Origin of the sequence: Mangrovihabitans endophyticus (assembly GCF_014646155.1) — a bacterium.
In the GTDB taxonomy this organism is placed as follows: domain Bacteria; phylum Actinomycetota; class Actinomycetes; order Mycobacteriales; family Micromonosporaceae; genus Actinoplanes; species Actinoplanes endophyticus.
Genome location: NZ_BMMX01000002.1, coordinates 1 through 115,343 on the forward strand (window position 1 = coordinate 1; position 115,343 = coordinate 115,343).

A 115,343-nucleotide genomic window follows, 5' to 3' on the forward strand; every position below is an offset into this window, starting at 1 on the left:
GGCCGGGCCCGGGCGGCGGGCGGCCAGCGCGGCGCGGGCGGCCCGGCGGCGCCGGGGGGCGGAATGGGTCAGCCGGCGTACGTCTCGAACTCTGCCACCCCCGGCGTCCCGCTGGCGCCGGTGATGTCAAACGTGATCTTGCGTAGGGTGACCGGCGGGAACGTGATGGTGCCCGCGCCGTTGCCGGAGGTCAGGACCGCGCCGGTGTCGTAGTTGAGGACCCGCCACGCACCGATGTTGCCGCCCGCGCCCGACACCTCGCGGATGATGATCCGGGACACCGTGGTGGCCGAGTCCCATTTGATCGAGAGGTAACCCGTGGTGCCGCTCGGCGACCAATAGGTCGTCATGTCCCCGTCTCGCACGTTGCCGTAGCTGGTTCCGCTCGCCTTGCTCGACCCGTCGGAGCCCGCCCCGATGCTCAGGTTGGTGCCGCTCGGCTGGCTCGGCGTCGGCGTGGTGGGGGTCGGCGTCGGAGTGCTCGGCGTCGGCGAGGGTGTCGTCGGCGAGCAGTTGCCGTCGGACACCTGCAGGCCGGTTCCCGCACCCGCCGTCCGGGACACCACGTCCGGTACGCAGTTCGCCGCGTCCAGTCGGTACGCGTACGGGATGCTGATCGAGGTGTTCGACGTCGGGTTCGGCCCGGCGGGGTTGTTTTCGCTGCCCGGCTGCGACCAGGTCACGTTGTCGAAGATGTTGCCGCTCACCTGCCAGTATCCGGGCAGGTCGGTGTAGAACGTGCCGAGCACGTCCTTGGAGTCCCGGAAGTAGTTGTTGTCCACCTTGGCCTTGCCGCCGGCGCGCGGGTTGATGCCGGACAGGTGCAGGTAGCGGTAGTAGTTGTTGTAGATGTGCGCGGTCGCGCCCCGCAGCAACGGGGTGCGGGAGTCGATGTTCTCGTACAGGTTGTGGTGGAAGGTCACCGGCCCGTTGCCGAGGTCGCTGTCGCTGGAGCCGATGAGACCGCCCCGGCCGGAGTTGCGCAGCGTGTTGTAGGAGACGGTGACGTAGTTCGTGTCCGCCTTCATGTCGATCAGCGAGTCGTAGCCCTCGGATTCGCCGCCCGAGGCGAGCAGCGTGTTGTGGTCCACCCAGACGTTGTGGACGTCGCTTTCCATGCCGATGGCGTCGCCGCCGTTGGAGGTGGGCGTGCCGGACTTCTTGACGTTTTGCACGGTGACGTTCTGGATGATGATGTTCGAGGCGCTGCGCAGGTGGATGCCGAGCTGGTCGAAGACCGCGCCGCCGCCGACGCCGACGAGCGTGACGTTGCTGACCTCTTTGATCTCGATCTTGTCGTCGGCGGTGTTGCAACTGTCCCCGGACACCTTGCTGGTGTTGCCGTGGTTGATGGTCCCCTCGACCTGGATGATGATCGGGGTGCTGCTGCTCGCCCGCCCGCACAGGGCCGCGTGGATGGCGGTCCCGGTGGTGGCCCGCACGGTCTGGCCGCCCGCCCCGCCGGTGGTGCCGCCGTTCAGCGTGGCATATCCGGTCACGCTGCCGACGGCCGCCGAGGCTTGGGACATCGGCAGGGTGATCGCCATCGCGGCGCCCATCGCCGTGGCGGCGAGGGCGACCGGGAGGAGCCGTACGCCTGGTCGTGTCATTTGTCTGCTCACCTTCGTCTTCGGGGTGCTGGGATTCCGTCCACCACGGATGCGGCACACCACGCCTGATTCGATGCATGTCAAAACAGTCGGCCGCGCCGAACCGGGGCACGCATGGCGTCACGGACCACCGCCCGTCGCCGAAACCGGCGCCCATCCGGCCGGCCGCGCGGTAACTCCGCCGTAACATCGATTGCCGTCAGCATAGGAAAGCGCTTACCCGGCCGACAAGGGATGCCGTTTGCAGGTTTGTTGCAGCCCCGGGCCGTGCCGGGGCGGCCCGGGAGGGCGCCCGGAAGCGGATCGGAGTGATTCACGTCGATCCGAACGGCAAGTTGCGCCGTATCTGAGGGTGAGGCCGGGGCTACCGTCCCCGGCGGGCGGAGGACTGGCCGATGATCGAGACATCCGAAGTGTCGCGCACCCTGACCAGCCTGCTCTCCCGCACCGGTCCCGAAGTGCCGCCGGACGTCGCTGCGCTCCCCGCGGAGCCGACGCTCCCGGCGGAGACGGACCCGGCAGAGACGCCGGACACGGGCTCGGCAACAGCGCCGGAGACCGGCCCGGCAGAGACGCCCGACGCGGGCCCCGACCCGGCAGAGACGCCGGAACCCGGCTTCCGCGACGTGCCCACTCAGCAGCTTCCCCTCGTCACCGCGCCACCGTCCGTGGCCGCCCGCGCGGTGATCGTCTATGAGCCGCAGCCGCCCCTGCGCCGGGGGCTGTGGCTGTTCACCGCGCTGCTGGTCGCGCTCACCGTCGGCGTCGTGCTCGGGCAGACCTCCGCCTACCAGCCACCATCCCGGTCCACCACCGCCACGGTGGGCCAGCCGGCCGCCGCCACGCCCGGCCCGACCGCCCCCGCCCCGTCCGCGTCCGGCACCTCCACACCCGGCCCGCCCGCGCCCGGCCCGCCCGCCGCGCCGGTGACCGCACCCCTGGGCACCGCGCGCACCGCCGCGATCGAGCTGAACGGCACCGCCGGGGCCGTCCGCATCAGCAGCGCCGATCTCGGTGGCCTGCTGTTCAGCGCGCCCGCCACCAGCGTGGCCGGTGCGGCCGTGCGGGACGGGCCGCAGACCCGGGTGACCCTGGCCGTCGCCGGTGCGGGCGCGGAGATCCAGTTGCACGCGGCGGTGCGGTGGACCATCCATCTGACCGGCGCGGTCGGCGACCTGCTGATCGACCCCGGCACCGCGCCGGTCCGGGTGAAGCTGGCCGGCGGCGCCGGCACCGCCACGCTCAGCCGCGTCTACCACGACGTGAAGCCGGGCACGGCGTTGCGGACCGCGGGATGGCGGTCCGCAACGAAACGCTACGACGTGGTGGCCTCCGCGCCGCTGCGCTCGGTCACCGTGGCGGGCGCGCCGGGCGTCAGCCCTTCACGGCGCCCGCCGACAGGCCCGCAACGTAGAAGCGCTGCAGGCTGACGAACAGGATCACGCACGGGATCATGGCCAGCACCGCACCGGCGGCCAGCAGGCCGTAATCCACCTGGCCGTACGCGCCTTGCTGCAGGTTCACCAGGGCCACCGGCAACGTGTAGAGATCCTGCCGGGTCAGGAAGGTCAGCGCGCCGAGGAACTCGGTCCAGGAGGTGAGGAACGCGTACAAGGCGGTGGTCGCCATGCCCGGCAGGATCAGCGGCCGCAGCACCGAGGCGAGGGTGCGCAGCCGTCCGGCGCCGTCGATGAGGGCGGCGTCCTCCAGCGCGTCCGGGATGCCGAGGAACGCGGTACGCATCACGAAGACGCCGAACGGCAGGTTCACCGTGGTGTAGAAGAGCACCAGGCCGAGCAGGCTGTCGGTCAGGCGCATCGCGTTCATCTGCATGAACAGCGGGGTGAGGATGGCCTGGAACGGAACCATCAGGGTGAGCAGGATCAGGCCGAACGCGGCGCTCGAACCGGCGAACCGGAACCGCCCGAATCCGTACCCGGCGGCGGTGGCCACGACGGTGGTCAGCAGCGCCGTGCCGCCGGAGACCAGCAGGCTGTTCAGGGTCGCCCGGATCAGGTGGCCGTCCGCCGCGATCCGGCGGAAGTTCTCCGTGGTGAGGTCGAAGAAGGTCGACCAGCTCGGCGTGCCGGTGATGGTGGCGTCCGGCTGCACCGAACGCATCAGCGCCCACAGCAACGGCACCAGGAAGACCAGCGCGGCCAGCACGGCGGCGGTGGCGTACAGCAATGCCGGGAGGCCCGTCCCGCGGCGCGCGGCCTGACGCACGGGGCGCGCCGCGGTCCGTACCGGGGCCGGCCGGGCGGTGGCGACCATGGCTCTCCCCTTCAGTCGCGCTCGCGCAGCAGCCGGAACTGCGCGGCGCTGATCAGGCCGACCACGACGATCAGCACGATGGACACCGCGGTCGCCGAGCCGACCTGCAGTTGCACGAAGGCGCGCTGATAGATGGCCAGCACGATGGGCGTGGTGGCGCTGCCCGGACCGCCCTGGGTGAGGATGAAGAACTGGGTGAACGCCAGGAACGACCCGATCACCGACAGGATCAGGCTCATCGCGATGGTGCGGCGCAGCATCGGGATGGTGATCCGGCGTTCCTGGTCCCACCAGGTCGCTCCGTCCATTTCGGACGACTCGTAGAGATCGGTGGGGATGCCCTGCATGCCGGCCAGCAACAGCACCATGGTCAGCCCGGAGACGCCCCAGATCACCAGCACGCAGATCAGTCCGGTCGCCAGCGGGCCGTCCACCAGCCAGGCCGTCGACCCGTCGGTGATGTGCAGCGCCCGCAGCAGCATGTCGACGCCGCCGCTGTTCGGCTGCGCCTCCAGCACGAGCAGGAAGCTCAACGTGCTCAGCCCGATGACGTACGGCAGGAAGAAGAGCGTACGCAGCAGCGTGGCCCCGCGTCGTCCGCCGCGCACCAGCACCGCCATGAGATATCCGGTGACCAGGATGGGCAGCGTGACGATCGCCGTGTAGACCAGGGTGTAGAGCACCGAGCGCCACAGTGCGGTGTCGTGCACGATCGCGGCGTAATTGTCCAGGCCGATGTAGTGCGCTTCGCCGATCAGCGGCCAGTTGGTCAGCGAGATGCCGATCGCCACCACCAGTGGAGCGAGCACGAAGACGGCGACGAAGGCGAGGGCCGGCGCGATGAGCGCGGCGCCGGTGCGGGACGGATGCGTGATGCTCATAGCTGCGCCTGCCTCAGGATCCGGTCGAAGGCCGTCTGACCTTCCTCCAGCGCGCCGTCCAGGTCGCCGTCGAAGACGGCCCGGCGGAACATCGCGATCCACGGGCTGTCCGCCTGGTTGAACAGCAGGTTGTAGGCCAGGGTGACGGGCGCGTAACCGCGGTCGAGGTGATCCAGCGGGACCGTGCCCAGCGGGTATTTGGCGGTGAACTCCGGGGTGTTCACGTCCGCACGGACGGGGGTGTAGCCGCCCTCGGGCAGCAGTTGCTGTTGCGGCACGTCGAGCGCGAACCTGGCGAACTGCCAGGCACCCGCCGCGTTGGTGGCGCCGCGCGGGATGCAGAGGTTGTCGCCGCCGTCGAAGAAGGCCGCCCCGCCGTCCGGCCCGCACAGCATGGTGACCCCGGTGCGGGCCCGCGTCGCGGCGTCGGCGGCGGACACCACCGCGCTGTAGTTGGACGGGAAGAAGCCGACGGTGCCGGCCCGGAAGTCGCTGCCCCACGTGGTGCCGGCGTCGGCGATGGTTCCCGGGCTCATCAGCCCCTCCCGCCACAGGCTGCGATAGAAGCTCAGCGTGGCGCGCAGCGCCGGGTTGCCGGCGATGTCGCCGTGCTGCGCGCCGATCTCGCCGGCGATCTGGTCGCGGCCGGTGGCCCAGATGTGCGGCTGCACCACGAATCCGAGGATGCCCGCCGAGTTCGCCGCGATCGACCAGCCGAACACGTCGTCGCCCAGCCGGCGCACCTTGCCGGCCGCGTCGAGCAGACCGTCCAGGCTGGTGGTGGCGGTCGCCGGGTCGACGCCGGCCCGGTCCAGCAGGGCGGTGTCGTACCAGAGCAGCGAGTTGTCGGCCAGGTACGGGAGGCCGTAATGCCGGCCGTCGCGGGTGGCCAGCCGCAGATGGCCGGGACTGAGCACGTCCCGGTACGGCAGGGCGCGCACGTGGTCGGTCAGGTCGGCGAACGCGTCCCGGTAGATGAACAGCATCGAGTTGATGTCGTCGATGTCCACGATGTCCGGCACCCGGCGGCCCCGGATGGCGGTGGCGAGCTTGGTCACGTATTGCCCGTCGGGCACCGGCGTCAGGTCGATGCGCAGGCGGTTCTGCGCCTGGTGGAACCGGTCGACCACGACCTGCACCCCGGCCACGGTGGCGGCCCGGCACCACATCGTCACGGTGCGCGCGGGCGGCGCCGCGAAGTCCGGCTCGGGCAGCACAGCGGAGCCGCAGGCGTCCAGCGCGGCGGCGGCACCGGCCAGGCCGGTGATCTGCAACAGCTCGCGGCGGCGCATGTCAGATCCGCGCTCTCGGCAGCCAGACGCGCATCGGCTGGACGCCGCGGTTGGCCCAGGCGAAGTACGGGATCGCGGCGGTCTGCGTGGTGCTGCGGTACGGCCCCGTCACGCCGGGTGCCGCCGGGCCGCGGTCCTCGCCGGTGAGCGCGACGGTGGTGACGCCGCCGAGCAGATCGGGACGGAACTCGGCCGCGCCGGCGTCGATCAGGTGCAGTGTGTCGGTGCCCTCCACCGCGTACACCAGCGGGCCGCGCTCGACCGCGACGCAGCCGCGCACCGCGTCCACCCGGTCGTCCGCGGTGGTGAGCCGCACCGGCATCGGCAGGTCCAGGTCGAACGTCTCCCCCGGCTCCCAACGGCGGCGTTCCCGCCGGTATCCCCCGGCGCCGGTCCAGCCGGGAACGCGCAGCGCGAGCGTCCATTCCCGGTCCGGGGTACGCACCACCCGCACCCGGACCCGGCCCTTCCAGGGGTAGGCGGTTTCGACCTCCAGGCCGATCTCGCCCGCCTCGATGGTGCTCGGCGCATAGAGGTGGATCTGCACCCCGTCCGGGTCGGCGGTGGCCAGGTAGGAGCCCAGGCTCGCCAGCGTGCGCATCACGTTCGGCGGGCAGCAGGCGCAGGAGAACCATCCTCTCCGGCCGTGCGCGGGGCTGCGGTTCTCGTCCGGGTGCGCGCCGGGGCGCAGGTGGAGCGGATTGACGTAGAAGTATTCCGTGCCGGACAGCGACACCCCGGCGAGGAAGCCGTTGAACAGCATCCGTTCCGCTGCGTCGGCGTAGCGGACGTCCCCGGTGGCCAGCAGCATGCGCCAGGCCCAGCCGATGCCGCCCACGGCGGCGCACGTCTCCGCGTACGCACGGTCGGCGGGCAGTTCGAACTCGTCGCCGAACGCCTCGCGGTCCCAGCGCGCGCCGAGGCCGCCGGTCACGTACGTCTTCGTGGCCATCATGTGGTCGAACTGCGTCGCGAGCGCGTCGAGCAACCCGGTGTCGCCGGTCTCCAGGGCCACGTCCGCGGCCCCGGCGGCCAGGTAGACCGCGCGCACCGCGTGCCCCTCCACGGTGGTCTGTTCGCGGACCGGGACCCGGTCGCTGAAGTAGGTCGGCTCCTGCCCGTACCCCTCCATCAGGCCGTGCCCGCGGGCGTCCACAAAGTACTTCGCGAGCTCCAGATAGGCCCGGGTGCCGGTCTCCCGGAAGAGCTCCACCAGGCCCATCTCGACCACCGGATGGCCGTCCACGTCGTGCCGCCGGTCGGTGCCGAAGGTCGCCACCAGGTGGTCGGCGCACCGGACCGCGACGTCGAGCAGCGCCCGGTCTCCGGTGCCGCGCGCCTGCGCGACGGCCGCCTGCATGAGGTGCCCGGCACAGTAGTGCTCGTGGCTCCACGGCAGGTCGGCGTAGCGCCGCTCGACCATCGAGTTGAGGTAGCCGTCGTCGTGCTGCGCTGCCGCCACCACCGAGGTGACCTGCCGCTGCGACTCCAGCAGCGCGGGTGAGCCGTGGCGGGTGTATTCCCACGCCGCCGCCTCCAGCCACTTGTAGACGTCGGAGTCCATGAAGACCGGTCCGCGCCGGTCGCCGGGCGCACCGGCGGCGATGCGCAGATTGTCGAGGTTGCCGGCGGACTCCAGGCGCTTCGGGCCGGACGGCACCGCCGCCTCCCCGTTGACCCGCTGCCGCTCGCCGAGCAGGCCACCGGTGATGCGGGCGGCCACCGGGCGCCATCGGGCCGCGGCGTTCGCGGTGGGTGCGATCGGACCGGCCACGCCTGACCTCCCGGTTAGGAAATCGTTTTCCGGCATGACCGTACGCACCCCGTTATACGATGGTCAAGAGCCGTTCGGCTACGGTACGGAAACGAGCCGGAAATCCGTTGCCGACCGGACGCGCCGCGAGGGGGTCGCAAGATGCGGGTACGCATCGTGGACGTCGCCGCCCTCGCCGGGGTGACGCCGGGCACCGCGTCGAAGGCGCTCAACGGCACCGGCCAGCTCCGCGCCGACACGCGCGAGCGGGTGATCCGCGCGGCCGAGCAGCTCGGCTTCACCCCCGACGGCATCGGCCGCGGCCTGTCGTCCGGGCGCAGCTACACGGTCGGGCTGGTCACCACCGACAGCTTCGGCCGGTTCAGCATGCCGATCCTGCTCGGCGCGGAGGACGCGCTCGCCGCCGGGCAGATGGCCGTGCTGCTCTGCGACACCCGCGACGATCCCGTGCGCGAAAAACACCACCTGCGCAACCTGGTGGCCCGCCGGGTCGATGGCGTCATCCTCACCGGCCGACGCACCGATCCGCGGCCACCCGTGGCGATGCCCGTCCCGGTCCCCGTGGTGCACGTCTTCACGCCGTCCGCGGACCCGGCGGCGGTGTCCGTGATCGCCGACGACGCGGACGGCGCGCGCCTGGCCGTGGCGCACCTGCGCGACCTGGGCCGGCGCCGGATCGCCCACGTCACCGGCCCGCAACGGCACCAGTCGGCGGCCATCCGGGCGCAGTCCGCGGTGGCCGCCGCCGGTCCCGCCTTCGCCGGTCCGGTCCGTTACGGCGACTGGAGCGAGCGGTGGGGCCGCCAGGCGGTCACGCTGCTGCTGCGGCACTGCCCCGACGTGGACGCCATCTCCTGCGGCAGCGACCAGATCGCCCGCGGCGTCTGCGACGCCCTGCGGGAGGCCGGAAAACGCGTTCCGGAGGACGTCGCGGTCACCGGTTACGACAACTGGGACGTGATGGCGCTCGCCAGCCGGCCGCCGCTGACCACGGTCGACCTGCAACTGGAGGAACTTGGCCGGTGCGCCGCCGGCTTCCTGCTGGACGCGATCGCCGGGCGGCCCCGTCCGGGCGTCACGTCGCTGGCCCCGCGCCTGGTGATCCGCGAGTCCACCGCCGGGGACTGAGGACAACCTGTGCCCTCGGTCCCCGGCGGCAGCACACTCCCGTCAGCCGCCGTCCGGAACCGGCTCGATGAGGTCCCAGTCCCCCTCGTCCGGACGGAACTGATGACCGGCGAAGACGGTTGAGAGCGAGTGGCCCGACGGCCGGGAGGTGTCATCGCCCGGCAGCCACACCGAGTCGCACTCGGCACAGAGCAGGAACCGCTCCCCGTTCACCGTGTTGCGGTACGGGGCGAGGTAGTCCTGGCCGCAGACGGTGCAACGGAGGCGCATGTCAGGGGGCATCGGGAGTCCAAGAGGCGCTCTTCTTCGGGTAAGCGGTGATGATCTCGTCGCCGTTTCTCACGATGATCAGAATATTCTGCTCCCCGTTCGTTCCGATCGTGCGGCCCATCGGAATGATGTAGAAGGTCCGATTGCCCTCGGTCTTCGTCAGCAGGTTCGTGCCGCGCAACAGCCATGCCTCGTCGATCACGTCCAGGACGCCCCGGCTGCCGATGTCGAAGACGCTGTGGATCGGCTTGTCCGGGTTGGCGTGTGCGTGGTCGAGAACGTGCAGGATCCGGTGTCCCTGCACCGAGCCGGGGCCGTAGAGCAGGTGGTTGGGCGACTCGAACCACCCGGCGCCCAGATCCTCCAGCTCGACGCCACACGCGTCGTTGTGGACCAGCAGCGCGGCGCCGCCGGCCAGCACGTAATAGGTGTGCCGGGTGTCGACCGTGAAGTTGTAGACGCCGGTCCGCTGCACCCGGTGATGCACCGCGGTGACCCGCACCCAGGTGCCGCTGCTGGTGCGCAGCCACTGGCCCGGGATCAGATCACCCGCATCGACCCAGCTCCGCAGGTCAGGCACCCAGAAGGGATGGTTCGCCGTGGCGGTGAGGGTTCCGGTCGCCGCGCCGCCCGGCCCGTCGGTGTCGACGGTGACGTCGACCAGATCCTTGCGCCCGAAGCCCGGGATCAGCTCGGTCACCGACCGCGCATCCGTCGCGCCCGACACCGGGTCGGTGGCCAGCACCCGGTCGCCGATCACGACGTCCTCGATGGGCTTGGTGGTGCCGTCGGCGAGCAACACCGGGGTGCCGGCGAGGAAACTGTTCCGGGACGTCACGCACGAGGGCAGGCCGCGTTCGCTGACCAGCCGGGCGAAGTTGGCGTCGACGGTCTCCCGGGGAAGCGTGACCCGCTCGAAGACCGCCGGTATCCGGACCAGGTTCAGCGTGCCTTTCAGCTCGCCCAGGATCCGGCCGCCGACGACGCCGCTCCACGCGCCCCCGGCGAGGTAGCTCAGCAGCGATCCCTCGGCCCAGGTCGTGAACAGGCCACCGATGCCCATGCTCACTTCGGCGCCGCCCAGCACGCCGACGACGGCGGTGCACAGGGCCGCGCAGACCGCGGTGAAGGCGGCCAGGCCGACGCTGCCGAAGGCGAACGTCGTCCATTGCGTGAAGGTGATGGCCGCGGCGGAGAGGATGTCCATCGCCCGGTTCATCATGAAGTTGGGGTTGAACGTGTCCGCGACGCAGTTCTGGTAGTAGACGCTGTCCGTCTGGGCGAACTTGTTGCAGAACTCCTTGTTCAGGGTTGCCTTGCCCAGCCGGAGGTCGGTCGGCTCATACACCTCGTAGCACTTGGCTTCAAAGCCCGGCAGCGTGTTGCGCATGCACTCGGCGAACTGCGTGTGCAAGGCATCGAGCCGGGCGTGTTCCTCCTGCTCGATGAGCTCGTTGGCCTCCTCGTACGCCTGTCTGCGCAGCGCCAGCGCCTCGGTCAGGTTCTTGCCGGCGGCCAGCGCCGATGCCTTGGCCCGTTCCGCCGCGTCCACGGCCCGGTTGGCGTCCTTGCGGGCCTGCCGGTAGGACTCCCGTGCCGCGGCGGCGGACTGGGCCGCCTTGTTCGCGGCGGAGTTGGCCCTCTTCGCGGCGGCGGCGGCCGACTTGGCGGAATCGAGGGCGTGCAACGCCGAACGCTCGGCCTTCTGCGCCGACTGATCGGCCTGGCTGGCATAGGCGACGGCCTGCTGAGCGGATTCGCCAGCCTTCTCCGCCCAGGTCTGGGCGGCTGCCGCGTCACCGCGCGCGTTCGCGGCGACCGCTTGGGCCTCCTCCGCTCGCTGGGTCGCGGCCGTCGCGGCGCTCGACGCCCGCTGCAGCAGGGCGATCATCTCCAGCTCGTGCGTCGCCGCGTCGTCGTCGTTCTGCTGCGCCGAATACCAGCCGGTGGTGACGAAATCGTGCAGCGCGCCGGGAGGGCCGTCCAGCGCGTTCTGCGCCGCCGCCTTCAGCTCCGGGCCGCTGTCGTCGTCGGTGGCCATCCGGGTGGCCCGGATCCGGTCGTCGGCGTTGGCCGACTGGAACTGTCCTATGGTGACGAACTCGTGCCGGTCCTGATCGCTGCCGTCCAGCGCCCGCTGCGCCTGGTCGGCGGTCGCGTCGTCGCCGGCCTGGGTGGCCTCGTCGAGGATCTGGGTCACCATGACCCGTTCCTCGGTGCCCCGCTCCGGATAGTCCTGGTCCTGGAGGAAGTCCGCCACCTGGGCGTCCGTGCCGTCCATGGCCGCCAGCGCGGCGGTGCGCAGCCCCAGGGTGCCGGTGGTCGCGATGGTGGCCAGGGTGTTCCGGTCGTCGGCGGCCGCGGCCTGCGCGACCCGGACCCGGACGAAGTCGACGACGTCCGCGTCGCCGCTGCTCAGCGCGGTGAGCGCCTCCTGCTGGGTGCTCGGCCCGCCGGAGACGGCCAGGTTCAGCGCCACGCGGCGGCTGTCCGCGACCGCGACCGCCGGGTCCGTCGCCGGGTTGCGCACCTCGGCGATGAGCCGGTTCGTCTCGGCGTCCCGCTTGGTGGCCTCCTGCGCGTCCCAGTCCACCCGGTCCTGGTAGTCCTGGTACGCGGCGAGGTCCGCCTGGGCCTGCTCGGAGCCTTCTTCGGTGGCCACCGCCAGGCGCTCGGCGTCCACCGCCCGCGCCGCTTCATAGACCGCGTACGCGTCGTTGGCCGCCGTGACGGCGTCGTCGGCGGCCTGGCTCGCGGCGTTCGCCGCGGCCGTCGACGCCTGTGCCGCCCGAGTCGCGTCGCCGGCGTGGGCGGCGGCCTCGTTCGCCGCCTCGGCCGCCGCCGTCGCGTCGTCGGCGGCCTGCGTCGCCGCACGGCGGGCGTCGCCGGCCGCCTTGACCGCGGCGCGGGCGAACGTCAGCGACGCCACCGAGGCGCGGTTGGCGCGGTCCGCCTGACGGCGGGCGCGGGCCGCCGCCGCCTGAGCCTGCGCCACGTTCACGCCGGTGGCGTGGGCCTGGGCCAGCGCCTCCTGGGTCGCGATGACGGCTCGCCGGGCGTCCGCGCCGGCGTCGTCGGCCGACTGCGCGATGCTGATGACGCTGTTCGCCACCTCTTCGGCCCGGCCCACCACATAGGCGGCGTCCCTCGACAACTTGGCGCACTTGAGGGCGTTCTCGGCCAGCGCCTTGGCGGCGTCGCTCTTGTTCTTGTCGACCGCCGCGTCGGCGGCCGCCTTGCTCGCCCGGTTCGCGGCGGCCCGGGTCAGCGCCGCGGTGGCGGCCGCCCGGGAGGCGGCCGCCGCGGCAGCACGGGCCGCGGACACCGCCATCTGCGCCGCCGACATCGCTCGCGCGGCCGCCTGGGCCGCCTTGCTCGCGGCCGCCGCGGCCCGCTGCGCCGCGGCGGCCGCCTTCTCGGCGTTGCCCGCGGCGCTCTCCATGGCCGCCTGGGCCTGCTGCGCCGACTCGCGGGCGGCGGACGCGGCCGCGGCCGCTTTGGCGCCCTCCTCCTCGGCCGTCTTGGTCAGTTCGTCGGCCTGGGCGCTGGCGCGTTCGGCGGCACCGACCAGGTCCGTGATGGTGCTGGCCTCCTCGTCGCGCGCGGCTGCGATCGCGTGCTGGGTGTCCAGGAAGGAGGTCAGCGCGTCGACATCGCGGGCGTCGAGCGCGCGCTGCGCCAGCCGGCGCACGTTGGAGCCGGCCGGCGCCGCGCTCAGGATCCTGGTGACAGCGAGGCGCTGGTCGATCTCGAAGGGCTTCTGCCATCCCGTCGCCAGGAACGTGTCCAGCGGTCCGGACGGGCTCTCGTCCGGATCCTCATCGCTGAGGACCGTGGGGCCGACGCTGGCGTCCGCGTCCAGCGCCGCCTGAGCCGCGGCCTGCACCTGGGCGTCACCGGTCGAGAGCATCTGGTTGACCCGCACGCGCTCGTCCACGTGCGCCGCGTCCTGCCAGCCCGCGGACAGGAAGTCGCCGAGGTCGCCACTGTCCAGAGCGGCCTGGGCGCGAGCGCGCACCGTCGGCCCGCCGGCGGACAGGATGCGGTTCACCGCGATCCGGTCATCAAGCGTCTGCAGGTCGGCGGCCCGGTCCAGGAAGGCATGCACGTCGTCGTCGGTGCCCAGCAGCGCCTGCTCGGCCGCCGGTGCGAGCAGATCCCCGCCGCTGCGCCACATCCGCACCACGCCGGCACGGTCGACCGGATCGTCCGCCTGGTCGGCCCGGGCCGCGCCGCTCGCGCCGACCAACGAGGTCGCGGTGATGGCGGCGGCGAGCGCCGCCGTGGCGGCGCGATATGTCCAACTCTTCCCCATGAGCTGTTCCTTCGTGAGATCGAAAAGACAGGCCCGGCGATCGGAACGACTGCTCCGACCGCCGGGTCTGCGGCGAACCGTGCGCGTCGGTCAGCCCCGGGCCGTCAGCTTCAGAAGCGTGGTCGGCGCACCGGGCGGGCTGGTGCCGATGCCCACCGGCGTGCTGCCGTCGGGGTCCAGCTCGATCGTCTTCGCCGCGCCGCCTTGCGGCTTTACCACGGCCGTCATGTCGTGTCCGTCACCCGAGCCGGCGATCCGGCCGTCGCCGCGGATCTCGAAGACTGCCGGGACCTCCATGGCGAGCACGCCTGGCGTGCCCAGGACCTGGAAGCACACCGCATCGCCGTCGTTCACGCTGAGGTCGCTGGTGTAGACGTAGATGAAGGTGATGTCGCCGTCCGGCGGGTCGGTGCAGTCGGCGAGCACGATGTTGCCGTCGCCGGAGATCAATTTGATGTTCTGCTGGTCGAGGATGGCCGCCGCTCCGGGGTAGCTGTAGTCCTCGACCAGCGACGGCGGGTCCTCCGCGCCGGCCTCCGCCAGGGCGGGCACGGTCAGCGCGGCTGCGCCGCCGGCCGCGACGGTCACCGCCGCCACACCGGCCAGCCATCGTTTCACGACGATGTCCATGAAGTGCCTTTCTTATTGATTCGGTCGCGAGGACCCAGGGGATCGAGTTGATTCGGTCGCGAGGGCCCAGAGGATCGAGCGGGAGCAGTCGGCGCTGCGCCGAGAGGCGGCCCGGGTGAGCGGCAACGCGCGGAGCACCCCGACCGGAGCGGAGCACCCCGACCCGAGACGATGAGTGCGCAGGCACGAGACGGTGGCAGGGCCGGGATGGTCACGACGATGCCGTCCGACACTCGCGCGCGGCGACCAAGACAGGCGCGGCCGATCCTTCGCCGCACGCGGCCGGGGCTCCGGACGCGTGCAGGAAGGACACCGCGCACGCAGGTGTGCGCATGTATTCCCCCGTGTGTTCGCTCAGTCCTTGACGGACCGCTGTGATTCGACCATTGGCGACGACGAATGGCAAGTAGTCGTCCGCCCAACGGGAGGCCAACAGGGGGTGCACGGACGGGGTTCGCCGGGCCCATCGACTGCGATAGATGCCGTACGCCGCCGGTTCGCCCAGCGTTCAACCGCCGGTTCCTGCCCTCGTCGTCCACTGTCCTTAGGTTCGAGGAAGGCCACGAAGAAGAGGGATCGATGAGTGCAATCCTCGCCGCCCGGGCCCGCGGGATCACCAAGTGCTACGGCGACGTGGTCGCGCTCGACCACGTCGACCTGGAGGTGGCGCAGGGGCACGTGCACGGCCTGGTCGGCCCGAACGGCGCCGGCAAGACCACCCTCCTGGGCCTGCTGCTGAGCCTGGCCGTCCCCGACGACGGCCACATCGAGATCCTCGGCACCGCGGTCCGCCGGGCGCTCGACGCGCCGGACGGAGTGGCGGGGTTCGTGGACGGTCCCGGCCTGTATCCCTCGCTCACCGCCCGGCAGAACCTCGCCGCCCTGGTCGCGCTGCGTGGCGGCGACCCGCGCGCGGCAGGTCTCGACGAGGCGCTGGACCAGGTCGGCCTGGCCGACGTGGCGGACGACCGGGCGCACGGCTTCTCGCTGGGCATGCGCCAGCGGCTGGGGCTCGCCGCGGCTCTGCTGGCCAAGCCGCGCCTGCTGGTGCTCGACGAACCCTCCAACGGGCTGGACCCGGCCGGCAAGAGACACGTCCACGGCGTGCTGACCCGGCTCGCCGCCGACGGCGTCGGCGTGGTGCTGTCCAGCCATCGGATGGACGATGTGGAGGCGCTCTGCTCCGAGGTGACCATCCTGCACACCGGCCGGGTGGCGTTCTCCGGCCCGCTGGGCAAACTGGCCGCCGAGAACCGGGAACTCGACTACCGGCTGCTCACCTCGGATCCGCCCGCAGCCCGCGCGATGGCCGCCGACGTGGACGGCATCGGGATCATCGAGAACGGCGCGGCCGACGCCCTGGTGGTACGGGCGCTGACGCCCGCCCTGGACGAACTGGTGACCCGGCTGGTGCGCGCGGGCATCGCGCTGCGCGAACTCACCCCGGTGGTGTCCCCGCTGGAGGCCGCGTTCCTCGGACTCACCGAGGAACGCGGAGGTCAGGCGATGAGCGCGGCCCTGTCGGAGGAGCGCCGATGACCGCCACCGCCGCCGCACCGCGGGCCGTCGCGGGCCGCCCCGGCCGCGTGCCGGTGACCCGGGTCTTCCGCTTCGAACTGGTGAAGCTGGTGTCGCAGTGGCGGATCCGGCTGCTGGTGCCGGCCTGCTGGGTCGCGCCCGCGCTGTTCGTCGCGGTGGTGAGCCGGCAGAGCACGCTGCCGGTCGACACGCTCTTCGGGCGGCTGATGCACGCCACCGGGTGGGCTGGGCCGCTGGTGACGCTCGGCTTCGCCGGCTCCTGGGCGCTGCCGCTGCTGACGTCGGTGGTGGCGGGCGACGTGTTCGCCGCCGAGGACCGGCTCGGAACCTGGCGCCACCTGCTCGTCGCGGTCCGCTCGCCCCGCCGGATCTTCGCCGCCAAGGCGCTGGCCAGCTTGACCGTGATTCTGCTGCTGGTGGCCGGGCTCGCGGTCTCCAGCACGGTGGGCGGGCTGTTGGCGGTCGGCAATCAGCCGCTGACCGGGCTGGACGGTCACCTGGTGTCGCCGCCGGATGCCGCCGCCGGGGTGCTGCTCGCGTGGGGTTGCGCGCTTGCGCCGACGCTGGCGCTGGCCGGGATCGGACTGCTCGGGTCGGTGACGCTGGGCCGCTCCCCGATGGGATTGCTGCTGCCCGCGCTCGTCGCGCTGGCGCTGCAACTGGCCCAGATGTTGCCGTTGCCGGTGGCCGTGCGCCTGGCGCTTCCCGGGTACGCCTTCATCGCCTGGAACGGCCTGTTCACCAGCCCGGCGCAGGCCGAGCCGCTGCTGATCGGCGTGGCGGTCGGCCTCGCCTGGGCGGCGACCGCGACGGCACTGGCCTTCGTGCTCTTCCAGCGGCGGGACTTCACCGATCTGGCCGACGGCGGCGGCCGTCGCGCGGCCGTCGCCGGAGTGCTGCCGCTCGCCGCGCTGACCGCGATCACCGTCGCCGTCATCGCGGTGGCGACCGGTTCCGGCATCACCGGCTCCGGCATCGAGCAGGGCAAGGTGCAACGCGCCGTCGCCACCGAGTTCGCGCACCTCTATCGCCTGCAGACGGCGCAACTCAACCGGCCGGACGTCACGGAAGATCAACTGCACGCCACGGCGGTCTGCACCAAGGGCGGCGGCAGCGCCGATGCGGCCGGCGCCGGCAACGACTGGCGGTGCGTCGTCTCCTGGCGCCTGCCCGGCGTGGCCGCCACCGGATCGGCCGCCTACCAGCTCGACATCACGCCGGACGGACGGTACGTGGCCGACGGCGACGGGCCGAAGGAAGTCAACGGCTATTTCCTGGTGCGCACCCCGGACGGGGACGCACCGAACCCGCTCTGGCAGTTCGACGGCATTGTCGAGTTGCTACCCACCGGCGCGAAGGGATAGTGCCATGCAGGTCATCCGCAATCGGCGGGCCGTCCGGAGGCGCTCCGGGCGGCATCTGGGCCGCCGGATGTTCGTCCTGACGGCCGGTGCCACCGCTGTCCTCGTCGCCACCGCCGGGGGCATCGCGTACGCCCAGACGCATCAGTTCGGCACCGATCAGGTCGGCCAGACCACTCCGCGGGGGCTGGTCGTCTCCGCCGATCAGTACCTCGATCCGATCGGACAGCGCCTGGTCATCGACCCCGGCAAGATCATGTCCTCGGCGGTGAGCCCGGACGGCACCCACCTCGCGGCCTCGATCACCGACGGCGGATTGGCACTCGCCGTGGTGGACCTGAGGAACTGGGAGGTCCAGCAGCTTGTCGGCAACAACGCGGCCGCGGACCTGCGGATCAGCGGCAACGACGTGGGACAGGAGGGTCCTGCCTACTCCCCGGACGGCTCCCGTCTGTGGCTGGGCCAGGCCGACGGCTACCGCACCTTCACCGTCAACCCGGACGGAACCCTCGCCGACCCGGCGTTCGTCGCCATCCCCGCCGACGGTCCCCGGCGTGCGCTGGCCGCCCAGGCGGTGTTCACGCCCGACGGATCCACCGTGTACGCGGCGGTCAACGGACAGAACCGGGTGGTGGCCATCGACGCGGCCACCGGCGCCATCGAGCGGAGCTGGGCGGTCGGCAACGCCCCCCGTGACCTGGCGATGACCGGCGGCAAGCTCTATGTCAGCAACGAGGGCGGGCGACCGGCCCGGCCCGGTGACACCACACTCAACTCCTACAACACGCAGGTCCCGGCCGACCCGGTGACCGCGGCCACCACGACCGGCACGGTCAGCGTCATCGACCTGGCCCACCCGGACGCCGCGGTCCGCAGCATCGACGTCGGGCTGCACCCGACCGCGTTGTACGCCGCGAAACGGGCGCTGTTCGTCACCAACACGGCCACCAACGACGTGTCCGTCATCGACACGTCCCGCGACGCGGTGGTGCAGACCATCGCCACCCAGCCGTGGCCGGAGGCGTCGGTGGGCTACGAACCCGACGCGGTCACGCTCACCGGCGACGGCCATCTGCTGGTGACCCTCGGCCGGGCCAACGCGGTCGCCGTCTATCGCTTCACCACGCCGTTGGCGCCGGTCAGCTACGTCGGGCTACTGCCGACCGACTACTTCCCGTCGGAGATCGTCACGGTGGGCAACGATGTGGTGGTCTCCAACACCCGCGGCATCGATGCCCGGCGCCCCACCACCCGAGGCGGCCGCACCACCCACGACACGACCTCGTCCGTGCAGCGTTTCCGGCTGCCCAGCGACCGGGTCATCCGGCTGAACACCGTGCGGGTGTTCCGCCAGAACGGCTGGTTCGGCAGCGCCGTGGTGCAGGCCTCGGGCCGCGGCAAGGTCCCGCCGGTGCCGGTTCCGCTGCGGCTCGGCGACCCGTCGACGATCAAACACGTCTTCCTGCTGGTCAAGGAGAACCGGACGTACGACCAGCTCTTCGGCGACGACCTGCGCGGCAACGGCGACCCGGCGCTGGCGGAGTTCGGCGAGAACGTCACGCCGAACCAGCACGCGATGACGGAACAGTTCGGGCTGTACGACAACACGTATGACATCGGCACCAACTCGGCCGAGGGCCATAACTGGCTGATGCAGGCCGACGACCCGGAGTACACCGAGTCCTCGGCGGGTGAGTACCTGCGCAGCTACGACACCGAGGACGACGCCCTGGGGCACCAGCGCAGCGGCTTCCTGTGGACCGGTGCGCAGGCGGCCGGCAAGACGGTGCGCGACTTCGGCGAGTTCCACCAGTTCCTCACCAAGCCCGCCGGTGCGAGCTGGCAGAACCTCTACTGCGACGCCAAGAACATGGCAGCCACCGGGCAGGACACCCGATACCCGATGGTGTCGTCGTCGCCGATCCCCTCGCTCAACGACGTGTCGGTGCACGGTTTCCCCAAGTACGACACCAGCGTGCCGGACATCTACCGGTACGAGATCTGGAAGCGTGACTTCGACCGCAACGGGCCGGCCAACCTCAACATGTTCTGGCTCTCCAGCGACCACACCGGCGGGCCGCCGAACGCCGCCGCGCAGGTGGCCGACAACGACCTCGCGGCCGGCAAGATCGTGGACGCCATCTCGCACAGCGGGTACTGGAAGGACTCCGCGATCTTCATCGTGGAGGACGACTCCCAGGCGGGCCTCGACCACATCGACGGTCACCGCGCGCCGATCCAGATCATCAGCCCGTACGCCCGGCGGGGTGTGATCGACAGTCGCTACTACTCGCAGATCACCATGATCCGCACCATCGAGCAGATCCTCGGCATTCATCCGATGAACCAGAAGGACACCGCCGCCAGCCCGATGCGCGCCGCGTTCACCCTGCGGGCGGACCGCACGCCGTTCACCGCGGTGCCCAACCGGACGTCGCTCACCCTCGGGCTGGCGACCCCGCCCCCGTGCGGCGAAGATGTCCCGGCGTCGCCGGATCCCACCCTCGCGGCCCCGCCGTCGGCCACCGTGCCGGCCGGCCAGCGCGCGGTCGCCGCGCAGTGGGACGCGTGGAAGGCACAGCAGCGGCTGACCGGCCCGAATGCGAGGCCCGACTTCGCCAACCCCGCGCAGATGAACCATTTCACCTGGTACCAGTCGCACGACTGGACGAAGCCGTACCCGGGCGAGAAAGCCATCGTCGTCCCCGACAAGGTGCCGGGCGCCTACCTGCCGGCCCCGGAGTCCGGCGACTGACGGACCGCGCGAGGGACGGATCTCCGACTCGGTCATGGCACGGCCGACGGATAGCCACAGTGGAGCGATTGCGGTTAGCTGGAGGCCGCCAAGTGAGAGATATCAATGCATTGTGTGCACCCTGGGCGCACACAAGGAGGTGCGCATGACACGCGTCTGGCGGCTCGTCCTCGCCGCTGTCCTGACCACGCTGGCGTTCCTGACCGTCCCGGCCTCACCGGCCGCTGCGGCCGGCTGCAGCACCAGAAACAGCGACGGCGCGACCGGCGGCTACAGCGTCCTGCTCTATTGCAGCGGCGCGGGCTTCATCACCGGGTACGGCAGCACGCTGACCACCGCTAATCAGGAGGCGCTCCTGCTCTATCAGCTTTACACCGTGAGCGGCGTGGACTGCGACGGCCGCTCGGCCGACACCACGACCGGCGGCTACAGCGTCCTGCTCTATTGCAGCGGCGCGGGCTTCATCACCGGGTACGGCTCATCGCTCAGCGACGCCGCCTTCGAGGCCCGTGCCCTGGCCACCCTGTACGCGGATCAGGGACGCGATTGCGACGGGCGCAGCGTCAGCCGTTCCTCCGGCGGTTACGACGTGCTTCTCTACTGCTCGGGCCTGGGCTTCGTGCACGGCGTCGGCTCCACGGTGACCGGCGCGGCGGCGAACGCCCGGCTCGCCGCCACCCTCGGCTGAGCACCGCCTCCGCCTCATCGCGCTGCCGCGAGGGCCCGCCGCGCTGACGCCGCGGGCCCTCGCCCGCATCACCGGGAAGCCCGTCCGGCCGTCGACGTCACGCGCCGGCCGCGACGGGCGTCCGGGCCTCGTCGGCCGGCCGGGCCGCGACGGCACGACGCGCCGCGCGCCTGGTGCCGACCACGACCAGGATCGCACCCGCGAGCAGCCAGGCCGTGAGGACGAGGATCGGCCGGATGGCGCCGTGCCCGTCGAAGAAGGCGGTCGAGCGCAGCAGCCACCCGGCGGCACCCGGCGGCAGGAACTGGCCGAACTGGCCGGACCAGCCGGGCAGCATCTCCGGCGCGCTGGTGGCGCCGGACAGGGTGTTGCCCAGCAACACCATGATGGCGGCGCCGATGCCGAAGCCGACGGTGCCGAACAACGCCTCCAGACCGAGGATGGTGGTCGACGTGGCGGCGACCGACAGCGCGATCACACCGGCGTTGGCCACGTAGGCGCCATTCAGCGACCCCAGCCAGAACTGCAGGATCGCGGCCATCGCGAGGCCGGCGGTGACGGAGTAGGCCAGCGCCCCGGCCAGCCGGCGCACCGTGCCGCGCACCCGGCTGGTCAGCAGCACGGCGGCGAGCATGCCACCGATCACCAGCGGCAGGGCGCTGGCGGCGAGTCCCACGCCGCGCGGGTCGTCGGCGGGCAACGGAGCGAGGTCGCGCACCGCCGCCGCGGGCGTCCCCCCGTCCCCGCGCACCGCCTCGGCGACAGCGGTCAGCGCCTGGGCCACGACCGGGCTGGCCGCGGACGCGACGATCACCCGGGGCGGACCGGCGCTCAGGTCGATCGCCCCGTACGCCTCCCGGTCGCGCACCGCCTCCTCGGCCGCCGCGGCGTCCGCCACCCGGGTGATGTCGAAGGCGTCGGGCATGCGCTGCTGCAGCGCGGCGACCATCTGGTCGGCGGCGCCGGGCGGGCCGGCCACCACGACCGGCACGTCGTGCAGCGACGACCGCGCCGCCGGCCATGCGAAGGCCGTGAGCAGCACGCTGATGATCACCGTCAGGAGCGCCACCGTGGCGGCCACCCGCGCCCACGGCGTCTTCTGCGGTGTGGTCGAGACCGGACCGGCCATGTCTTGCCTCCCCGTATATAAACGAACGAACATTCGCTTTAAAGCTAGGGCGAACACGGAGAGTTGTCAAGAACGAACGCTCGCTTTTACGATGGGTCCATGCCTCGCGTCACCGCCGAATACCGCGCCAACCGCCGCGCCGAGATCGTCGCCGCCGCCGGGCGCCTGTTCGCGGGCAACGGGTTCCACGCGACCTCGATGGCGGACATCATCGCCGAGTCGGGGCTCTCGGCGGGCGCCGTGTACCGCTACTTCCGCAGCAAGGAGGAACTCATCGCGGTGGTGGCCGAGACCGCCCTCAGCACCGCCGACGAGATCTTCGGCGAGTTGCTCGCCGACGGCGCGACACCGTCGCCGTCCCACGCGGTGACCACCATGATCGACGGCGTCATGACGCGCGCTTCCGGAGCCGGCGGAACCGGGCACGACCTGACCCGCATCGCCCTGCAGGTGTGGGCCGAGGCGCTGCGCAGCCCCGAACTCGGCCGCCGCACCGAGGAGGTCTTCCGGCGCCTGTCCGGGCACTACACCGAGGTCGCACGCCGCTGGCAGGCCGCCGGCCACCTGCCCACGGACGCATCCCCGGACCAGGTCGGCGCCGCCATGCTCGGGCTGACCCAGGGCTTCCTGCTGCAACACCTGCTGATCGCCGACGTCACGGCCACCAGCTACGCCACCGGCGTCCGGGAGCTCCTGGGCGAGGAAGGCTCAGCCATCACCACCTCGTGACGACGGTGCGACCGGCGCAGCTCGGGCGCGGACGGGCCGCCGCGGGGCCACCGGAACATGAGACACCGTCTACGATCTGCCCACATGGCACAGTCCTCGCGCACCGTCCGAGGTGGCGAGCTCGCCACTTCGGACGATGCGCCCACGCGGGTGATCCCTCGTCCCCGGCGGCGCATCCCGGTCACCGCCCGGCCGACGGCCGTCCCGTCCCCCCGTGCGGACGTGCTGTTCTGGATGCTGCCGGCGCTGGTCGCCGCGGCGTTGGGCGGCTGGCGCCTGACCGCGGCGGCACTGTGGGCGGACGAGCTGGCCACCTGGGGCGCGGTCCGGCTCTCCTGGGAGCAGCTCTGGCGGCTGTCCGCCGCGGTGGATGCCGTGCTCACCCCGTACTACGCGATGATGAAGCTCTACACCGCGGTCGCGGGCACCTCGACCGCGGCGCTGCGGCTGCCCGCACTCGCCGCGACCGTCGCCACCTCCCTCGTGGTGACCGCCCTCGGCCGGCGCCTCGGCGGTCGCGACACCGGGCTGGCGGCGGGCCTGCTCTTCGCCGTCGTCCCGGTCACCTCGCGGTACGCGCAGGAGGCCCGGCCGTACGCCCTGGCGATGTTCGCCGCCGCCCTCGCCGTGCTGTGCCTGATCCGCCTGCTCGACGATCCCGGCCCCGGGCGGGCCGCGGCGTACTCCTCGGCGCTGGCCCTGGCGGCGCTGAGCCACCCGCTCAGCGCCCTCCTCCTGCTCGCCGGGCATGCGCTGGCGGTGGCGCTGCGGCAGGTCCGGGTCGGCGCTGCGGCGTGGTACGGCACCGCGGCGTGGATCATCGCGGCCGTGCCGGGCGGGGCAGCCGCACTGATCCTGGTCGGACTCGGCTACCGCAGCCGGGGGCAGATCGGCTGGATCGAGCACCTCACGCTGAGCGGATTCGACGCGGTCCCGGACGGGCTCTTCCTGACCGGAGCGGTGGGCGGGATCGTCATCGGCCTGGCCGTCCTCGCGGTACGCCGGACCGACGAGCACGTCTGCGTGGCCGCCGCCGCGTTCACGCCCCTGCTGGTGCTGCTGGCGGCGGACCAGGTCATGCCGATCTGGGTGACCCGCTACGTGCTGGTGGCGGTGCCTGCGCTGGCCGCGCTCGCGGCAGCCGCGATGCTCCGCTTCGGCCGCACGCAGGCGGTCGTGGCGCTGGCGCTCACCGTCGCGCTGGGCGTCTCGACGCACCTGCGCATCCGGGAACCGGACGGCCACGGCGAGGATTCCGCGCGCATCGCGTCGGTGATCGGTCCCCGGTGGAGACCCGGCGACGTCGTCGTCTTTGCGGACAGTCATCGGAGCATCCCGTGGGCGGCGCGCGACATCTACCAGCGGTACCTGCCGGCGCCCCGGCCACCGGACGTGCTGCGCGTTTCGGCGCAGCGCACCGACGGCCGCTTCCTGGCCACCGAATGCCCCGCGGCGTCCTGCCTCGGCAATCCGCCGCGCGTCTGGGTCATCCGGGTGGACAAGCCGAGCGATCCGTTCCAGGACATGGCCGCGGGCAAGCGGCAACTGCTGCGCGAGCACTACCAGACCGCCCAGCGCTGGACCTACGCGCTGCTGACGATCATCCTGGTCGAGCGCAAGCCGTCGGCCGCCGGGTGAGCCGGGGGCCGGGACGTCACTTCTTGACGATCGTGAAGCTGGAGCAGCTCGTACGCCCGCGGTCCACGCCGCCCTTCATCCGCAGCGGCTTCCCGCTCGGTGCGGGAGCGAGCAGGTCCACCATGCGGTACCCGGCGGGCTGCTTGATCCACGAGTCCGGCCGCAGATCGACGTGGGTGCCGGTGTATTCACCCTTGAGCCGGAACGAGCCGAGCGGCGCACCGGTGATCTTCTTGGTCCGATAGAACGTGAAGGTCGCGACGAGGTCGCCGCGCTTGGTGAGCGCCCGCTTGATCTCCAGATCCAGCCCACGCGTCGTCTTGTCGCAGACATAGGTGCCCTGCCAGTCACCGGCGAGCGCGGAGACCATGGCAGCCTGCTCCGCGGTGAGCCCACGGTCGGGCGCGACCATGCCGGCCACGATGTTCCACCCGATCCCGGCCACCGCGACCACCGCGGCCAGGATGATCAACAGGCAGCCGCATCCCCCGTTGCCCCGGTTGCGGCGGTTGGCCCGGTCCCGGGCGCGTTCGTCCGCACCGATGGGGCAGTCCGGAGCGTGGACGTCGTCCATCCATCCGCCACAGGACGGGCACCTGACCACCGAGCCGGTCACCTCCGCCGATGCGTTCGTGCCACGGGACCTTTCGACGCTAAACGCGCTCCCCGGGAAGATCATCGGCCGAAAGCGCAGGCCAACCTGGCGTACCGGCCGGAGTCGAACTCTGGTTGGCTACGCTCATGACCGATCAGGTGCCCCGTTCGGCGGACGAGATCCTCGACATCGTGGACGAGCAGGACCGGGTGATCGGCCAGGCGCCGCGGGCCGAGGCGTACGCCCGGAGGCTGCGGCACCGGGCCGCCTTCGTCCTCGCCCGGGACCCGGCCGGGCGGATCTTCGTGCACCGCCGCACGGCGGACAAACTCGTCTTCCCGTCGCTCTACGACATGTTCGTCGGCGGCGTGGTCGGCGCGGGAGAGACGTACGACGCGGCCGCCCTGCGGGAGGCCGAGGAGGAACTCGGCGTGACCGGGCTGCCCGCGCCGGACCCGCTGTTCCGGTTCCGCTACGAGACCCCCGAACACTCCTGGTGGTCGGCCGTCTACGAGGTGCGGTGCGAGCCACCCGTACGTCCGCAGCCCTCCGAGATCGACTGGCACGCATTCCTCACCGAGCAGGAACTGGAACGGCGGCTGGGCGAGTGGGACTGGACGCCGGACGGGCTGGCCGCGTACCGGAAGCTGGCAGCCTGGCGCCGCACGTCGGAGCCCGGCCACCGTCCGCCGGGCTGACAGAGTTCAGTCGACGGACCGGGCGGCCGCGATCCGGTCCTTCATCGCGGCCAGTTCCTGGACGCCGTAGTGCCGGCCGGACCGCACGACGCCGACGACGCGGTGCAGGTTGGCGGCGGCGGCGACCGGGTTGGCGTCGAGCAGCACGAGGTCGGCGTTGCGGCCCGGTTCGACGGTGCCCATGGTGTCGGTGGCGGCCAGAAACTCGGCCGCGTCGACGGTCAGCATCTGCAGAAGCCGCAGCGGCGCCAGCCCGGCCTCGGCGAGCAGGTCGATCTCGTCGTGCAGCGCGGCCCCCGGGATCACCCAGACGGCTCCGGAGGAATCGGTGCCGACCAGCATCCGTACGCCGGAATCCGCGAAGATCCGGGTCAGCTCGTACTCGTACCGGTGCGACCGGGCGAGGGTCTCCCGCTGCCCGGCGGTGAACCTGCCGAACCGGGCGACCGCGCCGTCCCACGCCTTGCGGGCGGACGGTGCGACGTACCGCAGATCCGGGTCCGCGGCGAACCCCGGATCGTCGCACAGCTTGCTGGTCTTCTGCCGGATCAGCGTGGGCACATGCCAGGTGCCGTCGGCGGCGAACCGTTCGGCGAGCCGGCGGGCGTGGTCGCGGTCGAAGGTCCGCACCGCGTGGTCGAGGATGTCGACGTCCGCGGCCTTGTTCAGATTGACCGGATTGATCACCACGCGCCGCATGATCCGCTCGGCGAGTTTCTCGGCGAGCGGGAGCCGCACGGAGGGCAGGGTGAGCCGCTGACGGGCGCCGGCCGCCCGCTGGATGGCGTCCTCCTCCGCCGAGCAGCACGCCAGCACGCCCAGCCCGGACCCGAAGTGCTCGATGGAGCGCATGCCGATCCGGGACGCCCGCAGCACGTCGATCCCGCCGGGCAGATGGCCGACGATCGGCACGCCCAGGCGCAGCGCCTCCGCTTGGGCGTCGAAGAACCGTTCCCTGGTCATCGCGGCCGACTTGACGAAATCGGCGCCCGCGGCAACCTGTTCGCGCACCGTCGCGGCGGCCCGTTCCGGGGTGCCGGTGTTCAGCATGGTCAGCAACGGGCCGGGCATGGCGAGCAGGGCCGGCGACGCCTCGGGCAGGCGCAGGCGGCCGTCGGCTCGCGCTCGCAGCAGGTTCAGGTCGCCGTGCATCTGCCGGAAGCCGGTGATGCCGTGGGCGAGCATCAGTTCCAGGGTGGCCGCGACGTCGCCGCCGCGGCCCAGCGGGTGCGCGTGCATGTCGTTGTAGCCGGGCACGACATAGCGGCCCGGGGCGTCCACGATCCGCGCCCCGGCCGGATGCGCGACGTCCCGGCCGACCTCGGTGATGACGCCGAGGTCGGCCCGCACGTCCACATCGGAGCGCAGCGAGCCGTCTCGGGTGTCCACCACCGTGACACGGCGCAGCACCACAGTGGACGAGGCTTCGGTCATGCGGTACCTCCGGAGAGCAGGCGGCGGGCGTTGCGGGTGGTCAGGTCGCGCCAGGTGGCACCGTCGGCCGGCGGTCCGGCGGTGTCGATCGACCGGATCTGGTCCAGCACCAGGTCGGGCGGCGTCCAGCAGTAGTCGCTGCCGTACACGACCTGTCGCGTGCCGACCACCGCGTCGAGCGCGGGCATCTGCCGCGGGAAGGGCGTGCCCGCCATGTCGAACCAGAACCGGCCCAGTTGGTCGGCCACGGTGGCCTCGTCCGGTGTGCCGGCGCTCAGCACCTGCCGGAACAGCTCCATCCGGTCGGTCAGCAGCGGCAGCACGCCGCCGCCGTGGGTGAGAATCCACCGGATCCGCGGGAAGCGGGCGAGCACACCCGCGAGCATCAGGTCGGCGGCGGCGCGGGCGGTGTCGAACAGGAACTCGAGCATCGGGCGAGGCCGGTTGCCGGTGACCGCTTCCGCGTACGGCGGGGACGTCGGATGCACGAAGACCAGCGCGTCCCGGCGGTCGAGCTGGTGCCACAGCGGGTCCAGGCGGGCGTCGCCGAGGTAGCGCCCCCGGTGGTTGCTCTCCACCAGCACACCGTCCGATCCCCGTACGTCCAGCGCGTCCGCGACCTCCGCTACGGAGGCTTCCACGTCGGGCAGCGGCAGCGCGGCGAAATGGCCGAATCGATCCGGGTGCCGGTCGCGCACGGCCGCACCGGCGTCATTGACGGCTCGGGCGAGCGCGGCGGCGGCGAGGTCGTCGCCGAAATGCACGCCGGGCGAGGACACCGACAGGTACGCCTTGTCGATGCCGCCGCGGTCCATCAGGGCGAGATGGGCCTCGGCGCTCCAGCCGGGCCAGCCGGGCATCCCGTCCGGATGGTCGATGCCAGCCGCCCGAGCCGCGGCCACGTACTCCTCGGTGACGAAATGGGCGTGTACGTCGATCAGTCCGGTTCGGGTCATGGTTTCCTCGTCGCTGCGTTCGGATGTGCCGGGCTCGGATGCGCCGGGTCCGGAGGTGCCGGGCTCGGATGTGTGCGACGGTAGGAACACCGGCCGACTGCCGGCACCGCCCATGCCGATGATCGGAACACGCATGTCCGAGCGAGCCTCCTCGCCGCGGCGTGGTGGCCGCCCGCCTCGGGGCGACGCCGTGATCGAACGGGCGTTCGCGCTGCTCGCCACGTTCGACTCCGGCCACCCCGCGCAGTCCCTCGCCGACCTCGCCCGGCGCAGCGGCATCCCCCGCAGCAGCGCGCTGCGGCTCGCCCGCACCCTGATCGGCGTCGGCGCCCTGGAACGCCTCGACGACGGGCGGTTCGTGGTCGGCGTGCGCCTGCTGGAGATCGCATCGCTGGCCCCGCGTGGCCACGGGCTGCGCGCGGTGGCCATGCCGCACATGGAGGATCTGTTCCACGTGACCCGCCAGCACGTGCTGCTCGCGGTGCGCGAGGGTGACGAGGCGCTGCTCGTCGAACGGCTGTCCGCCCGCGACGCCAGCCCGGCGCGTTACCGGGTCGGCGGGCGCCTGCCGCTGACCTCGACCGGTGTCGGCCTGGTCTTGCTCGCGCACGCGCCGGCCGACCTGCAGGAACAGGTCGTCGCTGCCTACCGCCCGGACGTGCGCCGGGGTGACGACATCGACACCCCGGAGGATCTGCGGCGGACGCTTGCCGAAATCCGGCGGGGCGGGTACGCCCTGGGGCGGCAGACGCGGCCGTGGGCGATGGGCACGGTGGCGGCGCCGGTGCACGGGCCGGGCGGCGTGGTGGCGGCGCTGTCGATCGTCATGCCGAGCGCGGAGCTCGACGGTTCCGCGTACGGGCCGGCGGTGCAGGCGGCGGCGCGCGCGATCTCCCGGCGGATGGTGGCGGTCCCGTTGCCGGAGGAACTCCTGCCCCCGCCTCGCGGCTGAGGCGGACCTGGCCTTGTCAGAGTCGGGCGGTCCATTCCGAGAGATCGCCGCCGGGGCCACAGACCACCTTGAATCCTGCGGGTCCCGCCACGGTCCACGCCTCAAATTGCGGATCGGCGGAGACCACCACGCGGGAGCCGCCGTTCAGGTCGATCCGCAACGCGCCGCTCTCCTCCGCGACGGCCGCCGTCACCTCGTCGCCGGTCAGTGCGTCCAGAGCGGCCTCGCCCCCGTCCGCCCCCGGCTGCACGTCGTACTCAATGCCGTGCGTCCGCACGCGCATCGGCGATTCGACGCGCACCTCGTAGCCGCCGCTGACCGTGAACGCAATCGTGTAACCGAACTCATGGCCGAGAATCCGCTGCCCGGCAAAACCAAGATCCATCATCACCAACCCTGCGGAGTAAGCGCATCTTCCCGCTGTCATCAGTGCTGGGGCTTGCCCGGGGCCGGGTGTGGGGGCGCGGCGTCCGCCGCCACCGTCAGCATGTCCGCCGCGCTCTGTGACAGCAGCCGGGCGAAATCGGCCTGCTCGTCCGCCAGGTAGCGTTCGATCGTCAGGCGTAGCACCGCCGCGCCGACGTCCACCGCCAGGCGGGCCGCCTGGCGGTCATGACCGCGGCGGGTCAGCGCCGCGGTCAGCGTCTCGGACAGCCACGCCTGCTTGATCAGCTCGCGCTCCTGCAGCGGCGGATTCGCCGCGATGATCGCCGCGCGCTCGCACAGGTAGGCGCGCGGCCGGAGTACCTGCGGGGTGACCGCGAACGCGGCCAGCAACGTGGGCAGCGCGCCGGTCCCGGCCGGGACGGCATCGATCGCGGCGAGGAATTTCTCCGCCAGCTCGTCGCCGGCGAACAGCACCTCACGCTTGTCGGCGAACCACCGATAGAACGATCGCTCGGTGAGGTTCGCGCGCTGCGCGATCTGCGCCACCGTGGTCCGGTCGTATCCCTGCTCGGTGAACAGGTCGAGGGCCGCCCGTTCGAGCCGGCCGCGGGCGTTGCCCTCCCATCGCGCCATCCCGTGAGCATAGCGACAGCAGATGCTGTCGTCACTTTGCTAGGGTCGGTGACGACAGGTTCTGTCGTCACTATCGCCGGCACCCCCTCGCGCCGGCGTCCGGGAGGGAACTCAGATGCGCACCCTTCGCTTCCGCGAATACGGAAAACCGCTGGACGTCCTGCGGATCGAGGACATCGATCCACCCACGCCCGGACCGGCTCAGATTCGCATCGCCGTGCAGACATGCGGGCTCACCCCGGCGGACTGGGCCCTGTGCGGCGGGCTCTTCGCCGGCGATCTGCCGCGCGGGATCGGGCTCGAAGTCGCCGGTACGGTCGATGCGCTCGGCGACGACGTGACAGGCGTGGCGCTCGGCGACCCGGTGCTCGGCCCCGCCCCGTTCACCGGGCCGAGCGCCGGCGCCTCCGAGCAGGCGCTGCTGGACATGTGGTTTCCCCGCCCCACGGCTCTCGACCCGGCAGACGCCGCGGCGCTGCCGATGGCGGTCGAGACGGCGTACCGGGGCCTGGATCAGCTCGGCGTGCCCGCCGGGAGCACCGTGCTGGTGCACGGCGCCGGCACCACGGTCGGCTATGCCGCGGTGCAGATGGCGCTGCAGCGCGGCGCTCGGGTCATCGCCACCGTCGGCACGACGTACGCCGATGCCCTGCGCGCCGCCGGGGCGGAGGTCACCGGATACGGCGACGGCATGCCGGACCGGGTGCGCGAGATGGCGGGCGGCCCGGTCGACCTGGTCCTCGACACGGCACCGTTCAGCAACGCGCTGGCCGCCCTCGTGCGTACCGTCTCCGCGCCGGACCACGTGCTGACGTTCAGCGGCGCCGCCACGGCCCGGGGATTCGGCGTGCGGAGCGCCTTCGACGCCGACGCCGGGCCGCTGCGCCCCGACGTCATCGGCGAGTACGCCCGGCTGGCCGCGCAGGGACGCTTCGCGGTGCCGGTGGCCCGTACGTACCCGCTGGAGGACTGGCGTTCAGCGGCCGAGCGCAGCCAGTCCGGGCAGGCGCGGGGCAAGCTGATCCTGACGATCGGCTGACCATCGCGGGCGCGGGCGGCCCTGTTCAGCCGCCCGCCGGCACCGCGATGTCGGGCTGTTCCGGGCCGTGCGGGATGTCGATGCGTTCCTCCCCCGTGCGCAAGGCACGCAGGATGACCCGGCCGACGTACTCGGGGCGATGCGCGACCATGCCCGGGCGCGGAAGCGGCGCACCCGGAAGGTACCGTCCCCCGCCGAACTCCGTGGCCGTGACGGAGGGCAGCACCAGCGACACCTGGACGCCGTCGGTGGCCAGTTCCTTGCGGGCCACCTCGGTGAGCATGTTGACGGCGGCCTTGGATGCGGCGTACGCGCCGACGCCCGGCGGGGCGATCCGGGTGGTGCCCGAGCTGACGGTGACGATGCGGCCCGCCTGCTGCGCGCGCATCACCGGCAGGACCGCCTGAATCGCGGTGACCACGCTGACCACGTTCAGGTTCAGCAGGTCCAGATAGGCGGCCGGGTCAACCTCCTCCAGCGAGTGGTGAAAGCTCGCCCCCGCGTTCACGACGTAGCCGTCCACCCGGCCGTGCCGGTCCATCGCGGCCCGCACCAGCGCGTGCTGCTGCTTGGCGTCGGTCACATCGGTCGGCACCGCGAGCGCACCGTCGAGTTCGTCGCTGAGCGCGGCGAGGCGATCGGCCCGGCGAGCGGCGAGCACCGGCCGGGCGCCGGCCTCGTGCAGCAGCCGGGCGGTGGCCGCGCCGATGCCGGACGAGCTGCCGGTGACGATGACGACCTTGCCGGTCAGGTCGAGGAGTTCAGGCACCCGGCCATCCTGCCACCGACGGCGGAATGCGAGGCCGGTGGGGAACTTTGTGGACGGAAACGGCGACCAGTGGGCAGATGACCGTTCCGTCCCCGTTCCCCATGCCGAGGTCGCCGATGTCCACCACCGCTCAGCCCACCGCAGCGTCGCGCCCACCGCGCACCGCCGGCCGCAGCTTCGGGCCGCTGCTGCTGCGGCTGCACTTCTACGCCGGCCTTTTCGTCGCCCCGTTCCTGCTGCTGGCAGCGTTGTCCGGGCTGCTGTACGTGTTCACCCCGCAACTGGAGAAGGCGGTGTACGCCCACGAACTCACGGTCGCACCGGGCGGCCCGATGCGGCCGTTGTCCGAGCAGCTCGCCGCGGCCAGGGCGACCCACCCCGGGGGCGCGATCGTCGCGGTCCGCCCGGGCAGTGACGAGACGACCACCCAGGTCGACTTCACCGCGCCAGGGTTGGATGACGAGCACAAACAGACCGTGTATGTGAACCCGCACAACGCCCGCGTCACCGGGCAGCTCACCACCTGGTGGGCGGCGACGCCCCTGCGTACCTGGTTCGACGACCTGCACACCAACCTCCAACTCGGCACGGTCGGCTACTACTACTCCGAGTTCGCCGCCAGTTGGCTGTGGGTCCTCGCGCTGGGCGGCGTCGCGTTGTGGTGGCGACGTCAACGCGGCAAGCGGATGTTCCGGCCGGATCTGGCCGCGAAGAAGGGCGTACGCCGCACCCGCGGCTGGCACGCCTCCACCGGCCTGTGGCTGTCCGTCGGACTGCTCTTCCTCTCGGCCACCGGGCTGACCTGGTCGAACCTCGCGGGCGCCAACTTCGGCGCGGCGGTCGACGCCCTGCACGGGAGCCGGCCCGCGGTGTCCACCGAACTGGGCGGCACCACATCGGCCGGCGGCGGCCATCATCACGGCACCGCCTCGGCGGGCGCCGGCACGGCCTCCGATCCGGCCGCGATCGATGACGTGATGCGGGTGGCCGCCGCCAACGGCATCGACGGTCCGGTCACGGTCACCCTCCCCGAAGACGCGCACACCGCGTGGACCGTCATGCAGGAGGACGGTGTCTGGCCGCTGCGCCGGGACAGCATCGCGGTCGACGCGTCCACCGGTGCGATCGTGGACCGGATCGACTTCGCCGACTGGCCGCTGATGGCCAAGTTCACCCAGTGGGGCATCTACGCGCACATGGGCGACCTGTTCGGCCTGGCCAACCAGATCCTGCTCGCCGCCCTGGCGCTCGGCCTGCTCTGCGTCATCGTCTGGGGTTACCGGATGTGGTGGCAGCGCCGCCCCACCCGCACCGACCGCCGCGCGGTGGTCGGTGCGCCCCCGGCCGGCCGCGGCGCCTGGCGGCAAGTTCCCGTCTGGGGCATCGCCGTGGGTGTGCCCGTCGCCCTTGTGCTCGCGCTCGCGATCCCACTGTTCGGCATTCCGCTGGCCGGATTCCTGCTGGCCGACATCGCGATCGGCCGGTTCGGCCGGGGCGCAGGGCCGTCCGCCGAGGTGCCGGTGTCGCCAGCGCCGGCCGGGCGGTGATGCCCGGTCATTATGGGGCGACCGGCGTTCCGTGCCCGGTGTCGGATCTGGGACGCCGGTCTTGCCGATCGGTGTCGCGCACCGCGAGATGAGATATCTACGTCCATCGAAGGCGTACGGGGTCTCGGGGAGGCGGGGACGGCATGGCGCGCATCCGGTCCATGGCCGCGGTGGCGGCGACGATGATCCTGGTGGGCGTCATCGCGGCCTGCGCGGCACCGGGCAGACCACCGTCCGTGCAGGCGCGGGTCGACGGTTTGCTGGCCCGCATGACCACCACGGAGAAACTGGAGCAGTTGCAGCTACTGCCGGACTCCGCGGTCACCGACGACGAGGTGCGCCGCGGGCTCGGCTCGGTGCTCAGCCTCACCGACCCGGTGGAGATCAACCGGCTCCAGCACCTGGCCGTGGAACGGTCCCGGCTGCACATCCCGATGTTGTTCGCGTTCGACACCATCCACGGGTTCCGCACCGTCTTCCCGATCCCGCTGGGCGCCGCGAGCAGCTTCGATCCGTCGACGGTCGCCGATGACGACCGGATCGGCGCGCGCGAATCGGCGGCGGTCGGTATCAAACAGATCTACGGGCCGATGGTCGACGTGTCGCACGAGCCGCGCTGGGGACGCATCGCCGAGGGCGGCGGCGAGGATCCGTACCTGGGTTCGGTCCTCGCCGCCGCGCGGGTCCGCGCCGCGCAGGGCGACGACTACGGCGCCCCGGACAAGGTGGTTGCCAGCCCCAAGCACTATGCCGCGTACGGTCAGCCGGAGGGCGGGCGCGACTACAACACCACGGACATGTCCGAGCAGCGGCTGCGCAACCTGTATCTGCCGCCGTTCCAAGCCGCCGTGCGGGCGGGCGCCGGCACCGCGATGTGCTCGTTCAACTCCCTCAACGGCGTACCGGGATGCGGCAACCCGTACCTGGAAACCGACATCCTGAAGCGGGAGTGGGGATTCGACGGCTTCGTGGAGAGCGACTGGACCGCGGTGGCCGAGATGCGGGCGTGCCCGCCGGTCCTGCCGGCCGACGGCCCGTGCGGTCATGGCGTGGCGGCCGACGGGCCGGATGCGGCGGCGCTGGCGCTCAACGCCGGCACCGACTCGGAGATGACCAGCACCCTGCTGCGCGACTACGGCGCCCGGCTGCTGGCCCAGCGCCGGATCTCGCCGGCCCGGCTCGACGACGCCGTACGCCGGGTGCTGCGGGTGAAGTTCCGGGCCGGGCTGTTCGAGCACCCGTACGTGAATGTGGCGCGCGCGGAGGCTGCCCAGTTGCGGCCGGACGCGGTGGCGGCGGCGCGCCGGGCCGCGAGCCGCTCGGCGGTGCTGTTGAAGAACGACGGCGGGACCCTGCCGCTGGATCCGGCCAGGAACACCGCGGTGATCGGGCCGCTCGCCGACGACGGTCACGCGATGCTCGGCCCGTGGTCCGGCGTGGGGCGGGACGAGGACGCGGTCACCGTCCTGCACGGCATCCGGGCGCAGAGCACCGGCACCACCACGTACGCGTCGGCGTGCACGCTTCCGCACACCGACCCGCCGGACTACGACCCGGCCGCGGACTGCACGCCGGACGGTTTCGCCGCCGCCGTGGACACCGCGCGCCGGGCCGACCAGGTGGTGCTGGCGCTCGGCGAATCCCGGGAGATGAGCGGCGAGGCGGCGGCCCGCACCAGCCTGGACCTGCCCGGCCGGCAGCAGGAGCTGATCGACGCCATCGCGGCCACCGGGAAGCCGTTCGTGGTGGTGCTGTTCAACGGCCGACCGCTCACCCTGCAACGGGTGGCCGCCTCCGCACCGGCCCTCCTGGAGGCATGGTTCCCGGGTGTGCAGGCCGGCAATGCGGTCGCCGATGTCCTGTTCGGACGGGTCAACCCGGGCGGGAAGCTGCCCGTGTCGTTCCCGCGCCGGCTCGGTCAGGTGCCGATCTACTACAACCACGAGCCGACCGGCCGGCCGTGCGACACCAGTCAGAAGTGGGACTCGCGGTACCGCGACCTGGACAGTTGCGCGCCGCTCTACCCGTTCGGCTACGGCCTGTCCTACACCACGTTCGCGGTGACGAACCTGCGGCTGAGCTCGGCGGGTGTGCGGCTGGGCGGGCGGCTGAGGGCCTGGGTGGACGTCACGAACACCGGCCGCCGCACCGGTGACGAGGTGGTGCAGCTCTACCTGCACGACCCGGTGGCGAGCATCTCCCAGCCGGTGCGGCGTCTGCGCGGCTTCAGCCGGGTGACGTTGCCGCCGGGCGAGCGGCGGACGGTCACCTTCACCCTGGACCGCAACGACTTCGGGTTCTACGACAACCACGGCCGGTACGTCGTGGAGCCGGGCCGGATCGACGTGTTCGCGGGCGACAGCTCGACGGCGACCCTGACCCGATCATTCACCGTGACCCGGTAGACGCCGAAGCCACCCCGCCCCCGCCACCCCGCCGCCCCGCCCCGCCGCCCACCAGCCCACCCGTCGCCCGCCGCCCCGCCACCCCGCCGCCCCGTCGCCCGCCGCCCCGTCGCCCACCCCGTCGATCTTGGAGTTTCGGTGACCGGTTCGCACCATTTTGCGCGGCTTGTCGCACCACAAAGTCCAAGATCGTCGCGTCTGGGACGCCGACCGTGTCGCAAGGAGTGCGATAGGTCGGGTTTCGTCGCTTAAGTCGGGCGCGCCAAGTCCAGAGGGACGGAGGGGCGACGGGGCGGGGACGGCACGCGGGGGCGGGGACGGCACGCGGGGGCGGGGACGGCACGCCGGGGCGAGGACGGGCGGGGCTTGAAGCCGTCGGGGCATGCTTGGCAATATTGACTGGCTTCTATGGAAGCGCTCCCAGGTCGGCGCCGCTGAGGAGATGACGGTCATGAGACGTATCCGCTGGCTCACCACGACTCTGGCCCTGACCTGCGCCGCCGGCTTCACCACCGTCGCCACCGCCGCCCGGGCGGACACCGGATGCCGGGCCGACTACGCGGTGACCAGCCAGTGGCAGGGTGGCTTCGGCGCTTCGGTCACCGTCGACAATCTCGGCGACCCGCTCAACGGATGGACGCTTACCTGGTCGTTCACCGCGGGCCAAACGGTTGCACAACTGTGGAACGGCGTGGTGACCCAGTCCGGGGAGCAGGTGGCGGTGCGCAACGCGGCTACAACGCAAGCATCCCCACCGAAGGCAGTGTGACGATCGGCTTCAACGGCTCCTGGACGTCGTCGAACCCCGCCCCGGCCACCTTCGCGCTCAACGGCGTGACATGCACCGGCACCACCACGCCGACTACCGGACCGAGCACGCCCCCGGCCACCGCACCCACCAGTCCACCGCCGTCCGTGCCCGGCACGTTCGGCAATCCGGTGATCTGGCAGGACTTCGCCGACGGCGACATCATCAGGGTCGGCGACGCCTACCTGTACGGCGCTCGCAACACGCTCACCCGGCGCATCCCAGGCCCGTCCGCGACGGCGACGATCCGGCTCGACTACGCGGCGATGGCCAACGGCGACCGGGCCGGCCTGGCCATGCTCCGCGACCAGTCGGCCTGGATCGGCGTCCGCAAGGACAACGGCGCCACCTTTGCCCCTCTCGGGCCCGCGTTCACGCTGACCAACGACTGGCACTTCTTCATGGGCTACCGATTCGGCGTCTTCAACTACGCCACCTTCGCCCTCGGCGGCGCGGTGACCGTCAGCCGGTTCGAGGTGACCACACCGTAGGCCGCCGACCCGCACGACCGACTCCGCTCGGCGAGCCGGTTGGGGTACGCCCTCGGCGCTGCGCGAAGATTGCCACGTGAGCGGGCACGGGGACGCGACGGCAGGGCTGCGGGTGACGCTGCTCGGCGCCTTCGGGGTGTGCCGGGGTGACGAGCCCGTGCCGGTGCCCGGCGCCCGGCTGCGCGGCCTGATCGTGCGGCTGGCGCTGGCCGGCGGCCGGGCCGTCGACGCCGGCGCCCTGGCCGACGCGTTGTGGCCCGAGGAGCGTCCGGCCGATCCCGCCAACGCCCTGCAGTCCCTGGTCTCGCGTTTGCGCCGGATCCTGGGATCGGCGGGCGCGGTCGCCCAGGTCGAGGGCGGCTACCGGCTCGGCGTGACCGAGGACGACGTGGACGCGGTGCGCTTCGAGCGGCTCCTCGCGACCGGACGCGAACGGCTCCGGACCGGTGCGCACGGCGAGGCGGCCGAGCTGCTCGGCGAGGCGGTCGACCTGTGGGATGGTCCGGCGGGCGCCGAACCGCCCGCGGTCGCCGCGGTCGCCCCGGCCGCCGCCGTCCGGCTGGCCCGCTCCCGCGTCGAAGCCGACACCGACCTGGCCGAGGCCGAGCTGGCGCTGGGCAGGCCGGACGCCGCAGCCGCCCGGCTGACCGCCCTGCTGGCCGAGCAGCCGCTGCACGAGCGGGCGGCAGCTTTGCTGATGGATGCCCTCGCCGCGCAGGGCCGGCAGGCCGAGGCGCTCGCCCTCTACGGCCGGGTACGCGAGTCGCTGGCCGACACGCTCGGCGTGGACCCGGGCGCTGCCCTGCGCGAACGACATGTGCGCCTGCTCCGCGGCCCCGGCACGGCGGCGCAAGTCCCCGCGCTCGCCAAGCCACCGACGACGGCCGCCGTCGCGGCGCGCGCCGCGGCACCCACGATCGCCGGGGGCCCCGCCGGTGCGGAACCGCCCCCGAGCAACCTGCCCGCCAGCCTCACCAGCTTCGTCGGACGCGATGACGACCTCGCCCGGATCGGCACGATGCTCGCCACCGGCCGCCTGGTCACCGTGCTCGGACCGGGTGGGGCCGGCAAGACCCGGCTCGCGCTGGAGGCCGGTCGGCGGCACCGGCACGAATACCGGCACGGCACCTGGCTGATCGATCTCTCCTCGGTCACCGAGCCCGCCAAGGTCGGTGCCGCGTTGCTGGCCGCGATCGGGCTGCGCGGCTCGGCGCTGTTCGAGTCGGCGAAGCTGCGTGCCGACGCCGGCGGCGAGCTGGATGTGCTCGCCGACCAGCTAGGCGGCCGGGAGTGCCTGTTCGTGGTGGACAACTGCGAGCACCTGATCGACGCGGTGGCCCATCTGCTGTCCGCGTTGCTGGCTCGCTGCGCCGGTCTGCGGGTGCTGGCGACCAGCCGGGAGGCGCTGGCCATCGACGGGGAGGCGCTGGTGCCCCTGGGCCCGCTCACGCTGCCCGAGCCGGACGCCGACGTCGAGCAGGCCCGGCGTGCGGCGTCGGTGCGGCTGTTCAGCGAACGCGCGGCGGCGGTGCGTCCCGGATTCGACGTCGACGAGGACACCCTCGGTGAGGTGCTGCGCATCGTCCGGGGCCTGGACGGCATGCCGCTGGCCCTGGAACTCGCCGCGGCCCGGCTGCGGACGCTGTCGCTGGCCGAGCTGGCCGCCGGGCTGTCCGACCGCTTCCGGGTGCTCACCACCGGTAACCGGACCGCTTTCCCGCGGCATCGCACGCTGCGGGCGGTCATCGCGTGGAGCTGGGATCTGCTCGAAGCGGACGCGCGGACGGTGGCGGAACGGATCTCGGTGCTGCCCGGCGGTGTCACGCCGGCGTCGGCCGTCGCGGTCTGCGCCGGCACCGCGGTCCCCGGCATCGAGATCCCGGAGCTCCTGGCCGGCCTGGTCGACCGGTCGCTGGTGCAGCTCGCGCCGGAGAGCGGCCGCTACCGGATGCTGGAGACGATCCGCGAGTACGGCCAGGAGCGCCTGGCCGAGCAGGGGGTGCTGAGCGCCGTACGCGACCGGGCCGCCCGCCATGTCGCGGAGCTGATCGCCCGCCACGAGGCCCTGCTGCGCGGGGCCGGGCAGCTCGACGCGCTGGCGGTGCTGCACGCCGAGTACGACAACGCGCTGGCCGCCCTGCGTCATTTCTGCGACTGCGGCGACGCCGACGGCGCCGTCGCGCTGGCGCTGGACCTGTCGTGGTACTGGCAGATGTTCGGCCGGCACAACGACGCGACGTACTGGCTCGGCGAAGCCATCGCGGTGCCGGCTGGGCGGCCGGGAGTGCTGCGTGACATCGCCGAGGGCGTGCTGACGCTCAATCGGATCGCCACCACGCACGCGCGGCCCGGCGACGGCGCCCCCGGGCAACGTACGCAGTTGCGGGCCCTCGCCGACCGGCTTCTGGGCCATCCGGAGCTGCCCGGTTTCGGCGGCGCGCTGGCCGCCATCACGCTGGCCTTCCTGGGGGAAGCCGAGGCGTCGCTGACCATCCTGCAGCGCCTGATCGACGGATCGGACGTGTGGCTGGCCGGGCTGGCCCGGCTGTTCCGGTCCCAGTTCGCCGAGAACGAGGGGCGCCTCGACCAGGTGCGCAGCGACGTGTCCGCGGCCCTGGACTGTTTCGCCGCGGCGGGCGACCGCTGGGGCCTGGCCACCGCGCTGCCGATGCGCGCCCTGCTGCGGCAGTACGACGGGGACCTCGACGGCGCGGTGGCCGACCTGACCGAGGCCAAGCGGCTGGCCCGTGACTTCGGGTCGCTCAGCCTCAGCGACGAGATCTTCATCGACCTGCGGTGGATCGATCTGCAGGTACGCCTGGGCGAAGACGGGCAGGCGACCGAGATGATGGGCGTGATCCGCGAGCGGGTGCTGCGCTCGGCATCGCCCGAGATGACCGTCCTCGTGGACGCGTTGGAGGCCGGGCTGTGGGTGCAGATCGGCGATCTGGAGCGGGCACGGGAGCTGGTCGAGTCGGCCGCGGCCGGGATGCCCGGCACGGTTCCGTTCGGCGACCAGGGGCGGGCGCTGATCGACTCGGTGCGCGGGGCGATCTGCGTGGAGCGGGGTGACTCGCCGGGTGCTCACCAGGCGCTGGCTCGCGCGTACGCGGCGGCGGTGGAGAGCAAGGACATGCCGATCCTGGCCATGGTGTCGGTGACCGTGGCCCGCCTGGCCGCGTTGCACGGGCGGTTCCGGGACACGGCGGTGCTGCTCGGCGCGGCGGCCCGGTTGCGGGGCGCCCACGACCACACCGACCGCCAGATCTGCGGCCTGAGCAGGAGCGGCCGGGCGGCGCTGGGCGACGACGGCTTCGCGCGGGCGTACGAGGCGGGCTGGGAACTGGACGTGCCGGCGGCCCTGACCCGGACCGACCCGGCACGGCTGCGGGCCGCGGCGCTGCCCGCCGGGGACAGCGCCGCGGATCCGGGTGATCCCGCTCAGGCGCGGCGGCCGTAGGCCCGCAGCGCGAGCGGCACGAAGACCGCCAGCAGCCCCGCCATCCAGGCCAGCGTGATCAGCAGGTGGAACTGGACCGGGCCGCCGACCAGCAGGCCGCGGATGGTGCCGACCAGGTGCGTGATCGGGTTGACGTGCACGAAGCTCTGCAGCCAGCCGGGAAGCGTGCTGGTCTCCACGAACACGTTGCTGCCGAAGGAGAGCGGCATGACGAGCAGGAACATCGTGCCCTGCACGGCGCCGGAGGTGCGCACCATCATGCCGACCCAGACCGAGATCCAGCAGAAGCAGAGCCCGAACCCGATCGACAGGCCGACCGCGGCCAGTGCGGGCAGGAGCCCTGTCTCGACCCGGAACCCCATCACCGAGCCGAAGCCGAGCATCACCACGCACACCGTCATGTAGCGGACGATGTCCGCCACCACCGCGCCGACCAGCGGCGCCGATCGCGCCACCGGCAGCGATCGGAAGCGGTCGAAGACGCCCTTCTCGATGTCGGCGTTGAGGTTCTGGCCGAGGGCGATGCCGCCCATCGCGAGGGATTGGGCGAGCAGGCCGGGCAGCAGGAACTGCAGGTACGCGTGCCGGTCGCCGCCGGTGATGGCGCCGCCGAACAGGTACGTGAAGATCAGCAGGAAGATGATCGGCTGCAGCGTCACGTCGATCAGGGCTTCCGGCGTTCGGATCGTCTTGATCAGGCTTCGCCGCGCGAGGGCCACGCTGTGCCTCACCTGGGCGGCTAGTGCGCCGCCGCGCGGCTTGTCGATGTCGCCGACGATGTTGCGAACGGGAACGTCGAGCGTTGTCATACGAGCTCATCCTCCTTGGCGGCGGTGGTCTGCGGGGCGGTGGTGCTCTCGGTGAGCGAGTGGAACACCTCGTCCAGGCTGGGCAGGTGCAGGCCCAGGTCGGAGAACTCGATCCCGGCCCGGCGCAGCGCGGGCAGCGCCTCGTCGATGGCGGTGTCGGTGGCGACCGGCACCGAAATGGCCCCGCGGCGGGCACCGGCCGCGTCGTCCATGGAGGCGCCGGTGCCCGGCGCGGCGACGGCGTCCAGCACCCGCAACGCGTCCGGCACCCGGGCCGGGTCGGACGGCCGCACCCGCAGGGTGAGCCCGCCGACGCGGCGCTTCAGTCCGTCCGGGGTGTCGAAGGCGATCACCCGGCCGTGGTGGATCACCACGATCTCGTCCGCCAGCGCGTCCGCCTCCTCCAGGTACTGCGTGGTCAGCAGCACGCTCGCGCCCTGGGTGACCTGGCTGCGCACGACGCCCCACATGTCCTCGCGCTTGGCCGGATCGAGACCGGTGGTCGGCTCGTCGAGGAAGATCACCTCGGGGTGGCCGACCAGGCTCGCGGCCAGGTCGAGGCGGCGGCGCATGCCGCCGGAGTAGGTCTTGGCCGGTCGGCCCGCGGCCTCGGTGAGGTCGAACCATTCCAGCAGCTCCACCGCGCGGCGTTTGGCGTCGCGAGTGGTCAGATCGAGCAACTGGCCGATCAGCACCAGGTTCTGGGTGCCGGTCAGATCCTCGTCGACACTCGCGTACTGGCCGGTCAGGCCGATGCGGCGGCGCACCCGCTGCGGTTGTTTGAGAACATCGATGCCGGCCACCTCGGCGGTGCCCTCGTCGGGGCGCAGCAGGGTGGCGAGCACCCGCACCGCGGTGGTCTTGCCGGCGCCGTTCGGGCCGAGCACGCCCAGCACGGTGCCGCGGCGCATGGACAGGTCCACCCCGTCGAGCGCCTGAGTCTTTCCGAATCGCTTGCGGAGCCCCTCCGCACGCACCACGAGATCACTCATGTCGTCTTCCATCCCCTCCGTCGCGGGCGGCGGCCGTCGGTGCGACGCCGGCCCTCGTGCAAGCACCCTGCCGCGGGCCGCTGACATGGTGCGCACATGCCGCTGACACGACGCTGAGAGAGCGCTGTCACGGTGAGAACTGGCATCCGGATGGCGTCCAGCGCACCGATCCAGGAGATGGTGAATCACCAGGAACGGCTCTTGATTGCCACGATGGGTAAGCTCAGCGCACCCGATTCTGTGCAGGGCGAAGTGTCTCGCAAGGCAGCGCAGGACAGCCGTTGTCGCCCCGCGGAAAGAGCCGCTGCGTCCGTCAGCCCACCGTGAAGGTGAAGGTGTACGGCTCGCGGATCGGCACTCCGTCGGATACCGCGCTCGTCACCTGCGACACCGTCGCCGAGTACGACCCGGCCGGCAGGGTCGCCGCCGGTGTCCAGACCAGCGTGCCCGGTTCCGTCTCGGCCACCGCGCCGGGGACAGTTCCCGACGGGCCGGTCACCGTCACCGAACTGGCGTAGTCGGCGCCGGCCGGCTGGATGTCGCGCTGGAATCGCACGGTCACCGCGCTCGCGGTCGTCGCCGTGGAGACCACCAGCGGGTCACGCCAATACTGAATCGCCTTGTGGATGTCCGGCACGCTCGCGTCGTCCCACGCCGTGGCGGTGTCGTCGACGAGCATGGTGTGCGTGATCCCGCCGTCGACGGTCACGCTGCGGTTGTTCGTCCCGGTGATGGTGCCCCACTCCTCGACCGTCTCCCAGCTTCCGCGGGTGTACTTGTACTGCAGATCCGTGCCGTCCAGGATGGAGACGGTCGCCTCCCAGACGCCGTCGCCACGGTCGGTCATCGGCTGCTTGGCCGGGTCCCACGGCCCGAGCTGGGCGATGCTGCCCGGCACATAGAGCGTCGCGTCGGGCGGGGTGCCGGGCGGCGCGAGCACCCGGAAGGTCACCGCGACCGGCTCGACGGGAATGGTGAGGGCTGCGGGCAGGCTCGCCGCGGTGCCGTCCGGATTGCGGTACGCGACGTGCGCGGTCACCGGCTGGGTCCGCGGCGACTCCCCCGCCGGTGTCACGTCGTAGGTCGCGGTGAACGTAGCGCCCGGGGCGAGCCGGGCGGCGGTGGTCGGCGTCCGTGGGGTGACGACCCACCCGTCCGGCGCCGCGACGGTGGCCGACACGTCGGTGACCGCACCCGGCCCGTGGTTCGTGGCCGTGGTCACCAGCCTGCTGGTGGCACCCGACTGCAGCCCGTCCGGCGCGGTGAAGGTGGCGTCCACGGCCGGCCGCTGAGCCACGGTGAGCGGGTTGCCGTCGTGCACCACCGTGACGGCCCGGCCGGAGGCGGTCGCCGGCACGGTCACGGTGAGCAGGTGCTGGGCCGCGTCGTACGTCCAGGGTGCGGGCCGGCCGGCCGCGGTGACCCGGTGCGGGCGGGACACGTCGGCGAACGCCACGGTGTAGCGGCGGGTGGCCGGGGCGCCCGGATAGGTGCCCTTGACCGGTCCGACGGTGAGCGCGGCGCGGCGGCCTTCGACGTATCGGACCGGGATCCGCGCGTACTGTCCGGAGCGGTAGCCGAGGCCCTCGCCGGCGTCCTCGTAGATCCAGGTCGAGCCGGAGGCATGCGGGTACGCGGTGAGGGTGAGCCGGTTCTTGGCCTGGTTCGCCACGTTCACGTCGCCGTCGCGCTGGGCGAGGATGCCACCGGCGCGCACGTAGACCGGCATGTGGTCGGGCGTAGCGCCGACCGTACGGGTGGCCGGGCCGCGGAAGGTCTCACCGGTGAAGAAGTCGGTCCAGGTGCCCGGCGGGAACCAGACCGAGGTGGTGGCGCTCAGGCCCGGCGTGGTGACCGGCGCGACCAGCAGCGAGTCGCCGAGCGTGTATTCGGTGTCGTGCTGGTACGCCTCGTCGCGTTCCGGCCAGGTGAGGTAAAGCGCCCGGCTCATCGGGATGCCCCGGTCATAGCTCTGCCGGGCCGCGGTGTAGAGGTACGGCACCAGCGACTCGCGCAGGCGCAGGAAGTCCGCCGCCGGGCCGCTGACCGCGTCGTCGTACTCCCACGGCAGCCGGTCGCCGTGATCGGAGTGCAGCCGCAGGATCGGCTGGAAGGCGCCCAGTTGCACCCAGCGCAGGTACAGGTCGTCGCTGAGGTGCTTGCCGGCGAAACTGCCGATGTCGTGGCTCACGTACGGCAGTCCGATGCTCGCCCCCTCGCCCGGGGTCATCGCCGCGGCCACCGCCAGCGAGGCGAACGTCGCCTCGGTGTCGCCGGTGAAGTGCACCGTGCTGCGGTGCTCGGCCCACGGTCCGGACGCGCCGACCGTGGTGTACGCCGGGAAGGACGACCCGATCCGCGACAGCGCGAAGCCGCGCACCTCACGCGCGTCGCCGTCGCGCCGGTACAGGTCGTTGACCCAGCTATCCGGGGTGACACCGGGGGTGCTCACGGTGCTGTCGTCGCAGCAGTAGTCCAGCCACCATTGGCGCACGCCCTGCTGCTCGAACGGCCGGTGCAGTTGCTGGAACGCGGCCGCCTGGTCCGGGTCGCCCCAGTCGAACCGGTACGGGTTCGGCGCGAAGCTGTTGGTCGACGGCTGGAGCTTGCCCTTCGCGGTGGCCTGCGCCGTCGCGAAGCGCGGGTCGTCGCCGCTGATCGCCGCGTGGATGTTGAGCGTGGCGTTGATGCCTTCGGATTTCAGGTGCGCCAGGAAGGCGGCCGGGTCCGGGAACAGGTCGGTGTTCCAGTTCCACCCGGCCCACTGGTTCGGCGCCTTCCAGTCGGTGTCCATGACCAACGAGTCCAGCGGCACCCGGTGGTTCTTGAAGGCGGGCAGGATCTCGTTCTCGTAGTCCGCGACGCTGTACGCCTGGTATTTGGAGAACCAGGTGCCGAAAGCCCATTCCGGCGGCAGCACCGACGGGCCGGTGAGGGCGCGCAGGTCGGCGAGCGCACGCAGGTAGTCGTGTCCGTAGCCGAAGAGGTAGCCGTCCTGATAAGCCCCGGTGCGCGCGGGCCGCGCGGCGAGCCAGTCGTCGCCGGTGCGCACCGCCGTCGTGGTGTCGTCGAGCAGGTACCAGCCGTGCTTGTCGAGCAGCCCGGGGTGCAGGCTGAGCTGGTCGGCCGGGCCGGCCTGCCCGGCGTAGTAGTCGAGGCCGCGGTACCAGCCGCCGAGCGGGTCCGCGGGCTGCGCACCGAACGCCGGGTGCGCCTCGGCGTGCAGGCCGCCGACGGCGAGGTCCAGTGTGGTGTTGGCGGCGGTGACCGGGCCGCTGTCCAGCTTGTAGTGCAGCGTCACCGCGGTCGTGCGCACATGCAGCTCGCCCCAGCCGATGGTGGCCCGGAACCAGGTGCGCCCGGGCGTACGGTCGACCGCGTTGAACGTGGGCCGGTCCTCGAAGTGGTCGTCCGCCGCGTACTCCAGGCGCAGCAGCGTCGGGCTGAGCACCTGCACCCGCAGGTGACCGGCGCGCACGGTCTGCCCGCGCACGTCCGGCGGACGACCCGCGGCCAGCGCGGCGGCGGGCGTGGTGACCAGCGCCAGCAGAATCCCGAGAAGAACGGCCACCCGTGCGGAGAACCTGCGACCCACCGACGCCCCCTCGACGCGAAACACGATCGTCACACGACCGGAATTCAGCGTTCGCCCACCCACACGACGGTGTCAATAGTCGCACGTCGATCCTGTCCGTTCGGTCCGAGGCGCCCGGCATCGAAGCGTGAGCTGGGGCATGATGAGCGAGAACTCTCGGAGGGAGCGCCCGATGATCGGCACGTTGCGCGCGGTGGTGCTGGACGCACCCGACATCCGGCGGCTGGCCGCCTTCTATGCCGCCTTGGGCGGGTGGACGCAGCAGTACGCCGACGACGAGTGGATCAGCCTGGACGCCGGGGACGGGTGGCGGGTCGCGATGCAGCGCAGCCCCGGTCATGTGCCGCCGCGGTGGCCCGATCCGGCGTACCCGCAGCAGGCGCATCTGGATCTGCGTGTGGCGGACCTTGACGCCGGCGGCGCGACGGCGATCGGGCTCGGCGCCGAGCTGCTGAGCAAGAACGACAACTGGCACACCCTGGCCGACCCGGCGGGGCACCCCTTCGACTTGTGCCTGTCTCCGGACAACCAGCGGACCACGCTGGCCGGCGTGATGCTCGACTGCCCGGACGCCAAGGTGCTGAGCGAGTTCTACGCGGAAATGCTCGGCAAGCCCGTCACCTACGCCGGCGAGGGCATGGCGATGATCGGCGAGGACGGGGCGCAGCCGGTGATGTTTCAGCAGGTCGCCGACTATCGCGCACCGCGGTGGCCGGACCCGGCGGCGCCGCAGCAGTTCCATCTGGACGTCACGGTCTCCGACGTCGAGGAGGCCGAGGCGGCGGCGCTGAAACTCGGCGCCGCCTCGCTGTCCTTCGCCGGGGAGAACTGGCGGGTCTACACCGACCCGGCCGGTAAGCCGTTCTGCCTGTGCTGGGACTGACCCGACGCGCCGCGGTGGGGACGCTCAGTCCTCCGGGATGGCCCGGTCGAACATCTCCGGGCGGGGCACGTCCGGGTCGGGCCCGTTGCGCACCCCGGTGTCCAGCGCATCGATGCCGGCCATCTGCTCACCGGTGAGCTCGAAGTCGAGAGCGGGCATGGTGACGCCGTTGTTGAGGGTCAGTGATGGGCTCATCATTCGACGGAAGTCCGCTCGTGGCCGGTCCGCTCGTGGCCGGTCCGCTCGTGGCCGAGGTGCCCGCCCTGGTCGCGGGCGGCGCCGCGGGCCCGGGCGATGCCCCAGCCGACCAGTGAAGCGGCCACGACGGTGAGGGTGAGACCGGCGATGGTGACCGCCTGCCGGAACTGCGCGGTCTGCGCCGGGCTCCAGTTCGCGGTGGCGACCGCGCCGGTGAACAGCGCGGCGAGCAGGGTGCCGGTGACCGCGATGCCGACGCCGGAGGCGACCTCGGTGGCGGTGTCGGTGAGCGCCACGCCGATCGTGGTCCGATTCTGGGGCAGGCCGCGGAGCACGTTGATCGCGGCGACCACGCCGACCACGCGCATCCCGGCGGCCACCAGGGCGAGCGCGAGCGCCACCCATACATATCCGAAACGGCCCAGCGTTGCGTAGACGGCGAGCCCGCAGACCACGGCCGAGGCGCTGAGCCAGGCCGCGCGTTCCAAGCCGGCCCGTTGCACGAACGGGTTGACGAGCGCGCCGCCCGCGACCAGGACGACGACCTGCGGCAGCATGCCGACGGCGGCGAGGGCGGGCGTCCACCCCCAGTCGAGCTGCAGTTGCAGGGTCACCAGATAGCCAAGACCGGCGGTGGCCAGCCCGGCGGCGGCCTTGTAGGCCAGGCCGCCGGCCACCAGCGGTCGGGCGAGCAGGTGCGGGTCCAGCAGCGGATGGCGGGCCGCACGCTCGCGACGGACGAAGGCGAAGGCGGAAGCCGCGGCCGCGGCGGTGACCGTCCAGGGCGCCCAGGATCCGGCGCCGTCGTTCACGAACAGGGTCGGTGCGACGAGCGCGAGCACGATCGCCGCCGTGCCGAGCGCCGCTCCGGGCAGATCCGCCGGGTCGCGGTGCAGGTCGGCCGGGTCGTCGGCGGCGATGCCCGCCCGCACGCCGATCATCGCGAGCACCGCGATCGGCACGTTCACCAGCAGCAGGACCTGCCACGGCGCGACGGCGAGCAGCAGGCCGCCGACCGGCGGGCCGATGGCCAGCCCGACCAGCCCGACGGTGGAGATGAGTGTGGTCGCGCGGACGCGCAGGCCGTCGTCGTGGAACAGCCGGAAGGCCAGCGCCATCGACCCCGGCGTGGTCATCGCCGCGGCCACCCCCGTCACCACCCGGACTCCGACGAGTTGCTCGGCCGTGGTGACGAACGCGGTGGCCAGGCTCGCCGCGCCGAGCAGCGCCAGCCCGAGAAGCATGATCCGGCGCCGGCCGAACCGGTCGGCGATCGCCCCGAACGCCAGCATCAGGCCGCCGAACACGACCGCGTACGCGCCGGTCACCCACTGCAGGGCGACGGTTGACGCGTGCAGGTCACGTCCGATCGTGGGCAGCGCCACCGTCAAGATCGAGTTGTCCAGCATCTCGAAGAGGAAAACCGCGGACAGACCGGTCAGGGCCACCCAGGCGGCGCGCAGTGATTGCGGAGGTGGCCGCCGTTCGAGCTGATAGGTAGACACGAACACCGTTCTACACTCGAACGCTGATCTGAACAATACGAGCATCGCTCTTGTGGCGTGGAACACTGCTCGCGTGATTCGCTAGACTGCTCGCATGACACCGACTCCGCAGGAGCGCCGCGCGGCCCGGCACCAGCTCGCCGCCGGGGCGGGCCCGAGCACGGCCCGGCGCGGACCGTCCGGCGGCCGCAAGCAACCGATCACCGTCGAGGCCATCATCGACACCGCGCTCGGCATCGTGCAGCGCGACGGATACGAGGCGCTGACGATGCGACGTCTGGCCACGGCGCTGGAAACGGGTTCGTCCTCGCTCTACGCCCACGTGGTCAACAAGGAGGACCTGGACGAGTTGCTCATCGGGCGGCTGTGCGCCGGCATCGATCTGCCCGAGCCGGATCCGGCCGTCTGGCGGCAGCAGATCATCGGCGTCTGCACCCAGCTCCGCGACCAGTACCTTCGCTATCCGGGGATCTCCCGGGCGGCCTTCGCCACCGCACCCTCACACCTGGACACGTTGCGGATCACCGAGGGGATGCTCGCCATCCTTCTCGCCGGGGGCATCGAACCGCAGGCCGCGGCCTGGGCGATCGACGCGTTGACGCTGTACGTCAACGCGTACAGCTTGGAGGTCTCCCTGGTGAACAGGCGCATCGACCGCGACGACGATGCCTGGGTGGTCAGCCGCGACGAGCTGCTGCGCCGGTTCGCCGCGCTGCCCGACACCTTTCCGCACACCCGCAGGTATGCGGTCGAGCTCACCGCAGGTACCGTCCATGATCGATTCGACGTCAGCCTCGGCATGATGATCGACGGGATTGCGCGGCATCGACCCACGTGACCCCGGCGGAGACTTCGATGCGTACCATCGGCTGAATCGGAAATGTCGCTTTCGAGAGGTGGGGTGCTCGATGGAACACAACGGCATCGATACAACCCGGCCGCATGTGGCCCGGATGTACGACTACTACCTCGGAGGCAAGGACAACTTCGCCGTCGACCGGGAGGCCGTCGCCGCGGTCGAGGTCGCGATGCCCGAGGTCCGCCAACTGGCCCGGGAGAACCGCGCCTTCCTGCGCCGGGCGGTCCGGTTCATGGCCGGCAACGGTGTCCGCCAGTTCATCGACATCGGCGCCGGGCTGCCCACCGCCGGCAACACCCATGAGATCGCGCAGGCGAGCGTCGCCGGTGCGCACGTGGTCTACGTGGACAACGATCCGATCGTGCTCGCCCACGGCCGGGCGCTGCTGGCGACCAATGCCACCACCGCCGTGGTCACCGCGGACCTGCGGGCTCCCGCCGACATCGTCGGCCACGACGAGGTCCGGCAGCTCATCGATTTCACCCAGCCGGTCGGGGTGCTGCTGATCGCGATGACTCACTTCATCCGCGACGCGGAGCGCGGCAGCGTGATGGGTGTCCTGCGCGACGCCCTCGCCCCCGGCAGTTTCCTGGCCGCCAGCCATGTCACCGGGGACAAGCATGCACGCGAGGCGGTGGACGGCGTCGAATCCGCCTATCGCAAGACGCCGACCCCGATCCACTTCCGGTCGCACGCCGAGATCTCCCGCTTCTTCGACGGTTTCGACCTCGTCGAGCCCGGTCTGGTCACCGTGGACGCCTGGCGCCCGGACCCGACGGACCCCGCGCCGGAGGCGACGCACTGGTTGTACGGCGGCGTCGGCCGACGCTCCTGACGCCACCGGGCCCGGCGGATCAGCCGACGGCGTCCCGTTCCGCCGTGATCACGCCGGCCGGCGGCGACAACGCGGTCACCCCGGTGAGGCGCCAGCCGCTCTCGGCCAGCCAGCCGTCCACCTCGTCCGGCTTGTAGAGGTCACCACCGCTGATCATGAGAAATTCGCCGGCGCCGTAGCGGGCCGTCCGGTGCGGCGCGCCGTCCGGCCGCCACCAGTCGACGAGCAGCAGCGTGGTGCCCGGCGCGGCGACCCCCCGCAGGCGATCGAACAACTCCACGATCCGGTCCGGGGGCAGCAGGTGCACCACGTTGGCGACCAGGATCACGTCGTGCCCCGTCGGCAGCGGCGACTCGAACAGGTCCGCGCCCACCGCGGTCAACCGCGGAACACCCTGCTCGGCCACCACCGCGGTCACCTCGGGCAGGTCGACCAGGGTGGCGGTGAGGGTCTCGTACGCGGCCAGGATCGGCCGGGCGAAGGTGCCGTAGCCGCCGCCCACGTCGAGCAGCCGCCGGTGCCGGCCGAAGTCGTACGTATGGGCCAGTTCGGCCGCCGTCGCGGCCGTGATGAGCGCGACGGAGGACTCGTACGCCTCGGTCTGCGCCTCGTCGAGCCGGCCGCGAACGCCGCGGCGGGCGCGATACCCGTCGACCGCCCTGCCCCAGGACGGGTAGCTGACCAACTGCCAGTAACGGACCGAGCGCCGCAGGTCGACCGGTCCCCGCCCGCTCAGGAAGGCCTCCGCCTCCGGCGCGTTGCGGAACCCGGCGTCCTCGCGCACCAGCAGGCCGGCACCGGCCAGCAGCTCGGCCATCGTGCGCACGCTGCGCTCCGGAATGCCGCAGCGCCCGGCGAGCTCGGCCGGGCTGGCAGGCTTCGGCCCGGCCGCGGCGAAGAGCCCGAACTCGACGGCGGCGAACACGGTCTGCGAGATCATGAAGCCGCAACAGAGGTCGAAGACGCGCGCCGGGTCGGGCGGATCGCTCGGCGATCCGAACGGATGGGACATGGGTCCACCTCCTAGCCACAAATGCCGACAGCATCCTCCTTACATTGATGAAACGACATACTGTCGCCAAAACCCGACCATGCCGGCGACCAGTCCGCGCGGGAGCCCGCTCAGAGCCCGAACGGCGGGCCGAGTGACGTGGCGTCGCGCGCGCATCCCAGCAGTGGCAAGCGCAGTTGCTCCTCGGCGAAACGCAAGGTGGAGCAGGGGGTCAGGCGCGGCGTCGCGACGACGTGGTGAACCGTGGGCGCGATCACCACGGTGGGGATGTGGTTGCCGGCCCGGGTCCCCTCGTCCCACGTGATGATCACGGTCAGCCGCCCGGCCCGGTAGTCCGGGCCGGCCATGATCCGCGGCAGCCACGCCTGCAACCACCGGTCGCCGGCACCGACCTTGTCGAGCGGACAGTCCGCGGCTCCGTGCATGTCGTGGCAGGCGTCCGGGCTGACGAAGGCGAAGGCGGGCAGGGCTCCGGCCGCGATGTCGTCGCGCAGGGCTCCGGCATCCTCGTCGCCGAGAGGGACAGCCCAGCGGCGGCAGTCGGCGCGCGCGTCCAGGTAGTAGGTGGCCGGCATGTGACGGACCAGATAGTGACCATGGCCGTGGAGCGCGCAGTTGCCGGTGGCGGCCTCCGCGTAGCCGCGCCACTGCCGGCCGGACACGCTGACCTGGTGGAAGATGTTGTCGCCGGACAGTGGATGCGCTCGCGGGTCCTTGTCATCGCAGATGCCGCCGGTCGTGCCGCTGGTGATCAGGATGTACGCCGCGAGTGAGGGACAGTGCGCCGGATAGCCGGCGTCGTAGTCGGTGGCGGTGCCGTAGCCGGTGGCGAGCCGGTTCAGATAGGGCGCGCGGGGATTGCCGATGATCTGGTCGTAGCCGTGGTTCTCCTCAGCGATGATCATGACTTTCGCGCCCGGACCGGGCGCCGGCGGGGAGACGCTCAGCGTCTGCCGCGGTGACGCGCCGCCCTGCCCGCAGGCCGCGGCCGTGAGTATGACGCCGATGGCCAGCGCGATCGCCCGCCCGGTCCGGCGGTGGAAGTGCCGCATCGTGACGACGGTACGGCGGACGGTGCGGGCTTGCCGACGGAAGGTCATGGGGCGGGACGTTATCGGCCGGATGCTGAGAAAACGGTGAAAAGGCCCCTCCCCGGTCACCGGCGAGTGGCCCTTATCAGGACGAGCCGCTCCGGGACCCGTCGGCCACCCGTACGGTCAGCGCGGCACCAGCGCGGCCAGCGCGGCTGGCGACGGCGGCACGAAGTAATATCCGCCGCCGAACGGCAGTACGTAACGCTGCAGCGCCTCACCGTCGAGACGCCGCTGCACGGTGGCGAATCCGGCCTCGACGTCCCGCTGGAAACAGATGAAGATCAGTCCCTTCTCCTCGCCCTGCCGGTAGGCGTAGCCGCGGCGCAGGATCCGGTTCCGCTCGGTCGCCGGGGTACGCGGGTTCGCCCGCCGGATGTGCGCGTCCAGCGGGGTGATCCGCCCGTCGGGGTCGGACGCGTACCCGAAGCTGCCGTCCTCGGGGCCGCCGGCCAGCGGGGTGTCGTCGTCGCGGTGGCGCCCGATCACGGCTTCCTGGCGGATGACCGGCTCCCGGTCCCACAGTTCGGTGGCCAGCCGGATCAGGCGCACCACCTGGTAGGTGCCGCCGACGGCCCAGCCCGGCTCGCCCTCGCCGGCCCAGACCAGGCGATCCATCAGATCGGATCGGCGCGGGTCCGGATTGCCGGCGCCCTCCCGGAAGCCGAACAGATTGCGCGCGGCGGGCAGGCCGGCGCGGGTGCGGGCGTTCTCGGCGCGGAAACCGTCGCGTCGCCAGCGCTGCCGGAGACCGTCGCCGGCCAGGTCGTGGGCCACCGCGTCGGCACCGTCGGCGGTGGTGGCACCGATCTGCACGAGCAGGTCACCGTGACACCACGCCGGGTCGAGCACGTCGTTGGGGAACTCCGGCATGGCGGTCAGGCCCCGCGGACGTACGCCCGCAAGGCCGAAGCGGTCGTCGAAGAGCGACGCACCCACGGCGATCGTCACGGTCGCGGCCCGCTGGGCGAGCCCGGCCCGCGCGGCCAGCCGTCTCAGCGCCGAGCCGTCGGTGACGTCGAGGGCGAGCAGGGTGGCGAAGTCCTCGGGCGCGGTGACCACCCCGGGTTGATGGTCCCGCGGCGGCGCCGATTCCGGCGGCGCCGGCGTGGAGGGTGGCGCTGGGGTGGCGGAGCAGGAGGCGGCACCGAGGCTCGCCCCGGCGGCCGCGGCGAGCATGGCCCGACGACGCATGGTGGCGATGATAGGTGGCCGTCGATGCCGCGTCCCTCCCGCGGCGCGAAACGGGACAGGTTGGGGACGAAGGCGGACTGGGATTTAATTCAGTCACTTGATTTAGGACGATCGACCATGTTGACTGTTTGCGCACCCGATCCCGGTAAGCCCCGGTTTGAGGAGGTCACCGTGGAGGACACCGCGCCCCCGCCCTTCCCGTTCGCCAACCCGGCTCCGCTGCAGCCACCCACCGAATGGGCACAGTTGCGGCAGCGGTGCCCGGTGGCGACCGTCACGCTGCCCAGCGGCGACCCGACGATGCTCGTCACCCGGCACGCCGACGTGAAGCAAGTGCTCTCGGACCCGCGTTTCCCGCGGTCCGCGGCGGATGCCGCGCGGCTCTCCGACACGGCGACAGGCGGCCTGTTCAACAGCGAGATGTCGCGGACCCTTCCGCAACACGGCGAGGAACATCAACGCTGGCGCCGGCTCATCTCGAAGTGGTTCACGGTCAAGCGGATCCGGGCCTTGCAGCCGCGCATCGAGGCCATGGCCGACCGGCTGATCGACGACATGACCGCCACCGGCGCGCCCGCCGATCTCAAGGCGAGCTTCGCCTTCCCGCTGCCGGTCTGGGTCATCTGCGACATGCTCGGCGTTCCGGACTCCGAGCGCGACAAGTTCTCGTACTGGTCGGACACCATGCTCAGCCTGACCCGCTGCACCGAGGAAGAGATGCGGGTCGCGGCCGGGGAGTTCCTGGCCTATATGCGCGGCCACGTCGCGGCCAAGCGCGCGCATCCGGGCGACGATCTGCTCAGCGACCTCATCCAGGGCGGCGGCCTGACCGACGACGTGCTCGTCTACACCGGACAGGGCCTGCTGGTCGCCGGCCACGAGACCACCGCCAACATGATCGGCAAGATGATCGCAATGCTGCTGGCCGAGCCCGCGCGGTGGGCGGACCTGTGTGCGGATCCGTCGCTGGTGCCGACCGCCGTCGAGGAGGCGTTGCGCTTCGACGCCCACCCGGGTCTGGGGATGACGCGATATCTCACCGAGGAGCTGACGGTGGCGGGCCGGCGGCTGCCCGCCGGCACGTCGGTGATGTGCTCCATGGGCGCGGCGAACCGCGACGAGGCCGTCTATCCCGACGCCGAGCGGATGGATCTGACCCGTACGCCCAATGCGCACCTCGCCTTCGGGTCCGGCCCCCATTCGTGCGTCGGTCAGGCCCTCGCCCGCACCGAGCTGCAGGTGGCGTTGCAGGTGCTGCTCCGCCGGCTGCCGTCGCTGCGCCTGGCCGTCCCGCCGGCGACGCTGGAGCCGTTGGACGGCCTGGTCGTCGGCGGTCTCCGCGAAGTTCCCGTGCACTGGTGAAAACCCAGACGACGGGTCAGCACTGTGAAGGGCACTATGGATGACACCGACCCACCGCCGGGCTCTGGCACGTTGACGGTCCCGGACCACGTTCTCATCGTCGGCGCCTGCGCCGCCGGGCTGGCCACCCTCGAGGCGCTGCGCCTGCGCGGATACACCGGCAAGGTCACGTTGCTCGGCGACGAGATCCACCCGCCGTACGACCGGCCGCCGCTGTCCAAACAGATCCTCTCCGGGAGCTGGCAGCCGCAGCGGGCGTCGCTGCGCACCGCGGAAGCCCTGCTGGCGCTCGACGCGGACCTGCGGCTCGGCGAGCCTGCCGTGTCCCTGGACGTCGCCACCCGCACGGTCCAGGCCGCGGACGGCAGCACCTACCGGGGCGACGCGGTCGTGATCGCGACCGGCGCGCACCCGCGGCGGCTGCCCGGCAGTGACGGCGTCGCGGGCGTGCACGTGCTGCGCGGCCTGGACGACACCCTGCGGCTGCGCGAGGACCTCGAACCCGGGCGGAAACTGGTCGTGGTCGGCGACGGCGTCCTCGGCTGCGAGATCGCTGCCACCGCGGTCCAGCTAGGCGTGCACACCACCCTGGCCGGCCCGCAGCGCGACCCGATGCAGATGCAGCTCGGCGCGGACATCGCCGCGCGGCTGCGCGATCTGCACCATGCGCACGGGGTGCACCTGCGCCTGGGCACCGGCGTGACCGCACTGGAGGCCGCCGGGTCCCGGGCGACCGGCGTGCGGCTGGCCACCGGCGAGGTGCTGCCGGCCGACGTGGTGGTCGTCGCGTTCGGCGCGGCGCCCGCGACGAGCTGGCTGACCGGCAGCGGCCTGCAGACGGACAACGGGCTCGTCTGCGATTCCCGCTGCCGCGCCGCCGACGGGATCTACGCGGTCGGCGACGTCGCCCGCTTCCAGCACGAGCGGCTGGGCCGGTCGGTCCGCCTGGAGAACCGCACCAACGCCATCGAACAGGCCATTGTGGTCGCCGCGAACATCCTCGGCGAGGATCAGCCGTACGCCCCGATCCCGTACTTCTGGACCGACCAGTACACCGTCAAGATCCAGGTCTACGGGATACCCACGCCCGACATGCGGATCAGCGTCGTGGACGGCGACCCCGCCACCGGCCGGTTCGTGGCCGCCTATCACCTCGACGGCCGGCCCGCCGCCGTACTCGGCTGGAACATGCCCAAACAGGCCCGCCAGCAGCGGCAACGGCTGCTCGTCACGCCCTGAGGAAGGACAACGATGAAGGTCTTCGTGGACCAGGACAAGTGCGTCGCCGCCGGATCGTGCGTCACCGCCGCCGAGGACGTGTTCGACCAGCGCGAGGAGGACGGCGTCGTGGTCCTGCTCAACCCGAACCCGCCGGCAGCGCTGGCCAATGCGGTCCGGGAGGCCGCCGCGGTGTGCCCGGCGATGGCCATCGAGCTGCACGAGTAAGCCCGCCGGCGACTGATCCACCGTCCCGCCTGATGGGATCTCGTTGCTCCGGACCAATGCATCCAAGATGGTCAATGCGCCTTCGACCGGTCGGCGTCGGCGCACGCATGCGGGAGGAACGGTGCTCTTCGTGGGACGCTCACGCCGCACGGCGGTCGCTACCGCCCTGGCCGTGCTCGCCGGCTGGATCGGCGCCGTCGCCGGCCCGGCCGGCACGGCACTGGCCTCCACCTCCGCGGAGCGAGCGGCCCTCGCGCAGTGGTGGGCGCCGGTGCACTTCCAGGACGTCGACACCAGCGGCGAGACGGCGGAGGGCGGCAAGTCCGACTACCTCACGTCGTACGACTTCGACGGCGACCTGAACGGACGCAACAACTGGGAGAACATCAGCGAGTTCCCGCTCGCGGCGCACGTGTACTACTCGGTGGTCCAGACGCCGAGCTTCTCGTACCTGCTCTACATGTTCTTCCATCCGCGGGACTGGGCGGACGCCGCCCTCGACGACTACATGGAAGACGCCACCGAGCACGAGAACGACTCCGAGGGCGCCCTGGTCGTCGTGGCGAACGACGGCTCCGAGCACGGCTCACTCAAGGCCGTCATCACGGTGGCGCACAGCAACTTCTACTCGTGGCTGCCCGAGGGCAGCGACTTCGCCAGCGGCAACGAGGATGTCGACGGCGCGATCGCCACGTTGGCCAGCCCGCACGGCGACGGCCATCAGCGCCCGTGGACGGCGCAGCAGGCCAGCACGCACGCCGCGTGGGCCATGGGCGCCACCCGCAAGCCGTCCCCCGACTTGGGAGACCAGTACCGCAACGGAGACGGCATCCTCTACAACCCCGGCTCCTCGGCCGAGGTGCCGGACGGCCCGAACGATCGGGACGTGCAGTACACGCTGACCGACATCTTCGCCTCCGGCGGCATGTGGGACAACCGCTACCTCACCAGCTTGTTCGCCACGCCGGACAACTTCGCCGGCGACGACAGCGGCAATCCGCACGGCGCCGCCTGCGGCGACGGCGCGGTCGCCGGTCCGGCCGCCGGCGACTGCAAGACCGACGCCGCCAACCCGCCGTGGGCGTGGGACGACGCGGACGACGGGCCGGGCAAGGGATACATCGCCACCAACCCGGCCGTGCTCGTGCACGATTACTTCGACTGGCCGGGCAAGCCCGGCTCCGCCGACGTCGACTACACCTGGAACCCGTACAACGGCGTCACCCCCAGCGACCCGCCTCCCCCGTCGTCGCGGGCCGGCCGGGTGCTGGTCGTGGGCGACTCCATCACCAACGGCTTCGAGGGCGACTACACCTGGCGCTACCGGCTCTGGGAGTGGGCGCGGCGGCAGGACATCGGCGCCACCTTCGTCGGCCCGCTCACCGGCACCGAGAAGCCGGGCGATCCGCACCCGCCGGAGCCGCCGCCGATCGGCGAGGGCGGCGGCAACCCGGCACCGTCGGAGCCGGACCCCGCCCAGTTCACCGGCGCCTACAACCGCGACGTCGCGGCCGAGTTCGTCAACGGCGGATCAGGGCACTACGCGATGTGGGGCCGTCAGCTCGTCCAGGACGTCGGCACCATCAAGGGCGTGATGACCGATCTCGGCGCGAAGGGCCAGATGCCCGACCTGCTCGTGGTGGAGCTGGGCTTCAACGACATCGGATGGCTGGGCGCCGGAGCCGGGCTCACCACGGCCATGAAGTCCTTCATCGACAACGCCCGCGCGGCCAATCAGAACGTCCGCTTCGTGCTCGGCAACGTGCCGCACCGGACCACTCTCGGCTCGGCCAACCCGCAGCTACCGCAGCGCATCACCGACTACAACGCCGCGCTGGCCCGGGAGATCCCGAACTGGAGCACCACCCGGTCGCCGATCGTGCTCGCCGACGTGGACGGCGAATACCGCTGCGACTCCAGCGCGACCACATGCCCGTCCGCCTACGACGGGCTGCACCCCAACGCGCTGGGCGAGTACCGCATCGCCCGAGCGTTCGGCAAGGCCCTGCACGACGGGTTCCACCTCGGCTCCGGCGCGCCCGAGGTGCCCTCGACGGTGCCCGCCCGGCCGGTCGCCACGCCCACCTCGCTCGCCTTCGACGGAACGCAGCAGGGCGTGACGGTGACCTGGCCCAAGGTCTTCGGCGCGCACAACTACGACATCCAGTGGCGCGACACCACCGGCAACGCCTCGGCCGAGTGGGTGGCGGCCGGCACCCCGTTCAACCGGTTCGACCTCTCCTGGCAGTTCACCAACCAACCGGTGGAGGGCCACACCTACGAGGTCCGTGCCCGCGCGGTGGCCGGCGACAGCGACAGCCTGAAATCGGGGTGGTCCAGTGTCGTCGGCGGAACCGCGCACCCGCGCACGACCGCCCCGCCTGCCACGGTGCATGCCAGCGCCGGCGCCGGTTCGCTCCACGTGGCCTGGACGCCGCCGCCGGGTCCGTACACCGACTCCATCAACCGGTACGCGTTGTGGGTGTACGACCAGGACACCCCCACCGTGTACTCCCGCATCATCGGATACGACGCGAACACCCGCGTCGCCGACGTCGGGGGCGTGACGCCGGGGCATCACTACGCCATCCTGTTGTGCGCCTGGAACGCGTACGGCGAGGGGCACCCGTACATCTCGGAATCCCTCATCCCGTCCTGACCCGGCCGGCGGCACCCTTTCAACCAAGAGGTTGACTACCCGTACGCACCAGGTATATCCTCGCTTTCAACCTAGCGGTTTAAAGGTGGATCCGGCGACCATGGACAGGCTGTCTCAGGTCTTCGCGGCGCTCGCGGACGAGACCCGGCGCGACATGGTGGCCCGGCTCGCCGACGGCGACGCCACGGTGAGCCAGCTCGCCGGGTCCTATCGGATGACGCTGCAGGCGGTCTACAAGCACCTGCGGGTGCTGGAGCACGCCGGGCTCGTCACCCGCCCACCAGGCCCGCAGCCGCGCCGGGTGCATCTGGAGGTCGAGGTCTTCGACCTGATGGACGCCTGGACCGAGCGCTATCGCCGCCGCGCGGAGCAACGCTACCGCCGCCTCGACGCCGTCCTGGCGGAGATGAGAGACGAGGAGAGTCAGCATGAGCAACGAGGTGGCCATCGAGGCCGACCCGAGGATTCCGGTCATCCGGATGACTCGTGACTTCGCCGCGACACCCGCGCAACTGTTCCGCGCCCACACCGATCCGGCGGTGTTCGCACGGTGGGTTGGCCCCGACGCCACCAGCGCCCGGATCGAGCAATGGGACGCGCGCACCGGCGGTAGCTGGAGCTACGTGGCGGTGCACGGCGATGCGGAGTACCGGTTCCACGGCTGTTTCCACGAGGTGCGCACGGATCGCATCGTGCAGACCTTCACCTTCGACGGTGAGCCGGACGGCGTCGCGCTGGAGACGCTGTGGTTCGAGGATCTGGGCGGCGGCCGCACCCGGCTGCGGACCCAGTCACTGGTGGACAGTTTCGAGGGCCGCGACGCCTGGCTGCGCTCGGGCATGGAGGTCGGTGTCAACGAGGGCTACGCCGAGCTGGACAAGGTGCTCGCCGACGGCCTGGACTGATCCGCGCGGGGGCGCGGTCATCAGGTTGTTACACGGACCATCGCCGACCGAAACGATCGGCCACTGTTCTGGATCGTGACTCACCACCGGTGAGGCGCGTCTGGGGTGAGCCGATGATCATCACCGGGGTGGCGATCAGCGTCGCCGCCGTTCTCGTCGTCGGGCTGCTGGTCGCCCGCAAGGTCGACGGCGACAGCACCAATTTCCTGGTCGCCGGGCGTTCGCTGATGCTGCCGCTGTCCGCCGCCGGCCTGATGGGCCAGGCGGTGGACTCCAACGCCACGCTGGGCAACACCGATCTGTCCTATGGGTTCGGTTTCTGGGCAGGCGCTTCGCTTCCGCTCGGGCTCGGCCTGTGCTTGCTGGTCACCGGCTTGTTCTTCGCGCGCCGGATGAACGCCATGCAGTTGCACACGCTTCCGGACTTCTACCGGATCACCTACGGGCGGACCGTCGAGGTACTGGCCTCGATCTTGATGATCTTCAGCTTCTGCATCCTGCTGGCCGGCAACCTGGTGGCCGGCGGGTTGCTGTTCGAGACCTTCCTGGGCACCAGCTACGAGGTCGGCATCCTGCTGATCGTCGCCGTGGTGCTGGCCTACACGGTCACCGGCGGGATGTTCAGCGACGCCTACACCGCGTTCATCCAGATGTGCATCACGACCGTGGCTTCGACGTCGCTCTTGATCTGGGTCGCGGTCCGGTTCGGAATCAGCACGCCGGACGGGATGGGCCCGTTCGACCTCGGCCAGCTCACCGATCCCGGCCAGGGCGCGATGATCAACTGGGGCACGCTGCTGGCGCTGGGCATCGGCGACGTGGTGGCCATCGACTTCATGCAGCGGATCTTCTCGGCCAGGTCGCCGGACACCGCGCGACGGGCCTGCTTCGTCGGTGCCGCCGGCACCGCCCTGGTCGGCATTCCCTACGCGCTGGTCGCCCTGTCCAGCGTGCGCGTCTTCGGCGACGAGACGGTCGACGGCCCGGCCCTGTTCCACCTGCTGGCCGACTACGCGCCGACCGGCCTCGCGGTGCTGGTGCTGTGCGGCATCGTGGCGGCCTCCTGCTCCACCGCCAACGGCGCCATCCTGGGCACCGCCGCGGTGGCCGTACGCAACGTGGCCGACTACAAGCGCGACCCGGACCCGGATCGGCGCGATCCGATGCTGCGGCTGGTCCGCCTGACCATGTTCCCGGTGGTGGGTGTGGCGGTGCTGTTCGCGGTGCGCGTGCCGGAGACCGGCATCCTGCTCACCCTGGCCTTCGACGTGATGCTCGCCTGCCTGGTGGTTCCGTTCATCGCCGGCCACTACGGTCCGCGCCGCAACCACCAGGCCGCGCTCGTTGCGATCGTCGTCGGATTCGTGGTCCGGGTCGGGTTGTTCGTGCTGACGCCGACCATCTTCGGTGCCGACAACACCCTGCTGTACGTGCACAACGACGTGATCGGCCCCGGTTTCGACGGCTGGCCGACGATCATCGGTTTCGCCGCCTCCGCGGTGGCGTTCTATGCCGCCACCCTCGTCTGGCCGTCCCGGCCGGTGCCGGTGATGGACGCGCAGGAGGTGGCTGCCGCCGCTGCGGCGCTGCGCACCCGCGATCCGGCCGGTGCCTGACGAAAGGGCGAAACATCCATGGGATTCGGACACGGTCATCACCGTCCGGAGGGCTCCGGCCCGGCCTACGGAGACGAGGCCCGGTACGCGGTCGACCGCGAGCGCGAGCTGCCGAGCACCGCGCACGAACGGGAGATCGCCCGCGGTCTGGAGATGGGCCTGCCCGGCGCCGATTCGATCGTGGACCGCAGCATTCCGACGTTCAGCCGCGGCGAGCTGCCGCACTTCGCCGGCATCAACACGTTCCTGAAAGCGCCCTATGTGGAGGACGTACGGCGATGCGGCGAGTACGACGTGGCCGTGGTCGGGGTGCCGTTCGACGGGGGCACCACGTACCGTTCCGGCACCCGGTTCGGGCCGCAGGGAATCCGGAAGATCTCCGCGCTATACGGGCCCTACAGCTTCGAGCTCGGCGTCGACCTGCGGGAGAGCATCACGATCGGCGACCTGGGTGACATCTTCGTCATCCCGGCCAACATCGAGAAGGCCTTCGACCAGATCAGCAAGGGCATCGGGCACATCTATGAGTCCGGCGCGTTCCCGGTGGTGCTGGGCGGCGACCATTCGATCGGCTATCCGACCACCCGCGGGGTGGCGCAGCATCTGACGGGCAACCTCGGCATCATCCACTTCGACCGGCATGTGGACACCCAGGAGACCGACCTGGACGAGCGGATGCACACCACGCCGTGGTTCCACGCCACCGACATCCCCAACGTGCCGCCGAAGAACCTGGTGCAGATCGGGATCGGCGGATGGCAGGCGCCGCGTCCGGGGGTCAAGGTCGGCCGGGAACGCGGCACCACGGTGATGACGGTGACCGACTGCGTGGAGATGGGCATCCAGCAGGCCGCCGAGCGGGCGCTGGACGTGGCCTGGGACGGCGCGGAGGCGGTGTGGCTGTCGTTTGATGTGGACTGCCTGGACGCCGCGTTCGTGCCGGGCACCGGCTGGCCCGAGCCGGGCGGGTTCCTGCCCCGCGAGGTGCTGAAGTTCATCCAGATCATCGCCGATGCCGCACCGCTGGCCGGGATCGAGGTGGTCGAGTGTTCGCCGCCCTACGACAACGCGGACATCACGTCACTGATCTCCACCCGGGTCATCTGCGACACGCTGGGCTGCCTGGTCCGCTCCGGGCACCTCCCCCGCCGCTGCTGATCCCGTGACTCCGCCCCGGCCAGACGTCGGCCGGGGCGGAGTCGCGTCGTACCGGGAGATCACTGGCAGGTGGTGTCGGCGGCCGGGAGCGCGCCGTCCATGAAGAAGTCGTGCATCGTGAAGACCGCGCACATGTTCGGTTGCGGTTGCGAGATGACGCCGTGTCCGCCCGCGTCGATGTCCACGAATGCCGCATCGGTGCCGAGTGCGCGGCGCATGCCCATGGCGCTGCGCAACGGAGTGGCGGGGTCGCGACGGTTCTGCAGGATCAGCACGTTGCGTCGGCCGGTGCTGGTCACCGTGGTGGCGGGTGCCGCGGGGCGGACCGGCCAGGCGGCGCAGGGAGTGATGTTGGCCGGCGCGCCGGCGGTCAGCGGATGGGCTGAGCGGTCCGCGGCGGTGTTCCGGGCGTACGTGCGAGCGTCGCGGGGCCATGCCTGGTCGCCGCAGCTAACGGCCCAGGGAATGGACAGCCAGTTGTCGTCCGGCACGCCCGGAGCGAGATTGGCGGTGACGAACGTGGTGGCAGCCGTCTCGACGAGCGCGTGGTCGGCGTCCGTGGCGGTGCCGGCGTCGAGCCGGACGGCGGCGGCCCACAGCCCGAGCAGATCCGCCAGGTTCGCGTTCAGGGAGTACTGGCGGGTGAGCAGCCGGATGAGGTTGCCGGTGACCGGGGCCGCGGTGCCGTCTCGGCGCACCGGATGGCGGTCCAGCCGGCTGGTCAGCGCGAGATAGTTGCGGCGCACCTGCGTGGGTGTGGTGCCGAGTCCGACGGTGCCGGCGTTGTCCACCGCGGCGTCCGCCAGGTCCGGCCACCGGTCCTGCATGCCGGCACTGAAGTCGCGGAACTCGTCGTAACCGATCCGGCCGGGGTCCATGGCGCTGTCCAGCACCATTCTGTCGATCGTGCTCGGGAACAACGTCCGGTACACCGCGCCGAGGTACGTGCCCCAGGACTGGCCGTAGAACGAGACCGTGGGCTCGCCCAGGGCGACGCGGATCCGGTCCAGGTCCCGGGCGATGTCGGCGGTGTTGAGGTACGGGAGCAGGTCACCGGAGTGCGCAGCGCATTGCCGGGCGACGCGGTGGGCGTACCCGAGGTTGCGACCGATCGAGCCGTCCGCGGCGGGGAAGGCCAGCAGTTCGAGTTCTTCGTCGCGGATCAGCTCGTCGCGGGTGCGGCCACAGCTCATCGGGGTGCTGTGACCGGTGCCGCGCGGGTCGAAACCGATCAGGTCGTAGCTGTCGGCCAGATCGGGCAGCCGGCTGGCGACCAGTGGGATGTTGAGGTTCGCGCCCGGACCGCCACCGTTGAGGATGATCGCTCCTTGGCGCTGCTCCGGCTTGGCCGCCGGGATCCTGGAGATCATCACGTCGATGGCGCGCCGCTGCGGGTGCCGGTAGTCGAGCGGAACCCGCACCGTGGCGCAGCGCATCCGGGCGTCATCGGTCGCCGACGGGCATGCACCCCAGCGAAGCGATGCGAGACCGGCGGGCGCCTTCACCGCGCCAGCGGGCGTCGTACCGGCGTCGGCGGGCAGGAGCGCGGTCATCGCCACGCCCGTGACCAGCGACAGGGCGGCGACGACGGCGCTCAGGCCGCGTAGCCGCCGACGGCGCACACCGGGCGGCGCCACAGTGACATCCGACATTGCATGTCCTCCCCAGGACTCAATACATAGAGATTTATCGATTTATTGCGGCAGAGTGGTGGCAGGATTTCCCTGCCCGGAAACGTGCCGCGCGGCGGGCCGGCGGCCTGCGCCATGCGGCGGTTTACCTCACTGGTCGGTGCGGTACGGATAGGCCTGCAGGACGATCGCCACGGATTCCGCGTCCGGAACCGCCTGGTCACCGAGGTCGTAACTCTCCGCTACCTTCTTCAGCTCGGCGCGCATCGCGGCCAGCCGCTCCGGCGTGGTGCGGATGACGACGTCACCGTAGCCCGCCGCCTGCTGCCAAGCAGCACTCCATTCACGTCGGGCCACCTGGGCCCGGTACGACTCAATGATCTGCTCCCATACTTGGCGAATGGTGCGGTCCAGAGCGCTGACGACTTCCGCACCGTCGGGGCCGAGATCGTCCGGGTTGCTCGACCACACGGTGGTCGATTGCGTCGCCTTCCACCAACGCTCCCGGCCGCGGGATCCCTTGCCCAGTTCGGGCGCCTCCTCGATGAAGCCGTAGCGGTCGAGCAGACGCAGATGATGGCTCGTCTGCCCGGAGTCGGTCCCGAGGCGACGAGCCAGGACCGCTGAGGTCGCCGGCCCGTCGACGCGGAGCGACCCGAGGATGCGCATCCGCAGGGGATGCGCCAACGCCCGCAACGCCTCAGCATCGGTCACCTGCGGAAGTTGGCGCTCAGTCACTGACAAAGACTATTACATGTGCAGCAAGCTATCCTATGCATAGGAGTCTCTGCAATAGCCGGCGCCGGGCGATTTCGCGAGCCGCCGCGTTCCCCGGTGACCTCCGCGGTCACGACCGGACCTCCATCAGGAGGTGCCACGAGGACACCGGGATGGACACCTGAGCCCACTGACGCAGCGGGGCGTCGGCGCGGCCGTTGGTATACGCCCAGACGAGCCCGGCGGGCCAGCCGCCGAGCGCGGCCTCGACTCGGGCGACCTTCTCGGCGCCACGACAGTCAGGCGTGGCCATGCGCCCGGTGAACCGGCCGTTGACCTGCTCCATCCGGGTGCAGACGACGTCGTCGGCGCCGAGCAGGTCACCCAGAGGGCGCAGGTAGACGTCCAGCGACGCGGAGGCGAGGACCATGCGGTAGCCCTGCGTCCGGTGCCATTGCCAGCGACGCAGGCAGTCCGGGCGCACCCGGCGCAGCAGGTAGGTGGCGTGCCGCCGGGCGATCTGGTCGACCTCGGTAGCCGGACGGCCGCCGAGCGTCCGTTGCAGCAGCCGCGCCTTCGCCGCGGTCCGCCAGTCCGGTCCGGCCGCCGTCGTCGCCAGGACCCTCCCGAGGGTGGCCAGCAGCGGTCGCGTGCCGACGACCCGCCGCAGAAAGGGCAACAGGCTGTCGCCTCGGGTCAGGGTGCCGTCCACATCCCAGACGACGACGCTGCGCCGCGACTCGCAGCGCCGCCGCCCGTCACTCCCGCTCATCGCGATCTCCTCTCCTGCCACAGAGCCGAAGGCTGCTCCGGGCGGGCTGAGAATCCGCTGAATCGCGGTCCGTGCTCGGCCGGACGCCACCAGGATTCGCGGTGGTGGCTAGGTGTTCGCCGAGCGCCCCCCGTCGGCGGCGAGCAGGTAGCCGGCACCGCGGACCGTCTCGATCGCCGCCTGCCCGAACGGGTGATCGATCTTCTTCCGCAGATAGCCGACATACACCTCAACGATGTTCGGATCACCGTCGAAGTGCGCGTCCCACACGTTCTCGATGATCGCCGTCTTGGTGACCGCGTGGCCCTTGTTGCGCATGAGGAACTCAAGCATCGCGAACTCCCGGGGAGTCACCGCGATGGTCCGGTCGCCGCGGGCGACGCGGCGTTCGGCAGGGTCCAGCGTCAGGTCACCGGCCTCCAGCACCGCCGGGCGCTCCGGCGCTCCCCGGCGCACCAGCGCACGCAACCGCGCGATCAGCACCACGAACGAGAACGGCTTGACGATGTAGTCGTCCGCGCCCAGGTCGAGCGCGTCCGCCTGGTCGTATTCGCCATCCTTGGCGGTGAGCATCAGCACCGGCGTCCAGACCTTGCGGCTGCGCAGGTTGCGGCACACCTCGTACCCGTTGAGCCGGGGCAGCATGATGTCCAGGACGATCACGTCGTACGCGCCGTACGGGGTTTCGGTCCCCATCCACTGTCCCTCGACGCCGTCGTACGCCAGATCGACGGTGAAGCCCTCCCGGGTCAGCCCGTCTCGGATCGTCGCGGCCAGCTCGGCCTCGTCCTCGACGACGAGAATCCTCATCCGATTCGCCTTCCTCTCCCCCATAACCCTGCCCCGGCCGACCTGAGAACGCGCTGAATCCCTGCTTTCAGCGCATGTTCAGCGGACGGTGGTTAGCGTCGCCTCATGCGATCGCTGCTGGAGCGGCTACTGCGCCGCCGGGGTGTGCGGGTGCGCTCCGCCCTCGCCGCCGGAGCCGTGGTGGCCGTGGCCTCGGTGCTGGCCGGGGCCGCGCTGCTGCTCACCGCGCGGATCATCCTGCGGGACAACGCCACCGTGGCGGCCACCAACCGAGCCGACCAGATCGCCTCTGCGGTCCGCGCCGGCGCCGGCGACGCCCCCATCGGACCGGACCGCACGGTGGTCCAGATCCTGGACGCCTCCGGTCACGTCCTGGCCGCCTCCTCGACGCTGTCACCCACCGAGCCGATCAGCGGGCTGCGTCCCGCGCCGGGCGTCCACGAGCAGGAGACGAAAGAGCTACGGACCGGCTGGGATGTCGCCTATCGGATCGTCGCGGTGGGGGTGAACTCCCCCGACGGGCCGCGCGTGGTGCTCGCGGCGGCGTCGCTGGACATCGTCGACGACGCCACCGGCGCGATGCTCGGCGCGATGCTGCTCGGCATGCCGGTGCTGGCGCTGGTCGTGGCGGCAGCGACGTTCCACTTCGTCGGACGCAGCCTGCAGCCGGTGGAGGCGATGCGGCGGCAGGCCGCGACCATCACCGCGCGGAACCTGCACACCCGGCTGCCCGTCCCGGTGGCCGAGGACGAGGTCGCCGCCCTCGCCACGACCATGAACACGATGCTGGACCGGATCGAGACCTCCGCCGCCGCCCAGCGGCGGTTCGTCGCCGACGCCAGCCACGAGCTGCGCAGTCCGCTGGCGACCATCCACGCGAACGCCGATCTGCTGGCCGCGACCGGGTTGCCCGGCGAACCGGCCCGGTCGGTCGAGCGGATCCGCGGCGAGAGCGGCCGGATGGCCCGGCTGGTCGAGGACCTGCTGCTGCTCGCCCGTGTCGACCACCCGGACGCGATGATCCGCGACGCGGACGTCGACCTGGACGATCTCGTCTACGCGGCGCGGGAACGGATCACGGTGGAACGGCCCGACCTGGCGGTACGCGGCACGGTGCGGCCGGTGCGGGTCACCGGCGATCCGGATCGGCTGCACCGGGTCCTGCGCAACCTGGTGGACAACGCGGTCAGGCACGCCCGGTCGAGCGTGACGATCTCGCTGTCCGGCGATGCGGGGCGGGCGGAGATCGTGGTCGGCGACGACGGGCCCGGCATCCCGGCGGCGGACCGGGAACGGATCTTCGACCGGTTCGTACGCCTGGACGACAGCCGTTCGCGCGACGGCGGCGGCACCGGGCTGGGTCTGGCGATCGCGCGTGACATCGTGGTCGCCCACGGCGGCACCCTGTCCGTCGGCGAGGACACATCCGGCACGGAAATGATCATCTGCCTTCCGGCAAAATATTGACCGTGGACGATATGGTGTCGGCGTGCCTCTTCGCCGTGCCGCCCTCGCCGTGGCGAGTTCCGCGATCCTGCTGCTGACCGCCTCCCCCGCCGCGGCCGCCGAGCCGCCGACGTCGACCCAGCCACCGGGACCCACCCAGCCGGTGTACGACTACGCCGCCGCCATCCGCGAACGGGTCTGGGTGCAGGCCCCGGTGGACAGCGACGGCGACGGTCGGCGCGACCGGGTCGCGGTGCGGATCATCCGGCCCCGCGACCCCGGCCGCCGGGTGCCGGTGATCTTCCAGCCCAGCCCGTACTACGCGGGGCTGAACAACGTGCCCAATCACGACGACATCGACCGCGGCGGCACCGCACGGCGGTCCGCGCCACCGGGCTCGGACCGGGCCGAGACCGTCACCTTCTCCGGCTATCTGGACAACTACTTCGTCCCGCGCGGCTACGCGGTGGTGTTCGCCGACAGCCTCGGCACCGGCGGCTCGCAGGGCTGCCCCACCTCAGGCGGCCGCAACGAGACGCTCGGCATGACGGCGGTGATCGACTGGCTGAACGGCCGGGCCAAGGGCTGGGACGCCGACGGGGAGCCGACCACCGCCGACTGGAGCACCGGAAAGACCGGCATGATCGGTGTCTCCTACAACGGGACGCTGCCCAACGCGGTCGCCGCCACCGGCGTGGAAGGCCTGGAGACGATCGTGCCGATCGCGGCCATCTCCAGTTGGTACGACTACTACCGGGCCAACGGCGGCGTCGTCGCGCCCGGCGGATACCAGGGCGAGGACACCGACATCCTCGCCAAGGCCGTGCTCACCCGGGCCGACCCGCACGTGTGCGACGCCGTGATCGCGGGGCTGGAGGCCGCGCAGGATCGGGAAACCGGCGACTACAGCCGGTACTGGGCGGAGCGCGACTACACCCGCGACGTGGACAAGGTGAAGGCCAGCGTGCTGCTGGTGCACGGCCTGCACGACGAGAACGTCCGCACCGGCCAGGCCGGCCAGTGGTGGGATCTGCTCGCGGCACGCGACGTGCCCCGCAAGATCTGGCTGCACCAGGCCGGACACGCCGACCCGTTCTCGATCCGGCGCTTCGCCTGGCTGGACACCCTGCACGCCTGGTTCGACCACTGGCTGTACGGCGTCGACAACGACATCATGCGGCAGCCGATGGCCGACATCGAGGTGGCGCCGGACACGTGGCGCACCGCACCCACCTGGCCGATCCCCGGCGCCCGGACCACCACCTGGTACCCGGCCCAGGACGGTGAGCTGTCCGCGGTCCCGGAGCGCTCCCGGCGTGTCTCCTTCGTGGACGATCCGCAGCGCACCGACGTGCAACTGATCTCCGCGCCGGGCGAGCAGGATCCGAACCGGCTGGCGTTCCGGACCGCGCCGCTGACCGCGGACACCCGGATCTCCGGCACCCCGGAGATCACCGTACGGGCCGACATGGACGGCGATTCGCCGTACCTGACCGCGCTGCTGGTCGACTACGGCGCTGCCACCCGGTACGCGGGCCGCGAGCAACTTCCCGGACAGGACTGCATCGGCCCCGGCATCCCCGAGGATCCGGGCTGCTTCAACCGCAGCGGCTACGTCACCGCGACCTCCGACCAGGAGATCGTCAGTCGCGGATACGTCGACGTGCGCAACCGGCACGGACGCAACCGCACCGAACCGATCACGCCGGGCGAGACCTACACGGTGAAGTGGGATCTGCAGACCACCGACTTCACCTTCGCTCGCGGCCACCGGATCGGCCTGGTCATCATCTCCACCGAACGCGACCGCACCCTGCGCTACCCGGCGGGCACGGAGGTGGGCATCCGGCTCGGCGTCTCCCGCATCGACCTTCCGCTGGCCCGGTCGTGAGACGTCCGGCGCCAGCCGCCCGATATCACCGGGGCGCCGCTGCGGACGGCGGGCTAAGGCTTTGCGACGATTTGTCATGGGGCGGAAGCCGACGATGATCCTAAAGTTGAGGTCCGATGCATCGGCCGACCGGAGAATGCGGACTTTTCAATCCGCGGAATCAGGATCGTTCACGGTTCTCGGAACCTCAGCCGGAAGAGGATCCCCTATGATCGACAAATCGCCCCTGGTGACCACGGTGTCGAATTGAACCTTTTCAACGTGGCGAGGCTGGCAGATGCCGCCGCTGGTCGACGGCGCGCAGCCGACGGGCTCGATGCCAGGTTGAAAAGGGTTCATGCGATCGATGCGCATCCGCCGGGCGCGATGATCCCCCACTCCGGCACCGATTCGTCGCCGGCGGTTCTGATCGCCAAGCTGGCACGAGGCCCCGAGGTCAACGTCGGTGGACGTGCGCCGCTGCTGCGAATCCTGCGAACCCTTGGCCCGGTCGGGCAGTCCGTGTCTGTTCGTCGAGGATCCCAGAGGTCAAGTGATCTCGAAGAGGATCGGCTCGGCAGTTGCGGCCGAACTCCGCCGCCAGGGCGGAGCGAAGTCCATGAGGGACGCCTCCGGCACGAATGGTCACCACAACGCGCGCTGATCTAGGAGTAGACGGTGTCGAAGCTCATTGTTCTTCTCGACGGGGTCGACGGGATCACCATGGAGGACGGCGCCCGGTGGATGCCCCTCTCGATCCTCACCATCGGGAGCTACCTGAAACACCACGGCTATGACCCTGTCCTGCTGGACCCGCAGGTGCATCCGGACTGGAAGGAGCGGCTGGCCGATCTCGCCGCGAGGCGCCCGGTCTTTCTGGGTGTCAGTTGCCTGACCGGGCCGAGCATCTACAACGCGCTCGATGCCATCGAAATCACGAAGGCCGTCGATCCGACGATTCCCGTGGTGTGGGGCGGCTACCACGCCACATTGCGTTACAGCGGCATCGTGCAGGAAGGACTGGCCGATGCGGTCACCCGAGGGCCCGGTGAGGTCGCGGCGCTCGCCCTCGCCCGGGTCTTCGAGCGCTACCGCTCCGGTGACCCCGGGATGCAGGACGAGCTGCGGGACATACCGAATATCGCGTACGGCTCGGTCAACGACGGGAAGATCGGGCTGAGGCTGACTCCGGCCAGCCGGATACCCGACATGAACGAGCTGCCGCCGTACGACTACTCGCTGCTGAACCCGGAGCTGTACTACGAAGGCGACGAGCGGGTCATTCTGTACAGCTCGAGCTACGGCTGCCCGTACGCGTGCGGGTACTGCTCCGAGCCGGTCAACAGTGGCCGCCGGTGGCGCGCGCTCGACCCCGAGCGCATGGTGACCGAGATCCACAGCCTGGTCCGCCGTTACCGGCCGAGCCAGATCAACTTCACGGATCCCAACTTCTCCAGCGACCCGCGACGGGTGGTGACGTTCGTCGAGGAGTTACGCAAGCGGCCCGCCGACGTGACTTTCATGGGCTGCATGCGTGCCCGCGACGTCGTGATGATCGCCAAGCGGATGCCGATCCGGCACCTTTCCGAGATCGGGTGGAGGCGCGTCTTCATCGGCGTCGAAACCGGTTCCGACCGCGTGCTCACCTACCTCAACAAGGCGTCGACCACCCAGGACACCTACGACGCCTGCGCGTTGCTGAGCGAGGCCGGCATCGAACAATGGACGAGTTTCATGCACGACCTGCCGACCGAGACGGAGGAGGAGAGCGAAGAGACGCTCCGGATGTGCGACCGGCTGAAGTCGCTCCCCCATCACCACCAGTCGCACAACTTCTACATGCCGTACCCGGACACCCAGTTGTTCCAGGACGAATACGCGCACCTCGACCTGAGCAAGATGCGCCAGGTCGACTGGGCGGAGAGCAGCACCAAGGGCAGTGCGCTCTGGCGCGGCCGGACCGCCTTTCGCCACCGCGTCATCGACCGGCTGGAGCAAATGCGCGACGAGGTTCCCGAGGTGTACTCGCGGACGACTCTGCTGGGCCGCCCGGACCCCGAGCCGCCGGAGTCCGAAGCCGACAGCGGCCGGGACACGACCGTGACGTACATGTCTCTCATTCAGGAAGGGCTGGCGCCGCGCTGACCTCGACCCGCCGACGGCGTTCGGCAACGCGCTCACACCCGCGACAGCGCCCGGTCGCTGACCACGCACTGCATGCCGAACTGCCGGGCCCGCCGGATCGCGAAGTCGGTCAGGCCCGGGGTGTCCGCGTAGTCCAGGGCGTACAGGTCCAGTTCCAGTTGCAGCAACTGCTCGGCGATCTGCGCGTGGAACTCCAGCACGTCGGGCGGCCAGGGCGCGTACCCCTCATCGGTCCAGCGGGCCGAGAACGATTCGAAGACCACCCCGTCGACCAGTTCGGCGAGCCGGGGCAGCATGCCGAAACCGCGGTTCGCCAGCACGTAGCCGTCGCCGGCCACCGCGCGCACCGCGGCCACCAAGGTCAGCAGGTGCGGTACATCCTCGGGGAATGTCAGCTCCACGTTGAGCGTGTCCAGGAAGAGGCCGTCGAATCCGGCGTCCATGGCGGCGCGTGCCTGCCCGACCACATGCTCCACCCACTCCGGGTGTCCCACGTGGACGAAGGCGCCGCCCCAGTCCGGGTTCTTCTCCTGGCGCTGCCACGGCGCCGGCGGGCCCTGATCCTCCGACAGCGAGAGGTAGGCGAGCGTCTCGACGCCCTCGCCGGTCAGGTATTTCAGTTCCGCGCCGGTGTAGAACGAGGGTTGCAGCACGACGCGCGGGTACGCGGCCAGGTCGACCAGCCGCCCGTTGCCGTAGTAGAAGCAGATCGGTGGTTTGGCGTTCGGGGTCTCGGTCACGACGGCCTCCCGTTCTCGGCGTACCAGGCGTACGTGGAGCGCACCCCGTCCTCCAGCGACACCTTCGGCTCGTATCCGGTCAGGTCGCGCAACAGGCTGAGGTCGGGGCAGCGGCGGTGCACCGATCCGCGTGGCGCGGGCGAGGCGTCGAGGGACGCGGGTGAGCCCGCCACGGCAAGCACCAGCCGCGCCAGGTCGGCGATGTTGGTCTCCTCCCGGTCGTTGCCGATGTGCACGATCCGCCCGGACGCTTCCGGCGTCGTCATGAGCCGCACCATCGCCTCCACCGCGTCGTCGACGTGGCAGAACGCGCGGTGCTGGTCGGCGCCCGGCACGCGGAACGGGTCCTCGCCCGCGCGGGCGCGCAGCGACATCTCGGGGATGACGTGGTCGGCGCCCATCCGTGGGCCGTACACGTTGTGGAACCTGCCCAGCACGGCCGTGAAGCCGAGGGCGCGGGCGGTGTGCAGGAAGGCGGCCTCGCCGAGGAGCTTGCTCGCCGCGTACGCGAACCGGGGCGCCGTGATGTCGGAGATCATCGTGGGGACGGTCTCGGGGGTGGGCACCGGCACCACGCCCGCGTCGACGCCGCCGGCGTAGACCTCACTGGTGGAGGCGAAGAACACCCGCTCGCCCGGCGCCACCCAGTCGAGGGTGTGCATGGCCACGAGCGTGTTGACCCGCACCACGCGGGCCGGGTCCTTCTCCACGTTGCGCACGCCCACGACCGCGGCGAGCACATAGATCTGGTCCCAGCCGTGCGGCAGTCCGGCGTACGCGGCGGGGTCGGTGAGGTCCGCCTGGATGATCCGGACGTTGCGGTGAGCGCGCAGCGCGTCCAGGTCGGTGTCCCGCCGGCCGCGGGAGAAGTCGTCCACGATGGTCACGTCGAAACCGTCGGCGGTCAGGCGGCGGGCCAGGTGCAGCCCGATGAAGCCGGCGCCGCCGAGCAGCAGCGCCCTCATGCCGCAGCCACCTTCGGCAGGTAGCCCAGCGCCGCGTAGCGGACCCCGGCGTGGGTGACGGCCGCCTCGTCGAGCACGCGCCACGAGTCGTAGATCAGCACGGGTCGCGGCTCACCGGCCGGGAGCATCTCGGCGATCTGGATGGCGCGGTAGTCCGGATGGTCGTTGATCACCAGGACGGCGTCGCTGTCGGTGAACGCCTTGTCCAAGCTGACCGGCTCGCCGCCGTACTGCCGGACGACGTCGCCGCTGACCATCGGGTCGTGCCCGGTCACGGTGATCCCGGCGGCCGAGAAGATCGGCATCATCGTCGCGATCGGGGTGCCGCGCATGTCGTCGGTCGGCGGCCATCCCTTGTACGCCCATCCGAGCACCGCGAGCCGGGCGCCGCGGATCTCGCCGCGAGCCTCGCGCATCAGCCGCACCACGGTCTCGGCGACGTGCGCCGGCAGGAACTCGTTGAGCTCGCGGGCCCGCCCCACCAGGTACGGCCGGTACTCGCCGGAGCTGTCCAGCATGATGTACGGGTCCTTGGACAGGCAGCCGCCACCCACATAGCCCGGCTTGGACAGGTCGGGGCGCGGGTACCCGACGTTCGCCGCCCGGATCACTTCGAGCGGGTCGAGGCCGTGCTGCTCGGCGATCATCGCGATCTCGTTGCCGAACGAGTAGATCAGGTCGGTGTGGCAGTTGTTGGAGAGCTTCACGAGTTCGGCGGTCTCCAGGTCGGCGACCTCGACGACGGTCTGCGCCAGCCCGGCGAAGAACTCGGCGCCGGCCCGCCGGCTCGCCTCGTCCAGGCCGCCCACCACCTGCGGAAGCTCGACCAGTTCGCGCAGCGCCTGGCCCTGAATGGTGCGTTCGGGAGCCATCACCAGCCGCACGTCGTCGCCCCAGGCCGCGCGCAGTTCCGGCAGCACCACCCGGCGGCTCGTACCGACCGGGACCGTGCTGCGCACCACGACCAGCGTGCCGGGCCGGCAGGTCGCGGTGACCGCCCTCGCCGCAGCGGCGAGGTTGGCCAGGTTGGGCCGGTGGGTGGCCTCGTCGACCGGCGTGGACACGCAGATGACGGCGACCTCGACGGTGTCGCGGGGCAGTTCGTCGGCGACGTGGATGCCGGTGCCGACACGGGCCGCGAAGATCTCCTCGACGCCCGGCTCGAAGATGTGCGAGCGGCCGCGGGACAGCGTGTCGAGCACCGAACGCTGCACATCGGCGCCGTGCACGACGAATCCCTTGTCGGCCAGCGCCGCGGTCAGCGTCAGGCCGACGTAGCCGAGCCCGACCACCCCGATCGTCCTAGGCATGGATGTTCCTCCGATTCTGTGGTTGCCGCGTCACGGACACGGCGGACTGGTCCGGTCCAGGTCCAGCACGGTGACCGTGCCGGCGAAGTGTTCCGCCCGGTAACCGGCGCAGGCGGCGCGTACGTCGGCGGGCCGGGTGGCGTAGTCGACGCCGAGCACGAACTTGCCGGCGCGGCGCAGCGCCCGCGCGTCGGCGAGGTTCTCGGCGCAGTAGTCCTGCGTGCAGCGCTCGTCGGTGGCCTCGAAGAAGAGCTCCTCCATGCCGATGCCGTCGATCGCCTGCGGATAGCCGGGTTGGTGCCGCAGCTCGGGCGAGTTCTGCGGCACGACGAGAAAACCGGGACGGCGGGTCTTGGCGTACCGGCTGATCCGCACGATCAGCCGGGACATGTCCCGGGCCAGCGCGGCCCGGTCGCGGCCGTGCGTCTCGTCGAGGTCGATCTGCTCGTACGCCAAGGGGGTGTCCAGGTAGACGCCGTCGAAGCCGGTCCGCAGCGCCCGGTCGACGCGGGGCCGCACGACGTCCGACCACCAGCGCTCCTCCCAGTAGCGGACGAAGTACTCCCCGGGCCATTCGGACCACTGGTTGGCGATCAGGCCGGGTGCGTGGCGCCGCAGCGCCGGATATTCCGGGCGGAAGTTCTCGATGCTGCCGATCTCGAAGTACGCCAGCACCCGCTTGCCGGTGGCGCGTACCCGGGCGATCTGGGCCGGGGTGAAGTAGTCGGCTCCGGCGTCGCGGGCCAGGTCGATCACGACGAGCTGGTAGGGGCCCGCGGCCAGGTGGTCGAGCCGGCCGCTCGGGTAGTCCTGTAGCTGGTAGGCCCAGTTGCGGATGTCCAGCGGGTCGATGCCGAGCGGGTCGCCCGCCGAGGCGGACGGCCGTGTGTGACCGGAGGTGCGGGCGTCGCCGGGGTGCTGCGGGTCGCCGGAACGGACGACGGTGAGGGCGACCGCGGCGATCACCACGCCTGCGAGGACCGTCCACAGCGTCGTCGACGACACCCGCCTCACCATGCCGCCTACTCCGCGCTTCCGGCGGCCCAGATGCTCTTGATCGACGCGCTCAGGTCGTGCTCCGGCGCCCAGCCCAGGTCGGCTGCGGCGCGGCGGATGTCGGCCTGGATCCAGTCCACCGCGGCGGACCGCCCCGGGCCGGCGCCCGCCTCGCGAATCGTGCCGCTCCAGCCCGCCTGCGCGGCGAGCAGGCCGACCGCCTCGCGCACGGTGACCGCCCGGCCGCTGCCGGCGTTGTAGACGCGGCCGGCCAGCCGCGGGGCCCGCACCACGGCGCACAGCAGCGTGGCGACATCGCGCACGTCGACGAAGTCGCGGTACGCGCCGAGTGGTCCCAGGGTGATCTCCGCCGCACCGGCGGCGAGCGCCTCCCGCAGCCGCAGGGCCGCGCGTCCCAGCACGTTCTCCGCGGGCTGACCGGCGCCGATCGGGTTGAACACCCGCACGCTCACCGCGTCCGCCCGCCCCGTCTCGCCGGCCAGCCGGAACAGCCGGGTGCCGGCCAGATGACTGACGCCGTAGGCACCCACCGGCTCGGTGCGGTCGTCCTCGGCCACCGAACGGCCGTGCGGCACGACGCCGTACTCGCCGGCCGAGCCGAGCCGCACCAGCCGTGCCGCCGGCGCCGCTGCGGTCACCGCCTCCAGCAGCTTCGCGGCCACCAGCGCGTTGGCCCGCAGCAGCTCCTGGTCGGTGCCGACGAGTGCGCCCACGCAGCTAACCACGGCGTCCGGCGCCACCTCGCGGACCAGCGCGGTGAGCCCGGCAGCGTCACCGCCGATCAGGTCGTGCCGGTCGCGGCCGGGGCAGACCACCTCACCGATGCCGTCGGCGCCGGCCAGCGCCGACCGGACCCGGCCGCCGATGAAGCCGGAGGATCCGAACAGCAGAACCCGTTTCGCCGCTCCCCCGCCGGTCATACCGGCTCGCCTTCGCGCAGTCGCAGCAGCCTCGGACCGATCTCGGCGAAGCTACGGTTGGCCTCGTCGTAGTCTTCCGGACGGCCGATGTCGAGCCAGAATCCGGTGAACGGGTAGGTGGCCGGGTGCTCGCCGCGGGCCAGCAGATCCAGCACGAGCTGGTCGAACCCGAACGGGCGGCCGACCGGGTAGGGCGACAGCGTCCGGCGGGACATCCCATACACGCCCATGCTCACCTGATAACACAGGTCGGGCTTCTCCCGGAACCCGACGATGCGCGACGCTTCCACGTCGAGCACGCCGAACTCGATGTGGTGCGTACGCTCGGCGATCGCCACGGTCAGCGCGCTCCCCGTGAGGGCGTGCTGATGCAGCAGGTCGGCGTAGTCCAGATCGGTCAGCACGTCGCCGTTCATCACCAGGAACTCGTCCGGCAGCGCGTCCTTGATGGCGAACAGCGGGCCCACGGTCGAGAGGGGACGGTCCTCCTCGACGTAGTCCACCCGCAGGCCCCAGCGCGCGCCGTCGCCGACGAACGCCTTGATGAGCGGGCCGAGGTGGTTGATCGCCAGCGTCACCGAGGTGAATCCGCGGGCGGCGAGCTGGTCCAGGACGATCTCGAGGATCGCGTGTTTGTCGCCGATGGGCATCAGCGGCTTGGGCAGCGTGGTCGTGTACGGCCGCAGCCGCACGCCCTTGCCGCCGGCGAGTATCACCGCGTGCATTGCAGATCTGCCTCCCCCTCCAGTGGCGATCTATCGGTAGTGCCGCACCTGGCCGAGGATCGGGGCCAGGCTGATCAGGAACAGCCCCAGCAGCCCGAGGGTGCTGCCGAGGTAGAGCGCCGCGTCGGTGCGCGGAGCGTCGGTCTGGCCCAGCAGCGGCGCGGCGCCGAGCCAGCCGCCGATCCCGAGGTGCACCGCCAGGGCCACCAGGATCGCCGCGCAGAGCCGGCCGAACCGCTCGAAACCGGCCAGCACGAACGCGGAGTAGTAGGCGCCGCCGAGCGCGACGTGCGCGGCGGTCATCAGCGCGACCGTCGCGCTCAGCCGGCCGATGCCGTCCAGCACGGCCAGTAGCACCAGGCCCAGCAGCGCGGGTGCGGCGAGGCAGGCGACCGTCTCGCGGGCCACCAGCCGCCACATGCGGCGGCCGAAGTCGTGCGGGTTGTGGCTGTGCCGGGTGAGCCGGACCGCCGCGCCGCGGAATCGCTCGGCGCGCCACTCCACGACGCCCATCGCGGCGATCAGTGGCGCCACCGCCACCGCCACGTCGAGGCGGCCGAGCAGGTACGGCCCTTCGGCGTGCAGCAGCAGAGCCGCCGAGCACAGGCCGTAGCAGGTGACGCCGAACAGGCCCGGCAGCGGCGGGCGCGCGGACGGTTCGACGCCAGCCCGGTGGCCGCGGGTCGTCCACAGCGCGGCCAGATAGCACGCGGTCACGCCGGCCACCGCGGCGGTCAGCGCGACCGGGCGCCACGCGGCGCCGGCCATCAGGTAGGCGCCGCCGGCCAGCACCGCGGGCGTCATCAGGGCCGCCTGGATCGCCTCCCGGCGGTAGAACATCAGCACGGTGGCGGCCATCTGGTAGGCGAGCTGGCCGGCCGCGAGCACCACCAGGCCACCATCCCCGCCGGCCATCCCGAGCACCGCGTATCCGGCGCCCGCGCCGAGCGGCGGGGCGAGCAGGGCGGCGACGCACAGCACCCGGGCGGCGGCGCCGGGCCGGTATGCGCCGAGCAGCCGATAGGCGCCGTACGCCACCGTGCCGGCCACCATCCAGCCGAGCCCGCTGGCGACGACCAGGGCCAGCACCACCGAACGCTGGCCGAGCATCCCGAGCAGGGCCGGGAAGACGGCGGCGGGCAACGCGTACAGCGGGCCGTGCGCGATCAGCCGCAGCGTGTCGCGCCGGTGGTGTCCGGCGGCCAGTGGTTCGACGATCGTGTCGGTGGACGGGCCGAGGCGATCGAAGACCTCGGCGGCCAGCGCGAACACGTCGGGGAATCCGTACTCGACCCGGGCGATGCGGTCGGTGAAACCGTCCGCTTCGAGCGCGGCGGCCACCTGCAGGGCGTCCACCGCACGGGCCAGCCTCGGGCGGATCCGGTCGACGAGTTCGTCCAGCGGGTCGGTGGAGATGCGCGGCAGCACGACGGTGTGCTCCGGCGGCTGCGATGGCGGCTCCACCACCTGGGTACGTTCGGCCGCGTCGCCCTCCCCCGCGGCCTGCGCGGACTCCTCCCGCTGCGGCACGCGGACCACCTGGGTGGACGCTTCGGCCTCGGTGGCCGGTCGCAGAAGCACGGTGCGTTCGCCGACGTCCAGCCGGTGGGTCTGCTCCTCGGTCATCGTGCGCCGTCCGTGTTGCCGACCGGCCAGGCGGGGTCCGGGGCGCTCCGTTGCCGGGGCACGGCGCGGCCCCGGGCGGCGGTGCGCAGGTGGCGCGGCGGCGCGGACGGCTGCAGCGGCACGGCCAGGCTCTCGTAGACGTTGCGGTACATCTGCAGCGACTGGCTGAGCGTGAAGTGTTCCAGGACCCGGGCGCGGGCCGCCGCGCCGAGCCGGTGCCGGAGTTCGTCGTCGCGCAGCAGCCGCACGCACGCCTCGGCCACCGCGACGTGGTCACGGGGCGACACCACGATCCCGGTGTCCCCGACCGCTTCGGCGACGCCGCCCACATTCGTGCAGACCGTCGGCCGACCGCAGGCCATCGCTTCCACCACCGTGTAGGGGAAGCCTTCGGAGATGCTGGTGAGCGCGACGACGCTGCCCGCGTGGTAGGCGTCGACGGCGTTGCCCACCCGCCCCTCCAGCACCGCGGCCCCGGCGAGCCCGAGTTCGTCGATGAGCCGCTCGCAGGACTGGTGGTAGATCTGGTTGGCGGCCGGCGTGCCGCCGAAGATCCGCAGCCGGACCGTAGGCATTCGCCGCCGCACTTCGGCGAACGCCCGGATCAGGGTGTGCAGGTCCTTGAGGGGGTCGATGCGGCCCATGAAGGAGATGGTCGGCACGTCCGGCTCCGAGGTGGCCGCCGGGAAATCGGCCGGTTCCACCCCGTTGTACATGGTCCACATCCGTTCCGGGTCGGCGCCGTTGTGCAGTTGCCACCGCCGGTTGTACGCCGAGTGCGGGGCCAGCACGTCGGTGACCAGGTAGGCCGCGCCGGCCAGCGACCGGAAGAAGCTCAGGGCCAGCACCCGCACCGCGTGCGACGCGTCCTCGTTCAGGTACGAGATGTAGCGCTCGCGCAGGTAGATGCCGTGCTCGCTCATCACCAGCGGGGTGCCGTGCCGCCACTTCGCGGCCATGGCGGGCAGCGTGGCGAGACCGTTCATCGAGCAGTGCACGATGTCGGCCTCGACGACCGGCGCGCTCAACGGCCGCAGCATGTGCTCGATCAGCCAGCCGGCTTGGATGGCGTCGGCCACCGTGGGTGCCGGCCCGGTCTCGTCGACACGCAGCTCGCGCCAGGCGGACAGGGTCATGGCGACCGTCTCGTTGGACAGCAGCGCGGCGCTGAGATCGCCACCGGACGCCGCGTACTCGTACAGGCCACGCAGCGACAGCAGGAAGAGGCTGCGGTTGACCGCTGCCCGGTCCGACCCGGCGGCGTCGAGCGGCGTGATCAGGGCCCGCAGGAAGACCTCATAGCTCTCGGTGAAGGCCGCGCCCGGCCGGGAGCCTCCCAGCCGGGCACGGCCGGCGGACCGGCCCCAGAGCGGAATTGCGTGGGTCCGGTCCAGATTGGCCGGTGGGGCGAAGACGGGCTGCTCGGTGCCGTCGACGGTGAGCGCGACGACCTCCCAGCGGTAGTCGGGGATGCCACGGATGAGCTGCTCGCACCAGATGCTCACGCCACCCATCGCATAGGGGTAGGTCCCCTCGGACACCAGTGCCACGCGCACGAGAGCCGCCTTCGCCCGTCGCCGGTCAGAGCCGCGGAGCCGCGGTCAGCGTCACCGCCGTGTCCGCCGTCAGCGCCACCGGCGCCGTGACATCGCTGCCGTACGTGCGAGACGTGGCCGTCTGCACGCCGCCGATCTCCGCGGTCCCGGTCAGCGGCGAGGTCACCGTGACCGTGCCGGCGGACCGGTCGTACACCGCGTCGACGCCCGCGTCGAGCTGGGCGAAGTGGGCGTCCCGCTCGGCGGTGTAGGCCCCCAGGTCGGACCAGGCCAGGTTGAGCAGCGGTGTGGCGTAGGCGGACGTGTATTTGTCCACCACCGCGGTCACCCAGTCGGTGAGCAGCGTTTCGCCCGAGCCGTAGTCGTTGGTGTTGGCGATGTGGAAGGTGTGCGTGTTGACCGAGCCCTGGGCCACGTGCTGCAGGCCGATGCCGGCCTCGTAGTCGATGATCTGCGGGTAGGTGCGATCCGTCGGCCAGTACGGGAATTTGCCGTTCGGGCCGTAGAAGGAGTTGTAGAACGAGGTCTCCTCGTCCGGTGTGGTGACGAAGTAGGCGATGTTGGTCGGCCAGTCCGGCACCACCGAGACACTCGGCTCCAGCGGGTGCACGATGTTGGTGTTGTAGTGCGCCGGCACGTGGCTGGCGAACGACATGTTGCCGTGCAGGTATTTGATACCCAGGTCGTCGGCGGCCTGCAGCAGGGCGGGGTTGGACCCGGCCAGCCCGTGGTCGACCGGCGTGCAGGTGTCACAGTCCGGGTCGTCGGTGTAGACGCCCAGGCCCGAGTACTCCGGCGTCTTCAGCACGTCGGACGGCGGGGTGAGACCGATCGACTCCCCCGCGGTGGTGTTGTCGTGGATCTCGGCGTACGTCGTGGCGTAGTCGGTGGTGTTGAGCTCCGGGTGGTTCAGCGTGTGGTTGAGCCACCGGAAGTGCGTCGCAAGGCACTTCGTCGTTGCGGTGAGTTCGGTGGCGTCGCCGTTCGGGCTGCAGGTGTCGCCGGCGAACGGGTCGATGTCGGCACCGTTGTACGCCAGGTTCAGCGTGAAGCCGCCGGCCTGTGGATACGCCGAACGCAACGCGGACTGCTGGTTGTCGAGGTTGACCATGTCATGGGCGGTGACCTGCCAGCCGGGGTTGTATTCGACGTGGCCGTCGGCGTAGTAGTGGTCCGAGGTGTTGAACCAGTCGTCGATGTCGACGTTCAGGAAGTGGCGCTGTTCGCCCAGGAAGAGGCCCTTGGTGGCCCACCGGATCAGCCCGTACACGAGCAGGTCGGACTGGATCAGGTACTGGTTGGAGGTGAAGGTCAGCGCGAGCCGCTCCCGCCCGTCGGTGGAGGTGGTCCGCACGCCGAGCACGTCGGTGCCGTCGGTCAGCGTGGCCTCGGCGCTGCATCCGGTGGCGATGGTGGTCTTGTAGACATAGGACTGCTGCACCGGGATGGTGGCGCTCGCCTTCAGGTAGTCGAACACGCCCGCCCCGGCCGAGGTCAGCGAAACGTTCAGCGGGGTGTCGCCCACCGATGTCTCGCCGGCCGAGCGGAGGCAGTAATCCTCGGGCCACGTGCCGTAGCTGGTGTAGAGCGCGGCCTGCCGGACGCCGAAGTTGCGCTCGTACGCCCAGAGGATGTTCCACTCCGAGCTGTCCAGGCCGTTGAGGTAGGTGCCGCCGGAGGCATACACCTGCATGCTGTTGGTGAGCAGGATCGCGTTGTACTTGCCGACGCCGTCGGCGCGCACCAGCGTGTCCGTGGTGATCGTGGTGGTGGCGTCGTAGAGCACGTCGTAGGCGGCGCCCAGCCGGTCGAGGGTCGCGATCAGCGTGGGCACGCCGAAGTCGTCGGTGTCGGTGGCGACGACCAGGGTGCGCAACGCGACGCGGTCGTTGGCGTCGGCGGCCACCTGAGGTGCGGCCGCCGTCGCCGGATTCTTCGCCGCGGTGGCCGCGACCTTTCCGGTACGGCGCGGCAGCGCCGCCGGGACGGACGCGCGGGACGGGGCGACCTGGCCGTAACCGGGCACCTGCGGCGCGACGCCGGCGGATGGCCGGGCCTGAGCGTTCGCGGGCGCCGGCAGCGCCGCGACGAGGGCGGCGGCGGCGAATCCGGCGAGGGCGGTGCGTACGGTTCGGCGGCGCGCGGGACGAGCAGAAGCCATCGGGCAACAACCTCCACGGCAGAGGATGACGGGATGAATGCGCGGCATGGCGCAGGGTCCGTGAGGACGCGGGCCGACGGCGAGTCTAAACAGGATTTAAGGATTCCATGAGCCGCCATAAATGTCTTCAGGTTGACCGTCGATCTAATTGACACGACATTCACGTTGGTGATAGACGCAACGCCGCCATGATCCGGAAATCTTATTGCACGGCCCGAAACAACCGCCTGACTAGCAAATTCTCGACCGGGCAGGTAATCCGCCGTTAACAATCACGAACGTCATGGACCCGGCCGACACCGCCGATCGCCCACCCGGAATTGTCTACATTGGTCATAGATTGCGCCATGCTCGGCTTATGCGCCGATACTCGTAGCGCGACAAACCGTCCAACGTGGATCTCGACGCGCTTGGGATCCACCGCGGATGCCGACTACCCCTGCTTCGATATCGATAAACCTACGAACCGTCGCGAGTTTCCGATCCATTCACCAATGAACCTTTCAACGCGGCGAGGCCGGCAGATGCCGCCGCTGGTCGACGGCGGCCCGCATCACCGGAAGCGGATCTCGCCCGAAGACTCGCAAATGACGGATGGACGTCACGCTTCGACTCTTCCCCGCATCTTTCCGAAAATTCACTGTCGGGTATTTTCAAGGACAATTATGGTGTCGAATTACCCTTGTGCCCGGTCTCCGGGAGCGATACGGGGACGCCCGCCGGCGCGGGCGGACGTCGTGGCGGCCGTCCGCGGGATCATGGTGGAAGACACGCCGTCGTGAGCCGGGAACGCCGAGCCGGCCCCGGCGTCAAGCGGTGATCCGCCGGACGGTGATGCCCCGCGCGGCCAACCGGTCCGGGTGGTACTGCCGCGCCCGCCACGCCCGGACCGGCCCGCCCACCGACTCCTCGACCTCATCCCGGCTCAGGTGGTTGGATCGCAGCACCGGATGTTGCGGGCTCCGGCCCTGCTCGAACCAGGTCTCGGTGAAGTCCTCCATCATGGACGGCCCGAAGGCACCATCGGGGTAGTACAGAATCCACCGACCCACCTCACGCAGCGCTTCGGCCGCCACGCCCGGGATGCCGAACAGCGACTCGGTGACGATGGCACCCACTTCGTCGAAGCGGTTGGTGACCGAGGCCGCGGGGTGGTTGCCGAGATCGCCGACGATGAGGATCGGCCGTTCCACGGTGGGCCGGAAGACGCGCACATGGTAACCGGCAGAGCCGAACATGTCGGGTGACCGGAACCGGAACGCGGACTGCTCTACCATCAGCACGGTCTGGGCCACGAGGGTACGGGCATCGGACCGACGTCTGCCGAACTTCACCAGCAGACGGTACGGCCTGACCGCAGCGGCAGCCACCCGCAGCCCTCGTCCGCCGCGACCCCGAAGCGGTTCGCCCCGTCGATCAGGGCCCGGACCTCGGCGTCTACCCCGTCCCGCAGGACAGGCGCCCGGCCAGGTAGTCGTTGCGCAACGGGGCACGCCGCCGCTTGCCGCTGCTGGTGCGGGGGATGCCGCCGCGGCCGACGAACACCACGTCGGACAGGGACACGCCGAAGACCTCCCGCACGCGGGTGCTGATCGCGGCCCGCAGGTCCGGCCGGTCGGCCTCCGGGGCGCGGGTTTCCACCACGGCGACGACGGGCTCGGTGGCCTTGCCGTCGGCCGGATGCGAGAACACCGCCGCAGCGTGCGCGTCGGGGTGTTGCTCGATGACGTCCTCGATGTCGTACGGCGGCAGGTTGCGACCGCGGACGATGAGCATCTCCTTGGTGCGCCCGACGATGTAGAGCTGCCCGTCGTAGCGCACCCCGAGGTCGCCGGTGTCGTGCCAGCCCTCGGGCGGCGCGTCGAGCCCACCGTCGGTGAGGTAGCCGGCCATGACCGAGCTGCCCATGACACGGACGGCACCGACCTGCCCCTCGGCCAGTTCGGCGCCGGTCTCGTCGCAGATGCGCACGGTCAGACCGGCGGTGGCGACCCCGCAGGAGACGATGCTGCGGGCCGGTCGTCCGGGGACGGCCGGCGCCGCGACACGGTGTTCGTCGAGCGACACGCGGTCGAAGCGGCGCCACCGGACACGGCCGAAGGAGGTGCCGGTACGCGGCCGGCACTCGGTGGCCAGGGCGGTGGCCAGCACGGTCTCGGCCATGCCGTAGCAGGGCACCAGGACCTCATCGGCGAGGCCCCGGACCTCGAAGGTGTCGCGGAAACGGGTCAGGACGTCGACGGGAATGGGTTCGGCGCCGACATAGGCCTGCCGGAGGGCGGACAGGTCGATCGAGGGGTCAGGTCGGGCGGTGTAGCGGTCGGCCGCGGCACGGTAGGCGAACGGCGGGGCCGCCGTGAGCGTGCTCCGGCGGGCGCTCATGTGCCGCAGCCAGGACAGCGGGTCGCGCACGAACGCGAGCGGCGACATCAGGTCCAGGCGCACCCCGCGGGTCAGCGTGAACAAGACCTGCACGAGACCCATGTCGTGGTAGAGCGGCAGCCACGTGAACAGCGCCTCGTCCGGTTCCGTCGCTCGGGTGGAAGCGTCGAGGGCGGCGAGGTTCGCGGCGACGTTGGCGTGGGTGAGCACCACCGCCTTGGGCGACGAGGTGGAGCCGGAGGTGAGCTGAACGTGGTGGACGTCCTGTGGGCCGGCCACGCCGAGGTCAGCGGTCGCGACCGTGCCATGGGCACGCAGTTCGGCGACGGTGAGCGCGGGCACGCCGGCGGGCACGGCGTCGGCCAGGCGCGCATCGCCGACGATGACGGCGGCGGGACGCACGGCGGCGACGGCCGCGTGCAGGTGCCGGACGCCGGCGGAGGCCGCGTCGTGCGGTGTGGCCGGGGTGGCGACGGTGCAGGGCGCCACCCCGGCCAGCAGGCAGCCGAGCAGAGCCCCGTAGTAGTCAGAGCCGGTGGGCAGCAGCAGCACGACACGGTCGTGGCGATCGAGGCGATGGTGGGCCAGGCCGGCGGCGACGGCGCGGGCGTCGGCGACCGCGGCGGCACGGGGCAGCTCCTCGATCGGCCCGCGGGAGTCGAAGAAGGTGATCGGGGCATCGGTGGTGGCGGCGACGTGCCGGTAGTCGACGGCGTCCACCGCGACGACGGCGGGCACGCTCAACCCTGCTTCCGGGCGGCCTTGGCGGCGGCCTTGTCGCGAACGTAGTCGACGACCTCCCCGACGGTCGTGAACGCGTACGCGCGGTCCTCGGGGATGTAGACCCGGAAGCGGTCCTCGATGCGGGTCATCAACTCCATCAGCGCGAGCGAGTCGACGGGCAGGCTGAGCAGCGGAGTGCGGGCGTCGACGGCCCCGACATCGATCTTGGCGAGGTCGTCGGCGTCCAGAACGTCGGTGAGCGCGTCGCGCAGCCCGGTCAGGACGTCATCGGGCTCGGGCACGGGGACGGCGGTGGCGGGCTCGGTCATGGACGGTGCCTCCTTGTCGATCTTCAACTGCCACGGTTGTCGGTCGTCAGCCATCGCGGGGATCCAGGCCGAGGGCCGCCTTGCCGATCATGTCGCGCAGCACCCCGAGGTTCGCGCCCATGACGGCGCCCGCGCGGGCGTCGCGGTAGTGCCTTTCCAGCGGGTTGGAGCGCAGGAAACCGTGGCCGCCGGTGACCTGCATGGCGGCGTCGGCGATGGTGATGGCGGCGGTGTTGCACACGTACTTGGCCATGTTCATCGCCGGCAGCGCCTCAAGCGGGTCGGTGTCGGCGGTGACCGCGGCGTGCAACAGCGACAGGTAGGCGGTGTGCGCGGTGGTGGCCATCTCGGCGATCTGGAACCGCACGCCCTGGTAGGCGGCCAGGTTCGCGCCGGTGTTGGCGTGCACGCGACGGGTGACGTGGGCGGTGGCGAAGGCGTTCGCGGCGCGGGCCACCCCGAGGGAGGCCGCGGCCAGGCCGAGGACCAGAGCGGGCAGCGCGTGGGCGAGCAGCGGCATGCCGCCGCCGTGGCCGCCGACGCAGTCGCGGTCCGGCACGCGGCAGTCCAGGATCACGGTGTTGGCGCAGTTGGCGCGCATGCCCATCGCGTCCCAGGTCTCCTTGACGGTGAGTCCGTCGGTGCCGGCGGGTAGCAGGAACATCGACTGGCTCTTGCGGAACTCGGCCTCGCCGGAGTGGGTGTTGATGAGGTAGTAGTCGACGTGCCCGGCACCGGTGCAGAAGGCCTTGGTGCCGGCCAGGCTGAATCCGCCGTTGTCGGGGGTGGCGCGCAGGTGCGGGTTGAGGATGTTGCCACCGGTGCCGGGTTCGGAGAAACCCCAGGCCATCAGTTTGCGGCCGGCGACAACGGTGTGCAGGGCGTCCGCGGCGGCCGAGTCGGCGCCCGCCCCCGCCAGCAGGTGGGTGGCGCCGCAGTGCATGGCGAAGATCAGCGCGGTGGAGCCGCACGCTTCGGCGAGTTCGGCAATGGTCAGGGCGTAGGTGGTCAGGTCCGCGCCGAGCCCGCCGCGGTCGGCGGGGACGAGCAGCCCGAGCAGGCCGGCGTCGGCGAGGTCGGTGAGGTTCTCGGCGGGGAACTCGCCGGAGCGGTCGTACTGTGTCGCGCGGGGTGCCAGGCAGCGGCGGGCGACGGCGCGTGCCTGGTCGATGAGATCCTGCTGGCGGCTGGTGAGCGTGAAGTCGACCATTGTTGCTCCTAGCGTCCGACGGGAACGGGTGCCGGACCGTGCGAGGCGGTGACGGCGGCGGCGAGGGCATCGGGGGTGTGCCGGCGGGCGTCGAGGATCCGGTACCCGGCGGTGGGGGCGGTGCGGACCGGGGCGTGGACGGCGTTGCCCCAGACCGTCAACGTGGGGCGTTCGGTGCCGGCCGGTAGCGGTTCGCGGTGTCCGTGCTGCAGTCGCCACCGTTGGTGCGCGCTGATGGTGTACGGGGTGTCGCACAGCGGCCGGCAGTCGGGCGGGCCGGTGCGGTGTCGGCGGGCGGTCGGGCAGGAACGTCCCCAGCCGACGGGTACGGCGTCGACGACCTGGCGGATCTGGCGGCTCGCCGCGCCCGCGGTGTCGGTCTCGGTGTCGACCTCGACCGCCCGCAGCGCGGGCAGCAGATCCAGCAGGGCGACGTCGAGGAGGGGAGCGGGCGGGGTGGCGTCGTCGGGGTCGCCGCTGTGCGGGCGCGCACGTGTCAGGCCGAGACCGGCGACGAGGGTGCAGCCGGAGGGCGCGGCCGAGCTGAGCGTCAGCGCGGTGCCGACGTCGTTGACGGCGATCGTGACCGGTGCGGCGGTGGCGACGGCGAGCAGCCGCTCGCACACCTGATCGGCGGTGCGCGGCCAGGCTATCGGGGCGACCAGGACGAAGCTGCGACCGTCGGCGATCACACGGTCGGCGGCCCGGCGCAAGGTGTCGGCATCGGGCAGTTTGGTCAGGCAGCCCTCCTGACCGATGCCGATGGCGTCGGCGGGCAGGGCGAGCGCCTCGTCGAGGCGGCCGGTGGTGGTCAGACGGATCTCGACGGTGTTCACGGCTTGCCTCTCACACGTAGGCCCGTTGTTGGGGGGTGTCGCGGAACCGGCACCGCTGCTGGTCACACAGCCGCGGCAGCCAGCCCATCTGCCACATCAGCTCGACGCGGTCGATGGCCGCGATGACCTCGGTGATGGGGGTGCCGGCGGTGTGCCCGGTGACGGCCCGCCGGTACATCTGGGTGATCTTGGCGTTCTGCCGCACGTTGGGGCTCTCCCTGCCCGGGATCTGCATGGCGCGCACGCCGATCTCGATGAGGGCGGGCACGTCGCACAGGGCGCAGTCGGACGCCCCGTCGAGGAAACCGCCGAGGTCGGCGGGCGGGCCCTCGTCGGCCTGGGAGCCGGTGTAACCGGCGCGGCAGCCGAGCCCGACGCCCGGGATGTCACTCAGTCGGCAACGGGTGCAGTCGAGGCCCGCCCCGGTCTGCACCGGCACCTCGATCTCCAGGCCGTCAAGGGTGCAGAAGCCGGTGATCTCGCCGAGCGTGAGGGTGTGCGGCACGACGATGCGGCGCACCCCGTAGGCGTCGCGCAGGTGCGCGGCGTAGCCGAGCGTGGACACGCCCATGGGCAGCCCGGCCACCAGCGGGATGCCGCTGCCGGACAGCCGGGCGACGCCGGCGAGGCTGCCGACGACGACCGTGTCGGCGCCGGCGTCCACGCCCGCGCCGACATGCGCGCGCCATGCCGCCTCATGCCCGTGCGCCACGACGGGAGCATCGGCGCAGAAGTGCACGCGGAGCCCGGCGGCGTGGGCCGCGGTGACCAGTTCTGCCAGCAGTGCGGTGCTGGGGACGTGGGTCGGTTCGTCATCGCGACGCGCGGGCAGGGCGTCGAAACTGACCGCGACGTCCGCCGGCGGGCGCAGTGCCACGTACACCTCGTTCGCACCGGCGGCCATCTGCAGTTCGAGCATTTTCAACGACCGCACCGGGGCGTTGAGCGCGACCGGTCGCCGGTCGGGATCGGGGCGCGGCGCGGGTTCGCGGGGGGCGCAGGGTTGGCCGGGTGGTGGATCAACCGGCACGGATGGCCTCCTGCAGTCGCGGCGCGGTGCCGGAGACCCGGCGCAGTTGGCGTACGGCGGCCACCGTGGCGCGGCCGGCGACGTCGATGTCGTCCTCGGTGGTGGCCGGTCCGGCGGAGAACCGGAGGGTGGCGCGTGCCTGATCGGCGCCGACACCCATCGCGGTCAGCACGTGCGAGGGGTCGTCGCGCCCGGCGTGGCAGGCCGAGCCGGTCGAGACACACACGCCGTTGAGGTCGAGCACGTCGGCGAGGGTGTCGCCCCGGACATGATCGAAGGCAACGCTGATCGTCTCGGCCATGACCGGGTTGGTGGCGTGCACCCGCACACCGTCGAGGACGTCGAAGTGCCGCAGCAGCCGCGTCCGAAGCCGCCACTGGTGCTCGCGATGCCGCGGGTCACGCAGCCGCGGCAGGGCGGCGGCTGCGGCGGCGGCCATCCCCCGCACGCCGGGCAGATTCTCGGTGCCGGCACGGCGGCCGGCCTCCTGTCCGCCGCCGCAGATCAGCGGCTCGACCCGGTGGTGGGCGGCCAGCCGCAGCGCGCCGACCCCCTTGGGGCCGCCGAACTTGTGCGCGGAGACGGACACCATGTCGGCGCCGAGAGCGTCGAGTGGCAGTTTCCCCGCGGTCTGCACGGCGTCGACGTGCATCAGCGCCCCGGCGGCGTGGACCAGCTCGGTGATCTCATCTACCGGTTGGATCGCGCCGGTCTCGTTGTTGGCGTGCATCACCGACACCAACACGGTGTCGGCGCGCATCGCGGCGGCGATCCGCGCCGGATCGACGTGGCCGCCGGGCTCAGGCGCCACGATGCTGACGTCCACGCCGTTGCGGCGCAGGGCGGCGGCGCATTCCAGCCCGGCGGCGTGTTCGATGGCGGTGGTGACCAAGTGGCCGGTGCCCCGCCGCGCGGCGAACGTGCCGCGCAGCGCCAGATTGATCGCCTCGGAGCCGCCGCCGGTAAAGACCACCTCGTCGTCGGCGCCGCCCACCAGGGCCGCCACCTGCGCGCGAGCCTCATCGAGGGCGTCGCGGGCGGCCTGCCCGAGGGTGTGCCGGCTCGACGGGTTGCCGAAGAGCCGCAGGGCGTCGCCGACGGCGGCGGCAGCCTCAGCGGTCAGCGGGGTGGTGGCCGCGTGGTCGAGGTAGACGAACTCCGACAGTTGGTCGTCGGCGCCGCACTCAGACCGAGCAGGAGATCGGGTCGTCATCGTTGGCCCCCCGTCGGAAGTTGTTGACCAGCCGGTGTGCGACGTCGGCGCCGAGCGCCGCGACGTGCCGCTGATCGGGTGCGAGCCCACCGGCGAGCTCTTCGAGCCGGGCCGCGTCGAGATCGGTGAGCTCCCCCAGGGGCGAACCGTGGATGGTGGCGGTGAGCAGACTCGCCACCGCCAGCGACGCCGAACATCCGAAGGCCTGGAAGCGGATGTCGCTGACCACGTCGTCGGCGGCGACGTTGGCCGTCAGCAGAATCTGGTCACCGCAGACCGGGTTGCCGACGAACGCGCGCACATCGGCGTCGTCGATTTCGCCGAGGTTGCGCGGGTTGGTGAAGTGGTCGACCACTGTCGCGCTGAAGCGTCCCACGGTCGCGGATCACCGACCGCCGGCCGGCGCGGGAACGGCGCATTCGGCGACGATCTCCTGCGAGTCGAGGAACTTCTCGATGCTCACCGCACAGCAGCCGAGTTCGGCGCCCTGCCGACGGCGGCGGAAGGACACGGTCTGGCCGGTGCGGCCGCAGGGGCAGCCGGACTCGTCGACCTCACCGATGTCGTCGGAGAGCAGAAAGCCCGGGTAGGCGGTGTTGAGGGCGTCGAGGACGGCGATGCCGCCGGTCCGGCCCGGTGTCAGCTCGACGGACGGGTCGTCGACATCGCGGATGGAGACGTAGCACCACGGCGGGACATGCTTGCGATGGTGCTCGCACTCGATCGCGAGCATGTTGGATTCGATCATTCCGTACATGTCGCGGATGCGCCCGGCGCCGACGCCGAGGTAGCGCTGCAGCTTGGCGTCGAATTCCGGCCGGCTGATCGACTCGCCGGTGTAGCGCTTCCACCCGCCGAGCGTGATCACCATCGACTCCGGATCCAGCTTGAGTTCGATGTCCTCCAGCTCCAGGAAGCGCAGGAACCGGTTGACCAGGAACGGTGGCCCGATGATGTGCCGGGTCATCTCGCCCTCCCGGCTGCGCAGGTACCGCAGCGCCTCGTCGGCGTCGAAGGCGTAGTCCCGGACCAGGTAGACGTGGTCGTCGAAAACCCCGTTGAGCATGTTGAACACCTTGACCATGCCCATCTCCGGCGCTTCGGCGGTCGACGGGCACAGGAACAGGCCGGCGCCCTTGGACAGGGCGAAGAAGTCCCGGTAGGACGAGGTGATGCCGACGACCGCGCGGTCGACGGTGGTGGTGTCGCGGCGGGCGACGCTGGGCACGCCGCCGGTGCCGGTGGAGCGGATCTCCAACTCGATGTCGGTCAGCGGCGCGGTCAGCAGCATGTGCGCGTCGGGCCGCTTGAACATGCTCACCGGCAGCATCGGGATCTTCGGCAGGTCCGCGCGGGTGGACACGTCGGCGGGTGTCACGCCGTCGGCGTCGCACTGGGCGCGGAAGAAGGCGTTGCGCTCGAAGTGGTAGCCGAAGGCCTCGCGCAGCACCGCGGTGACCGCTGCCGCCCACTGTTGCTGCGGCTGGCGCAGAGCTTCACCGGGCGCGCCCAACATCGTCGCCACGTTCATGGCTTTCCCCCATTTCCACCATGTCAAGTGATTTTTATCATATGATTTTATTAGATTTGGCTATATCTCGCGGACAACCGGGGCGAAAAGCCGACCGGACCACCGCAGTGGTCAACCCACGTTGTGCACTCCAACGAACGAGCCAGCCGACCGGAACGGGTGAGCCTTCGGCAAGCACGTCGGTCGTGCCCGCCGGACCGCCGGAGTCGCCGGAGCCGCCGACACGTGACGAAACGGCAGCGGACGATGACCTACAGTCAGGGCGTGAGAGACCTACCGTGGCGGTACCGCCGTACTGGTCAGGCATGGGGGTCACCGGGATGAACGGCCTTCTGCAAGCGGCGCTCGACCAGCACTACGCCACCCTTCTCGCCGACGGTGGCGCGCCCGGCGGCGGCCCGGGCGGGGTCGGCGAGGACGACTTCCGCACCGCGATGGGGCACCTGCCCACCGGCGTCAGCATCGTGACGACCCGCCACGCCGACGGCGTGTGGGGCATGACCGTCGGCTCGCTGACCTCGCTGTCCCTGCGTCCCCCGCTGCTGCTGGTCTGCCTGCACCAGGGTTCGACCACCCTCGACCTGCTGACCACCGAGGGCCGCTTCGCGATCAGTGTGCTGGCCGCCGGGCAGCAGCGAATCGCCGACGTCTACGCCCGGCCCCGCGACCGGCACGCCGACGTCGAGCTCGCCGTCGCCGACGGGTTGCCGGTGATCGCCGGTGCGACGGTCTGGTTCACCTGCGAGCACCGGCAGACCCATGTCAGCGGCGACCACGCCATCGTCGTCGGCGCGGTCCGGCACGCCCGGCACCATGGGGGCGAACCGCTGGTGCGGCACCGGTCCCGTTACTGCACCCTGCGCTGAGACCCGAACGGTCACCGGCAGGCAAGCCGACCCCGTACGCCGTCGAGGTGAAGACCCGAATCGCTCAGCGGTTCATCCCACGCTGAGTTCAGCGGATTCTGTATCGTCAGAGTACGTCCTGTCTGCCCATCGCCGGGCATCCGCGTTCGACGCGCCCGGCAACACCAGCGCGTCCCGCGCCGACCAGTGGAGGCAACCGTGTCCAGAACACCGCAGCAGCAGCGATGGTGGGCCCTCGGAGCACTGACGCTCTCGGTGCTGACCATCGGGTTCGACATCACGATCATGAATGTCGCGCTGCCCACCATGGCCACGGATCTGGCGGCCGGCACCGACGCTCTGCAATGGATGGTCAACTCCTACATCCTGCTGTTCGCCGGACTCATGCTGCCCATCGGCACCGTCGCCGACCGCTACGGCCGACGCCGGCTGCTGATGATCGGTCTCGCCGTCTTCGCCGCCGCCTCGCTCGGCGCCGCCTGGGCGGGAAGCTCAGACGCGGTCGTCGTGGCCCGCGCCGTCCTCGGCGTCGGCGCTGCGATCATCATGCCGACGACGCTGGCGAGCATCGCCGTGCTGTTCGAGCCCGCCGAACGCGGCAAGGCGCTGTCGGTCGTCGTCATGGGCATGGGCGCCGGCATCCCCCTCGGGCCGATCCTCGGCGGCTGGCTGCTCAACCACTTCTGGTGGGGCTCGATCTTTCTGATCAACGTGCCGATCATCGCCGCCGCCATGATCGCCATCGCCGTGCTGCTGCCCGAGTCCCGCGACAGCGCACCACGGCGCCCCGACCTGGTGGGAGCCGTCCTGTCCACGTCCGGCCTGCTCACCCTCGTCTACGCCGCCATCGAGGCGCCCGGACAGGGCTGGACCGAGCCGGCCACCCTCGCCGCCTTCGCCGTCGCGGTGGTCCTGATCGCCGCATTCATCTGGTGGGAGCTGCGCAGTCCGGACCCGATGATCGACCTGCACCTGTTCCGCAGCCGGCAGTTCAGCTGGGGCAACGTCAACGCCACCCTGGTCAGTTTCGCGCTGTTCGGCCTGCTCTTCGTCGTACCCCTGTACCTGCAATTCGTCCTCGGCCACGATGCCTTCAGCACCGGCCTGCGGCTGCTGCCGCTGATCGGCGGCTTCGTCGTCGGCGTGGGCGCCGGCACCCGGCTCGCCGCGCGCATCGGCCACAAGATCCCCACCGCCGCCGGTCTGCTCATCACGGCCACCGGCCTGACCATCGGCGCCACCACCGACATCTCCAGCGGCTTCGGCTTCGCCGCCCTGTGGTACACCGTCGCCGGGCTCGGCATCGGCTCCGCGCTCACCCCCTCGATGGACGCCATCCTCGCCGTGCTCCCGCCCGAACGCGCGGGCTCCGGCACCGCGATCGCGATGACCCTGCGCCAGGCCGGCGGAGCCCTCGGTGTCGCCGTGCTGGGCAGCCTGCTGTCGCAGGTCTACACCGACCGGCTTGACGTCACCGGACTGCCGCCGACCGCCGCCGAGGCCGCACGAGACTCTCTGGCCGGGGCAGTCGCCGTCGCCTCCCGCGTCGGCGACCCGGGCCTGGCCGGCAGCGCGCAGGCCGCCTATGTCGACGGCATGCAGTTGGTGCTCGTCGTCTGCGCCGCCATCGCCTTCTGCGGCGCCGTCCTCACCATGCTGTTCATGCCCGGCCGCCGCAGCGCGCACGGCCCGCACCCGCACGAGGACACGCCGAGCACCGCCGAGCGCCGGTTCGCCTCGGCCTGAGTCCGGCGGCCCGGCCCGCCCGTCACGGGATGGTCTGTCCGAACCTCGCGTGGGACAGACCATCCCCCGCCGACCCAGGGGCCGCCGGCCACCCCACGTCGCGAACCGGCGAGCGCCCCGGCAGGCGCAGCCGCTTGATCGCCTCCCACCCGTCAGTTCAGCAATCCCTGTACCGTTCGGGCGTGGAGACCCTCACCCATGGACAGGTGCTCGCCCGATTCGGACACGCCCTCTCCGACCCCATCCGCGCCAAGCTGCTGCTCGCCCTGCGCGACGGGCCCGCCTACCCCTCCGACCTGGCGGACCTGCTCGGCACCACCCGGCCGAACCTGTCCAACCACCTGGCCTGTCTGCGCGGCTGCGGACTGGTCGTCGCCATCCCCCAAGGTCGGCGAACCCGATACGAACTGGCCGACCCCCACCTCGCGCACGCCCTGGGCGACCTGCTCAGCCTGGCCCTGACGGTCGACCCCGCCGCCTGCCCGGACGCCTGGTGAGCAAGGTTGCTGGTGACGGCCGGCCCGCCGCCGAGCCCCGGCAGGAGGAGGGATGCGGATCGGGCCTCACGCACTATCGTCCAACCGTGCCACCGCAGCGGCAGGACAGTCCCATGTCGAGTCGAGATGTGGGCATCGGGTGAAGGGCGGCGTGACTCATGACCCCTCAGACGGCACGTGACCTGACCGTTCAGGCGTCGCATGCCCTGGCGGCGGCCGGGCTCGGCGACATGGTGTGGGGTCATGTCGCCGTCCGCGATCCCGATGGTCGAGGCATCTGGATCAAGGCGCCCGGCTGGGGACTGGAAGAGGTCGACGACGGCCTTCTTCAACTCGTGTCGTTCGACGCGCAGGTGCTGATCGGCGACGGCCCCGCGCACAAGGAATGCCACATCCACCTGGAGGTGTTGCGTGACCGGCCGCATCTGATGTGTTCGGTCCACACCCACGGCCGGCACGCGGTCGCCTTCGCCGCGCTGGAGACGCCCCTGCTGGCCCTCTCGCACGAGGGTGCCCTGTTCGGCGGCGACGACGTGCCGCGGTTCCACCAGACCGGTTCGCTGGTCAGCACCCCCGAACTCGGCCGGGCGCTCGCCGCGACGCTCGGCGATGCACCGGGCGCCCTCATGCCCCGGCACGGCATGGTGACCGCCGGCCGCAGCGTGCCCGCCGCGGTGATGCATGCGGTGTTGCTCGAAGGCGCGTGTCGCATCCAGCTTTCGGCCGCGTCGGCCGGACCGCTCCGCTCCTACTCCAGCCGCACCGAGGCGCTCGCCAAGCGCGAGGAATGCTGGGCGCCGGGCCAGATCGAGGCCGGCTGGCGTTACCTGCTGCGCCGGGCCGCCGCAGGCCGAGCGGGCTGACAAGGCCGACCCTACGCGCTGAGGTGCCGGCCCACCGGCGGCAATGCCGGCATCAGCACCAGAGCGAGGCCCACCGCGCCGTAGAGGGCCTCCAGCCAGGAACGGGCGGGCAGATAAACGATCTCCAGGCCGATCCAGGCGATCATGCCGAGGCCGAGGCCGATGGTCATGGTCCAGGACCAGTGATGCCCGGTCAGCCGCTGAACCGGTGCCAGCCAGGCCGTCCGCGGGCGGCGCAGCATCCCGTACGCGGCAACGAGCGAGCCGAGGCCGAAGCCGACGGCGAGCACGAGGCCCGGCAGAACCCAGCCGTCGATCAGCGGAATCGCATCGAGCCAATCGGCCGGCGGCGGTTCGCTGATCCAGAGCCCGAAGGCCAGCTCGACGCCGCCCAGAACGGCGGTGACGCCCAGGAAGGCGAGCACACCGACGGCGATGGTGACGGCCGTCGGCCGGGGCCGGACAACCGTCGTCTCTCGTGCGGTCACGCCTCCAGCATCGGCCCGGCCGCCGTCGACGGGCAGGGCCGGGCCGCCGGACCTCCCGGGACTTTGGCCCGGTCCGTCCCCTGGCATCGAGCCCGGCGGCGGCGGGGCCGTCGACCAGTGCCGGCCTCGCCGCCGTGAAGGCTTCAGGCGTCTGGGTACGACTGCCGGCCGGGTGTTCTTCGTCGACGACTCGGCCCGCAATGTAACTGCGGCGCGGGACCTGGGCTGGCGTGCCGAGCTCTTCACCGAGCCGGCCGCCCTGATCACGGCGCTGCGGGTGGCCGGGGTTCCGCTCTGACTGTGCGTGGTTCACTCGGGGCATGCCGCTGAGCCCGCACGAGGTCGACCTGTTCGAGCGTTCCCGTGCCCGGCTGGAAGCCATCGCCTACCGGCTGCTGGGCTCGGCCGGCGATGCCGAGGATGCCGTGCAGGACACCTTTCTGCGCTGGCAGGCCGCCGACCGGGAGCGCGTCGAGACGCCCGAGGCGTGGTTGACGAAGGTGCTCACCAACCTGTGCCTCAACCAGCTCGCCTCGGCCCGGGCGCGGCGCGAGACGTACGTGGGGATGTGGCTGCCCGAGCCGGTCCTCGACGGCGACCGGATGCTCGGCCCCCTCGAGACGGCCGAGCAGCGCGAGTCGGTGTCGATGGCGGTGCTGACGCTGATGGAGCGGCTGTCGGCCAACGAGCGGGTCGTGTACGTCATGCGCGCGGCGTTCGGCTACTCGCACGCCGAGATCGCCGACATGCTCGGCCTGACCGAATCGAACTGCCAGCAGATCTACCGGCGCGCCAAGCAGCACGTCGCCGGCGACCGGGCCCGGAGAGAGGTGGATGAGGCCGCCGCCCGCGAGATCGTCGAGGAGTTCCTGGCCGCGGCCGTCAGCGGCGAGACGCGACGGCTGGTGGACCTGCTCACCGCCGACGCGACGAGCATCGGCGACGGCGGCGGCAAGATCCCGGCCCGGGCGACCCCGATCACCGGCGCTCTCGCCGTGGCCCGGTTCCTGCGCGGCCTGTTCGCGCCCTCCGCGGCCAAGGGGAACCTGGTGGGCGGCAACCCGGCGTTCTACGCGGAGGTCGTCAACGGCGGCCCCGGCCTGGTGGTGGTGGCCGGCGGCCGGGTCGTCGGCATCATGGCCATAGAGGTCACCGCCGAGGGCATTGCGGCCCTGCGCGTCCAGGCCAACCCCGACAAGCTCTCCCGCGCCACCCGCCGGTGGTCCGCCTCGGCGCACCCGGAACCGCTCCCCGGCTCGTGGTGACGCAGGTCACCGCCACCGCTGTCAGCAACGGCGCCGCCGTCCGGTTCAGGTAGCGACACCGAAGACGGGAGGCACCATGAAGCACCGCATCGTCATCCTCGGGGCCGGTTACGCCGGCGCCACCGCGGCCGGGCGTCTCGCCCGGCGTCTGCACCCCGGCGACACGGAGATCACCGTCGTCAACGCGGACGCCGACTTCGTCGAGCGGGTCCGTCTGCACCAGCTTGCAACGGGCCAGCACCTGCGGCGGCGCGAGCTGAGCGAGATTTTCGCGGGCACCGGCGTGCGCGTACGGGTGGCGCACGTTGCAGCCGTCGATCCCGACGCCCGGACCGTCACGCTCGACGATGGCGAGATCGGATACGACACGCTCGTGTACGCGCTCGGCAGTGCCGCAGCGGGGGTTCCCGAGCATGCCTACAACGTCTCCGGCAGGGATGCCGCACTGCGGCTGCGCGATCGCCTGGCCACCCTGTCCTCGGGTGGGACCGTCCTGGTCGCCGGCGGCGGCCTCACCGGCCTGGAGGCGGTCACCGAGATCGCCGAGGCGCACCCCGGCCTCGCCGTCGCACTCGCCACCCGGGGCGCCCTCGGCGACTGGTTGGACGAGAAGGCCCGGCGGCACCTCCGTGGCGTCCTGGAGAGACTCGGCGTCACCGTCCACGAGCACACCGACGTGGTCCGGGTCGAGACGGCCGTCGCCGGCACGTCCGAGGGGCGCCTCCTCCCGGCGGACGTGACCGTGTGGGCGGCCGGTTTCGCCGTGCACCCACTCGCCGCCGCGACGACACTGCGGGTCGCCGGAACCGGGCAGATCGCCGTCGACAAGATGATGCGCTCGTTCTCCCACCCCGACGTGTACGCCGTCGGCGACGCCGCGATCGCCGACGGCCCGGGCGGCAGACCGCTGCGGATGGCCTGCGCCTCCGCAGTTCCGATGGCCTGGCGGGCCGCCGATGACATCGTCGGCCGGCTGACCGGGCGGCGCGTGCGCAAGACTCCACTGCGCTACGTCAACCAGTGCATCAGCCTCGGCCGCGGCGACGGCATCATTCAGTTCGTCACCGCCGACGACCGGGCCACGCCGTCCCTGATCACCGGGCGCACGGCGGCCCGTTTCAAGGAGATCGTCTGCCGGGGCGCGGCCTGGGAGGTCGCCCACCCCACGCTGGCAATGCCGTCCCGCCGCCGTCGGCTCGCCCCGGCGCATGCGGATTCGCGCACCGCAAGCCCCGTTTCCCGCTGACGGCGATCGGTTCACCCACGTATGCCCCGCGCCACGTGACAGCCCCGCGGGCACGCGTTTTGGCGGCTACCAGCGGACGGTGCCGTTGTCGTTGAAGAATCCGCCGGTCGGGCCGTCCCGGCCGAGCGTGGCCAGCTTGACCACGATCCGGGCGCCCTCGGCGGCGGTGCGCGTCACCGGCAGGCCCTTGGTGAAGTCCGTCGCGCAGCCGCCCGGGGCCGCGGCGTTGATCAGGATGCCCGCATCGCGCAATTCCTTGGCGTATTGGACGGTCAGCGCGTTGAGCGCGCTCTTCGACGTCGGGTACGCCGCCTGCGCCCGGATTTTGAAGAGATGGTGTTCCGGGTCGCTCATCTGGCCGATCGAGCCGACGTCGCTTGACATGTTGACGATGCGTCCCGCGGCCGACCGCCGCATCAGCGGCAGCATCGCGTTGGTCACCGCTGCGACGGCGAACACGTTGGTCTCGAAGACCTCGCGCAGCAGGTCGAGGTCGGCCTCCGAGGGTTTCAACCGGTTGGAGTCACCCGCGATGCCCGCGTTGTTGACCAGCACGTCGAGTCGGCCGAACCGCTGCTTGATGGTCGCCGCGGCGGCGGTGACCGAAGCCGGGTCCGTCACGTCCAGCGGGATCGCGTGAGCGTCGTGGCCGGCGTCGCGCAGTTCCCTCTCCGCGTGCGTGCCCCGGGCGGCGTCGCGGGAGCCGACCAGCACGGTCATGCCGAGCTCACCGAGCTGCTCGGCGACGGCTCTCCCGATGCCCTTGTTCGCTCCGGTGACCAGAGCGACCGGCCGTTTGATGTGGATGCCTTCTGTCATAAGACCATTCACCGCGCTGCCGCGGGTTCGCGCAATGAACCTTTTCACCCTGGCATCGAGCCCGTCGGTTGCGCGCCGTCGACCAGCGGCGGCATCTGCCAGCCTCGCCACGGTGAAAAAGGCGGTCGCCGCAGCGGCGCGGGTGTCGCGGTCACGACAGACGGCCCGGCAGCCACGACCGGCGAATCATCAACCCCCGGACATCGGCCGCAGCCGCCTGCTGCATGAGTTCGCGGCGGCCGGACGCGGGCTGGGTGCCGCCGTGGCCACGGCTCACGAGCGCGTCTTCATCGTCGACGGGTCGCTGGACCACACCGGCGGGGCGGCCGGGTGCCATCGTGCGCCTGATCGACGGGCTGCGCGAGGAATGCCCGCTACGCACGACCGCCGGCTTCGCCGCGCCGCCACCCGGAAGCGTCCAACCTGGTCATGGCAATGATCGCGCGGCAACTCGTGTGGGCGAATCGGCGTCGCAGCGATTTCGCCGCCTTTCCCGCCCACATCCGGCTGGCTCGTCTGCTGACCGAGATCGCCGAGGTCTGCGGACGCCCTCGCCCGGACGGCAGTCTAGAGATCGCCGTGCCCCTGAGCCAGCGGACGACCGCTCCTGAGCGCGCCCCCTCCGGTGGCTCGGCGACGCACGCCGGGACGTCGCGTTCCCTACCTGACCCGGCAGCGGATTTTCCGTGCACGGCGTCTGACCCGCACGGAAGCGGCTCACCGGCCGCCCTCCAGCAGCGCGGCGACCCGCTCCGCGAGGTTCTCCGGCGGATCCTCGACCAGCACGAGCTTGTCCCGGCTGATCGCGCCGGCCTTGAGGGCCAACCGGGACGGTCGGACGCCGATCGCCTCGGCGAGGGCGCGCAGTGCCGCCTTGGTAGCCCGACCGTCGGCCGGCGGCTCACGAACCGCGATGACCAGAGCCGGACCGAAGGGTCCTTGGTACGCCCCGCCCACTGCCGGTCGTGAAGCGCCCGGCTTGACCCGGATCGCGATCGACGTCATGCACACCATCTTCTCCGGAAACCATTTTCTCGAAAGCCGAGACCGCAGCGACGGCCGGCTCCGCCCAGGACAGCGCCATATTGATGGTTACCTATTGACCGAGCGCAACCCCCTTGGCTACGTTGAGGAAAACGTTTTCCTTCTCGCCTCCGTCTCCACCGGGCCGCCGTACGGAGCGGCATGAGGTAGGTGACTCTGCCGAAACCCGACGCGGCTCCCGCCCGAGAAGAGCGACGTCGCGATGCTCGTCGGTGTTCTCCGCGCCGCCGACCACAGCCTCGCGGCGAACCGGCTTCCACCGAGCCGGGCCAGAGGGGAAATCCCCGGAAGGAGTCCGCAAGCATGACCCAGACCGCCCCCACCGCCATGCGCCGACGAACCCGCCGTTCCCTCCTGACGATCGCTGCCGCGGCCGTCGCCGGCGCGCTCGTGGCCTCCGGCCTGACGCTGAGCCCGGCGTCGGCCGCGGCAGCGTCAAACACGCTCGTCGTCAACGCCGGCCAAAATCTGCGCCCGGTCACCCACGTGGCCACCGGCAGCCTGTACGGGCTCGCGAACGCCACCCAGCCGAGCGTGTCGCTCGCCCAGGCCATCAAGCCGAATACCTTCGTGCAGATGCCGGCCGGCGGCCGGCAGCAGCCGACCGGCGACATCTCCGTCGTGGCACCGACCGCGGTCAGTGTCGGGGCGAAGCTGGTCAACCGGCTCTGCGACTACTACCCCGGCTGGCCGTATCAATTCAGTTGGAGCACCTGGACGCCGTTCATCAACTCCCAGATCTCGGCGATGAAGTCGTCCTCGTACTACAACAGCATCGCTTCCTACGAGCCGTGGAACGAACCGGACCTCACCTGGAACTCGGCCAACGGCACCTTCGAATCGTTCTGGACCACGACCTTCCGCCAGATCCGTTCGCTGGACGCGAGCAAGCCGATCCAAGGCCCCAGCTTCTCCGACAACATCAGCGGCATGCGGACCTTCCTGCAGAACGCGGTCGCCACCAACACCGTGCCCGACATCCTCTCCTGGCATGAGCTGTCGAGCGCGTCGAAGATCGCGGGTGACGTCGCCACCATCCAGTCGATCGAGGACCAGCTCGGCATCAGCCGCCGGCCGATCGCCATCGAGGAGTACGCCTCGCCGAGCGAGGTCGGGCTTCCCGGTCCGCTCGTCGGCTACATCTCGAAGTTTGAGCGGCTCGGCATCCGCGACGCCGAGCTGCCCTTCTGGAACCAGTCCGGAACGCTCGGCGACCTGCTGACCAGCCGTGGCGGCAGCCCGAACGCCGCCTATTGGCTCTACACCTGGTATGCCGCGATGACCGGCACCATGGTCACCACGACGCCGCCCGCCCAGAGCGGGATCGACGGCTTTGCCGCGGTCCCCTCGGCGAGAAACGAGGTCAGCATCGTCGTCGGTGGCTGCTCCGGGGCCTGCGCGGTCACCGTCAACGGCCTGAACTCGCTGAGCCTCGGCAGCACGGTCGGCGTCAAGGTCGAGCAGACCGTGTCCCAAGGGCGCACGGTCGCCTCGCCCGGCCCCAGCACGATGGCGACCGCAACCTACACCCCGTCCAACGGCTCGATCAGTGTGCCGATCACCATGGCGGCCAACAACGCCTACCGCATCACGATCACCCCCGGCAACGGCGGAGGGCAGCCCACCGACCTGTCCGGCGACTACCGGATCGCCAACGCCAACAGCGGCCTGGCGCTAGCCCCCCTCAACGCCGGTACGGCCTGGGGCACCTCGGTCGTCCAGGCGGCATCAAGCAACGGCTGGACGCTGACCTCGGCCGGCAACGGCCAGTACAAGATCTTCGACCGGTCGAGCGGGCTCGTCCTCGGCATCCAGAACGCCTCCACCAGCCAAGGCGCCCCGGCCCTGATCTGGGGTGACACCGGAACCGCCGATCACCTGTGGACCCTGGCCTCCGACAACGCCGGCCACTACAAGATCTGGAACGTCAACAGCGGCCTGCTGCTCGGCGTCACCGACATGAGCACCTCGGCGGGCGCGCGGGTGCTCCAGTGGGGCGACAACGGAACCAACGACCACCTCTGGAGCCTGAACAGGATCTGACACCGTCACGCGAGGACGCCGCGGCCGCCCCGTCCAGAACGGGCGGCCGCACGGCCCCGGGGGTGGCCCAGGCCCCTTCGCCCTCACTTCGGGGCGGACGCGACCTCCTGCCCGTGGAAGACCAGCACCTCATCGAGTGCCTTTCGCCGCAGATCGGGGACCTCACAGTCGAGAGCCGGGTAGCCCACCGGGAAGAGGATGTACGGCCGCTCGGTCGCCGGGCGGCCGAACACCTCGCTGAGGAAGGCCATCGGGTTCGGGGTGTGCGTGAGGGTGGCGAGCCCCATGGTGTGCAGCGCGGTGATGAACAGACCGCACGCGATCCCCACGCTCTCCGAGACGTAGTAGTTCTTCTGCCGTCCGCCGCCGGGAAGCACGGAGGACTTCTGGGCGAAGACCGCCACCAGCCACGGCACCGTCTCAAGGAACTCCTTGTGCTCGTCGGTTTCCAGGCGGGCGAGAGCCGCGTGCCACTGCGGCACCTGGCGGTGATGGTAGAAGCGGCGTTCCTCCTCCTCGGCCGCCTCCCGGACACGGCGTTTGACGTCCGCGTCGTTGGTGGCGACGAACGTCCATGGCTGCTGGTGAGCGCCGCTGGGCGCGGTGCTCGCGATCCGTACGGCGATCTCGATCGCCTCGCGCGGCACCGGATCGCTGGAGAACCACCGGACTGACCGCCGCTGGTCGAGCATGCCGAAGAGTTCGTGACCGCGACGAAGGAGCTCCGCCTCGCTCGGCCGTGACGGCGTGTACGGCAGGAATGGATGCTGATGGTCGCGCATGCACCCATGGTGCCGCGTCCGAGACCCTGATGGGAGCGGGTCCCGCCCGTCCTGTGACCGGGCGGGACCCGCAGTTCAGGCCACGTCGTACCGGTCGAGCTCCATGACCTTGGCCCAGGCGGCGGCGAAGTCGGCGACGAACTTCTCCCGGGCGTCGTCGCTGGCGTAGACCTCGGCCAGTGCCCGCAGCTCCGAGTTGGAGCCGAACACCAGGTCCGCCCGGCTGCCGGTCCATCGGAGCGCGCCGTGGGCGTCGCGGGCCTCGAAGGTGTTCGCGTCCGCCGACGTCGCCTTCCACGTCGTGCCCAGGTCGAGCAGGTTGACGAAGAAGTCATTGGTCAACGTGCCGGGGGTGTCGGTCAGCACACCCACCGACGATCCGCCCTGGTTGGCGCCGAGCACCCGCAGTCCGCCCAGCAGAACGGTCATCTCCGGTGCGGTCAGGGTGAGCAGATTGGCTCGGTCGACCAGAAGGAACTCGGCGGGCAGGCGCTGCCCCTTGCCGAGATAGTTGCGGAAGCCATCCGCGACCGGTTCGAGCGCGGCGAACGCCTCCGCGTCGGTCTGCTCCTGCGACGCGTCGGTCCGGCCCGGCGTGAACGGCACCGCGACCTCGTGACCGCCGTCGCGGGCCGCCTTCTCGACCGCCGCGGTGCCGCCCAGGACGATCAGGTCGGCCAGAGAGATCCGCTTGCCGCCGGACTGAGACCCGTTGAAAGCCTGCTGGACGCCGCGCAGAAGGTGCAGCACCCGGGCCAGTTGGTCGGGATCGTTGACCGCCCAGCCGCTCTGCGGTTGCAGCGCGATCCGGGCGCCGTTCGCGCCGCCGCGCTTGTCGCTGCCGCGGAACGTGGACGCCGACGCCCAGGCCGTGGCGACGAGTTCGGAAACGGTCAGGCCGGTGGCCAGCACCTGCCGCTTGAGTTCGGTGACGTCGGCAGCGTCCACCAGATCGTGGTCCACGGCGGGCAGCGGGTCCTGCCAGATCAGCGTCTCGGACGGCACCTCCGGGCCTAGGTAGCGCGCGAGCGGGCCCATGTCGCGGTGGGTAAGTTTGAACCAGGCACGGGCGAAGGCGTCCGCCAGTTGCTCCGGGTGATCGCGGAACCTCCGAGAGATCTGCTCGTAGACCGGGTCGACACGCAGCGCCACGTCGGAAGTGAGCATGGTCGGGGCGTGCCGCCTGGCGGGGTCGTGCGCGTCCGGCACCGTGCCGGCGCCGGCGTTGTCCTTCGGCTTCCACTGCCACGCCCCGGCCGGACTCTTGGACAGCTCCCACTCGTACCCGAAGAGGATCTCGAAGAACCTGTTGTCCCAGGTGGTCGGAGTGTTGGTCCAGGCGCCTTCCAGGCCGCTCGTGACGGCGTCCGCGCCCTTGCCGGTGCCGAACGTGTTGTTCCAGCCCAGGCCCTGCTCCTCGATCGGGGCGGCCTCCGGCTCGGGCCCGACGTTCTCCGCCGGCCCGGCGCCGTGAGTCTTGCCGAAGGTGTGACCGCCGGCGATCAGCGCCACGGTCTCCTCGTCGTTCATGGCCATCCGCGCGAACGTCTCGCGGATGTCGCGCGCCGACGCCAGGGGATCCGGATTCCCGTTGGGTCCCTCCGGGTTGACGTAGATCAGGCCCATCTGCACCGCGGCGAGCGGATCCTCCAGCTCACGGTCGCCGGTGTACCGCTCGTCCCCCAGCCACGTGGTCTCCGGACCCCAGTAGACGTCCTCGTCCGGCTCCCACACGTCCGGACGCCCCCCGGCGAAGCCGAAGGTGGTGACGCCCATCGTCTCCAGGGCCACATTGCCCGCGAGGATCATCAGATCGGCCCAGGACAGGCTCTGGCCGTACTTCTTCTTGACCGGCCACAGCAGCCGACGTGCCTTGTCCAGGTTGGCATTGTCGGGCCAACTGTTCAGGGGGGCGAACCGCTGCTGCCCGGCGCCGGCACCGCCGCGGCCGTCGCTGATCCGGTAGGTGCCGGCGCTGTGCCATGCCATCCGGACGATGAAAGGTCCATAGTGGCCGTAGTCAGCGGGCCACCACTCCTGCGAGGTGGTCAGCACCTCGGCCAGGTCGCGCTTGACCGCGGCCAGGTCGAGTCCGCGGAACGCCTCCGCGTAACGGAACTCCTCGCCCAACGGATTGGCCGCTGCGGGGTTCTTGGCGAGGATCTTCAGGTTGAGCCGGTTGGGCCACCAGGCTCGGTTCCCGCCGCCCTGGGTGGGATGGGCCGCCCTGCCGTGGGCCACCGGGCAGCGCGACTCGCTTCCGGTGTCCGCGTCGTGAACGATCGAGTCGTGGTTTTCCGAGGGCACGGACATTGACTGTCCTTTCCGTGTTTCGTCGACAGCTCGGTCAGGCCTGGGTTGCCGCTGCCACCTGGTGGTCGCGCGCGGCGGCACCGGCGGCGGGGACGGACTCCGCCGGTGCGCGGTCGTCGCTGTTGAGGGTCAGGAAGACGACGGCGGCCAGTGATCCGCCGAGGGTTTCCGCCGCCAGGTACAGCCAGATCGCCGACCAGGAGAAAAGACCCATGACCGAGCCGCCCAGGGCAACCGCCGGGTTGAAGGCTCCACCGGAGATCGCGCCGACGGTGAGCGCACCGGTCATGACGGTCCCCCCGATCGCAATCCCGTAGAAGGAGTTGTTCGGATGACTGCGACTGGTGGCCACGTTCAGGACCACGTATGCCAAGGCGAAGGTGAACAGCGCCTCGACGGCGAACGCCATGGCGATCTCGCGGCCCGAAAACGACAGGGCCTCGGGCCGTTTCGTGAGGATCAGGCGGACCGCCAGCGCGGCGAGCAGGCCACCGGCGACCTGGCCGGCCCAGTACCCGGCCGCCGCGGGCGCGGTGATGCGCCCGCGGATCAGCACAGCCAGGGTCACCGCAGGGTTGAAGTGCGCCCCGGAGACGTGTCCGCCGGCATACACCATCACCATGAGGACGCCCCCGACGGCCAGGGGCGCCAGCGTGTTCATGGTGGTCACTGCTATACCGACGGTCAGTACCAGAAAGAATGTTCCGACGAACTCCGCCGCGTACCTACGCACAAGTCATCTCCTTTGTGGACGGACGGCCCGGACGGGGACCGTCCAATGCGTCTGGGGACGGTCCGGTCACCGGCGCTGCCGCCAACGCCCGCGGCAGGAGGCGACCGGCGCGCCGTCCGTCCAAAAAGACGCTAATCCACATTCACCACGCCAAATCTTACGAACCGCTTAGGGCCGGTCGGTGGCCTCGCCTCAGCTCCGCGCGGCGACGAGCCGCCCGGCGAGGGTGGACCGCCTCGCTTCCGGCTGCTTCGGCGCGGTGGCCTCAGGCGCCTCCGCGGTGGCCGCGACAGGGGCGGTGGAGCCGGGCGGGTCGGCGGCGGCCGTATCGGGCGATTGATCGGCGCCGCCGAATCTCAGGCAACGGCCGGCCGGTCCGGCCCCCGGCGACCGCCCAGCCAGCGCCGCCTCCGGGCCAGGATCACCACGAGCACCGTCACCGAGAGCAGCGGCAGCGGATGGCCCAGCGCCAGCGCCACCCCGAGGTCACCGAGACCGGCCAGGACGGTGACGGCGAAGACCCACGCGGGCGCCGGCTGGTGCCGGACGTGGCGGCGCCGTTCGATCCGGCCCCACGGCTTGGCCACCGACAGCCACCCCTGGAACGCGATCGCGCTCGCCATCAGCGCCGTCGCCACCACCTGCGTGACCCGCGGACCGGCGGTCACCGACGCGGCCAGTTGCGGCGACAGCAGGAAGATGCCCGCGTAGAGCTGGATCAGCGAGACCGCGAACTTGGTGACCACCCACCAGTTCAGGAAGAAGCCCCACGGGGTGGCGGCGGCCAGCACGATCCCGGTGAGCGCCGACCCGTTCGCCATCGGCGCGAGCAGCCGCCCGTCGAGCGCCTGGGCCATCGCCGTCGCCGAGGTGCCCGCCCCGGCCAGGCCCACCGAGAGCAGCACGCACAGGGCCATCGCCTGCGCCATCCACCCCACCGACGTAAGGATGTGCAGCCAGACGGTGAGTTGACGCCAGCGCTTGACCATGATGGCGATGCTGTCATCGCACGGTGCCGAGAGGACATCGGGATCATCCCGGAACCGGGGTCAGGGTCGGGCCGCCCCGCTGCTGACTACGCCGGAGCCAGGGCGCTGAGCGATCGGCCCTACAGCGGATGTGTAGGCCGTGTGTGGCGTGGCGGGTGACACTTCCGGGAGATCGACCACTTCGGAGGCGTAGCTGTGAAGTTCTCACCATGGCGCACGGGCCCGGTCATGCTCGCGACGGTCGTGCTCGGCGCGACCACCGGGGGCCTCGGTGCCGCCCGCGCCGAGCCGTCCGCCACGCCCAGCGAGCCGTCCCGGCCCGCGACGGCGGGCCGTCCCCAGACGTTCTGGCTGCACCTGAACTCGACCGCCACCACCGACGCGATACTGGCGACGGAGGCCCGGCGACGCTCGTTCATCGTGCTCAACGCCTGGGAGGAAAACCTGATCCCGAAGCTGAAGGCGGCCAACCCGGCGATCCAGGTGTACGTGTACAAGGATCTCAGCTCGACGCGCAGCTACGCCTGCCACGACGGGACGGACGACGCGGACCTGCCGACCGGCGTCGGCTACTGCGACGCCGACGCCCACCACCGCGACTGGTTCCTGACCGCGCCCGACGGCACCCGCTACCAGTACGACGGCTACCCGGGGCACTGGCAGATGGACGTGGGCAACGTCGCATACCAGGATGCCTGGGCCGCCAACGTGATCCGGTCGGCGACCGCGGCGGGCTTCGACGGCGTCGAGATGGACAACGCCCTGTTCACCTGCGACGGCTACCACGAGGGGTCCTGCCCGGCGCGGTATCCGAACGACGCCGCGATGCAGGGCGCGTACCGTTCGATGCTGGCCAACGTCCGCGACGACTTCGTCGCGGCCGGGCTCAAGGCCGTGGCCAACCTGGCCAACGCGCGGCTGCATGCCGGCGTGTGGGACTCCTACGTCGAGTACCTCGACGGAGGTTTCGACGAATGGTGGCTGACGTTCTCCGACACCGACATGCTTCCGGAATACGACGAGGGCTGGAGCCGGGTGGTCAGCGAGATCGAGACGGACGAGGCGAACGGCAAGATCACCTGGGTGCAGCCGCACTTCTCCGCCGGCGCCGTACAGCCCTTCCGGTACGCCTTCGCCAGCTACCTGATGGCGGCCGGTTCCCGCGCCGCGTTCACACAGATCTCCCAGACCGACGGCTACGGCGATCCGACGCCGTGGCATGCCGAGTACGACTGGGACCTGGGCGCGGCCACCGGTGCGCGGTCCTCCGCCGGCACCAACCTGTGGCGCCGCAGCTTCACCTGTGGCCTCGCCGTGGTCAACGCCAACCCGACCGGTTCCGGTGCGCGCAGTGTCGCGCTCGGCGGGTCGTTCGTCGACCAGGACGGGCGGACGGTCACCTCGGTGTCGTTGCCCGGCACCTCCGGCGCGGTGCTGCGCAAGCCCGGCTGCACACCGTAACCGGCCCGGTGACTCCGGCCGGCCGCGGACGGTCACGGCCGCGCAGCGAGACCCGGCCGGTGCGCACGCGCCTGTCCAGTCCGTGTCCAGTGCCGCGTGGTTGGCTCCCGCGAGAACGAACGTCCGGATCCCCCGGGCGGAAAATCGCAAGGAGTCACGATGTTCAGAAGTCTCAGATTTCATTGCGCCGTGCTGATCGGCGCCGGCTTGGTGGCGTTGTCCACGCCGTCGGCACCCGCGGCCGCGGCACCGGCCGGGCCGGTCTCCGCGGCCGAGGCCCACGCGGCAATCCTCGACTACGCCTCGCGCATGCCCGCGCCCTCGTTATCGGCGTCGGCGGCCGACTCGTCGACGCTGACTCTCCAACCGAAGTCCGGTGGCCCGTCGGCCAACCTGGTCATCACCTGCACGGCGGCGAGCCGCGTGCTGACGGCCAGCGTCGTCGGCACCTTCTATGAGGTGCTGGGTGAGGCAACGACGAGCTGTCCGGCGCCCGTCGACTACGCGTCCGTCCAGGCGACGCTCTTCCTCTGGGTACCGGACCTCGACCGGTGGGTCGAACTGCACACCGGCAGCCTCGGCTACGACCTGCCGTACAAGACGCCGGGCAAGGTGCTGCACTCGGTGGCGTCGTCGACGTGCCAGGCGCGGACGTACGGGGTGATCGGTTTCCACCAGGCGCGGCTGGGCAGTTCCTATGCCACGGCGTACACCAGCAGCACCTCGGGACCGTTCTCATTCTGCGGCGGCTAGCTTGACCGGCTCCGGAGGAGCTGGGGCAGCCGCTGGTGGGCCGGGATGTTGAACGTCTCGGCACCCAGCAAGGGGCGGATCGCGCGCTCGAAAGCGGGCGTCACGAAGGCGCGGCGGAGGTCGTCGCGGGCCAGGTAGTTGCCGAGGGCACCCATGATCATGGACTGGTCGAGGGCCAGGTAGCGCCGGGCGATCACGCCGGAACGGACGGCCACGGCATCGTAGAAGCCGCCCGGGCCATAGGCGCGCAGGACGTTACGGATCCGCGCCAGGTTGGCCCGGGCGGGGCCGGGGGCGTACGGCAGGGCCAGGAAAGCTGCGTGCGGCGTGACCACGCCGTCGCCGTAGACGCCCGGCGGGCCGGGCGGGCGGCAGGTGCCGAAACCGGGGTCGTAGGTGCCGCCCTGGACGTCCGACGGGTATCCGTCGGTGTCCATGCCCATGGCGTCGACGCCCCACGCGGCGTAGCCGCCGAACGGGTTCGACGCGGGCGAGAATCCCCAGTAGCCGTAGCGGGCGTCGATCAGGCCGTGTTCGATCTGTGCCGCCACCGTCGCGGGATGGTTGCGGCCCCAACTCCGCGGCCCCCAGGACGTCTCCGGCACGAACAGGTCCGGCATCAGCGCCTCAAACATGTCGCCGCCCCAGCTCGGCACGAAGGTGATCCCCCGGTAGCGGTACGAACCCTCGTACACCGGCCGACCTAGGTGGACGGTGGTGAAGCCGTGCGGCTGCATCTCCTGCCAGGAGTAGTCACAGTCGTCGGGCAACGTACGCATCGTGTCGAAGTAAGCAGTCGGCGGGATCTGACCGGCGCCGATGCCGAGATAGGTGGCGATGCGCGGCTCGGTCACCGTGATGTCGTAGTGGTTGCAGGTGAACCAGACTCCGGACGACGGGGAGGCCACCGAGCAGCCCGGCGGCTGCGTATCCCAGAAGCCGCCCCGGATCAGCCCCCGGGTGCCGATCGGTGTGCTCGCCGCCGGGTCGTAGAAGAAGCCGAAGTCCATCGACGACAGCAACCGCAGGGCGGCGGCCCGCTGCGCGGGGAGAGCACCCGCCACCACCCGCAGCGACGCCCCGAGCCAGCCGTTGTCGACGCTCGACAGGAATGGGGTGATCACCGACCCGTCCTCCGGCCAGGTGGTCAGTACCGCGCCGGAGGACGGGGCGTACCAGTTGTAGAACATCCCCGACGCGGCATGGCGGCGCAGCGTGTCCAGCGTCGCGAGGGTCCGGGAAACCCGCGCGTTCGCCTCGCGCGTCGAGATGATCCCGAGGTCCCGCGCGGCGACCGCCGACCACAGGTACCCGCCGATGTTGGTGGGCGAGGTGTAGGCGGCCGAGGCCGACAGGTCACCGTTGATGTTGTCGGCGACGAGCCCGGTTGCCGGAGAGGCCATCGCGGCAAGCGATCGCCAGGTGTCCCGGGCGTAGCCCCGGAGCGGATCACCGCCGGCAGCCGCGGCGGGCGCGGACGGCAGCGCCACCAGTAGGGACATGGCACCCAGGAGCAGGCGTCGCGGCAATCCACTGGCGACGGACCATCCCCGGCCGGCCGGGGATCAGTCTCATGTGCGTCAATATCAGTCATTGGCCCGGGATTCCTACGTGGTCAGAAAAGGCTATGCGAGGGAGAGGCTGATGGGCTTCTCCAGCGATTATCCCGAAGGCTTCACCTACGCCAACGGGGCGCGCACGCGTCAGGTGCTCAGGCCGGCGTCACGGTCGGCGGTGGGAGTCCGGCCGCACCATGATCCCCGGGTTGATCACGACGCGACGCGGGACACCAACCCCGATCGTGTCCTCACCACGGCGGGCGCACCCGGTGCCCGACCACGGCCTCGACGAGCCGTAGAGCCGGACCGGCTGCGATGGTAGTGGCCAGTACCAGCACCACCAGCATCTGAACTGTGTTGGTGCCGGGGCCGTCGGGGCCGAGCAGCAGCGCGGTGGTCAGGGGAGCGAGCACCATGTTGTTGCCGGCGTGCGCGAGGCAGGCCGGCCAGATGCTCCGGCTATGGGCTCGCAACCAGGCCAGAATGATTTCCTGGCAGACGATCCACGCCGTCCACCCGGCCAGGCCGAGTGCCAGGTTCGGATACTCGGCGTACCCGAGGAACGCCAAGGGATAGTGCCAGACGGCTGCGATCAGGCCGGTTGCCAGCGCGGCACGCCGAGGATGGCCGGGACACACACGGAGCAGCAAGTAGCCGGTCCAGCCGAACTCCTCGCCCCAGAAGAGGACGGTGGCAGCAAGGGCGAGGGCACAGAGCAGAAGCGGCGCCGCCCAGAGGGAGACTCCCGCGACCACGTCGGGTCTGAACTTCACCGGCAATCCCGTCGCTGCGGCAAGGCATACCACGCCGACGGCGACGCCAGGCGGGCCGAGCCATGCGAGCAGGTAATACCGCCAGGCGGCCCGCAACCGCGGACGCCAGCCGGCGTCGGCGAAGCCTTCGTGGGTGATCCTGCGCCGGACCACGATTGCTGCGACCGCCGGCGCGAAGCCTGTCGGAACCTGCACCAGCGGGTTGACCAGCGACCAGCCGAGCACCAGGTGAGCCACCAATTCCCAACCCCAGCCGACGCCGAATGAAATCACCAAGAACGCAGCGATGCCTCGTCTTCTCACCCGGTCCTCCGTTGTCATCGTTGCCGTTGCGGGGGTTGACGGTAGGAGCGCGTGCCTGGCTGGCGCAGTGTCGCCAGCCAGTGTCCATTTGGTGTAGCTGGCACCACCGCGTCGACACCGACTGGCGGCATTGTGCACAGCGCCGGTTCGTGCTGGACTTGCTCGCGTGGCAACCGCATCGGTCGTTGGGTTGCGCGGCGTGTTCCGGTCCGCGAATACCGGCCTCCGCCGACCGTGCTCCTGGCGGGGTGGCCACCGGGTGCTTCCGATGTGGACGTTTTTGGCCGAACAGCGACGAGTCTTGGTCGTGCGGTCAGGCGCCGTCGCCGCCCATCTCCGGATCGCGCCGGTCGTCATCTCCGGCTCGGTCCGCGCCGCCGGGTTCCCATCGCCCGGCATCGGGAGCCACGAATGACGATCGCCGGTGTTGTTCGGGTCGGCGACGGGCGCCTGCGCCGTGCGGCGCACGCAACCGCTCATCTGTTGCACGGCGGAGTCACCGCGTTGGTCGCGGCCGGCGCCATGCTCGCGTTGGTGTCAGCCGTCGTGCTGTGTTCGGTGCTGATAGGGGTGCCGCTGCTGGTCGCCATGCTGCGGGCGGTGCGCTCGTTGGCTGCTGCGCAGCGGCGCCGGACGGGACGGCTGGTGGGTGGAGTGGTGCCCCAGCGCTACGCCACAGCTTCCGGTACGCCGTTCGCGCAGCTACGCACACTGATGCGGGATCCGACCACTCGCCGGGACCTGGCATGGGTGCTGCTGCATATGGTGGTCGGCCCGGCCCTGTCGCTGTGCTGGCTGGCTCTGCTGCTGTGTTCGGTTCTCGCGCCCATCGTCACCCTGTTGTGGTGGGCGCCGGACGGCGCGCCGATCGATTTCTTCGTCACCATCGACGGCTGGGCGCGGGCGCTGGCCGTGCCGCTGCCCCTTGCCGTCGGTTCGGCCACGCTGCTGATCTGGGCCGGCCCGGTTGTCGCGTCGGCGCAGGCCAGGGCGTACCGCGCATTGCTGACACCGTCGGCACGCGACCAGTTGGCCGCACGGATCCAACACTTGTCGACCACCAGGGCAGCCGCCCTCGACGCGCACGCGGCAGAACTGCGCCGCATCGAACGGGATCTGCACGACGGCATGCAGGCCCGGCTGGTCTCGGTCGCGATCCAGTTGGGCCTCGCGCAGCAGCAACGCGACACCGACCAGAACACCGCCAACCAACTCGTCGAGAAGGCCCACACCGGTGTCGAACAGACCCTGACCGCTCTCCGCGAGATCGTTCGCAGCATCTATCCCCCGATACTGGCCGACCGCGGGCTGGCGGAAGCAGTACGGACCCTCGCCGCCGAATCCCCCCTGATGGTGCACACGAAGATCGGCGCGCTCATACGCCCGCCCGCAGCAGTGGAGAGCGCCGCATACTTCATCGCGGCCGAGGCGTTGACCAACGTCGTCAAGCACGGCGACGCCACCGAGATCACGCTGGCCCTCGATCAAGGCGGCGACCAGTTGGTGATCGAGGTCATCGACAACGGCCGGGGCGGAGCGGACCCGTCGGCCGGCACCGGGCTGGCCGGTATCGCGGACCGCGTCGCCGCCCTCGACGGAAGGACCACGTTGCACAGTCCCCCGGGCGGCCCGACGACGTTACGCGCGGAGCTGCCATGCGCGTCGTGATCGCCGAAGACAATGTGTTGTTGCAGGAGGGGCTCGGGCTCCTGCTGTCCACCGCCGGCTTCGACGTCGCCGCAGCGGTGGAGACGGTCGACGATTTCCTGGCGGCCGTCGACCAGCACCGACCGGATATCGCCCTTGTCGACATCCGGCTTCCACCCACATACAGCGATGAGGGCCTGCGAGCTGTGCGTGCCGCGCGTCGGATCCGGCCGGACCTTCCCGTCCTTGTGCTTTCCCAGTACGTGGAGCGTTCCTACGCAGCCGAACTGCTCGCCGACGGTCGAGGCGGTGTCGGTTACCTGCTCAAAGACCGGATATCACGTGTCGACGACTTCCTCGAAGCGATGCTCCGCGTCGCCGCTGGTGGCACCGCCGTCGATCCCCTGGTCATCGCACGCCTGGTCGCAGAGCGCCAGCCGAGTCACCTCGACGGGCTGAGCCCCCGGGAACGAGACGTCCTCGCCCTGATGGCCGAAGGACACACCAACAGCACCATCGCAGGCCGTCTCCACGTCACCGAACGCTCGATCCACAAGCATGTCAGCAACATCTTCGCCAAGCTCGGTCTTCCCCCGGACAACGGCAGCCACCGGCGAGTCACCGCCGTCCTCACCTACCTCGGATCACGGCGGACGTGATGATGCCTGGCTCGGCTGCCGCGGGCCGGGGTCGCGCCGGCCGGGCATCGCAAATCGTGTGCCCGGCCGGCGCGGCCGGACCGGGTCGGCGGTCAGCCTGCGGACGTCACCACCGCGTCGTTGACGCTGCGCAGAACGGTGCCGTCGAGCATGGCCGGCCGGAGATCGCCCGCGCCCTCGACCAGAAAGGTGTGCGTCGTGCCGGGCAGCAGCGTGACAAGCATGTCGTCGACGACGGCGTCGGCCTCCAGCCGATCGGCGAACAGGCAGAGATCGCGGACGAAGGTGTGCGCGGTCACCGTGACGCGGGTACCGCCCTCGGCGGGCCGGGTCGAGACGCTCAGGTCGGCGGGCTCGTACCGCAGATCCTTGTCCTCGACGAATGTCCAGTACGCCTGGTGTCCGGTCGTCGGGGTGGTCGCGACGAGGATCTCGCCGTCGGCCGTACCCGGCGTGGCCACGTTCCCCGGGATCTCGACGGTCGCCTGGCTCAGGCGGTCCACCACCAGGCGGGTCTGGTGTT

Annotated in this window: 96 protein-coding genes and 1 pseudogene (1 of these 97 running past the window's edge); 42 read left to right on the forward strand and 55 right to left on the reverse strand. The window is 71.3% G+C overall.

All coding sequences use genetic code 11. From position 1 onward, the window contains the following. Positions 1–68: 68 nt before the first annotated feature. Positions 69–1,610, reverse strand: a complete 1,542-nt coding sequence (locus IEY73_RS04845; RefSeq protein WP_189077858.1) for a pectate lyase family protein — start codon at positions 1,608–1,610, stop codon at positions 69–71. 395 nt (positions 1,611–2,005) lie between these two features. On the opposite strand from IEY73_RS04845, the gene IEY73_RS04850 reads away from it, so the two are divergent. Beyond that, positions 2,006–3,040 carry a hypothetical protein gene (locus IEY73_RS04850; RefSeq protein WP_189077859.1) on the forward strand — a complete coding sequence of 345 codons (1,035 nt, stop codon included), beginning with the start codon at positions 2,006–2,008 and terminating at the stop codon, positions 3,038–3,040. Here the strand turns inward: IEY73_RS04850 and IEY73_RS04855 are convergent. From IEY73_RS04855 to IEY73_RS04870, 4 genes are read right to left on the reverse strand one after another with little or no spacing between them, the layout of a single operon-like run. Beyond that, positions 2,985–3,884, reverse strand: coding sequence for a carbohydrate ABC transporter permease (locus IEY73_RS04855; RefSeq protein ID WP_189077860.1), 900 nt, complete (start codon positions 3,882–3,884; stop codon positions 2,985–2,987). The two genes, IEY73_RS04850 and IEY73_RS04855, sit on opposite strands and share 56 nt — an antisense overlap. A gap of 11 nt (positions 3,885–3,895) precedes the next feature. Continuing rightward, a complete protein-coding gene (locus IEY73_RS04860; protein ID WP_189077861.1) occupies positions 3,896–4,765 on the reverse strand; it encodes a carbohydrate ABC transporter permease in 870 nt (289 codons plus the stop codon). Beyond that, complete coding sequence (locus tag IEY73_RS04865) at positions 4,762–6,057, reverse strand: ABC transporter substrate-binding protein (RefSeq protein WP_189077862.1); 1,296 nt, start codon at positions 6,055–6,057, stop codon at positions 4,762–4,764. The genes IEY73_RS04860 and IEY73_RS04865 overlap by 4 nt, the downstream gene beginning before the upstream one ends. A gap of 1 nt (position 6,058) precedes the next feature. After that, on the reverse strand, positions 6,059–7,831 hold the full coding sequence (locus tag IEY73_RS04870; RefSeq protein WP_229715539.1) for a glycoside hydrolase family 127 protein: 1,773 nt from the start codon (positions 7,829–7,831) through the stop codon (positions 6,059–6,061). A 141-nt stretch (positions 7,832–7,972) separates the two neighbouring features. Here IEY73_RS04870 and IEY73_RS04875 point away from each other — a divergent pair, with 141 nt between their 5' ends. Then, positions 7,973–8,959 carry a LacI family DNA-binding transcriptional regulator gene (locus IEY73_RS04875; protein WP_189077864.1) on the forward strand — a complete coding sequence of 329 codons (987 nt, stop codon included), beginning with the start codon at positions 7,973–7,975 and terminating at the stop codon, positions 8,957–8,959. Positions 8,960–9,001: 42 nt separating this feature from the next. Here the strand turns inward: IEY73_RS04875 and IEY73_RS04880 are convergent, their stop codons facing one another. The 3 genes from IEY73_RS04880 to IEY73_RS04890 form a co-directional block, all read right to left on the reverse strand. Then, positions 9,002–9,229: a hypothetical protein gene (locus IEY73_RS04880; protein ID WP_189077865.1), complete on the reverse strand. Its 228-nt coding sequence runs from the start codon at positions 9,227–9,229 to the stop codon at positions 9,002–9,004. 1 nt (position 9,230) lies between these two features. After that, positions 9,231–13,544, reverse strand: a complete 4,314-nt coding sequence (locus IEY73_RS04885; RefSeq protein WP_189077866.1) for a polymorphic toxin-type HINT domain-containing protein — start codon at positions 13,542–13,544, stop codon at positions 9,231–9,233. A gap of 90 nt (positions 13,545–13,634) precedes the next feature. Beyond that, a complete protein-coding gene (locus IEY73_RS04890) occupies positions 13,635–14,174 on the reverse strand; it encodes a hypothetical protein (protein WP_189077867.1) in 540 nt (179 codons plus the stop codon). A gap of 579 nt (positions 14,175–14,753) precedes the next feature. Here IEY73_RS04890 and IEY73_RS04895 point away from each other — a divergent pair. The 4 genes from IEY73_RS04895 to IEY73_RS04910 all read left to right on the forward strand — a co-directional run bounded on the left by IEY73_RS04895 (position 14,754) and on the right by IEY73_RS04910 (position 20,517). Continuing rightward, positions 14,754–15,713 carry an ABC transporter ATP-binding protein gene (locus tag IEY73_RS04895; protein ID WP_189077868.1) on the forward strand — a complete coding sequence of 320 codons (960 nt, stop codon included), beginning with the start codon at positions 14,754–14,756 and terminating at the stop codon, positions 15,711–15,713. Beyond that, positions 15,710–17,077: an ABC transporter permease gene (locus tag IEY73_RS04900; RefSeq protein ID WP_189077869.1), complete on the forward strand. Its 1,368-nt coding sequence runs from the start codon at positions 15,710–15,712 to the stop codon at positions 17,075–17,077. The genes IEY73_RS04895 and IEY73_RS04900 overlap by 4 nt, the downstream gene beginning before the upstream one ends. A gap of 4 nt (positions 17,078–17,081) precedes the next feature. Beyond that, entirely contained in the window at positions 17,082–19,829 is a 2,748-nt protein-coding gene (locus IEY73_RS04905) for a bifunctional YncE family protein/alkaline phosphatase family protein (protein WP_189077870.1), read from the forward strand. Positions 19,830–19,974: 145 nt separating this feature from the next. After that, positions 19,975–20,517, forward strand: a complete 543-nt coding sequence (locus tag IEY73_RS04910) for a hypothetical protein (RefSeq protein WP_189077871.1) — start codon at positions 19,975–19,977, stop codon at positions 20,515–20,517. 97 nt (positions 20,518–20,614) lie between these two features. Here the strand turns inward: IEY73_RS04910 and IEY73_RS04915 are convergent, their stop codons facing one another. Then, positions 20,615–21,646 (reverse strand): hypothetical protein, encoded by a 1,032-nt coding sequence (locus tag IEY73_RS04915; RefSeq protein WP_189077872.1) that lies wholly within the window; start codon positions 21,644–21,646, stop codon positions 20,615–20,617. Between the two features lie 99 nt (positions 21,647–21,745). Here IEY73_RS04915 and IEY73_RS04920 point away from each other — a divergent pair, with 99 nt between their 5' ends. Together IEY73_RS04920 and IEY73_RS04925 are read left to right on the forward strand one after the other, a co-directional pair. Next, positions 21,746–22,375, forward strand: a complete 630-nt coding sequence (locus IEY73_RS04920) for a TetR/AcrR family transcriptional regulator (protein ID WP_189077873.1) — start codon at positions 21,746–21,748, stop codon at positions 22,373–22,375. A gap of 84 nt (positions 22,376–22,459) precedes the next feature. Beyond that, complete coding sequence (locus IEY73_RS04925) at positions 22,460–24,013, forward strand: glycosyltransferase family 39 protein (RefSeq protein ID WP_189077874.1); 1,554 nt, start codon at positions 22,460–22,462, stop codon at positions 24,011–24,013. A 16-nt stretch (positions 24,014–24,029) separates the two neighbouring features. On the opposite strand, the gene IEY73_RS04930 is transcribed toward IEY73_RS04925, so the two are convergent. Further along, positions 24,030–24,587, reverse strand: a complete 558-nt coding sequence (locus IEY73_RS04930; RefSeq protein ID WP_189077875.1) for a hypothetical protein — start codon at positions 24,585–24,587, stop codon at positions 24,030–24,032. A 167-nt stretch (positions 24,588–24,754) separates the two neighbouring features. Between IEY73_RS04930 and IEY73_RS04935 the strand changes: the two genes are divergently transcribed. After that, positions 24,755–25,306, forward strand: a complete 552-nt coding sequence (locus IEY73_RS04935; protein ID WP_189077876.1) for an NUDIX hydrolase — start codon at positions 24,755–24,757, stop codon at positions 25,304–25,306. Positions 25,307–25,312: 6 nt separating this feature from the next. Here the strand turns inward: IEY73_RS04935 and IEY73_RS04940 are convergent, their stop codons facing one another. Both IEY73_RS04940 and IEY73_RS04945 read right to left on the reverse strand, forming a co-directional pair. Then, a complete protein-coding gene (locus IEY73_RS04940) occupies positions 25,313–26,740 on the reverse strand; it encodes an amidohydrolase family protein (RefSeq protein ID WP_189077877.1) in 1,428 nt (475 codons plus the stop codon). Further along, positions 26,737–27,696: an amidohydrolase family protein gene (locus tag IEY73_RS04945; protein WP_189077878.1), complete on the reverse strand. Its 960-nt coding sequence runs from the start codon at positions 27,694–27,696 to the stop codon at positions 26,737–26,739. Before IEY73_RS04945 ends, IEY73_RS04940 begins: the two co-directional genes overlap by 4 nt. Before the next feature lie 133 nt (positions 27,697–27,829). Between IEY73_RS04945 and IEY73_RS04950 the strand changes: the two genes are divergently transcribed. Beyond that, positions 27,830–28,648 carry an IclR family transcriptional regulator gene (locus IEY73_RS04950; RefSeq protein ID WP_189077879.1) on the forward strand — a complete coding sequence of 273 codons (819 nt, stop codon included), beginning with the start codon at positions 27,830–27,832 and terminating at the stop codon, positions 28,646–28,648. A gap of 16 nt (positions 28,649–28,664) precedes the next feature. Here IEY73_RS04950 and IEY73_RS04955 read toward each other — a convergent pair whose 3' ends face one another. Both IEY73_RS04955 and IEY73_RS04960 read right to left on the reverse strand, forming a co-directional pair. After that, complete coding sequence (locus IEY73_RS04955; protein WP_189077880.1) at positions 28,665–29,036, reverse strand: DUF6188 family protein; 372 nt, start codon at positions 29,034–29,036, stop codon at positions 28,665–28,667. Positions 29,037–29,074: 38 nt separating this feature from the next. Beyond that, a complete protein-coding gene (locus tag IEY73_RS04960) occupies positions 29,075–29,668 on the reverse strand; it encodes a TetR/AcrR family transcriptional regulator (protein ID WP_189077881.1) in 594 nt (197 codons plus the stop codon). Between the two features lie 115 nt (positions 29,669–29,783). On the opposite strand from IEY73_RS04960, the gene IEY73_RS04965 reads away from it, so the two are divergent. Beyond that, the gene (locus tag IEY73_RS04965; RefSeq protein ID WP_189077882.1) at positions 29,784–30,707 is read left to right on the forward strand and encodes an NADP-dependent oxidoreductase; all 924 of its coding nucleotides are present in this window, start codon (positions 29,784–29,786) and stop codon (positions 30,705–30,707) included. A gap of 25 nt (positions 30,708–30,732) precedes the next feature. On the opposite strand, the gene IEY73_RS04970 is transcribed toward IEY73_RS04965, so the two are convergent. After that, positions 30,733–31,476 carry an SDR family NAD(P)-dependent oxidoreductase gene (locus IEY73_RS04970; protein WP_229715541.1) on the reverse strand — a complete coding sequence of 248 codons (744 nt, stop codon included), beginning with the start codon at positions 31,474–31,476 and terminating at the stop codon, positions 30,733–30,735. Positions 31,477–31,592: 116 nt separating this feature from the next. On the opposite strand from IEY73_RS04970, the gene IEY73_RS04975 reads away from it, so the two are divergent. From IEY73_RS04975 to IEY73_RS04990, 5 genes and pseudogenes are all read left to right on the forward strand, one after another. Next, the gene (locus IEY73_RS04975; protein WP_229715543.1) at positions 31,593–33,023 is read left to right on the forward strand and encodes a PepSY-associated TM helix domain-containing protein; all 1,431 of its coding nucleotides are present in this window, start codon (positions 31,593–31,595) and stop codon (positions 33,021–33,023) included. Positions 33,024–33,166: 143 nt separating this feature from the next. Continuing rightward, on the forward strand, positions 33,167–35,428 hold the full coding sequence (gene bglX / locus IEY73_RS04980; RefSeq protein WP_189077883.1) for a beta-glucosidase BglX: 2,262 nt from the start codon (positions 33,167–33,169) through the stop codon (positions 35,426–35,428). 451 nt (positions 35,429–35,879) lie between these two features. Next, a pseudogene (locus IEY73_RS33335) lies at positions 35,880–36,211 on the forward strand (cellulose binding domain-containing protein); the annotation flags it as partial. 156 nt (positions 36,212–36,367) lie between these two features. Then, the gene (locus tag IEY73_RS33340) at positions 36,368–36,727 is read left to right on the forward strand and encodes a beta-xylosidase family glycoside hydrolase (RefSeq protein WP_229715605.1); all 360 of its coding nucleotides are present in this window, start codon (positions 36,368–36,370) and stop codon (positions 36,725–36,727) included. A gap of 76 nt (positions 36,728–36,803) precedes the next feature. Further along, complete coding sequence (locus IEY73_RS04990; protein ID WP_189077885.1) at positions 36,804–40,187, forward strand: AfsR/SARP family transcriptional regulator; 3,384 nt, start codon at positions 36,804–36,806, stop codon at positions 40,185–40,187. Here the strand turns inward: IEY73_RS04990 and IEY73_RS04995 are convergent. From IEY73_RS04995 to IEY73_RS05005, 3 genes are all read right to left on the reverse strand, one after another. After that, positions 40,169–40,996: an ABC transporter permease gene (locus IEY73_RS04995; RefSeq protein WP_189077886.1), complete on the reverse strand. Its 828-nt coding sequence runs from the start codon at positions 40,994–40,996 to the stop codon at positions 40,169–40,171. The genes IEY73_RS04990 and IEY73_RS04995 overlap by 19 nt on opposite strands. Then, positions 40,993–41,988, reverse strand: coding sequence for an ATP-binding cassette domain-containing protein (locus IEY73_RS05000; RefSeq protein ID WP_189077887.1), 996 nt, complete (start codon positions 41,986–41,988; stop codon positions 40,993–40,995). Before IEY73_RS05000 ends, IEY73_RS04995 begins: the two co-directional genes overlap by 4 nt. 313 nt (positions 41,989–42,301) lie before the next feature. Next, on the reverse strand, positions 42,302–45,583 hold the full coding sequence (locus tag IEY73_RS05005; protein WP_189077888.1) for a TIM-barrel domain-containing protein: 3,282 nt from the start codon (positions 45,581–45,583) through the stop codon (positions 42,302–42,304). 172 nt (positions 45,584–45,755) lie between these two features. Here IEY73_RS05005 and IEY73_RS05010 point away from each other — a divergent pair, with 172 nt between their 5' ends. Then, entirely contained in the window at positions 45,756–46,466 is a 711-nt protein-coding gene (locus IEY73_RS05010) for a VOC family protein (RefSeq protein ID WP_189077889.1), read from the forward strand. Between the two features lie 24 nt (positions 46,467–46,490). On the opposite strand, the gene IEY73_RS05015 is transcribed toward IEY73_RS05010, so the two are convergent. Continuing rightward, a complete protein-coding gene (locus IEY73_RS05015) occupies positions 46,491–46,661 on the reverse strand; it encodes a hypothetical protein (RefSeq protein WP_189077890.1) in 171 nt (56 codons plus the stop codon). Beyond that, on the reverse strand, positions 46,661–48,175 hold the full coding sequence (locus tag IEY73_RS05020) for an MFS transporter (protein WP_444543367.1): 1,515 nt from the start codon (positions 48,173–48,175) through the stop codon (positions 46,661–46,663). The genes IEY73_RS05015 and IEY73_RS05020 overlap by 1 nt, the downstream gene beginning before the upstream one ends. 88 nt (positions 48,176–48,263) lie before the next feature. Between IEY73_RS05020 and IEY73_RS05025 the strand changes: the two genes are divergently transcribed. Both IEY73_RS05025 and IEY73_RS05030 read left to right on the forward strand, forming a co-directional pair. Then, positions 48,264–49,007, forward strand: coding sequence for a TetR/AcrR family transcriptional regulator (locus IEY73_RS05025; RefSeq protein WP_189077892.1), 744 nt, complete (start codon positions 48,264–48,266; stop codon positions 49,005–49,007). A gap of 70 nt (positions 49,008–49,077) precedes the next feature. Further along, positions 49,078–49,863, forward strand: a complete 786-nt coding sequence (locus IEY73_RS05030) for an SAM-dependent methyltransferase (protein ID WP_189077893.1) — start codon at positions 49,078–49,080, stop codon at positions 49,861–49,863. A 19-nt stretch (positions 49,864–49,882) separates the two neighbouring features. Here IEY73_RS05030 and IEY73_RS05035 read toward each other — a convergent pair whose 3' ends face one another. The 3 genes from IEY73_RS05035 to IEY73_RS05045 all read right to left on the reverse strand — a co-directional run bounded on the left by IEY73_RS05035 (position 49,883) and on the right by IEY73_RS05045 (position 53,160). Then, complete coding sequence (locus tag IEY73_RS05035; protein WP_189077894.1) at positions 49,883–50,875, reverse strand: methyltransferase; 993 nt, start codon at positions 50,873–50,875, stop codon at positions 49,883–49,885. A gap of 110 nt (positions 50,876–50,985) precedes the next feature. Continuing rightward, positions 50,986–51,975 (reverse strand): alkaline phosphatase family protein, encoded by a 990-nt coding sequence (locus IEY73_RS05040; protein ID WP_189077895.1) that lies wholly within the window; start codon positions 51,973–51,975, stop codon positions 50,986–50,988. Positions 51,976–52,092: 117 nt separating this feature from the next. Further along, positions 52,093–53,160 carry a Dyp-type peroxidase gene (locus IEY73_RS05045; protein WP_189077896.1) on the reverse strand — a complete coding sequence of 356 codons (1,068 nt, stop codon included), beginning with the start codon at positions 53,158–53,160 and terminating at the stop codon, positions 52,093–52,095. 171 nt (positions 53,161–53,331) lie between these two features. On the opposite strand from IEY73_RS05045, the gene IEY73_RS05050 reads away from it, so the two are divergent. The 8 genes from IEY73_RS05050 to IEY73_RS05085 all read left to right on the forward strand — a co-directional run bounded on the left by IEY73_RS05050 (position 53,332) and on the right by IEY73_RS05085 (position 62,306). Beyond that, on the forward strand, positions 53,332–54,522 hold the full coding sequence (locus tag IEY73_RS05050; protein WP_229715545.1) for a cytochrome P450: 1,191 nt from the start codon (positions 53,332–53,334) through the stop codon (positions 54,520–54,522). Positions 54,523–54,558: 36 nt separating this feature from the next. Then, on the forward strand, positions 54,559–55,761 hold the full coding sequence (locus IEY73_RS05055; RefSeq protein WP_229715546.1) for an NAD(P)/FAD-dependent oxidoreductase: 1,203 nt from the start codon (positions 54,559–54,561) through the stop codon (positions 55,759–55,761). A gap of 12 nt (positions 55,762–55,773) precedes the next feature. Continuing rightward, positions 55,774–55,968, forward strand: a complete 195-nt coding sequence (locus tag IEY73_RS05060; protein WP_189077898.1) for a ferredoxin — start codon at positions 55,774–55,776, stop codon at positions 55,966–55,968. 130 nt (positions 55,969–56,098) lie between these two features. Continuing rightward, complete coding sequence (locus IEY73_RS05065; RefSeq protein WP_189077899.1) at positions 56,099–58,627, forward strand: GDSL-type esterase/lipase family protein; 2,529 nt, start codon at positions 56,099–56,101, stop codon at positions 58,625–58,627. Positions 58,628–58,727: 100 nt separating this feature from the next. Next, the gene (locus IEY73_RS05070) at positions 58,728–59,117 is read left to right on the forward strand and encodes an ArsR/SmtB family transcription factor (RefSeq protein ID WP_189077900.1); all 390 of its coding nucleotides are present in this window, start codon (positions 58,728–58,730) and stop codon (positions 59,115–59,117) included. Next, positions 59,056–59,532, forward strand: coding sequence for an SRPBCC family protein (locus tag IEY73_RS05075; RefSeq protein WP_189077901.1), 477 nt, complete (start codon positions 59,056–59,058; stop codon positions 59,530–59,532). The genes IEY73_RS05070 and IEY73_RS05075 overlap by 62 nt, the downstream gene beginning before the upstream one ends. A gap of 113 nt (positions 59,533–59,645) precedes the next feature. Continuing rightward, positions 59,646–61,148: a high affinity choline transporter 1 gene (locus IEY73_RS05080; RefSeq protein WP_189077902.1), complete on the forward strand. Its 1,503-nt coding sequence runs from the start codon at positions 59,646–59,648 to the stop codon at positions 61,146–61,148. Positions 61,149–61,166: 18 nt separating this feature from the next. Next, a complete protein-coding gene (locus IEY73_RS05085) occupies positions 61,167–62,306 on the forward strand; it encodes an agmatinase family protein (RefSeq protein ID WP_189077903.1) in 1,140 nt (379 codons plus the stop codon). Between the two features lie 59 nt (positions 62,307–62,365). Here the strand turns inward: IEY73_RS05085 and IEY73_RS05090 are convergent, their stop codons facing one another. The 4 genes from IEY73_RS05090 to IEY73_RS05105 form a co-directional block, all read right to left on the reverse strand. Continuing rightward, positions 62,366–63,958 carry an alpha/beta fold hydrolase gene (locus tag IEY73_RS05090; RefSeq protein WP_229715547.1) on the reverse strand — a complete coding sequence of 531 codons (1,593 nt, stop codon included), beginning with the start codon at positions 63,956–63,958 and terminating at the stop codon, positions 62,366–62,368. A gap of 129 nt (positions 63,959–64,087) precedes the next feature. After that, the gene (locus IEY73_RS05095; protein WP_189077904.1) at positions 64,088–64,675 is read right to left on the reverse strand and encodes a winged helix-turn-helix domain-containing protein; all 588 of its coding nucleotides are present in this window, start codon (positions 64,673–64,675) and stop codon (positions 64,088–64,090) included. Positions 64,676–64,784: 109 nt separating this feature from the next. Further along, complete coding sequence (locus IEY73_RS05100) at positions 64,785–65,426, reverse strand: HAD-IB family hydrolase (protein ID WP_189077905.1); 642 nt, start codon at positions 65,424–65,426, stop codon at positions 64,785–64,787. A gap of 108 nt (positions 65,427–65,534) precedes the next feature. Further along, positions 65,535–66,236: a response regulator transcription factor gene (locus IEY73_RS05105; RefSeq protein ID WP_189077906.1), complete on the reverse strand. Its 702-nt coding sequence runs from the start codon at positions 66,234–66,236 to the stop codon at positions 65,535–65,537. A 105-nt stretch (positions 66,237–66,341) separates the two neighbouring features. Between IEY73_RS05105 and IEY73_RS05110 the strand changes: the two genes are divergently transcribed. From IEY73_RS05110 to IEY73_RS05120, 3 genes are all read left to right on the forward strand, one after another. After that, positions 66,342–67,703: a sensor histidine kinase gene (locus IEY73_RS05110; RefSeq protein ID WP_189077907.1), complete on the forward strand. Its 1,362-nt coding sequence runs from the start codon at positions 66,342–66,344 to the stop codon at positions 67,701–67,703. A gap of 22 nt (positions 67,704–67,725) precedes the next feature. Further along, positions 67,726–69,573, forward strand: a complete 1,848-nt coding sequence (locus IEY73_RS05115; protein WP_229715548.1) for a Xaa-Pro dipeptidyl-peptidase — start codon at positions 67,726–67,728, stop codon at positions 69,571–69,573. Between the two features lie 657 nt (positions 69,574–70,230). After that, on the forward strand, positions 70,231–71,697 hold the full coding sequence (locus tag IEY73_RS05120) for a B12-binding domain-containing radical SAM protein (RefSeq protein ID WP_189077908.1): 1,467 nt from the start codon (positions 70,231–70,233) through the stop codon (positions 71,695–71,697). A 32-nt stretch (positions 71,698–71,729) separates the two neighbouring features. Here the strand turns inward: IEY73_RS05120 and IEY73_RS05125 are convergent, their stop codons facing one another. The 18 genes from IEY73_RS05125 to IEY73_RS05210 form a co-directional block, all read right to left on the reverse strand. Further along, a complete protein-coding gene (locus IEY73_RS05125) occupies positions 71,730–72,437 on the reverse strand; it encodes an endo alpha-1,4 polygalactosaminidase (protein WP_189077909.1) in 708 nt (235 codons plus the stop codon). Further along, positions 72,434–73,402: an NAD-dependent epimerase/dehydratase family protein gene (locus tag IEY73_RS05130; RefSeq protein WP_189077910.1), complete on the reverse strand. Its 969-nt coding sequence runs from the start codon at positions 73,400–73,402 to the stop codon at positions 72,434–72,436. Before IEY73_RS05130 ends, IEY73_RS05125 begins: the two co-directional genes overlap by 4 nt. Further along, on the reverse strand, positions 73,399–74,712 hold the full coding sequence (locus IEY73_RS05135) for a nucleotide sugar dehydrogenase (RefSeq protein WP_189077911.1): 1,314 nt from the start codon (positions 74,710–74,712) through the stop codon (positions 73,399–73,401). Before IEY73_RS05135 ends, IEY73_RS05130 begins: the two co-directional genes overlap by 4 nt. Before the next feature lie 30 nt (positions 74,713–74,742). Then, positions 74,743–75,729 (reverse strand): glycoside hydrolase family 191 protein, encoded by a 987-nt coding sequence (locus IEY73_RS05140; RefSeq protein WP_229715550.1) that lies wholly within the window; start codon positions 75,727–75,729, stop codon positions 74,743–74,745. A 5-nt stretch (positions 75,730–75,734) separates the two neighbouring features. Further along, positions 75,735–76,649 carry an NAD-dependent epimerase/dehydratase family protein gene (locus IEY73_RS05145; protein WP_189077912.1) on the reverse strand — a complete coding sequence of 305 codons (915 nt, stop codon included), beginning with the start codon at positions 76,647–76,649 and terminating at the stop codon, positions 75,735–75,737. After that, positions 76,646–77,374: a sugar phosphate nucleotidyltransferase gene (locus IEY73_RS05150; RefSeq protein ID WP_189077913.1), complete on the reverse strand. Its 729-nt coding sequence runs from the start codon at positions 77,372–77,374 to the stop codon at positions 76,646–76,648. The genes IEY73_RS05145 and IEY73_RS05150 overlap by 4 nt, the downstream gene beginning before the upstream one ends. Positions 77,375–77,404: 30 nt before the next feature. Beyond that, on the reverse strand, positions 77,405–79,000 hold the full coding sequence (locus tag IEY73_RS05155; RefSeq protein WP_189077914.1) for a hypothetical protein: 1,596 nt from the start codon (positions 78,998–79,000) through the stop codon (positions 77,405–77,407). Beyond that, positions 78,997–80,556 (reverse strand): GT4 family glycosyltransferase PelF, encoded by a 1,560-nt coding sequence (pelF, locus tag IEY73_RS05160; protein WP_189077915.1) that lies wholly within the window; start codon positions 80,554–80,556, stop codon positions 78,997–78,999. The genes IEY73_RS05155 and pelF overlap by 4 nt, the downstream gene beginning before the upstream one ends. A 25-nt stretch (positions 80,557–80,581) precedes the next feature. Further along, a complete protein-coding gene (locus IEY73_RS05165) occupies positions 80,582–82,717 on the reverse strand; it encodes an Agd3-related carbohydrate-binding protein (protein WP_189077916.1) in 2,136 nt (711 codons plus the stop codon). Between the two features lie 809 nt (positions 82,718–83,526). After that, positions 83,527–84,051, reverse strand: a complete 525-nt coding sequence (locus tag IEY73_RS05170) for a hypothetical protein (protein ID WP_189077917.1) — start codon at positions 84,049–84,051, stop codon at positions 83,527–83,529. Between the two features lie 103 nt (positions 84,052–84,154). Next, positions 84,155–85,837 (reverse strand): AMP-binding protein, encoded by a 1,683-nt coding sequence (locus IEY73_RS05175; protein ID WP_189077918.1) that lies wholly within the window; start codon positions 85,835–85,837, stop codon positions 84,155–84,157. 2 nt (positions 85,838–85,839) lie between these two features. Further along, positions 85,840–86,205: an acyl carrier protein gene (locus IEY73_RS05180; protein ID WP_189077919.1), complete on the reverse strand. Its 366-nt coding sequence runs from the start codon at positions 86,203–86,205 to the stop codon at positions 85,840–85,842. Next, entirely contained in the window at positions 86,198–87,361 is a 1,164-nt protein-coding gene (locus IEY73_RS05185; protein WP_189077920.1) for an acyl-CoA dehydrogenase family protein, read from the reverse strand. Before IEY73_RS05185 ends, IEY73_RS05180 begins: the two co-directional genes overlap by 8 nt. An 8-nt stretch (positions 87,362–87,369) precedes the next feature. After that, on the reverse strand, positions 87,370–88,197 hold the full coding sequence (locus IEY73_RS05190; protein ID WP_189077921.1) for a hypothetical protein: 828 nt from the start codon (positions 88,195–88,197) through the stop codon (positions 87,370–87,372). Between the two features lie 10 nt (positions 88,198–88,207). After that, positions 88,208–89,116, reverse strand: coding sequence for a U32 family peptidase (locus tag IEY73_RS05195; RefSeq protein ID WP_189077922.1), 909 nt, complete (start codon positions 89,114–89,116; stop codon positions 88,208–88,210). A 100-nt stretch (positions 89,117–89,216) separates the two neighbouring features. Further along, positions 89,217–90,440, reverse strand: coding sequence for a cysteine desulfurase family protein (locus IEY73_RS05200; RefSeq protein ID WP_189077923.1), 1,224 nt, complete (start codon positions 90,438–90,440; stop codon positions 89,217–89,219). Next, positions 90,412–90,816 carry an iron-sulfur cluster assembly scaffold protein gene (locus IEY73_RS05205; RefSeq protein WP_189077924.1) on the reverse strand — a complete coding sequence of 135 codons (405 nt, stop codon included), beginning with the start codon at positions 90,814–90,816 and terminating at the stop codon, positions 90,412–90,414. Before IEY73_RS05205 ends, IEY73_RS05200 begins: the two co-directional genes overlap by 29 nt. Before the next feature lie 9 nt (positions 90,817–90,825). Next, the gene (locus IEY73_RS05210) at positions 90,826–91,971 is read right to left on the reverse strand and encodes a LuxE/PaaK family acyltransferase (protein ID WP_189077925.1); all 1,146 of its coding nucleotides are present in this window, start codon (positions 91,969–91,971) and stop codon (positions 90,826–90,828) included. Positions 91,972–92,291: 320 nt separating this feature from the next. Here IEY73_RS05210 and IEY73_RS05215 point away from each other — a divergent pair, with 320 nt between their 5' ends. From IEY73_RS05215 to IEY73_RS05230, 4 genes are all read left to right on the forward strand, one after another. Continuing rightward, positions 92,292–92,837, forward strand: a complete 546-nt coding sequence (locus IEY73_RS05215; protein ID WP_189077926.1) for a flavin reductase family protein — start codon at positions 92,292–92,294, stop codon at positions 92,835–92,837. A 198-nt stretch (positions 92,838–93,035) separates the two neighbouring features. Further along, on the forward strand, positions 93,036–94,583 hold the full coding sequence (locus tag IEY73_RS05220; protein ID WP_189077927.1) for a DHA2 family efflux MFS transporter permease subunit: 1,548 nt from the start codon (positions 93,036–93,038) through the stop codon (positions 94,581–94,583). A gap of 182 nt (positions 94,584–94,765) precedes the next feature. Next, entirely contained in the window at positions 94,766–95,080 is a 315-nt protein-coding gene (locus tag IEY73_RS05225; RefSeq protein WP_229715552.1) for an ArsR/SmtB family transcription factor, read from the forward strand. A gap of 158 nt (positions 95,081–95,238) precedes the next feature. Next, a complete protein-coding gene (locus IEY73_RS05230) occupies positions 95,239–95,943 on the forward strand; it encodes a class II aldolase/adducin family protein (protein WP_189077929.1) in 705 nt (234 codons plus the stop codon). A gap of 11 nt (positions 95,944–95,954) precedes the next feature. Here IEY73_RS05230 and IEY73_RS05235 read toward each other — a convergent pair whose 3' ends face one another. Continuing rightward, positions 95,955–96,431: a hypothetical protein gene (locus IEY73_RS05235; protein WP_189077930.1), complete on the reverse strand. Its 477-nt coding sequence runs from the start codon at positions 96,429–96,431 to the stop codon at positions 95,955–95,957. Positions 96,432–96,603: 172 nt separating this feature from the next. On the opposite strand from IEY73_RS05235, the gene IEY73_RS34055 reads away from it, so the two are divergent. From IEY73_RS34055 to IEY73_RS05245, 3 genes are all read left to right on the forward strand, one after another. Further along, positions 96,604–96,729: a hypothetical protein gene (locus tag IEY73_RS34055; protein WP_268240409.1), complete on the forward strand. Its 126-nt coding sequence runs from the start codon at positions 96,604–96,606 to the stop codon at positions 96,727–96,729. Positions 96,730–96,751: 22 nt separating this feature from the next. Continuing rightward, positions 96,752–97,696, forward strand: coding sequence for an RNA polymerase sigma factor SigJ (sigJ, locus tag IEY73_RS05240; protein WP_189077931.1), 945 nt, complete (start codon positions 96,752–96,754; stop codon positions 97,694–97,696). A gap of 76 nt (positions 97,697–97,772) precedes the next feature. Then, entirely contained in the window at positions 97,773–98,942 is a 1,170-nt protein-coding gene (locus IEY73_RS05245) for an NAD(P)/FAD-dependent oxidoreductase (RefSeq protein WP_189077932.1), read from the forward strand. Between the two features lie 66 nt (positions 98,943–99,008). Here the strand turns inward: IEY73_RS05245 and IEY73_RS05250 are convergent, their stop codons facing one another. Both IEY73_RS05250 and IEY73_RS05255 read right to left on the reverse strand, forming a co-directional pair. Continuing rightward, on the reverse strand, positions 99,009–99,761 hold the full coding sequence (locus tag IEY73_RS05250; RefSeq protein WP_189077933.1) for an SDR family oxidoreductase: 753 nt from the start codon (positions 99,759–99,761) through the stop codon (positions 99,009–99,011). A gap of 717 nt (positions 99,762–100,478) precedes the next feature. Further along, complete coding sequence (locus IEY73_RS05255; RefSeq protein ID WP_373292742.1) at positions 100,479–100,766, reverse strand: DUF167 domain-containing protein; 288 nt, start codon at positions 100,764–100,766, stop codon at positions 100,479–100,481. A 342-nt stretch (positions 100,767–101,108) separates the two neighbouring features. Here IEY73_RS05255 and IEY73_RS05260 point away from each other — a divergent pair, with 342 nt between their 5' ends. Beyond that, the gene (locus tag IEY73_RS05260; RefSeq protein WP_229715554.1) at positions 101,109–102,848 is read left to right on the forward strand and encodes an RICIN domain-containing protein; all 1,740 of its coding nucleotides are present in this window, start codon (positions 101,109–101,111) and stop codon (positions 102,846–102,848) included. 83 nt (positions 102,849–102,931) lie between these two features. On the opposite strand, the gene IEY73_RS05265 is transcribed toward IEY73_RS05260, so the two are convergent. The 4 genes from IEY73_RS05265 to IEY73_RS05280 all read right to left on the reverse strand — a co-directional run bounded on the left by IEY73_RS05265 (position 102,932) and on the right by IEY73_RS05280 (position 107,665). Then, positions 102,932–103,630, reverse strand: a complete 699-nt coding sequence (locus tag IEY73_RS05265; RefSeq protein ID WP_189077935.1) for a nitroreductase family protein — start codon at positions 103,628–103,630, stop codon at positions 102,932–102,934. 75 nt (positions 103,631–103,705) lie between these two features. Further along, positions 103,706–105,943 carry a catalase/peroxidase HPI gene (gene katG / locus IEY73_RS05270; RefSeq protein WP_189077936.1) on the reverse strand — a complete coding sequence of 746 codons (2,238 nt, stop codon included), beginning with the start codon at positions 105,941–105,943 and terminating at the stop codon, positions 103,706–103,708. 34 nt (positions 105,944–105,977) lie between these two features. Further along, positions 105,978–106,676: an MIP/aquaporin family protein gene (locus IEY73_RS05275; RefSeq protein WP_189077937.1), complete on the reverse strand. Its 699-nt coding sequence runs from the start codon at positions 106,674–106,676 to the stop codon at positions 105,978–105,980. Between the two features lie 356 nt (positions 106,677–107,032). Continuing rightward, positions 107,033–107,665, reverse strand: coding sequence for a hypothetical protein (locus IEY73_RS05280; protein ID WP_229715555.1), 633 nt, complete (start codon positions 107,663–107,665; stop codon positions 107,033–107,035). A 228-nt stretch (positions 107,666–107,893) separates the two neighbouring features. Between IEY73_RS05280 and IEY73_RS05285 the strand changes: the two genes are divergently transcribed. Next, on the forward strand, positions 107,894–109,126 hold the full coding sequence (locus IEY73_RS05285; protein WP_189077938.1) for a putative glycoside hydrolase: 1,233 nt from the start codon (positions 107,894–107,896) through the stop codon (positions 109,124–109,126). A gap of 159 nt (positions 109,127–109,285) precedes the next feature. Next, complete coding sequence (locus tag IEY73_RS05290) at positions 109,286–109,879, forward strand: hypothetical protein (protein ID WP_189077939.1); 594 nt, start codon at positions 109,286–109,288, stop codon at positions 109,877–109,879. On the opposite strand, the gene IEY73_RS05295 is transcribed toward IEY73_RS05290, so the two are convergent. Then, the gene (locus tag IEY73_RS05295) at positions 109,876–111,381 is read right to left on the reverse strand and encodes a glucoamylase family protein (protein WP_189077940.1); all 1,506 of its coding nucleotides are present in this window, start codon (positions 111,379–111,381) and stop codon (positions 109,876–109,878) included. The genes IEY73_RS05290 and IEY73_RS05295 overlap by 4 nt on opposite strands. A gap of 305 nt (positions 111,382–111,686) precedes the next feature. Continuing rightward, complete coding sequence (locus tag IEY73_RS05300; RefSeq protein ID WP_189077941.1) at positions 111,687–112,514, reverse strand: CPBP family intramembrane glutamic endopeptidase; 828 nt, start codon at positions 112,512–112,514, stop codon at positions 111,687–111,689. A gap of 411 nt (positions 112,515–112,925) precedes the next feature. Between IEY73_RS05300 and IEY73_RS05305 the strand changes: the two genes are divergently transcribed. Both IEY73_RS05305 and IEY73_RS05310 read left to right on the forward strand, forming a co-directional pair. Then, positions 112,926–114,182 (forward strand): sensor histidine kinase, encoded by a 1,257-nt coding sequence (locus tag IEY73_RS05305; protein ID WP_189077942.1) that lies wholly within the window; start codon positions 112,926–112,928, stop codon positions 114,180–114,182. Next, complete coding sequence (locus tag IEY73_RS05310) at positions 114,170–114,820, forward strand: response regulator transcription factor (protein WP_189077943.1); 651 nt, start codon at positions 114,170–114,172, stop codon at positions 114,818–114,820. Before IEY73_RS05305 ends, IEY73_RS05310 begins: the two co-directional genes overlap by 13 nt. Before the next feature lie 92 nt (positions 114,821–114,912). On the opposite strand, the gene IEY73_RS05315 is transcribed toward IEY73_RS05310, so the two are convergent. Continuing rightward, positions 114,913–115,343, reverse strand: partial view of a glycoside hydrolase family 2 protein gene (locus tag IEY73_RS05315; protein WP_189077944.1) — the final stretch only. The gene runs 2,050 nt beyond the window's last position; only the last 431 of its 2,481 coding nucleotides appear in the window; the start codon falls outside the window, past its right edge; its stop codon occupies positions 114,913–114,915.

What these genes read in the sequence shown, in the direction of transcription:
- IEY73_RS05140 (WP_229715550.1), bottom strand. Translation starts at nt 75,729, where the DNA reads ATGGTGAGGCGGGTGTCGTCGACGACGCTGTGGACGGTCCTCGCAGGC.
- IEY73_RS05025 (WP_189077892.1), top strand. Translation starts at nt 48,264, where the DNA reads ATGACACCGACTCCGCAGGAGCGCCGCGCGGCCCGGCACCAGCTCGCC.
- IEY73_RS05165 (WP_189077916.1), bottom strand. Translation starts at nt 82,717, where the DNA reads ATGGCTTCTGCTCGTCCCGCGCGCCGCCGAACCGTACGCACCGCCCTC.
- IEY73_RS05155 (WP_189077914.1), bottom strand. Translation starts at nt 79,000, where the DNA reads ATGACCGAGGAGCAGACCCACCGGCTGGACGTCGGCGAACGCACCGTG.
- IEY73_RS05295 (WP_189077940.1), bottom strand. Translation starts at nt 111,381, where the DNA reads ATGTCCCTACTGGTGGCGCTGCCGTCCGCGCCCGCCGCGGCTGCCGGC.
- IEY73_RS05145 (WP_189077912.1), bottom strand. Translation starts at nt 76,649, where the DNA reads ATGACCGGCGGGGGAGCGGCGAAACGGGTTCTGCTGTTCGGATCCTCC.
- IEY73_RS04995 (WP_189077886.1), bottom strand. Translation starts at nt 40,996, where the DNA reads ATGACAACGCTCGACGTTCCCGTTCGCAACATCGTCGGCGACATCGAC.
- IEY73_RS04920 (WP_189077873.1), top strand. Translation starts at nt 21,746, where the DNA reads ATGCCTCGCGTCACCGCCGAATACCGCGCCAACCGCCGCGCCGAGATC.
- IEY73_RS05265 (WP_189077935.1), bottom strand. Translation starts at nt 103,630, where the DNA reads ATGCGCGACCATCAGCATCCATTCCTGCCGTACACGCCGTCACGGCCG.
- IEY73_RS05150 (WP_189077913.1), bottom strand. Translation starts at nt 77,374, where the DNA reads ATGCACGCGGTGATACTCGCCGGCGGCAAGGGCGTGCGGCTGCGGCCG.
- IEY73_RS05055 (WP_229715546.1), top strand. Translation starts at nt 54,559, where the DNA reads ATGGATGACACCGACCCACCGCCGGGCTCTGGCACGTTGACGGTCCCG.
- katG (WP_189077936.1), bottom strand. Translation starts at nt 105,943, where the DNA reads ATGTCCGTGCCCTCGGAAAACCACGACTCGATCGTTCACGACGCGGAC.
- IEY73_RS05070 (WP_189077900.1), top strand. Translation starts at nt 58,728, where the DNA reads ATGGACAGGCTGTCTCAGGTCTTCGCGGCGCTCGCGGACGAGACCCGG.
- IEY73_RS04960 (WP_189077881.1), bottom strand. Translation starts at nt 29,668, where the DNA reads ATGGCGCGATGGGAGGGCAACGCCCGCGGCCGGCTCGAACGGGCGGCC.
- IEY73_RS05010 (WP_189077889.1), top strand. Translation starts at nt 45,756, where the DNA reads ATGATCGGCACGTTGCGCGCGGTGGTGCTGGACGCACCCGACATCCGG.
- IEY73_RS04895 (WP_189077868.1), top strand. Translation starts at nt 14,754, where the DNA reads ATGAGTGCAATCCTCGCCGCCCGGGCCCGCGGGATCACCAAGTGCTAC.
- IEY73_RS05230 (WP_189077929.1), top strand. Translation starts at nt 95,239, where the DNA reads ATGACCCCTCAGACGGCACGTGACCTGACCGTTCAGGCGTCGCATGCC.
- IEY73_RS04850 (WP_189077859.1), top strand. Translation starts at nt 2,006, where the DNA reads ATGATCGAGACATCCGAAGTGTCGCGCACCCTGACCAGCCTGCTCTCC.
- IEY73_RS05085 (WP_189077903.1), top strand. Translation starts at nt 61,167, where the DNA reads ATGGGATTCGGACACGGTCATCACCGTCCGGAGGGCTCCGGCCCGGCC.
- IEY73_RS04925 (WP_189077874.1), top strand. Translation starts at nt 22,460, where the DNA reads ATGGCACAGTCCTCGCGCACCGTCCGAGGTGGCGAGCTCGCCACTTCG.
- IEY73_RS05105 (WP_189077906.1), bottom strand. Translation starts at nt 66,236, where the DNA reads ATGAGGATTCTCGTCGTCGAGGACGAGGCCGAGCTGGCCGCGACGATC.
- IEY73_RS05110 (WP_189077907.1), top strand. Translation starts at nt 66,342, where the DNA reads ATGCGATCGCTGCTGGAGCGGCTACTGCGCCGCCGGGGTGTGCGGGTG.
- IEY73_RS05035 (WP_189077894.1), bottom strand. Translation starts at nt 50,875, where the DNA reads ATGTCCCATCCGTTCGGATCGCCGAGCGATCCGCCCGACCCGGCGCGC.
- IEY73_RS04890 (WP_189077867.1), bottom strand. Translation starts at nt 14,174, where the DNA reads ATGGACATCGTCGTGAAACGATGGCTGGCCGGTGTGGCGGCGGTGACC.
- IEY73_RS05305 (WP_189077942.1), top strand. Translation starts at nt 112,926, where the DNA reads ATGACGATCGCCGGTGTTGTTCGGGTCGGCGACGGGCGCCTGCGCCGT.
- IEY73_RS04965 (WP_189077882.1), top strand. Translation starts at nt 29,784, where the DNA reads ATGCGCACCCTTCGCTTCCGCGAATACGGAAAACCGCTGGACGTCCTG.
- IEY73_RS05250 (WP_189077933.1), bottom strand. Translation starts at nt 99,761, where the DNA reads ATGACAGAAGGCATCCACATCAAACGGCCGGTCGCTCTGGTCACCGGA.
- IEY73_RS04855 (WP_189077860.1), bottom strand. Translation starts at nt 3,884, where the DNA reads ATGGTCGCCACCGCCCGGCCGGCCCCGGTACGGACCGCGGCGCGCCCC.
- IEY73_RS05045 (WP_189077896.1), bottom strand. Translation starts at nt 53,160, where the DNA reads ATGCGTCGTCGGGCCATGCTCGCCGCGGCCGCCGGGGCGAGCCTCGGT.
- IEY73_RS05200 (WP_189077923.1), bottom strand. Translation starts at nt 90,440, where the DNA reads ATGACGACCCGATCTCCTGCTCGGTCTGAGTGCGGCGCCGACGACCAA.
- IEY73_RS05000 (WP_189077887.1), bottom strand. Translation starts at nt 41,988, where the DNA reads ATGAGTGATCTCGTGGTGCGTGCGGAGGGGCTCCGCAAGCGATTCGGA.
- IEY73_RS05260 (WP_229715554.1), top strand. Translation starts at nt 101,109, where the DNA reads ATGACCCAGACCGCCCCCACCGCCATGCGCCGACGAACCCGCCGTTCC.
- IEY73_RS04865 (WP_189077862.1), bottom strand. Translation starts at nt 6,057, where the DNA reads ATGCGCCGCCGCGAGCTGTTGCAGATCACCGGCCTGGCCGGTGCCGCC.
- IEY73_RS04880 (WP_189077865.1), bottom strand. Translation starts at nt 9,229, where the DNA reads ATGCGCCTCCGTTGCACCGTCTGCGGCCAGGACTACCTCGCCCCGTAC.
- IEY73_RS05245 (WP_189077932.1), top strand. Translation starts at nt 97,773, where the DNA reads ATGAAGCACCGCATCGTCATCCTCGGGGCCGGTTACGCCGGCGCCACC.
- IEY73_RS05135 (WP_189077911.1), bottom strand. Translation starts at nt 74,712, where the DNA reads ATGCCTAGGACGATCGGGGTGGTCGGGCTCGGCTACGTCGGCCTGACG.
- IEY73_RS05015 (WP_189077890.1), bottom strand. Translation starts at nt 46,661, where the DNA reads ATGAGCCCATCACTGACCCTCAACAACGGCGTCACCATGCCCGCTCTC.
- IEY73_RS05280 (WP_229715555.1), bottom strand. Translation starts at nt 107,665, where the DNA reads ATGGTCAAGCGCTGGCGTCAACTCACCGTCTGGCTGCACATCCTTACG.
- IEY73_RS04860 (WP_189077861.1), bottom strand. Translation starts at nt 4,765, where the DNA reads ATGAGCATCACGCATCCGTCCCGCACCGGCGCCGCGCTCATCGCGCCG.
- sigJ (WP_189077931.1), top strand. Translation starts at nt 96,752, where the DNA reads ATGCCGCTGAGCCCGCACGAGGTCGACCTGTTCGAGCGTTCCCGTGCC.
- IEY73_RS04875 (WP_189077864.1), top strand. Translation starts at nt 7,973, where the DNA reads ATGCGGGTACGCATCGTGGACGTCGCCGCCCTCGCCGGGGTGACGCCG.
- IEY73_RS05215 (WP_189077926.1), top strand. Translation starts at nt 92,292, where the DNA reads ATGAACGGCCTTCTGCAAGCGGCGCTCGACCAGCACTACGCCACCCTT.
- IEY73_RS05130 (WP_189077910.1), bottom strand. Translation starts at nt 73,402, where the DNA reads ATGAGGGCGCTGCTGCTCGGCGGCGCCGGCTTCATCGGGCTGCACCTG.
- IEY73_RS05285 (WP_189077938.1), top strand. Translation starts at nt 107,894, where the DNA reads ATGCTCGCGACGGTCGTGCTCGGCGCGACCACCGGGGGCCTCGGTGCC.
- IEY73_RS05040 (WP_189077895.1), bottom strand. Translation starts at nt 51,975, where the DNA reads ATGACCTTCCGTCGGCAAGCCCGCACCGTCCGCCGTACCGTCGTCACG.
- IEY73_RS04950 (WP_189077879.1), top strand. Translation starts at nt 27,830, where the DNA reads ATGTCCGAGCGAGCCTCCTCGCCGCGGCGTGGTGGCCGCCCGCCTCGG.
- IEY73_RS04910 (WP_189077871.1), top strand. Translation starts at nt 19,975, where the DNA reads ATGACACGCGTCTGGCGGCTCGTCCTCGCCGCTGTCCTGACCACGCTG.
- IEY73_RS05185 (WP_189077920.1), bottom strand. Translation starts at nt 87,361, where the DNA reads ATGGTCGACTTCACGCTCACCAGCCGCCAGCAGGATCTCATCGACCAG.
- IEY73_RS04915 (WP_189077872.1), bottom strand. Translation starts at nt 21,646, where the DNA reads ATGGCCGGTCCGGTCTCGACCACACCGCAGAAGACGCCGTGGGCGCGG.
- IEY73_RS04900 (WP_189077869.1), top strand. Translation starts at nt 15,710, where the DNA reads ATGACCGCCACCGCCGCCGCACCGCGGGCCGTCGCGGGCCGCCCCGGC.
- IEY73_RS05100 (WP_189077905.1), bottom strand. Translation starts at nt 65,426, where the DNA reads ATGAGCGGGAGTGACGGGCGGCGGCGCTGCGAGTCGCGGCGCAGCGTC.
- IEY73_RS05075 (WP_189077901.1), top strand. Translation starts at nt 59,056, where the DNA reads ATGAGCAACGAGGTGGCCATCGAGGCCGACCCGAGGATTCCGGTCATC.
- IEY73_RS04940 (WP_189077877.1), bottom strand. Translation starts at nt 26,740, where the DNA reads ATGACCGAAGCCTCGTCCACTGTGGTGCTGCGCCGTGTCACGGTGGTG.
- IEY73_RS04845 (WP_189077858.1), bottom strand. Translation starts at nt 1,610, where the DNA reads ATGACACGACCAGGCGTACGGCTCCTCCCGGTCGCCCTCGCCGCCACG.
- IEY73_RS05210 (WP_189077925.1), bottom strand. Translation starts at nt 91,971, where the DNA reads ATGAACGTGGCGACGATGTTGGGCGCGCCCGGTGAAGCTCTGCGCCAG.
- IEY73_RS05290 (WP_189077939.1), top strand. Translation starts at nt 109,286, where the DNA reads ATGTTCAGAAGTCTCAGATTTCATTGCGCCGTGCTGATCGGCGCCGGC.
- IEY73_RS05255 (WP_373292742.1), bottom strand. Translation starts at nt 100,766, where the DNA reads ATGACGTCGATCGCGATCCGGGTCAAGCCGGGCGCTTCACGACCGGCA.
- IEY73_RS05030 (WP_189077893.1), top strand. Translation starts at nt 49,078, where the DNA reads ATGGAACACAACGGCATCGATACAACCCGGCCGCATGTGGCCCGGATG.
- IEY73_RS04945 (WP_189077878.1), bottom strand. Translation starts at nt 27,696, where the DNA reads ATGACCCGAACCGGACTGATCGACGTACACGCCCATTTCGTCACCGAG.
- IEY73_RS04935 (WP_189077876.1), top strand. Translation starts at nt 24,755, where the DNA reads ATGACCGATCAGGTGCCCCGTTCGGCGGACGAGATCCTCGACATCGTG.
- IEY73_RS04955 (WP_189077880.1), bottom strand. Translation starts at nt 29,036, where the DNA reads ATGATGGATCTTGGTTTTGCCGGGCAGCGGATTCTCGGCCATGAGTTC.
- IEY73_RS04930 (WP_189077875.1), bottom strand. Translation starts at nt 24,587, where the DNA reads ATGGACGACGTCCACGCTCCGGACTGCCCCATCGGTGCGGACGAACGC.
- IEY73_RS04885 (WP_189077866.1), bottom strand. Translation starts at nt 13,544, where the DNA reads ATGGGGAAGAGTTGGACATATCGCGCCGCCACGGCGGCGCTCGCCGCC.
- IEY73_RS05080 (WP_189077902.1), top strand. Translation starts at nt 59,646, where the DNA reads ATGATCATCACCGGGGTGGCGATCAGCGTCGCCGCCGTTCTCGTCGTC.
- IEY73_RS04975 (WP_229715543.1), top strand. Translation starts at nt 31,593, where the DNA reads ATGTCCACCACCGCTCAGCCCACCGCAGCGTCGCGCCCACCGCGCACC.
- IEY73_RS05180 (WP_189077919.1), bottom strand. Translation starts at nt 86,205, where the DNA reads ATGGCTGACGACCGACAACCGTGGCAGTTGAAGATCGACAAGGAGGCA.
- IEY73_RS05090 (WP_229715547.1), bottom strand. Translation starts at nt 63,958, where the DNA reads ATGTCGGATGTCACTGTGGCGCCGCCCGGTGTGCGCCGTCGGCGGCTA.
- IEY73_RS04905 (WP_189077870.1), top strand. Translation starts at nt 17,082, where the DNA reads ATGCAGGTCATCCGCAATCGGCGGGCCGTCCGGAGGCGCTCCGGGCGG.
- IEY73_RS05310 (WP_189077943.1), top strand. Translation starts at nt 114,170, where the DNA reads ATGCGCGTCGTGATCGCCGAAGACAATGTGTTGTTGCAGGAGGGGCTC.
- bglX (WP_189077883.1), top strand. Translation starts at nt 33,167, where the DNA reads ATGGCGCGCATCCGGTCCATGGCCGCGGTGGCGGCGACGATGATCCTG.
- IEY73_RS05060 (WP_189077898.1), top strand. Translation starts at nt 55,774, where the DNA reads ATGAAGGTCTTCGTGGACCAGGACAAGTGCGTCGCCGCCGGATCGTGC.
- IEY73_RS05195 (WP_189077922.1), bottom strand. Translation starts at nt 89,116, where the DNA reads ATGCTCGAACTGCAGATGGCCGCCGGTGCGAACGAGGTGTACGTGGCA.